Source organism: Cupriavidus ulmosensis (assembly GCF_977008105.1).
Genome location: NZ_CDRMWP010000001.1, coordinates 3,259,540 through 3,370,526, shown reverse-complemented (window position 1 = coordinate 3,370,526; position 110,987 = coordinate 3,259,540). Strand labels below are relative to the sequence as shown.

The 110,987-nt window shown below is 69.0% G+C and carries 98 protein-coding genes, 2 tRNA genes, 3 pseudogenes and 1 riboswitch (2 of these 104 only partly in view); of the genes and pseudogenes, 36 read left to right on the top strand and 67 right to left on the bottom strand.

Translation table 11 applies throughout. From position 1 onward, the window contains the following. The 4 genes from ACWTPI_RS15540 to rffA form a co-directional block, all read left to right on the top strand. A protein-coding gene (locus ACWTPI_RS15540; protein WP_454732087.1) for a glycosyltransferase family 2 protein crosses the window boundary here: on the top strand, nt 1-134 show its 3' portion. 829 nt of this gene lie to the left of the window's left edge; 134 of the gene's 963 nt are visible here — the last part of the coding sequence; its start codon lies off the left edge, out of view; it ends in the stop codon at nt 132-134. Next, nucleotides 131-700 (top strand): hypothetical protein, encoded by a 570-nt coding sequence (locus ACWTPI_RS15535; RefSeq protein WP_454732086.1) that lies wholly within the window; start codon nt 131-133, stop codon nt 698-700. Before ACWTPI_RS15540 ends, ACWTPI_RS15535 begins: the two co-directional genes overlap by 4 nt. 34 nt (nt 701-734) lie before the next feature. Next, nucleotides 735-2,246, top strand: coding sequence for a hypothetical protein (locus ACWTPI_RS15530; protein ID WP_454732085.1), 1,512 nt, complete (start codon nt 735-737; stop codon nt 2,244-2,246). A gap of 211 nt (nt 2,247-2,457) precedes the next feature. Next, nucleotides 2,458-3,573 carry a dTDP-4-amino-4,6-dideoxygalactose transaminase gene (gene rffA, locus ACWTPI_RS15525; protein ID WP_454732084.1) on the top strand — a complete coding sequence of 372 codons (1,116 nt, stop codon included), beginning with the start codon at nt 2,458-2,460 and terminating at the stop codon, nt 3,571-3,573. 124 nt (nt 3,574-3,697) lie between these two features. Here rffA and ACWTPI_RS15520 read toward each other — a convergent pair whose 3' ends face one another. Then, nucleotides 3,698-4,684 carry an IS5 family transposase gene (locus ACWTPI_RS15520; RefSeq protein WP_454732083.1) on the bottom strand — a complete coding sequence of 329 codons (987 nt, stop codon included), beginning with the start codon at nt 4,682-4,684 and terminating at the stop codon, nt 3,698-3,700. A gap of 286 nt (nt 4,685-4,970) precedes the next feature. Between ACWTPI_RS15520 and ACWTPI_RS15515 the strand changes: the two genes are divergently transcribed. After that, nucleotides 4,971-5,588, top strand: coding sequence for a class I SAM-dependent methyltransferase (locus ACWTPI_RS15515; RefSeq protein ID WP_454732082.1), 618 nt, complete (start codon nt 4,971-4,973; stop codon nt 5,586-5,588). Between the two features lie 206 nt (nt 5,589-5,794). Beyond that, entirely contained in the window at nt 5,795-7,882 is a 2,088-nt protein-coding gene (locus ACWTPI_RS15510) for a hypothetical protein (RefSeq protein WP_454732081.1), read from the top strand. Nucleotides 7,883-7,925: 43 nt separating this feature from the next. Here the strand turns inward: ACWTPI_RS15510 and ACWTPI_RS15505 are convergent, their stop codons facing one another. Genes ACWTPI_RS15505 through ACWTPI_RS15485 form a run of 5 tightly spaced genes read right to left on the bottom strand, consistent with a single transcriptional unit; the run spans nt 7,926 to nt 13,942 of the window. After that, on the bottom strand, nt 7,926-9,047 hold the full coding sequence (locus tag ACWTPI_RS15505) for a glycosyltransferase family 4 protein (RefSeq protein WP_454732080.1): 1,122 nt from the start codon (nt 9,045-9,047) through the stop codon (nt 7,926-7,928). Then, the gene (locus ACWTPI_RS15500) at nt 9,044-10,300 is read right to left on the bottom strand and encodes a lipopolysaccharide biosynthesis protein (protein ID WP_454732079.1); all 1,257 of its coding nucleotides are present in this window, start codon (nt 10,298-10,300) and stop codon (nt 9,044-9,046) included. Before ACWTPI_RS15500 ends, ACWTPI_RS15505 begins: the two co-directional genes overlap by 4 nt. Continuing rightward, nucleotides 10,300-11,430, bottom strand: coding sequence for a glycosyltransferase (locus tag ACWTPI_RS15495; RefSeq protein ID WP_454732487.1), 1,131 nt, complete (start codon nt 11,428-11,430; stop codon nt 10,300-10,302). The genes ACWTPI_RS15500 and ACWTPI_RS15495 overlap by 1 nt, the downstream gene beginning before the upstream one ends. A 35-nt stretch (nt 11,431-11,465) precedes the next feature. Next, nucleotides 11,466-12,782, bottom strand: coding sequence for a sugar transferase (locus ACWTPI_RS15490; protein ID WP_454732078.1), 1,317 nt, complete (start codon nt 12,780-12,782; stop codon nt 11,466-11,468). Next, complete coding sequence (locus ACWTPI_RS15485; protein ID WP_454732077.1) at nt 12,779-13,942, bottom strand: glycosyltransferase family 4 protein; 1,164 nt, start codon at nt 13,940-13,942, stop codon at nt 12,779-12,781. Before ACWTPI_RS15485 ends, ACWTPI_RS15490 begins: the two co-directional genes overlap by 4 nt. A 200-nt stretch (nt 13,943-14,142) precedes the next feature. Here ACWTPI_RS15485 and ACWTPI_RS15480 point away from each other — a divergent pair, with 200 nt between their 5' ends. The 4 genes from ACWTPI_RS15480 (at nt 14,143) to ACWTPI_RS15465 (ending at nt 18,976) form a co-directional block, all read left to right on the top strand. Next, complete coding sequence (locus tag ACWTPI_RS15480) at nt 14,143-15,528, top strand: phosphomannomutase/phosphoglucomutase (protein ID WP_059411166.1); 1,386 nt, start codon at nt 14,143-14,145, stop codon at nt 15,526-15,528. A gap of 4 nt (nt 15,529-15,532) precedes the next feature. Then, entirely contained in the window at nt 15,533-16,654 is a 1,122-nt protein-coding gene (waaC, locus tag ACWTPI_RS15475) for a lipopolysaccharide heptosyltransferase I (RefSeq protein WP_454732076.1), read from the top strand. Further along, on the top strand, nt 16,654-17,979 hold the full coding sequence (waaA, locus tag ACWTPI_RS15470; protein WP_454732075.1) for a lipid IV(A) 3-deoxy-D-manno-octulosonic acid transferase: 1,326 nt from the start codon (nt 16,654-16,656) through the stop codon (nt 17,977-17,979). The genes waaC and waaA overlap by 1 nt, the downstream gene beginning before the upstream one ends. Nucleotides 17,980-18,163: 184 nt before the next feature. Then, on the top strand, nt 18,164-18,976 hold the full coding sequence (locus tag ACWTPI_RS15465) for an META and DUF4377 domain-containing protein (RefSeq protein WP_454732486.1): 813 nt from the start codon (nt 18,164-18,166) through the stop codon (nt 18,974-18,976). A gap of 36 nt (nt 18,977-19,012) precedes the next feature. Here the strand turns inward: ACWTPI_RS15465 and ACWTPI_RS15460 are convergent, their stop codons facing one another. From ACWTPI_RS15460 to ACWTPI_RS15445, 4 genes are all read right to left on the bottom strand, one after another. Beyond that, nucleotides 19,013-20,515, bottom strand: coding sequence for a TolC family outer membrane protein (locus ACWTPI_RS15460; RefSeq protein ID WP_454732074.1), 1,503 nt, complete (start codon nt 20,513-20,515; stop codon nt 19,013-19,015). Between the two features lie 130 nt (nt 20,516-20,645). Beyond that, complete coding sequence (locus ACWTPI_RS15455; RefSeq protein ID WP_020204229.1) at nt 20,646-20,969, bottom strand: rhodanese-like domain-containing protein; 324 nt, start codon at nt 20,967-20,969, stop codon at nt 20,646-20,648. Between the two features lie 14 nt (nt 20,970-20,983). Beyond that, nucleotides 20,984-21,637, bottom strand: a complete 654-nt coding sequence (locus ACWTPI_RS15450; RefSeq protein ID WP_029043861.1) for a protein-L-isoaspartate O-methyltransferase family protein — start codon at nt 21,635-21,637, stop codon at nt 20,984-20,986. Nucleotides 21,638-21,980: 343 nt separating this feature from the next. Next, nucleotides 21,981-22,784, bottom strand: coding sequence for a TetR/AcrR family transcriptional regulator (locus ACWTPI_RS15445; protein ID WP_454732073.1), 804 nt, complete (start codon nt 22,782-22,784; stop codon nt 21,981-21,983). A gap of 213 nt (nt 22,785-22,997) precedes the next feature. Here ACWTPI_RS15445 and ACWTPI_RS15440 point away from each other — a divergent pair, with 213 nt between their 5' ends. The 3 genes from ACWTPI_RS15440 (at nt 22,998) to ACWTPI_RS15430 (ending at nt 24,876) form a co-directional block, all read left to right on the top strand. Beyond that, nucleotides 22,998-23,309, top strand: a complete 312-nt coding sequence (locus ACWTPI_RS15440) for a YkgJ family cysteine cluster protein (protein ID WP_059411189.1) — start codon at nt 22,998-23,000, stop codon at nt 23,307-23,309. Next, nucleotides 23,309-23,869 (top strand): DUF1439 domain-containing protein, encoded by a 561-nt coding sequence (locus ACWTPI_RS15435; protein ID WP_020204233.1) that lies wholly within the window; start codon nt 23,309-23,311, stop codon nt 23,867-23,869. Before ACWTPI_RS15440 ends, ACWTPI_RS15435 begins: the two co-directional genes overlap by 1 nt. 125 nt (nt 23,870-23,994) lie before the next feature. Next, nucleotides 23,995-24,876: an undecaprenyl-diphosphate phosphatase gene (locus ACWTPI_RS15430; protein ID WP_020204234.1), complete on the top strand. Its 882-nt coding sequence runs from the start codon at nt 23,995-23,997 to the stop codon at nt 24,874-24,876. Nucleotides 24,877-24,981: 105 nt separating this feature from the next. On the opposite strand, the pseudogene trmB reads toward ACWTPI_RS15430, so the two are convergent. Together trmB and ACWTPI_RS15420 are read right to left on the bottom strand one after the other, a co-directional pair. Then, nucleotides 24,982-25,844, bottom strand: a pseudogene (gene trmB, locus ACWTPI_RS15425) (tRNA (guanosine(46)-N7)-methyltransferase TrmB). After that, nucleotides 25,817-25,891: transfer RNA gene (locus ACWTPI_RS15420), tRNA-Gly, on the bottom strand. Before ACWTPI_RS15420 ends, trmB begins: the two are co-directional and overlap by 28 nt. A gap of 275 nt (nt 25,892-26,166) precedes the next feature. On the opposite strand from ACWTPI_RS15420, the gene ACWTPI_RS15415 reads away from it, so the two are divergent. Beyond that, a complete protein-coding gene (locus ACWTPI_RS15415; protein ID WP_043366939.1) occupies nt 26,167-26,367 on the top strand; it encodes a hypothetical protein in 201 nt (66 codons plus the stop codon). 45 nt (nt 26,368-26,412) lie between these two features. On the opposite strand, the pseudogene ACWTPI_RS15410 reads toward ACWTPI_RS15415, so the two are convergent. Continuing rightward, a pseudogene (locus tag ACWTPI_RS15410) lies at nt 26,413-26,955 on the bottom strand (methyl-accepting chemotaxis protein); the annotation flags it as partial. A gap of 148 nt (nt 26,956-27,103) precedes the next feature. Between ACWTPI_RS15410 and ACWTPI_RS15405 the strand changes: the two are divergent. Beyond that, nucleotides 27,104-27,481, top strand: a complete 378-nt coding sequence (locus ACWTPI_RS15405; RefSeq protein WP_454732072.1) for a hypothetical protein — start codon at nt 27,104-27,106, stop codon at nt 27,479-27,481. A 100-nt stretch (nt 27,482-27,581) separates the two neighbouring features. Here ACWTPI_RS15405 and ACWTPI_RS15400 read toward each other — a convergent pair whose 3' ends face one another. From ACWTPI_RS15400 to ACWTPI_RS15375, 6 genes are all read right to left on the bottom strand, one after another. Further along, a complete protein-coding gene (locus ACWTPI_RS15400) occupies nt 27,582-29,069 on the bottom strand; it encodes an N-acyl-D-amino-acid deacylase family protein (RefSeq protein WP_454732071.1) in 1,488 nt (495 codons plus the stop codon). A gap of 5 nt (nt 29,070-29,074) precedes the next feature. After that, complete coding sequence (locus ACWTPI_RS15395) at nt 29,075-30,052, bottom strand: Bug family tripartite tricarboxylate transporter substrate binding protein (protein WP_059411232.1); 978 nt, start codon at nt 30,050-30,052, stop codon at nt 29,075-29,077. Between the two features lie 66 nt (nt 30,053-30,118). After that, on the bottom strand, nt 30,119-31,054 hold the full coding sequence (locus tag ACWTPI_RS15390; protein WP_454732070.1) for an N-carbamoyl-D-amino-acid hydrolase: 936 nt from the start codon (nt 31,052-31,054) through the stop codon (nt 30,119-30,121). Between the two features lie 245 nt (nt 31,055-31,299). Continuing rightward, nucleotides 31,300-32,208, bottom strand: a complete 909-nt coding sequence (locus ACWTPI_RS15385; protein ID WP_454732069.1) for a LysR family transcriptional regulator — start codon at nt 32,206-32,208, stop codon at nt 31,300-31,302. A gap of 355 nt (nt 32,209-32,563) precedes the next feature. Further along, entirely contained in the window at nt 32,564-34,132 is a 1,569-nt protein-coding gene (locus tag ACWTPI_RS15380) for a methyl-accepting chemotaxis protein (protein WP_454732068.1), read from the bottom strand. Between the two features lie 172 nt (nt 34,133-34,304). After that, the gene (locus ACWTPI_RS15375) at nt 34,305-35,282 is read right to left on the bottom strand and encodes an aldose epimerase family protein (RefSeq protein WP_454732067.1); all 978 of its coding nucleotides are present in this window, start codon (nt 35,280-35,282) and stop codon (nt 34,305-34,307) included. 348 nt (nt 35,283-35,630) lie between these two features. Between ACWTPI_RS15375 and ACWTPI_RS15370 the strand changes: the two genes are divergently transcribed. Beyond that, nucleotides 35,631-36,053 carry a cupin domain-containing protein gene (locus ACWTPI_RS15370; protein WP_029043863.1) on the top strand — a complete coding sequence of 141 codons (423 nt, stop codon included), beginning with the start codon at nt 35,631-35,633 and terminating at the stop codon, nt 36,051-36,053. 69 nt (nt 36,054-36,122) lie between these two features. Here ACWTPI_RS15370 and ACWTPI_RS15365 read toward each other — a convergent pair whose 3' ends face one another. Then, on the bottom strand, nt 36,123-37,337 hold the full coding sequence (locus ACWTPI_RS15365; RefSeq protein WP_020204243.1) for a polyhydroxyalkanoate depolymerase: 1,215 nt from the start codon (nt 37,335-37,337) through the stop codon (nt 36,123-36,125). Nucleotides 37,338-37,828: 491 nt separating this feature from the next. On the opposite strand from ACWTPI_RS15365, the gene ACWTPI_RS15360 reads away from it, so the two are divergent. Next, nucleotides 37,829-38,482 carry a glutathione S-transferase family protein gene (locus ACWTPI_RS15360; RefSeq protein WP_020204244.1) on the top strand — a complete coding sequence of 218 codons (654 nt, stop codon included), beginning with the start codon at nt 37,829-37,831 and terminating at the stop codon, nt 38,480-38,482. Between the two features lie 121 nt (nt 38,483-38,603). Here the strand turns inward: ACWTPI_RS15360 and ACWTPI_RS15355 are convergent, their stop codons facing one another. Then, complete coding sequence (locus ACWTPI_RS15355) at nt 38,604-40,628, bottom strand: acetoacetate--CoA ligase (RefSeq protein WP_454732066.1); 2,025 nt, start codon at nt 40,626-40,628, stop codon at nt 38,604-38,606. Nucleotides 40,629-40,744: 116 nt separating this feature from the next. Continuing rightward, nucleotides 40,745-42,274: a 4-hydroxy-3-polyprenylbenzoate decarboxylase gene (ubiD, locus tag ACWTPI_RS15350; protein WP_454732065.1), complete on the bottom strand. Its 1,530-nt coding sequence runs from the start codon at nt 42,272-42,274 to the stop codon at nt 40,745-40,747. 631 nt (nt 42,275-42,905) lie between these two features. Between ubiD and ACWTPI_RS15345 the strand changes: the two genes are divergently transcribed. Then, entirely contained in the window at nt 42,906-43,979 is a 1,074-nt protein-coding gene (locus ACWTPI_RS15345; RefSeq protein ID WP_029043865.1) for a lytic transglycosylase domain-containing protein, read from the top strand. Between the two features lie 316 nt (nt 43,980-44,295). On the opposite strand, the gene ACWTPI_RS15340 is transcribed toward ACWTPI_RS15345, so the two are convergent. The 21 genes from ACWTPI_RS15340 to glyA form a co-directional block, all read right to left on the bottom strand. Continuing rightward, the gene (locus tag ACWTPI_RS15340; protein ID WP_454732064.1) at nt 44,296-45,477 is read right to left on the bottom strand and encodes a pyridoxal phosphate-dependent aminotransferase; all 1,182 of its coding nucleotides are present in this window, start codon (nt 45,475-45,477) and stop codon (nt 44,296-44,298) included. 151 nt (nt 45,478-45,628) lie between these two features. After that, nucleotides 45,629-46,135: a transcription antitermination factor NusB gene (nusB, locus tag ACWTPI_RS15335; protein WP_020204249.1), complete on the bottom strand. Its 507-nt coding sequence runs from the start codon at nt 46,133-46,135 to the stop codon at nt 45,629-45,631. Further along, the gene (gene ribH, locus ACWTPI_RS15330) at nt 46,128-46,631 is read right to left on the bottom strand and encodes a 6,7-dimethyl-8-ribityllumazine synthase (RefSeq protein ID WP_020204250.1); all 504 of its coding nucleotides are present in this window, start codon (nt 46,629-46,631) and stop codon (nt 46,128-46,130) included. Before ribH ends, nusB begins: the two co-directional genes overlap by 8 nt. A gap of 82 nt (nt 46,632-46,713) precedes the next feature. Then, on the bottom strand, nt 46,714-47,823 hold the full coding sequence (ribBA, locus tag ACWTPI_RS15325) for a bifunctional 3,4-dihydroxy-2-butanone-4-phosphate synthase/GTP cyclohydrolase II (RefSeq protein ID WP_020204251.1): 1,110 nt from the start codon (nt 47,821-47,823) through the stop codon (nt 46,714-46,716). Between the two features lie 258 nt (nt 47,824-48,081). Continuing rightward, entirely contained in the window at nt 48,082-48,576 is a 495-nt protein-coding gene (locus tag ACWTPI_RS15320; protein WP_454732063.1) for a hypothetical protein, read from the bottom strand. A 126-nt stretch (nt 48,577-48,702) separates the two neighbouring features. Then, entirely contained in the window at nt 48,703-49,326 is a 624-nt protein-coding gene (locus ACWTPI_RS15315; RefSeq protein ID WP_454732062.1) for a riboflavin synthase, read from the bottom strand. Nucleotides 49,327-49,485: 159 nt separating this feature from the next. Next, nucleotides 49,486-50,604, bottom strand: a complete 1,119-nt coding sequence (gene ribD / locus ACWTPI_RS15310) for a bifunctional diaminohydroxyphosphoribosylaminopyrimidine deaminase/5-amino-6-(5-phosphoribosylamino)uracil reductase RibD (protein WP_029043866.1) — start codon at nt 50,602-50,604, stop codon at nt 49,486-49,488. Between the two features lie 77 nt (nt 50,605-50,681). Then, nucleotides 50,682-51,263, bottom strand: coding sequence for a GspH/FimT family pseudopilin (locus ACWTPI_RS15305; RefSeq protein ID WP_454732061.1), 582 nt, complete (start codon nt 51,261-51,263; stop codon nt 50,682-50,684). A gap of 3 nt (nt 51,264-51,266) precedes the next feature. Next, the gene (locus ACWTPI_RS15300) at nt 51,267-51,716 is read right to left on the bottom strand and encodes a type IV pilin protein (protein WP_454732060.1); all 450 of its coding nucleotides are present in this window, start codon (nt 51,714-51,716) and stop codon (nt 51,267-51,269) included. 65 nt (nt 51,717-51,781) lie between these two features. Next, nucleotides 51,782-53,437 (bottom strand): pilus assembly protein PilY, encoded by a 1,656-nt coding sequence (locus tag ACWTPI_RS15295; protein ID WP_454732059.1) that lies wholly within the window; start codon nt 53,435-53,437, stop codon nt 51,782-51,784. Nucleotides 53,438-53,553: 116 nt separating this feature from the next. Further along, nucleotides 53,554-54,186, bottom strand: a complete 633-nt coding sequence (locus ACWTPI_RS15290) for a pilus assembly protein (protein WP_454732058.1) — start codon at nt 54,184-54,186, stop codon at nt 53,554-53,556. Further along, a complete protein-coding gene (locus tag ACWTPI_RS15285) occupies nt 54,180-55,106 on the bottom strand; it encodes a PilW family protein (protein WP_454732057.1) in 927 nt (308 codons plus the stop codon). The genes ACWTPI_RS15290 and ACWTPI_RS15285 overlap by 7 nt, the downstream gene beginning before the upstream one ends. Next, the gene (locus ACWTPI_RS15280; RefSeq protein ID WP_454732056.1) at nt 55,103-55,576 is read right to left on the bottom strand and encodes a hypothetical protein; all 474 of its coding nucleotides are present in this window, start codon (nt 55,574-55,576) and stop codon (nt 55,103-55,105) included. The genes ACWTPI_RS15285 and ACWTPI_RS15280 overlap by 4 nt, the downstream gene beginning before the upstream one ends. A gap of 208 nt (nt 55,577-55,784) precedes the next feature. Beyond that, the gene (locus tag ACWTPI_RS15275; RefSeq protein WP_020204262.1) at nt 55,785-56,237 is read right to left on the bottom strand and encodes a type IV pilin protein; all 453 of its coding nucleotides are present in this window, start codon (nt 56,235-56,237) and stop codon (nt 55,785-55,787) included. Nucleotides 56,238-56,283: 46 nt separating this feature from the next. Then, the gene (locus tag ACWTPI_RS15270) at nt 56,284-61,092 is read right to left on the bottom strand and encodes a pilus assembly protein (RefSeq protein WP_454732055.1); all 4,809 of its coding nucleotides are present in this window, start codon (nt 61,090-61,092) and stop codon (nt 56,284-56,286) included. Nucleotides 61,093-61,150: 58 nt separating this feature from the next. After that, nucleotides 61,151-61,753 (bottom strand): pilus assembly PilX family protein, encoded by a 603-nt coding sequence (locus tag ACWTPI_RS15265; protein WP_082079455.1) that lies wholly within the window; start codon nt 61,751-61,753, stop codon nt 61,151-61,153. Between the two features lie 8 nt (nt 61,754-61,761). Beyond that, nucleotides 61,762-62,625 (bottom strand): PilW family protein, encoded by an 864-nt coding sequence (locus ACWTPI_RS15260; protein WP_020205624.1) that lies wholly within the window; start codon nt 62,623-62,625, stop codon nt 61,762-61,764. Then, a complete protein-coding gene (gene pilV / locus ACWTPI_RS15255; RefSeq protein WP_454732054.1) occupies nt 62,622-63,167 on the bottom strand; it encodes a type IV pilus modification protein PilV in 546 nt (181 codons plus the stop codon). The genes ACWTPI_RS15260 and pilV overlap by 4 nt, the downstream gene beginning before the upstream one ends. A 4-nt stretch (nt 63,168-63,171) precedes the next feature. Further along, the gene (locus ACWTPI_RS15250) at nt 63,172-63,888 is read right to left on the bottom strand and encodes a GspH/FimT family pseudopilin (protein WP_454732053.1); all 717 of its coding nucleotides are present in this window, start codon (nt 63,886-63,888) and stop codon (nt 63,172-63,174) included. Between the two features lie 162 nt (nt 63,889-64,050). Then, nucleotides 64,051-64,518, bottom strand: coding sequence for a transcriptional regulator NrdR (gene nrdR, locus ACWTPI_RS15245; protein ID WP_020205621.1), 468 nt, complete (start codon nt 64,516-64,518; stop codon nt 64,051-64,053). A gap of 162 nt (nt 64,519-64,680) precedes the next feature. After that, the gene (glyA, locus tag ACWTPI_RS15240; RefSeq protein WP_020205620.1) at nt 64,681-65,928 is read right to left on the bottom strand and encodes a serine hydroxymethyltransferase; all 1,248 of its coding nucleotides are present in this window, start codon (nt 65,926-65,928) and stop codon (nt 64,681-64,683) included. A 122-nt stretch (nt 65,929-66,050) separates the two neighbouring features. Further along, a riboswitch (ZMP/ZTP riboswitch) is annotated at nt 66,051-66,152 on the bottom strand. 173 nt (nt 66,153-66,325) lie between these two features. Here glyA and ybgC point away from each other — a divergent pair. The 7 genes from ybgC (at nt 66,326) to ybgF (ending at nt 71,815) form a co-directional block, all read left to right on the top strand. Beyond that, nucleotides 66,326-66,730, top strand: a complete 405-nt coding sequence (gene ybgC / locus ACWTPI_RS15235; RefSeq protein WP_029044165.1) for a tol-pal system-associated acyl-CoA thioesterase — start codon at nt 66,326-66,328, stop codon at nt 66,728-66,730. Continuing rightward, nucleotides 66,727-67,410: a protein TolQ gene (tolQ, locus tag ACWTPI_RS15230; protein WP_059411252.1), complete on the top strand. Its 684-nt coding sequence runs from the start codon at nt 66,727-66,729 to the stop codon at nt 67,408-67,410. Before ybgC ends, tolQ begins: the two co-directional genes overlap by 4 nt. A 58-nt stretch (nt 67,411-67,468) precedes the next feature. Beyond that, nucleotides 67,469-67,906, top strand: a complete 438-nt coding sequence (gene tolR / locus ACWTPI_RS15225; protein ID WP_020205616.1) for a protein TolR — start codon at nt 67,469-67,471, stop codon at nt 67,904-67,906. Between the two features lie 30 nt (nt 67,907-67,936). Continuing rightward, a complete protein-coding gene (gene tolA / locus ACWTPI_RS15220) occupies nt 67,937-69,079 on the top strand; it encodes a cell envelope integrity protein TolA (protein ID WP_454732052.1) in 1,143 nt (380 codons plus the stop codon). Nucleotides 69,080-69,213: 134 nt separating this feature from the next. Continuing rightward, nucleotides 69,214-70,509 carry a Tol-Pal system beta propeller repeat protein TolB gene (gene tolB, locus ACWTPI_RS15215; protein ID WP_052166008.1) on the top strand — a complete coding sequence of 432 codons (1,296 nt, stop codon included), beginning with the start codon at nt 69,214-69,216 and terminating at the stop codon, nt 70,507-70,509. A gap of 16 nt (nt 70,510-70,525) precedes the next feature. Beyond that, nucleotides 70,526-71,038: a peptidoglycan-associated lipoprotein Pal gene (pal, locus tag ACWTPI_RS15210; RefSeq protein WP_029044163.1), complete on the top strand. Its 513-nt coding sequence runs from the start codon at nt 70,526-70,528 to the stop codon at nt 71,036-71,038. Nucleotides 71,039-71,056: 18 nt separating this feature from the next. Then, nucleotides 71,057-71,815, top strand: coding sequence for a tol-pal system protein YbgF (gene ybgF / locus ACWTPI_RS15205; RefSeq protein WP_029044162.1), 759 nt, complete (start codon nt 71,057-71,059; stop codon nt 71,813-71,815). Between the two features lie 91 nt (nt 71,816-71,906). On the opposite strand, the gene ACWTPI_RS15200 is transcribed toward ybgF, so the two are convergent. The 3 genes from ACWTPI_RS15200 to leuC all read right to left on the bottom strand — a co-directional run bounded on the left by ACWTPI_RS15200 (nt 71,907) and on the right by leuC (nt 75,399). Next, the gene (locus ACWTPI_RS15200) at nt 71,907-73,253 is read right to left on the bottom strand and encodes an MFS transporter (protein ID WP_020205611.1); all 1,347 of its coding nucleotides are present in this window, start codon (nt 73,251-73,253) and stop codon (nt 71,907-71,909) included. A gap of 63 nt (nt 73,254-73,316) precedes the next feature. Next, nucleotides 73,317-73,973, bottom strand: coding sequence for a 3-isopropylmalate dehydratase small subunit (gene leuD, locus ACWTPI_RS15195; RefSeq protein ID WP_454732051.1), 657 nt, complete (start codon nt 73,971-73,973; stop codon nt 73,317-73,319). Between the two features lie 13 nt (nt 73,974-73,986). After that, a complete protein-coding gene (leuC, locus tag ACWTPI_RS15190; RefSeq protein WP_454732050.1) occupies nt 73,987-75,399 on the bottom strand; it encodes a 3-isopropylmalate dehydratase large subunit in 1,413 nt (470 codons plus the stop codon). A gap of 221 nt (nt 75,400-75,620) precedes the next feature. Between leuC and ACWTPI_RS15185 the strand changes: the two genes are divergently transcribed. From ACWTPI_RS15185 to mgtA, 5 genes and pseudogenes are all read left to right on the top strand, one after another. Then, on the top strand, nt 75,621-76,499 hold the full coding sequence (locus ACWTPI_RS15185; RefSeq protein ID WP_059411256.1) for a LysR family transcriptional regulator: 879 nt from the start codon (nt 75,621-75,623) through the stop codon (nt 76,497-76,499). A 109-nt stretch (nt 76,500-76,608) separates the two neighbouring features. Continuing rightward, entirely contained in the window at nt 76,609-77,292 is a 684-nt protein-coding gene (queC, locus tag ACWTPI_RS15180; RefSeq protein ID WP_020205607.1) for a 7-cyano-7-deazaguanine synthase QueC, read from the top strand. Between the two features lie 132 nt (nt 77,293-77,424). Beyond that, a complete protein-coding gene (locus tag ACWTPI_RS15175; RefSeq protein WP_454732049.1) occupies nt 77,425-78,540 on the top strand; it encodes a YeeE/YedE family protein in 1,116 nt (371 codons plus the stop codon). A gap of 71 nt (nt 78,541-78,611) precedes the next feature. Next, nucleotides 78,612-78,687: transfer RNA gene (locus ACWTPI_RS15170), tRNA-Lys, on the top strand. A gap of 296 nt (nt 78,688-78,983) precedes the next feature. Further along, a pseudogene (gene mgtA / locus ACWTPI_RS15165) lies at nt 78,984-81,620 on the top strand (magnesium-translocating P-type ATPase); the annotation flags it as partial. On the opposite strand, the gene ACWTPI_RS15160 reads toward mgtA, so the two are convergent. From ACWTPI_RS15160 to ACWTPI_RS15140, 5 genes are all read right to left on the bottom strand, one after another. Further along, on the bottom strand, nt 81,573-82,937 hold the full coding sequence (locus ACWTPI_RS15160; RefSeq protein ID WP_454732048.1) for an MFS transporter: 1,365 nt from the start codon (nt 82,935-82,937) through the stop codon (nt 81,573-81,575). The pseudogene mgtA and the gene ACWTPI_RS15160 sit on opposite strands and share 48 nt — an antisense overlap. Before the next feature lie 131 nt (nt 82,938-83,068). Continuing rightward, the gene (arsB, locus tag ACWTPI_RS15155) at nt 83,069-84,145 is read right to left on the bottom strand and encodes an ACR3 family arsenite efflux transporter (protein ID WP_454732047.1); all 1,077 of its coding nucleotides are present in this window, start codon (nt 84,143-84,145) and stop codon (nt 83,069-83,071) included. 3 nt (nt 84,146-84,148) lie between these two features. Continuing rightward, a complete protein-coding gene (locus ACWTPI_RS15150) occupies nt 84,149-84,643 on the bottom strand; it encodes an arsenate reductase ArsC (protein WP_454732046.1) in 495 nt (164 codons plus the stop codon). 164 nt (nt 84,644-84,807) lie between these two features. After that, a complete protein-coding gene (locus ACWTPI_RS15145) occupies nt 84,808-85,305 on the bottom strand; it encodes an ArsI/CadI family heavy metal resistance metalloenzyme (RefSeq protein WP_454732045.1) in 498 nt (165 codons plus the stop codon). Then, complete coding sequence (locus tag ACWTPI_RS15140) at nt 85,302-85,637, bottom strand: ArsR/SmtB family transcription factor (RefSeq protein WP_454732044.1); 336 nt, start codon at nt 85,635-85,637, stop codon at nt 85,302-85,304. The genes ACWTPI_RS15145 and ACWTPI_RS15140 overlap by 4 nt, the downstream gene beginning before the upstream one ends. 145 nt (nt 85,638-85,782) lie before the next feature. Between ACWTPI_RS15140 and ACWTPI_RS15135 the strand changes: the two genes are divergently transcribed. Continuing rightward, nucleotides 85,783-86,148: an ArsR/SmtB family transcription factor gene (locus tag ACWTPI_RS15135; RefSeq protein WP_020206785.1), complete on the top strand. Its 366-nt coding sequence runs from the start codon at nt 85,783-85,785 to the stop codon at nt 86,146-86,148. 86 nt (nt 86,149-86,234) lie between these two features. Here ACWTPI_RS15135 and ACWTPI_RS15130 read toward each other — a convergent pair whose 3' ends face one another. The 5 genes from ACWTPI_RS15130 to ACWTPI_RS15110 all read right to left on the bottom strand — a co-directional run bounded on the left by ACWTPI_RS15130 (nt 86,235) and on the right by ACWTPI_RS15110 (nt 93,161). Further along, nucleotides 86,235-86,609, bottom strand: a complete 375-nt coding sequence (locus tag ACWTPI_RS15130; RefSeq protein ID WP_454732043.1) for a copper-binding protein — start codon at nt 86,607-86,609, stop codon at nt 86,235-86,237. Continuing rightward, nucleotides 86,606-89,818, bottom strand: a complete 3,213-nt coding sequence (locus ACWTPI_RS15125; protein ID WP_454732042.1) for an efflux RND transporter permease subunit — start codon at nt 89,816-89,818, stop codon at nt 86,606-86,608. The genes ACWTPI_RS15130 and ACWTPI_RS15125 overlap by 4 nt, the downstream gene beginning before the upstream one ends. Further along, nucleotides 89,815-91,362: an efflux RND transporter periplasmic adaptor subunit gene (locus ACWTPI_RS15120; RefSeq protein WP_454732041.1), complete on the bottom strand. Its 1,548-nt coding sequence runs from the start codon at nt 91,360-91,362 to the stop codon at nt 89,815-89,817. The genes ACWTPI_RS15125 and ACWTPI_RS15120 overlap by 4 nt, the downstream gene beginning before the upstream one ends. Beyond that, on the bottom strand, nt 91,359-92,657 hold the full coding sequence (locus ACWTPI_RS15115) for a TolC family protein (RefSeq protein WP_454732040.1): 1,299 nt from the start codon (nt 92,655-92,657) through the stop codon (nt 91,359-91,361). Before ACWTPI_RS15115 ends, ACWTPI_RS15120 begins: the two co-directional genes overlap by 4 nt. Before the next feature lie 69 nt (nt 92,658-92,726). Beyond that, entirely contained in the window at nt 92,727-93,161 is a 435-nt protein-coding gene (locus ACWTPI_RS15110) for a hypothetical protein (protein WP_059411266.1), read from the bottom strand. 361 nt (nt 93,162-93,522) lie between these two features. Here ACWTPI_RS15110 and ACWTPI_RS15105 point away from each other — a divergent pair, with 361 nt between their 5' ends. Next, complete coding sequence (locus ACWTPI_RS15105; RefSeq protein ID WP_454732039.1) at nt 93,523-95,544, top strand: lactonase family protein; 2,022 nt, start codon at nt 93,523-93,525, stop codon at nt 95,542-95,544. Between the two features lie 17 nt (nt 95,545-95,561). On the opposite strand, the gene ACWTPI_RS15100 is transcribed toward ACWTPI_RS15105, so the two are convergent. The 4 genes from ACWTPI_RS15100 to ACWTPI_RS15085 are packed head-to-tail and all read right to left on the bottom strand — an operon-like array spanning nt 95,562 to nt 100,425. Continuing rightward, nucleotides 95,562-97,148 (bottom strand): TolC family protein, encoded by a 1,587-nt coding sequence (locus tag ACWTPI_RS15100; RefSeq protein WP_454732038.1) that lies wholly within the window; start codon nt 97,146-97,148, stop codon nt 95,562-95,564. Beyond that, nucleotides 97,135-99,129, bottom strand: coding sequence for an FUSC family protein (locus ACWTPI_RS15095; RefSeq protein WP_454732037.1), 1,995 nt, complete (start codon nt 99,127-99,129; stop codon nt 97,135-97,137). The genes ACWTPI_RS15100 and ACWTPI_RS15095 overlap by 14 nt, the downstream gene beginning before the upstream one ends. Next, nucleotides 99,110-100,159 (bottom strand): multidrug transporter subunit MdtN, encoded by a 1,050-nt coding sequence (mdtN, locus tag ACWTPI_RS15090; protein WP_059411270.1) that lies wholly within the window; start codon nt 100,157-100,159, stop codon nt 99,110-99,112. The genes ACWTPI_RS15095 and mdtN overlap by 20 nt, the downstream gene beginning before the upstream one ends. Continuing rightward, nucleotides 100,156-100,425 carry a YtcA family lipoprotein gene (locus tag ACWTPI_RS15085; RefSeq protein ID WP_020204621.1) on the bottom strand — a complete coding sequence of 90 codons (270 nt, stop codon included), beginning with the start codon at nt 100,423-100,425 and terminating at the stop codon, nt 100,156-100,158. Before ACWTPI_RS15085 ends, mdtN begins: the two co-directional genes overlap by 4 nt. Before the next feature lie 499 nt (nt 100,426-100,924). On the opposite strand from ACWTPI_RS15085, the gene ACWTPI_RS15080 reads away from it, so the two are divergent. Beyond that, nucleotides 100,925-101,608 (top strand): MarC family NAAT transporter, encoded by a 684-nt coding sequence (locus ACWTPI_RS15080; protein ID WP_454732036.1) that lies wholly within the window; start codon nt 100,925-100,927, stop codon nt 101,606-101,608. Nucleotides 101,609-101,618: 10 nt separating this feature from the next. Continuing rightward, nucleotides 101,619-102,716 (top strand): linear amide C-N hydrolase, encoded by a 1,098-nt coding sequence (locus tag ACWTPI_RS15075; RefSeq protein ID WP_454732035.1) that lies wholly within the window; start codon nt 101,619-101,621, stop codon nt 102,714-102,716. Nucleotides 102,717-102,782: 66 nt separating this feature from the next. On the opposite strand, the gene ACWTPI_RS15070 is transcribed toward ACWTPI_RS15075, so the two are convergent. The 5 genes from ACWTPI_RS15070 to ACWTPI_RS15050 form a co-directional block, all read right to left on the bottom strand. Then, nucleotides 102,783-104,654, bottom strand: coding sequence for an alpha/beta fold hydrolase (locus ACWTPI_RS15070; RefSeq protein ID WP_454732034.1), 1,872 nt, complete (start codon nt 104,652-104,654; stop codon nt 102,783-102,785). A gap of 40 nt (nt 104,655-104,694) precedes the next feature. Beyond that, complete coding sequence (locus tag ACWTPI_RS15065; protein WP_059411273.1) at nt 104,695-105,870, bottom strand: AI-2E family transporter; 1,176 nt, start codon at nt 105,868-105,870, stop codon at nt 104,695-104,697. Nucleotides 105,871-106,049: 179 nt separating this feature from the next. Further along, nucleotides 106,050-106,577 (bottom strand): DUF3318 domain-containing protein, encoded by a 528-nt coding sequence (locus ACWTPI_RS15060; protein WP_454732033.1) that lies wholly within the window; start codon nt 106,575-106,577, stop codon nt 106,050-106,052. Then, entirely contained in the window at nt 106,574-106,954 is a 381-nt protein-coding gene (locus tag ACWTPI_RS15055) for a phage holin family protein (RefSeq protein WP_020204615.1), read from the bottom strand. The genes ACWTPI_RS15060 and ACWTPI_RS15055 overlap by 4 nt, the downstream gene beginning before the upstream one ends. A gap of 195 nt (nt 106,955-107,149) precedes the next feature. Next, on the bottom strand, nt 107,150-107,467 hold the full coding sequence (locus ACWTPI_RS15050) for a DUF883 family protein (protein WP_369796917.1): 318 nt from the start codon (nt 107,465-107,467) through the stop codon (nt 107,150-107,152). Between the two features lie 230 nt (nt 107,468-107,697). On the opposite strand from ACWTPI_RS15050, the gene ACWTPI_RS15045 reads away from it, so the two are divergent. Beyond that, nucleotides 107,698-108,336 carry a peroxiredoxin gene (locus ACWTPI_RS15045; protein ID WP_020204613.1) on the top strand — a complete coding sequence of 213 codons (639 nt, stop codon included), beginning with the start codon at nt 107,698-107,700 and terminating at the stop codon, nt 108,334-108,336. A gap of 169 nt (nt 108,337-108,505) precedes the next feature. Here ACWTPI_RS15045 and ACWTPI_RS15040 read toward each other — a convergent pair whose 3' ends face one another. Further along, on the bottom strand, nt 108,506-109,699 hold the full coding sequence (locus ACWTPI_RS15040) for an acyl-CoA dehydrogenase (protein ID WP_020204612.1): 1,194 nt from the start codon (nt 109,697-109,699) through the stop codon (nt 108,506-108,508). Nucleotides 109,700-110,048: 349 nt separating this feature from the next. On the opposite strand from ACWTPI_RS15040, the gene ACWTPI_RS15035 reads away from it, so the two are divergent. Further along, nucleotides 110,049-110,852 (top strand): IclR family transcriptional regulator, encoded by an 804-nt coding sequence (locus ACWTPI_RS15035; protein WP_029043939.1) that lies wholly within the window; start codon nt 110,049-110,051, stop codon nt 110,850-110,852. Nucleotides 110,853-110,859: 7 nt separating this feature from the next. Here the strand turns inward: ACWTPI_RS15035 and kynA are convergent, their stop codons facing one another. Then, nucleotides 110,860-110,987, bottom strand: partial view of a tryptophan 2,3-dioxygenase gene (kynA, locus tag ACWTPI_RS15030; RefSeq protein ID WP_454732032.1) — the final stretch only. It continues 781 nt past the right edge of the window; 128 of the gene's 909 nt are visible here — the last part of the coding sequence; its start codon lies beyond the right edge, outside the window; the stop codon is at nt 110,860-110,862.

Sequence of the window (110,987 nt, the reverse complement as noted above, 5' to 3'; positions counted from 1 at the left end):
CCAGCATCGGCGCGGTGGGGCTGTACGTATCGAGAGTCTTCGAGATGGCGAAAGGCCGACCGATCTATGTGGTCGATCGCGAGTGCGGTTGCGGAAGTACCGCTGTCGACGCGTCCGACGAGAAAGGTGCATGAGCGGGGGGGCGCCGGGCTGGCGAAGGCTCGCCGTCTTCACTTTTATGACCGGGCTGGCTGCGTTTGCCATCAAGAATGTGCTCGCTTATCGCGACGTCATGGCGGATCGGTTGACGCGGGCGCAACGGCTAGCGGCGCTATCTGCCGATACCGACACCGAGAGGGTCGCGCGGCACAATTTCTATGCCCTGCTCGGGAAGCTGGGGAATATGCCGGCCCTACATGAAGGCGGGCGGTTCGGGGTGTTTGTGACGGATTCCGAATTTTTCAAAGGTGCATATATCGACCGGCCCGTGGACACGACGCTGACAGCGTGCGCCATTCAGCCATTCAGCATCCCGGCGTTTACCGGCATGCCATTGTTGAGCGGGCTTCTGTCACGCGACAATGGCTGTCATTACGACTCCTATGGTTATCAGTATCTGCCGCACGACGAGATGCTGAGTTCGGAGGCGCTGGCGCAGCCATGCGTGCTCGCGCGGCGGCGGGGAATGAGGCAGGTGGTGGTCATCGACCGGCACGATGTCGATTTTGCCGCCAGGAGGATCGATTGCGATGAGCACTAGGTCAATGTCAGCGCCAGCCGCCTGGCGCGGCGACATGTCATTCGAGCGAGGCGGGTATCTCGCCTGTCTGTGCATTCCGTTTGTCTTCGCGCTGGCGCTGGCGCAGTGCCTGCGGGCGCCGCAACTGCTGGCGCGGGCCGACGTATCACTGATGGCAGCATTGCTGGCTGCGCTGGCAGCGGTGCTTGGCGCCATTTCGGCAATATTCGATCTCCGCTCGGCGCTGCAAAAGCGTAGGCTGGAGTCCTTCGTGACACCGCTGGCCGTCGGCCTGCTGGTGGGGCTGTTGCTGCTCGGTGTGACGAGGCTGCATGCTGCCTTCGGATGGCTGGTCGTCGGCATCGTGGCCTTGAGGATGATCGTCATGATCGTCCGGGCAGGGATCACCAGCGCAGTCTTCCCCTTGCTCTCGGGCGGGATGATTGGATACTGGGCTTTCCTGCTCAGCTTCGTCGATGGCTACAAGACGCCCTGGATCAACGAGGCGATTGCCACCGGCACCGTGCACGTGGACCTGATGTTCCATGCCGCCATTGCAAATATGCTATCCGGCTACGGCACCGGCACGCTGGGCGTGGATGGACTGATACCGTTTCCCTATCATTTCGGCAGCCATCACGTGATGACGGTGCTGTATCCATTGCTTGGCATCGGAGCATTGCAGTTCTATTCGGTGATCTTTCCGCTGCTGTTCTGCCCACTTCTGCTGGTCTTCATGTATTTCTTCGCCTTGTCCTTTCGAGATTTTCTTGCCCGCACCAGCACCGGCGCGAGCAATTGGAAAGACGAGCACGCGGGCTGGTATTGGGTGATATTCGCCATCATCTTCATTGGCGTAATCTCCACCCCCTTCCGAAGGACACTTGGCGTGTGGGACAACATATTCCACAGCGAGTCCTTCGGCGTGGCAGTACTGTTTGCCTACCTGGCAGGGATATGGTGCTTCGAGCACCTCGGACGGGAGCAGTTGGTCAGGCTCGCATGGTACATGTGGCTGGTCATTCCGCTTTACTTCGCCATTCTCTGCCTGCTGAAGATCAGCGTGGGTCTCGTGGTAGGCGGCATGGCCGCCTACCTTTTCCTCCGAATTAGAATGACGCTTGCGCAACGGATCCTGGGATGGATCGCGATTGCCCTGCCGCTCTGCTACGGGCTCTGGGTTACGCGCAGTTCGTCGGGGGAGGGGCTGGCGGATCCCGGCCTGATGGCGATGACTAAGCCGTTTGCGTTTCTGAGGGACATCGTGCCTGCGGAATTGCGCCCGGTTTCGTTCGCCGCATTCTTTGGTCCGCTGATCGTCCTGGTCGTGCTGCGCCTGCTGAGCAGGAGAAGCGGAGCCCAGGCATCCCTGTGGGCGCGCATCAGCGGCTCCGAACTGCTGGATGTCGAATTGGCAATAGTCATCACCGTGGTGTCGGTCATTCCGGGTTTGCTGCTCTCGGTGCCACAGGGCGGGACAAATTTCTTTGCCGAAGTCTCCTATTGGTGGGTACAGCCTATGCTGGCCGTGGTAGCGGGCCGTTTGCTTGCGAAAGCCGTAACATAATCGGAAATCTGTCGTATATGGCTATATTTTCTGATATTGCTATGCCCCTTGATTTCCCGGCCAATTGGCGAGGGCAAGTCGATGTGACCCTCAGGTTGCCCGACGATATTCGGAAAAGACCTGCATTCAGCTATGTCGCATGCTGTGCAATATTCCGAAAAACATCCAATGAACGTCTCTCCGATTCCAGAACTGCATGAGTACTTTCGCAATGACAAAGATTCAGTCTTCCCCGACAGGAAATACGGAGACTGCGGCCGCAAAGCGCAGCATCCCTTTCAATCGCCCGTACATGACCGGGCGCGAACTGCACTATATTTCGCAGGCGCATGCAGGCGGCCACCTTGCTGGCGATGGTCCGCTTACCAGGCGTTGCCACGAGTGGCTTGAGGCAAAGACGGGTGCGGCGAAAGCACTGCTTACGCATTCGTGCACGGCGGCGCTGGAGATGGCGGCGATCTTGCTGGACATCGAGCCTGGGGACGAGGTCATCATGCCTTCCTACACCTTCGTGTCGACCGCCAATGCGTTCGTGCTGAGGGGCGGCGTGCCGGTATTCGTGGATGTAAGGCCGGACACCTTCAACCTGGATGAACAGCAGGTAGAAAGCGCGGTGACGTCGCGCACGCGCGCGATCGTGCCGGTGCACTACGCCGGAGTCGGATGCGAGATGGACACGCTCATGGCTATCGCGGACAAGCATGATCTGCGGGTCGTCGAAGATGCCGCGCAGGGTGTGATGGCAAGTTATCAGGGGCGCGCGCTTGGCAGTATCGGGCATCTGGGCGCATACAGCTTTCACGAAACCAAGAATGTGATCAGCGGCGAAGGCGGAGCCCTGATCGTAAATGACGCAAGCTATGTATTGCAGTCGGAAATCATCCGCGAGAAAGGGACGGACCGCAGCCGTTTCTACCGCGGCGAGGTGGATAAGTATACGTGGCAGTCGAGTGGCAGTTCATTTCTGCCAAGCGAGTTGACTGCCGCGTTCCTGTGGGCGCAACTCGAAGAGGCGGAATCCCTGACCCAGAGGCGCTTGGTGCTCTGGAACCGCTACTACGAGTTGCTGGCTCCGCTCGAGGTGCAGGGATTGCTGCGCCGGCCCATCGTTCCGGCCCATTGCGAGCACAACGCACACATGTTCCAGATCCTGGTCGCCGAAGGGATCGACCGGCAACTGGTGCTGCAGAAGCTGAAAGCAGCGGGCATCGGCGCCGTGTTCCACTACGTTCCGCTGCACACTTCGCCGGCAGGCCAGAATTTCGGCCGGGCCCACGGAAGTCTCCCTGTCACGGATGATATTGCGGCTCGCCTAGGGAAATGCTGATCAATGAGCTTTGCGCGTGATGTTGCTCAGGCTATTGACTTCGGTTTTCGCAATGCGGGAGAGAAAGACCAATTCAGCACGGTTTTTCCCGGGTTTTGCGCCTCTCCTGGCGCGCTTGGCGCGCTCAGCACGGACTGCTCCCCCGTGAGGCCAACAACGGTTTCCTGGCAAGCACCAGATTCGCCAGACCAAACAGGCTGAGCAACTGCGCCGTGTTCTTGACCAGGCCCTTGTAGCGAACCTTACGATGACCAAAGAGATTCTTGATGACGTGGAACGGATGCTCGACCCGCGCCCGAATCTGGGCCTTGGCCCGCTCGACGGCGATCAGCAAGTCCTTGACGGTGCCGTCATGCATCGTCTTAATCTTGCCGCGCTTGACGGCCACCTGCCACTTCACGGACTTGCCTTGCATCTCGTCGCGCTTCTCCACGCCCGTGTAGCCCGCATCGCCAAACGCATGCTCCTCGTGACCATGCAGCAAGGCATGCGCCTGCGACACATCCGACGCGTTCGCTGCAGTGCCCACCACGCTGTGTACCAGCCCCGAAGCCGCATCCACGCCGACATGCGCCTTCATGCCAAAGTGCCATTCATTACCCTTCTTGGTCTGGTGCATCTCCGGGTCGCGGCTCTTCTCCTTGTTCTTGGTCGAAGGTGGCGCCTCGATGATGGTGGCATCCACAATCGTGCCTTCCTTCATCATCAGCCCACGCTCGCACAGCATGATGCCGATCTCGTCGAACAGCTTTCGCGTCAGCTCATGCTCGACGAGCATGCGGCGAAACTTGAGGAGCGTGGTCGCGTCTGGCACCGCTTCGACTGCCAGGTCGATCCCGGCAAACGCCCGCATCGCCACGCTGTCGTACAGCGCGTCTTCCAGTGCCTCGTCCGACAGCCCGTACCACTGCTGCAGGAAGTAAATGCGCAGCATCCGCTCCAGACCGATCGGCGGCCGTCCGCGTTTGCCTTTGGGGTAGTACGGCTCGACCGCCGCAATCAGGCGCGACCACGGCACCACGCTTTCCATCTCCGTCAGGAAGCGCTGGCGGCGCGTCACCCGCTTCTTACCGTGGCTTTCCGCTTCCGCAAAACTGATCTGTCGCTTCATCTCCGACTCATCTCTTGGGCATGCATATGACAACGCTTACAAGCCACCCAACGATGACTTTCGTTCTGAATAAATCAGTCTTTCCCTAGTTCGTTTGCCGCTGTGGATCGGCTTGCCTGAAGAGGATCAGCGCTACATCGCAGACGTCTTGTCTGCCGTGCTGACAGAGTTGCGTTGATGTGTTTTTTCGATGGGAAGATGGGTTTCGTGCCGGAGCAATGGCTCTGATTTCATTCTCGCCGCAGTAAATGGCGGGCAGGCACGCTAGTTGCTCTAGGGAAGAACAATGGCACAAATTACAACGGGAATTCGGCGGGTTCTGTCGCATCCGGGGATCTATGATTTTTTTCAGGTGCTGATGGGTGGGCGCCATGGCCGCTCGACATTCGCGCGGGAGCACGTGCGGGCAAGAGCCGGCGACAACGTGCTCGACATAGGTTGTGGGACCGCTGAACTGCTCGCCTACCTGCCCGAAGTCCGGTATTGGGGATTTGACATCAGCGAGCGCTATATCTCGGCTGCCACGGCCCGTTTTGGCGCGCAAGGCAATTTTGTCTGCAAGCTGGTTGATTTTTCTGATCTGGAGGGGTTGCCAAAATTCGATATTGTGATTGCTTCGGGCCTCATCCATCATCTGGACGAAGAGCAGGCCGAGGGATTGTTTCGACTGGCAAAGGCAGCGCTGCGTCCGGGTGGCCGCCTTGTGTCTATCGATCCCTGTTTTGCCGCGGAGCAGAATCCGATCGCCCGCATGCTGGTGAGCTATGATCGTGGCCGCAACGTATGTGATGGGGAAGGTTACAAGCGCCTCGCTTCCAGGGTATTCGATGACGTCTCCGGCGTGGTGCGTCACCAGGCGTGGATTCCTTATACGCACTGGATCATGGAGTGCCGTGCCAGCTAGGGGCAAGGACATCTGGGTTATGTCTTGAGCAATGGGGTAGTATTCCCAGTTTGCACCTACTGGCAACTGCTCGCCGGCTACCAGCCCATTGCCACCTACATGGAAACCGATGAGGAGTTTCAGGTTTTGTGAGATCGGTTGCTTCTGTTCGCCCTTCGTCTTCACGCCGTCTTCGCGCTCGCCTGCAAGCCCTGAGAGAAGTCTCCATGGATCGGTACCTTAGAGTCAACTCGCTACAATGGCTTGCTTTCGTCGCCGTAGTCGGCGGATTCATTGATGTGCTGCTGATTCTGGCTGGTGCCAGCATAAGCACGGGCGTATTGCTGGCGCCAATTGTTGGCGTGGCGGTGATTCTTGCTTCCGGCGAGTTGTTTCTGAGTCTGGCTGGCGTAAGGTGGCTCACGGCTGCCATTCCCGGTGCGTTCGTCGTCGGGGTGGCCGTGACGGCCGTAGCGGTAATGGCGCTGGCCCAGTTGGCCGGGTTGGTCGCGCAGACGGGCTTCTTGCTGTGGATGGTGGTTGTCGTGGCCCTGTTTGCCGTGTATCGACCGAAGTGGCGGGCGCGGCCGGCGACTTCGTGGCTCGATGTCGGCGCGGCGGCGGGCTTTGCCATCCTGGCTGGTTATTTCTGTCGGGACGTCGCCGCGTTCCTCCCTTACGCGGGCAGTGGCGCGAGCTTCCCAGGGTGGTCCGACTACTATCTGCACGGGACTGTCATCGCCTCCTTCGGTGATCCCCTGGCAATCGCTCAGGGCGACATCTTCCTGGCACATGCAGGCCGGCCATTTTATCACTATGCTGCCTTCCTGCTACCGGCGGCCCTGCTGAAGTCATCCGGATTGCCAGGCCTCGGATTGGCCACGGCAATCCTGCTTCCGCTCGGACTTCTCGTTGCCATGCTGGGGGCCTATAGCATGGCATCTGAATTGTCGGCGAGGATGGTGGCCCTGGTGGCGGTCATGGCCGTGGCTTGTTTGCCGGACACATCGCATTACTGGATGCGGAGCGCCTTCTTCGGTTTTCACTGGATGCTCTATACCTCTCCCGGGTCGGGATATGCTCTGGGCGTTTCGGCGTTGTCGGCTACCTGCCTGTTGCATGGCTTCAGAACGGGGTCACGTGGATCCTTCGCCTTGAGCCTGCTGCTGCTGGTATTGTTGGCCATGTTTCGCATTCATTTCGTCATGCTGCTTTCGCCGGCCTGGGCGGGCACATTGCTGCTGGGGTGCTGGCGGGCACGTTCACAGTGGAAGGCACTGTTCGCATGCCTTCTTGGTGTCCTGGCATTCGCGCTGGCGATCGCCTTGCTCGTCTATAACGAAGCATGGCGCGATCTCGTGCAGCCTCAGGCCTATGTCGATGGCATGCTGAAATACGGCGAGTCATATTACTCGCAGCTGTACCACTTGCTGAGAGACACTGCTTCGCTGCCGGTGACATTGGCAGTTGGCGTAGCCCTGTTGATGGTGGCTGCTCTTGGCGTGCTTGCGGTTGCTTTCCCGGTTGTGGTCATCGTCTGGGCCCGCAGTGGCAGATGGGAGGCATTTGACTGGATGCCGTTGATGCTGTGTGGCACGTTTGCCCTCCTTGCCGTGATGATGCCGGTCGTGGCGAACACGGATCCATCCGAGTTCAAGCAACGGCATTTTGTTCTGCTTTACGCCTTTGTAGGATTGTGGACGGTCGCACGCATTCTGGCATTGATCGGCACGTATGCCAAGGTCGGCAGGCTACGGCAAGGCCCTGTCTGGGCAATATTCATGGTGGCCGTGCTGGCGGCGATGACGCTTGGCCACGAGTACAGGCCGGGGCAGGCATCCGTCGTTTACATGCCATGGGTGCAAGCCTTCTATGGTTTGAATATCGAACCCGGGATTGCACAGGCGGCCGCATATATTCGCAAGAATTCCGAACCTGGAGATACGCTCGCCATGGGTGGCCAGGCAGTGAAGGAAGACCTGCAGAGCCCTCTGGTCGAGTTGATCAGCATGGCTGACGTGCCTGCTTATCTAAGCCGGACAGATTTGCTGGAGAAAAAAGGTCCGGAGATGCAACGGATTGTGAAAGAGCGCCATGCACAGATCGAGGGAATCATCGGCGCGGATTCCTGGCGTTCCGCCTGCGAAGAGATGCACCGTAGCGGGATTCGCTGGTATATCGAGCAATCAGACGACAAGCCTGTCTGGGATCCGATGAAGCGTCTTGCCGTCTTTCGTTCTGCCAGGTTCGCGGTTTACGATGCCGGCGCGAAACAAGGCGCGGCTGATGGCCGTTGCAGCGCGCCGACGCGCTGAGCGCCCATGATGCCAGGCAATTTCTCGAAGCGTTCGATGTAGTCTACGCGGAAGGCATTGTCGTCGGCGGCGTGCCCGTCGTTGCCTGTGTCGCAAGCAGCGGCTGCCATTGCTGTACTACGTGCTCCAGCGAAAATCGCCTCGCCTTGGCTCGGGCGGCTTGCGCCAGCGATGCCGTTTTCTCCGGGTGGCGCATGAGAAGCGCCATCGCCGCCGCCAGCGCGGCGACGTCCCCGACCGGGACCACGGTCGCGTCTTTCCCCGCCGCGAACAGTTCCCTCGGCCCCGTCTCGCAATCCGTCGATACGACAGGCAAACCGAACGCCATCGCTTCCAGCAACACCAGCCCGAAGCCCTCGTAGCGCGAGCTCAGGCAGAAGAGCGCCGCGTTGCGGTAGTGCGATTCCACGTCTGTGCGTGTCCCCGGCATGCTGACCGAGCCAGCAATGTCCAACTCGTGGGCCAGCGATTCGAGCGCGGCACGTTCTTCGCCCTCACCGACGATCTCAAGCCGCCAGTCCGGGTGCCGGGGCGCAATCCATGCCCATGCATTCAGCAGCACGTCGAATCCCTTCGCATGCACCAGCCGGCCCACAGCCAGCACTGTTTTCGAATCGCGGCTGGCCGGCACCTCGGGAAATGGAAACGGCAGCGGGTTCGGAATGGCTTCGACACGGCAGCGCGGCGCCAGCGCGGTCAGCCACCGCTGCCGGTCGCGCTCCGTCAGCACCACCACCGCATCATCGAACCTCGCCGCCAGCCGCCGCGCAATCCGCCGCGCCGGCTTGCCGAGGTCCTCGTCGAAATGGCAGTGCTCCCAGGCAATCCGGCGCACGTTCAGCCCCAGCGTCGCCGGTAGCGTGAACAAGGTCAGCATGGTGTCGACGTCGATCAGCACGTCGATACCGTGTTGCCTGACAAAGCGCTGGATGCCGGACACCGTGGCCAAGTAAGCCCGCTTGAACGACGGCCGCTGCGCGAACAGCGCGTGGTGCCTGACCGCCGGATGCAGGGCAAAGCAACTGCGCTCGTCCCACAGGCTCAGGATCAGCACCGGATAGCCGCGCTCGGCGAGGGCGTTGGCGATGACCGCGGTCATCCGCTCGGCACCTGCAAAGGCGTTGAGCGTGCCGGTGAGAAAGCAGATCGTCGGCAGCGTCTTCATGAGGATGAGGCGGCGAGCGCGGGGGCTTTCCTGCTGCGCCACCACAGCCACAGCCCGAATGCCACGGCCACGGCATTGCCGGCCGTATAGCCTCCGACCGCGCCCCAGGCGCCGTAGGCGGGCACCGTCACGAGGTCGAAGGCCAGCGTGACGCCGAATACCACGCCCCACTTGATGGCGATCCATTCGGGGCGCCGCAGGTAGACCGGCAGCAGCGTCAGGCCGACGTCGGCGAAGATCAGCGTCGACGAGAGCGCGGCGGCGCGCAGCAGCGATGCGGAGGACGAGAACGCGTGGCCGTACAGCAACTGGACGATCCACGGCGCGCCGATGGCGATCAGGATCGCGCCGCAGAGGCCGATCGCGGTCATGCCGATGGCGATGCGGGCGATGTTGGCGCGCGCGGTGGCGAACTCGGCCTTGCCGTACACGTAGATCGGCGCGACGCCGGCGGCCAGGATGGTGGCCACGACGGTGTAGTTGTCGAGTATCTGCATGCAGGCCGCATACGCGCCGAAGTCGGCCAGCGTCACCGCGGGCTGCAGCACCAGCTGGTCGATCCGGCGCGCGCCCATCATCAGCATGAAGCTGACCCAGAACAGCGCGCCGTTGCGCATGAGTTCGCGGGTGAGCCCGAAGTCGTACCGCAGGGGGCCGCGCTCCGCATGCGTCAGGTAATAGAGGGCCAGCAGGCCGGCGAGGATGACCGCTTCGGCGGCGAAGGCGCCGGCGAAGCCCGGCACGCTGTGCGTGCCCGCGGCGAACAGGGCCGCCACGAGGCCGGCCTTGACGGCCAGCGATGCCAAGCTGAACAGGGTGTTGGGCCGGTTGTTGGTGTGGGCCTGCATCCAGGCCACCACGATGCCGAGCGGTTCGCGCAGCAGGATCGCGATGCCGAGCAGCAGCGCCGCGGCCCAGGTTTCGGCGGCGGGCCGCTGCAGCAGCAGGTAGCCGCACATCAGCAGGTAGCCGAGCACGGCGCCGCCGATCCGCAGCGAGAACGCGTGGGCAAGCAGCCGGTGCTGCGCCTGCGGCGATGGCGTGGCGACCAGCCTGGGCACGACGACTTCGCCGCCGCAGATCAGCGCGACCGAGGCGGCGATCAGCACCACGGCCTGCGCGTACTGGAAGTGGGCGAAGCCTTCGGGCCCGAGCGCGCGCGCGAGCATGGCGACGATGCCGATGCCGGCGGTGACCTGGATGCCGCGCTCGGCGAGCATCCAGAACAGGTTGCCTGCAACGCGGCGGCGCATCAGGCGGGCTCCGCGCGCCGCGCGCCGCGCGCGGGCGCGAGGCTGGCGTAGCAGTCCAGCCACTGGCGGGCGACCGCCTCGATGCCGAAGCGCGCGGCGATGCGCTGGCGGCGCGCGGCCTGGGCTTCGGGCGAGCCGGCGCCGGCCTCGAGCGCGCGGCGCATGGCGGCGGACAGGGCGGCGGCGTCGCCCCGTGGGACGATCTGTCCCGCATCGCCGAGCATGTCGGCGACGCCGGGCGCATCGGTGGAGACGACCGGGCAGCCGCATGCGAGCGCTTCGGCAATGACCAGCGGCATGCCTTCGATGCGCGAGGACAGGACGAACAGATCGGCCGCGCTCAGCAGTTCGGGAATGTCGCGCCGCATGCCCAGCAGCGTGGCGCGGCCGGTCAGCCCGAGCCGGTCGACGGCGCTGGCCAGCGCGGCACGCTCGGGGCCGTCGCCAGCGATCGCCAGGTGCGGCGTGCGGTCGGGTACCGTTGCCATGTCGAGGCGGCTGAACGCTTCGAGCAGGAGGTCCTGCGCCTTCTCCGGGACCAGCCTGCCGACATTGAGGACCAGCCTCGCGCCGGGCGCGAGGCCGAGGGCGGCGCGCGTGGCCTGCCGCAGTTCGGGCCGCGGCCGGAAGCGGTCGATGTCGATGCCGTTCGGCACCACGACGATGCGCTCGGGCCGCACCGCGCCGGCATCGATCATGCCCTGGCGCCCGTCGGCGCTGACGTGGGTGGTGAGCGTGGCCCAGCGGTCGGTCAGCCGGTAGGCGAGCATGCGCAGCCGGCCGCCTTCGCGAAAGCTGTGCGCGGTGCAGACCACCGGCGGCGTGCGCGCGATGCGCGTGAGCGCGCGCGCGAACACGTTGGCGTGGACCATGTGCGCATGGATGACGTCGGGCTGCCAGTCTTGCACGAAGCCGCGCAGGCGCCGCAGCGCGCGCGCCATCGACCACGGCGTCTTGCGCATGTCCAGGCAGAACTGGGTCGCCGCCTCGGGCACGTCGACCTCGCGGCCGGGCGTGAGGCTGACGACCGCCACCGCATGGCCGAGCGCGATGAACTGCCGTGCCAGCGCGGCCACCTGCTGTTCGGCACCGCCGAGTTTCAGGCCGGTGCCGAGCAGCAGGATGCGCATCGGCGGGCGGGGCTGGCCGGGATCGCGTGGCTGCTTCACCGCGCGCCATACCCCGTCAACAACGTCCGCAGCGTCTTCACCGCGATCAGCAGGTCCAGCGCGAACGAGCAGTGCTTGACGTAATACAGGTCGTAGCTGAGCTTGGTCACGGTCTCTTCGTGCGTGCCGACGTAGCCCTGCTGCACCTGCGCCCAGCCGGACAGGCCGGGCCGCACGAGATGGCGGTAGGGGTAATAGGCGATGGTGCGGGCGAACTCCTCGACCATCGGCACCTGCTCGGGGCGCGGGCCGATCAGGCTCATGTCGCCGGCCAGCACGTTCCACAGTTGCGGGATCTCGTCCAGGCGGTACTTGCGGATGACGCGGCCCACGCGGGTGACGCGCGGATCGCGGCGCGCGGCGAACTGCGCCGGGGCGCCGGCGTCGTATCCCATGCTGCGGAACTTGAGCATGGTGAACGGCTTGCCGAACAGGCCGACGCGGGCCTGGCGGAACAGCACCGGGCCCGGCGACTCCAGCCGGATGGCGAGGCCCACGACGAGGCTCACGGGCAGCGCGACAGGCGCCAGGCACAGCACGGCGGCGAGGTCGATCGCGCGCTTGGCGAAGCTGTAGAAATAGTGGGCGGCGTAGTCGTCGAGGAAGTTCTCGTCGATGTGGGCCAGGCCGACGCGGCCGGTGAGCATTTCGCCGATGCGCTCCACCGAGTACATGCGCACGTGGCTGAGCTTGAACTGGGCCAGCACGCGGGTGCGCTCGGGGTCGGCGGTGGCGTTGCGGTCCAGCATGAGGCCGTCGCAATGCACGGCTTCGTCGAGCGAGCTGATGGCCTGGAAGCGCGTGGGGCTGGCCGGCGCGGCGCCGGGCATGGCGAGGATGCGTTCGAGCTGCGCCAGCGTGGCGGCGTCGGTGTAGCCGAACACCGGCACGTAGTTGCGCACGAAGCGGCGGTAGCCGAACCAGATCCAGCCCAGCGTGGTGAGGTAGCTGAGCAGCAGCGCGCCGCGCGAGTATTCGAGGTGGAACGCGGCGAAGCCGAACAGCAGCGCGGCGAAGGGCAGCGTGGCGGCGAGGCCGACCAGGCTGTTGCCTTCCATCGCCGGCAGGTGCAGCGAGCGGTGCAGCAGCACGAAGGCGGACAGGTAGGGCAGCACCGACCACAGCAGCGTGCGGCTGAACACATGCGTGACCAGCCCGGCGTGGCGGGCGAACTCGGCCAGCGCGGCGTTGAGGCCGAACAGCAGCAGGCCGAACAGCGCCCACACCAGCATGCGGCTGGCGCGGCGAATGGTTTCCGATCCCCGCGAACGGGGTAATTGGGCGGCGCGGCTCACGCTGTGGCTCTTGTTCATGTTCCGCTCGCTTTGCTGCGGGCCGCCGCGCGCGCGGCGGGGCGCCTGCCGGCCAGTGCCTGCTGGTAGACCGCCCAGGTGGCTTCGGCCATCGGCGCGAGGCCGAATTCGCGCGCCCAGCGCGCGCGCGCGGCCTGCCCGAGCGAGGCGCGCAGGCCGGCATCGCCGGCCAGCCGTTGCAGCGCGGCGGCCCAGGCTGCCTCGTCGTTGCCGGGCACCAGCAGGCCGCAGGCGCCGTCTTCGAGCTGCTCGCGGATGCCGGGCAGGTCGCTGGCGGCGACCGGCAGGCCCGCGCGCATGGCTTCCAGCACCGACAGCGGGAAGCCTTCGTGGTCGGAGGCCAGCATGAAGGCCTGGGCCGACGCCAGCAGCGCCGGCACGTCGGCCACCGCGCCGGCGAAGCGGACCCGGCCGGGCGCCACGGCTTCGGCCAGAGTACGCAGGGCATCCAGTTGCGGGCCTTCGCCGGCGATCACCAGTTCGCAATCGGGCAGCGCGGCGTGCGCGAACGCGCGGATCGCCAGGTCGGCGCGCTTGGGCGCGGCCAGGCGCGCCACCATGACGATGCGGCGCAGCGGCGCGTGCGGCGCGGCGCGCGCCGGCGTGTCGGCGATGCCGTTGCGGATCACGCTGATGCGCGACGCGGCGATCGGCAGCGACGCGGCCAGCTCGCGCTCGGCCTGCGCCACGCAGATCAGGCGCGTGGTGAGCGGGGCCAGCAGCCATTCCGCCGCGCGCGCGGCCAGGCGCTGGCGCGCGGGCGCGGCGGCCTTGAAGGCGAAGCCGTGCACGGTATAGACCACCGGCACGCCGAGCAGCCAGCCGGCCACCCGGCCGAGCGCGCCGGCCTTGGCGCTGTGCGTGTGGATCAGGTCGGGCGCGGCGGCGCGCAGCGCGCCCAGCAGTTGCCGGAACGCGGCCAGCGCGCGCAGCGGCGACAGCGCGTTGTCCAGCAGCGGCAGGCGCACGGTGCGCGCGCCCGCGGCGCGGGCGTGGTCGAGCAGCGGGCCGTTGCCGCCGGCCAGCAGCGTCGGCTCGATCCTGCCGCGCAGGGCCGTCAGCAGGTCGGCGACGTGCGTCTGCGCTCCCCCGATCTCGGAGTTCGTGATCAGGTAGGCAACGCGCGGACGGGAAGCGGGCAGGGAAGGTGGCACGGGCAAGGCACTAGGGGCGGCGCGCCGGCAGTGGGCCGGCGCGTCCGCGGCGCCGATTTTTTCCGGCACAGCCGCACGATTATAACTGGCGCGTCATCCGCATTCCGGCAAAATACGGACTTTGGCGCGTTTGCCGCCGGCCCGCGGGCCGGTGCCGCCGCCGCGCACCGCCGGCCATTCAATCGACCACTCTCAGGATGTGACCCATGCAAGCTGATCCTTCCATTTTCAAGGCCTACGATATTCGCGGCATCGTTGGCAAGACCCTGACACGCGACGTGGCGCGCGCGATCGGCTTGTCCTTCGGCTCGGCCGCCGCCGAGCAGGGCGAGCGCGCGGTGGTGGTCGGCCGCGACGGGCGCCTGTCCGGGCCGGATCTGCTGGGCGGTCTGGTCGAGGGGCTGCGCGCCGCGGGCGTGGACGTGATCGACCTGGGCATGGTCGCCACGCCGATGGTCTACTTCGGCACCAACATCGAGCTGGCCGGCCGCCGCGCCGCCTCCGGCATCATGGTCACCGGCAGCCACAACCCGCCCGACTACAACGGCTTCAAGATGGTGCTCGGCGGCAAGGCCATCTACGGCGAACAGATCCAGGCGCTGCGCCAGCGCATCGAAGCCGGCCGGTTCGCCAGTGGGGCCGGCAGCTACGAGCAGGTCGACGTCCGCCAGCAGTACCTCGACCGCATCACCGGCGACGTCAAGCTGGCGCGCCCGATGAAGATCGCGCTGGATGCCGGCAACGGCGTGGCCGGCGCCTTCGTCGGCGACCTGTTCCGCGCGCTCGGCTGCGAGGTCACGGAGCTGTTCTGCGAGGTGGACGGCAATTTCCCCAACCACCATCCCGATCCGGCCCACGTGGAGAACCTGCAGGACCTGATGCGCTGCCTGCGCGAGACCGACTGCGAGCTGGGCCTGGCCTTCGACGGCGACGGCGACCGCCTTGGCGTCGTGACCAAGGACGGGCAGGTGATCTTCCCCGACCGCCAGTTGATGCTGTTCGCCGAGGAGATCCTGGCGCGCAACCCGGGCCAGCAGATCATCTACGACGTCAAGTGCACCGGCAAGCTGGCGCCTTGGATCCGCCAGCATGGCGGCGAACCGCTGATGTGGAAGACCGGCCACTCGCTGGTCAAGGCCAAGCTCAAGGAAACCGGCGCGCCGCTGGCCGGCGAGATGAGCGGCCACGTGTTCTTCAAGGACCGCTGGTACGGCTTCGACGACGGCCTGTACACCGGCGCGCGCCTGCTCGAGATCCTCTCGAAGCACGCCGACCCGAGCGCGGTGCTCAATGCGCTGCCCAACTCCAACTGCACGCCCGAGCTGCAGCTCAAGTGCGCCGAGGGCGAGGCCTTCACGCTGCTCGACCAGATCCGCGCCAACGCGAAGTTCGACGGCGCGCGCGAGGTCATCACCATCGACGGCGTGCGCGTGGAATACGCCGACGGCTTCGGCCTGGCACGCCCGTCCAACACCACGCCGGTGGTGGTGATGCGTTTCGAAGCCGACAGCGATGCCGCGCTGGCCCGCATCCAGGCCGAGTTCAAGCGCGTGATCCTGGCTGAAAAGCCGGACGCGCAACTGCCGTTCTGAGCGGATGTCGCTGACCGCGCCCGCGAAGGGCGGAACGAGCAATGCGGGTGCGACGGGCGTAACGGGCGCGACAGGCGCCGCAGGTGCGGTCGGCGAAGCCGCCGCGCCCTACGCGCTGCCCGCAAGGCCGCGCATCCTGGTGGTCAAGGTCTCGTCGCTGGGCGACGTGGTGCACAACATGCCGCTGGTGCATGACCTGCGCGCGCGCTGGCCGGAGTGCGAGATCGACTGGGTGGTCGAAGAAGGCTATGCCGACCTGGTGCGCCTGCTGCCCGAGGTGCGCCGGGTGATTCCGTTCGCGCTGCGGCGCTGGCGCAAGCGCGTCTACCAGGGCGCGGCCTGGCGCGAGATCGGCGCCTTCCGCCGCGCGCTGCGCGAGCAGGCCTACGATGCCGTGATCGAAACCCAGGGCCTGCTCAAGACCGCTGTGGTGGCGCGCGTGGCGCGCCGCCACCCGGGCGCGCCGGTGATCGGGCTGGGCAACGCCACGCAGGGCTCGGGCTACGAGCCGGCCGCGCGGCTGTTCTATACCGACCCGGTGACCGTGCCGCTGCAGACCCATTCGGTGCGGCGCTCGCGCTTGCTCGGCGCGGCGCTGACCGGCATCGCGCCGCCCGGGCCGCCGCGCTTCTTCGGCCCCGGCGCGCGCAGCCTGCATGTCGACGATCCGCTGTGGGCCGCTTTGCCCGCGCGCTACGCGGTGTGCTTCCATGCCACCGCCGGCGCGAAGAAACGCTGGCCGCTGGCAAGCTGGCACGAACTCGGCCGCCGCCTGGCGGACGAGGGGCTGACCGTGCTGCTGCCGTGGGGCAGCGAGGCCGAGCGGCGCGCGGCGCAGGAGATCGCCGCCGGCGTGCCGGGCGCGCAGGTGCTGCCGCGCTTTTCCGTGATGCAGGGCTTCGGGCTCATCAACCGGGCCGAAGTGGTGATCGGCGTCGACACGGGGCTGGTCCATATCGCCGCCGCGCTGTGCCGGCCTACCGTGGAAATCTATACCGCCACGTGGCGCTGGAAGACAGAAGGCTACTGGTCGGACAGCATCGCCAATGTGGGCGACGACGGCGTGGTGCCGACCGTCGACGAGGTGCATACCGCGGCCCGGCGCGTGCGCGGAGTGGTGGCCTGATGCTGCGTGCCCTCTACAATCTGCTGTGGCTGGTGGCGCTGCCGGTGGCGTTGCTGCGCCTGGTGTGGCGCGCGCGCAAGGAGCCCGGTTACGTGCAGCACGTGGGCGAGCGCCTGGGCGCCTATGGCAAGCTGCCCGCGGCTGGTCCCTGGCTGTGGGTCCACGCCGTGTCCGTCGGCGAGACGCGCGCGGCCCAGCCGCTGATCGAAGCGCTGCTGTCGCAGTATCCGGCTCATCGCCTGCTGCTCACGCACATGACGCCCACGGGCCGCCAGACCGGCGCCCAGCTGTTCGGCGCGCAGCCGCGCGTGACCCAGTGCTACCTGCCCTATGACCTGCCCTGGCTGGTACGGCGCTTCCTGCGCTACTTCCGGCCGGCGGCGGGCATGCTGATGGAAACCGAGGTCTGGCCCAGCCTGGTGCGCGGCGCGCGCCTGGAGGGCGTGCCGCTGCTGCTGGTCAATGCCCGGCTGTCGCCGCGCAGCTACCGGCGCACCGCGCGCTTCGGGCGGGCCGCCACGGCGATGTACCGCGATTTCACCGAAGTGCTGGCGCAGACGCAGGGCGATGCCGAGCGCTTCCGTGCGCTTGGCCTGCCTTCCGTTGCCGTCACCGGCAATCTCAAGTTCGACATGCAGCCGTCCGAAGCCGGCCTGCGGCGCGGCCGCCTGCTGCGCGCGGGGTTTGGCGGGCGCGCCGTGTTCGCCGCCACCAGCACGCGCGACGGCGAGGAGGCGCTGGTGCTGGAAGCGTTCGCACGCTGGCAGGCGCTGGCCGCGGCGGCGCTCGCAGCCGTGCCGCGCCCGGCCTTGCTGCTGGTGCCGCGCCATCCGCAGCGCTTCGACGAGGTCGCGGCGCTGGTGGCGCGCCACGGGTTCTCGCTCCAGCGCCGCAGCGCGCTTGGCGACGCCGCCGGCTGGGAACAGTCGGGTTTGCCGGAGCCGGTCACGGCGGACGTGCTGCTGGGCGACTCGATGGGCGAGATGGCGCAGTATTTCGCCGCCTCCGATATCGCCTTCATCGGTGGCAGCCTGCTGCCGCTGGGCGGCCAGAACCTGATCGAGGCCTGCGCGGCCGGCACGCCGGTGCTGATCGGCCCGCACACCTTCAACTTCGCGCAGGCGACCGAAGACGCCATCGCCGCCGGGGCCTGCCGGCGCGTGGCCGATGCCGACGACCTGATGCGCACGGCCGCGGCGGTGCTGGGCGATGCGCCCGGGCTGGCCGCCATGCGCGATGCCGCGCGCGCGTTCTCGGTGCTCCATCGCGGCGCCACGCAGCGGACCCTGGCCGCGCTGGCGCAGGTGATCCGCGCGGCGCGCTAGCGCAGGGCGCGGCATGTAGGCCGATGCCCGATGGGCCGCCGCCGCGCGCTTCGCTACACTGTTCCGCGTGAGGGCCGCTCCCGCGGCCCGCCGCAGGGCGGCGCGGGCAGGCCAGGCCGCACGCCCCCGGAACAGGAGCTACCAGATGCAGAATCCGCGGAATACCCGCCATCGTCACGTCCGCATGCCGGCCATGCGGGCAGCGCGCGCCGCCTCGGCCTTGCTGCTCGCCGCCGTCCTGGGCGCCTGCGCCACCGGCGCCGCGTCCGATTCGCCCGGCGCCGGCGCCAGCCTCAACCAGGCGCAGAGCGGCGGCCCCGGCCGCTGGGAACTGGTGCGCTGGCAGCAGCCGGACGGCACGCTCAGGCCGGTTCCGCATGGCGACAACGGCCAGCCCATCATCTTCGAGTTCAACCGCGGCATCGATGCCGCGCAAGGCACGGTGAGCGGCTACAGCGGCTGCAACCGCTTCACCGGCGGCTACGGCAAGACCGGGTCCGGCATGCGCTTCGACCGCCTGGCCGGCACGCGCATGGCCTGCATGCCGCCGCGCGGCGAGTTCGAAGCCGCGCTGCTCAAGGCCATGCAGTCGCCGTTCACCACCGTGGGCACGCAGCCGTCGGCGGGATCGACGGGGCGCCAGATCGTCTGGAAGACCGCCGACGGCGACCTGCTGCAGTTCGTCGAGCGCGAAGGGGTAGGCCGGCGCGGCGCCAGGGTCGACGCGCAGCAGGCGGGCGGCGTGGAAAAGACCGTCTACGTGGACTCGCAGCGCGTGGCGTGCAGCGGCATGGGCCGGCAGACCTGCTATCGCGTGAGGGAGAATCCGGACGGGCCGTGGTCGCTCTGGTACGGGCCGATCGAAGGGCTCGATTTCGAGCCGGGCGTGGCATACACGCTGCGCGTGCGGGAGACGCGGGTGGAGAACCCGCCCGCGGACGCTTCATCGATCCGCTGGCAACTGCTGGGCGTGGAGGCGCGCACGCGGGCGAATTGAGCTTGGGAGATGGACGCCCCCCGCGGCGTCAGATGTTCAGCTACGCGGCGCCTGCGCGCCCGCAATGGCTTCCCGCCGCGACGCGGGCCGCCGGCCGGCCGGTGCGCTCGCTGGCGCCGCCGTGCCCAGCTTTGCCCTCTCCGGCAACTTGTACATGGACCCCGGCACCGAAGTCAGCAGCGTATTGATCTGCACCACGTCGTCCTCGGCCAGCGCGCCGGTGGCCGCCTTCAGGCGCAGGCCGTTCATGATGGTGTCGTAGCGCGCCTTGGCCAGGTCGCGGCGGGTGGAGTACAACTGCGCTTCGGCGTTCAGCACGTCGATGTTGATGCGCACGCCCACCTCGTAGCCGAGCTGGTTGGATTCCACCGCGCTTTGCGCCGAGTGCTCGGCGGCTTCGAGCGCCTTGACCTGGGCCAGGCCGTTGGACACGCCGGAGTAGCTCTGGCGCGCGCTCTGGGCGGCGGTGCGGCGCGCGAACTCGAGGTCGCTGGCGGCCTTGTCGGCCAGCGCGATGGTTTCGCGCACGCGCGACTGGATCTGGCCGCCGCTGTAGATCGGCACGTTGAGCTGCACGCCGATCTGGCCGCTGTTGTAGCGGCTGGCGACGTTGACGGTCTGCGTGGTGGTGCCGGTGGAGTTGTTGAAGCCGTAGGAGGCGACCAGGTCGACCGTGGGCAGGTGGCCGGCGCGCGCCTTGTTGTATTCGCGCTGGGCCGTGTCGAGGTTGTAGCGGGCCAGGCCGACCTGCGGGTTGGTGTTCTCGGCCTGGCTGGCCCAGGTGTTCACGTCGGCCGGCATCGGGCCCGGCAGTTCGGCGGCGGGGCGCAGGCCGAGCAGTTCGTCGACGGGCTTGCCGGTGATCTGCTGCAGGTTGGCGCGCTTGATCTCGAGGTCGCTCTGCGCCGCGATCTCGGTGGAGATGGCGAGGTCGTAGCGGGCCTGGGCGTCGTTGGCGTCGGTGATGGTGGCGGTGCCGACCTCGAAATTGCGCTTGGCCTGCGCCAGCTGCTCGGCGATGGCCTTTTTCTGCGCGCCGGCCAGGTAGAGGTTGTCCTGCGAGGCCAGCACGTCGAAGTAGGCCTGCGAGGTGCGCGTGATGAGGTCGAGCTGCGCCTGGCTGAAGCTGACCTCGCCGGCCAGCGCGGCGAGCTCGCCCTGCTTGTAGGTTTCCCAGCGGTCCCAGCGGAACAGCGGCTGGGTCAGTTGTAGCGCCCAGTTGTTGCCGTTGAGGAAGCGGTCGCCGACGACCGGCGCGGACTGGTCGACCTTGGTGCGCGAGGCGCCCACCGCGCCGGCGATCTGCGGCAGCAGGCCGGCGCGCCCTTGCGGCAGCTTTTCCTGGCTGGCGGCGAGCTGCGCGCGCGCGCTGGCGAACTGCGCGTCGTTGGCCTGGGCATCGCGGTAGACCTGGAGCAGGTCGTCGGCGCCATGCGCGGCCGGCAGGTACAGCAGCGCGAGCAGCGGGGCCGCCAGTGCCAGGCGCGTCGCGGGCAGGCCACGCGCGGGGAACAGCGCAAACCTCAGCGCAAACCTCATGACATCTCCAGTCGGCCGGCCGGCGGGCGCGGCTTGCGTTTGCATCGATCAGCGTTCAAGGGGAGCGGCGCCGCCAGCCTGCCGGCGCCGCGATAAAGGACCAAAAAGGATGAAAGCGACTGCTGCGCGGTCAGTACTTCGGCATGGCCGGGTCTACCTGGCTGGCCCAGGCATCGATGCCGCCGCTCAGGTTGTAGACCTTGCCGAAGCCTTGCCGCTCGAGGAAGCCGGCCACCTGCATGCTGCGCATGCCGTGGTGGCAGATGCAGACGATGTCGGCGTCCTCGTCGAGCTCGGCGGCGCGCGCCGGGATCTGGCCCATCGGGATATGGGTGATGCCGGGCATGGCGCAGGTCTGCACCTCCCAGCCTTCCCGCACGTCGAGCAGCACCGGCGCCGGGCGGCCGGCGTCGGCCAGCCACTGCGCGAGTTCGGGAGCGTTGATGACCTGCATGTGGCCTGTCCCGTTCAGAAGTGGAAGCGCGACGGCTGCTCGGCGCCGGTCAGCGGCGCGACCACGGTCTCGAACAGGTTGACGGTCTTGTATTCGGTCTCGCTCACGCGCGTGATGATCTGCGCTTCCATCGCGGGCTGCGTGCCGACGAAGGCGGCGATGCGCCCGCCGACCTTGACCTGCGACAGGATCGAGGCCGGCACCGAGGGCAGGGCGCCGGAGATGCAGATCACGTCGTAAGGCGCGCCCGCGGCCCAGCCGGCGGCGGCATTGCCTTCGGCCACGTCGACGTTGGTCACGCCGGCGTCGGCGAGGTTCTTGCGGGCCAGCGCGGCCAGCTCCGGCAGGATGTCCACGGTCAGCACGTGGCGCGCGCGGTGGGCCAGCAGGGCGGCCATGTAGCCGGAGCCGGCGCCGATCTCGAGCACCTGCTCGTGCTTGCGCACGGCGAGTTCCTGCAGGATGCGGGCCTCGACGCGCGGCGCCAGCATGTTCTGGCCGCCCGGCAGGGGGATTTCCATGTCGACGAAGGCCAGCGCGGCATACGCCTGCGGCACGAATTGTTCCCGCTTGACCACGGCCAGCAGGTCCAGAATTTCCTGGTCCAGCACATCCCACGGGCGGATTTGCTGTTCGATCATATTGAATCGGGCTTTCTCGAGATCCATCTTGCCATTCCTTCCAGTGCCAACCGCTAGTTCAGTTCTGAGTCCGGCCGCGCGGTGCAAGGGGCCGGGGAAATCCATCCAAACCTGGGATTTTAACCCCTCGCCAAGGCAGTTGCGCGACGCGCATGGGCCGATTTGTGGCTCGCATGCCGCAATCCGGCCATCCCGTCGCCGCGGCAGCGCTCTCGTGCTGGCCGTCCGCGCCGGTATCCGGTGGCGCCGCTGCGCGCGATGTCCTGGCCGGCGCGCCTCGCCTCGCCCGCGCGCACCAGCGCCCGCCGCATCTCGCCCGAGACCTTGTCCTCGCCCTTGTGCGAGGCCCGGCTGCGCTTCCCGCACCGGATCATTCGGTCTCCGGCGACCGCGCCGGCGGGGCCGCCGCGTCCTGCTGCGTCTGGGTCCGCTCCAGCGCTGCGCGTTGTTCCTGCTGTTCCTGCAGCATCAATTCCCAGACGTAGGGCCCGACCTTGGGCGGCAGCGGCGTATCGCGCGCCGCGCCCGTGGTCAGGCCGAACAGCAGCATCTGCAGCAGGTTGTCGATGAACGCCTCGGGATCGATCTCGAGGTTCGAGAACGTCCCGAACCCGCGCTGCCACAGCATAAGGAACATCAGCGGCGCGCAGATCAGCGAGCTGGTGGGGTTGGCTGGCACCGCGCGCAACTCGCCGCGCGCCGTGCCGCGCGCCAGCACGCGGGCGAACAGCTCGTCTCCCGGCACCGTCACTTCCTCGTGGTAGAAGCGGGCGATGTCGGGGAAGTGATTCGCCTCGGCCATGATGAGCTTGGTCAGCCCCGCCACCGGCGTGGCGCCGATCAGGCCCCACCAGCCGCGCAGCAGTTCGCGCAGCAGCTCGGCGGTGCTGCCTTCGAAGCGCTCCACCAGGTCGACCCCGCGGGCCAGCGCGGGCCCCAGGTTCTCCCGCACCACCGTCTTGAACAGCTCTTCCTTGTTGGCAAAGTACAGATACACCGTGCCCTTGGACACGCCCGCCGCCGCCGCGACATCTTCCAGGCGGGTGGCGGCGTAGCCGCGTTCGACAAACAGCTCGAGCGCCGCGGCCACCAGTTCCTGCGGGCGCGCGGCCTTGCGGCGGGCCCAGCGCTTGGGGTTCGCCGCGGCTTGATTCTGGTCTGGGGACTTGTTCACTTGGGGCGCGGCGCGCCTGGGCCGGCGCGTTCTTGGCGAGACATGTCGATAAATAACCCTTGGGTCAGTAATGTAGTGGAGCGGAGGGGAGGCGGTCAAGCCGGCATGCGCGCCATCGCCACCCCGTCCGAGGGGTGCCGCGGCGCGGTGCGACGCAACAGGCTTGGGGCACAATACGGCCTGCCGGATCCGCTCCGTGCCCGAACCTTTGCCATGTCCGCCCAGCCTGAATTCTCCTGCCGCCCCGATTGCGGCGCTTGCTGCACCGCGCCGTCGATCACGTCGCCCATCCCCGGCATGCCGCATGGCAAGCCGGCCGGCGTGCCGTGCGTGCAGTTGCTGCCGGACCGCCGCTGCGCGATCTTCGGGCAGCCTTCGCGGCCGGCGTTCTGCGCGGGGCTCAGGCCCGCCGCCGACATGTGCGGCACCTCGCGCGGGCAGGCGCTGGCATGGCTGGCGCGCCTGGAGGCCGCCACGGCGCCCGCGCCGGACGCCGCGGTTCGCCGAATGCAAGGAAACCAATGATGGTCACGATGACTCGCCGGCGCTGGCTGGCAGCAACCGGCACCGCCGCGCTCGCCGCCGCGATGGCGGGCTGCGCCATGTTCGGCAACGACTACACCTTCTCGCAAAGCCAGTTGCAGGCCGCGCTGGAGCGCAAGTTTCCGTTCAACAAGCGCTACATGGAGCTGTTCGACATCCAGCTCGCCAACCCGCGCCTCACGCTCGACGCCGAGCGCAACCGCGTGAACGTGCAGTTCGACGCCACCATCGACAACCGCCTGTTCTTCAGCCAGCCGCTGGCCGGCCGCTTCGCGCTCGACAGCGGCCTGCGCTACGACGCGCCCAGCCGCTCGCTGGTGCTGCAGGACCCGCAGGTGCAGCAGTTCGACGTCAGCGGCCTGCCGCAGCAGTTCACGCGCCAGCTCAACGCGCTGGGCGGCATCCTGGCCGAGCAGTTGCTGCAGGGCTATCCGCTCTATACCTTCCGCCCCGACCAGTTGCGCCTTGCCGGCAGCAGTGTCGAGCCCGGTACAATCACCGTCTTGCCGGACGGGATCAACGTCAAGATCAACCGCCCGTGAGCGTCGCGCGCGGCTGACCGCGGGCGCGTCCGCGGCGTCTTCATGGCGCGGCGGTTTTCCCCTGGCGGCCTTTCGACGATTCTCCGGTTTCTTTCCTTTTCATTCCTTCGCCCCAACCAACCAGCATGGATATTGCGCTCGCCCTGAAAGCCGTGATCCTCGGCATCGTCGAAGGACTGACCGAGTTCCTGCCCATCTCCAGCACCGGCCACCTGATCCTGGCCGGCCAGCTGCTCGACTTCAACGACGAGAAAGGCAAGATCTTCGAAATCGTGATCCAGTTCGGCGCCATCCTCGCCGTGTGCTGGGAATTCCGCCACCGCATCACCAGCGTGGTGGGCGGGCTGGCCAGCGACGAGAAGGCGCGCCGCTTCGCCGTCAACGTGATCGTCGCCACGGTGCCGGCGATCGTGCTGGCGCTGGTGTTCGGCAAATGGATCAAGGCCCATCTGTTCAACCCGGTCACCGTGGCCACCGCCTTCATCGTCGGCGGCGTGGTGATCCTGTGGGCCGAATGGCGCGAGGCGCATCGCGGCCGCGTCTCGCACCCGGCCGGCAACGCGCTGCTGGAAGCCGCCAAGGCCGGCGCGCCGCGCATCGAGTCGGTGGACGACCTCAACTGGCGCGACGCCGTCAAGGTCGGCCTGGCGCAATGCTTCGCGCTGATCCCGGGCACCTCGCGCTCCGGCGCCACCATCATCGGCGGCATGCTGTTCGGGCTGTCGCGCCAGGTGGCGACCGAGTTCTCGTTCTTCCTGGCGATCCCGGTGATCTTCGGCGCCACCGTCTACGAGCTGTACAAGGCCCGCGCGCTGCTGTCCGCCGACGATCTCGGCGTGTTCGCGGTCGGCTTCGTGTTCGCGTTCCTGTCGGCCTTCCTGTGCGTGCGCTGGCTGCTGCGCTTCGTCGCCACCCACGACTTCAAGCCGTTCGCGTGGTACCGCATCGTGTTCGGCGTGATCGTGCTGATCACCGCCTACACGGGGATGATCGCCTGGCACGCCTGAAGCGGGCGGCTGGCGCGAGCGCAAAAAAAAGCGTGGCTGCAAGTAGCCACGCTTTTTTTCATCGGCTCGACGCCAGGCCCATTTCAGGCCCGCTTCAGGCCTGTTCTAGGCCCGCTTGCGGAACACGACATCCCACACCCCGTGCCCGAGCCGCACGCCGCGGCGCTCGAACTTGGTGACGGGGCGATAGTCCGGCCGCGGCGCGAAGCCGCCCGGCGCATCCGAAGTGTTCTCCAGCGCCGGCTCGCCCGACAGCACTTCCACCATCTGGTGGGCGTACTCCTCCCAGTCCGTCGCGCAATGCAGGTAGCCGCCCGGCTTGAGCCGGCTGGCCAGCAGCTTCACCAGCGGCGGCTGCACCAGGCGGCGCTTGTTGTGGCGCTTCTTGTGCCAGGGATCGGGGAAGAAGATGTGCACGCCGTCCAGGCAGCCGTCGGTCAGCATGTGCGCGATGACCTCGACCGCATCGTGCGGCATGATCCGCACATTCTCGATGCCGCGCTCGCCGATCAGCTTGAGCAGCGCGCCCACGCCCGGCTCGTGCACCTCGCAGCCCAGGAAGTTGTCCTGCGGGCGCAGCTGCGCGATATGCGCGGTGGTCTCGCCCATGCCGAAGCCGATCTCCAGGATCGCCGGCGCGGCGCGGCCGAACGTGGCTTCCCAGTCCAGCGGCTGCGGCGCGTAGGGCAGGATGAAACGCGGGCCCAGGTCGTCGATGGCGCGCTGCTGCCCGGTGGAAGTCCGCCCCGCGCGGCGCACGAACGAGCGGATGCGGCGCGGATGCGCCACGGCGGCGGCCTGGTCGGGCGCGTTGCCGGCATCGTCGGCCGGCGTCGGGTCGGAACTGGGGTCTTGGGGAAGCATGGCAACAAAAAAGCCGCCGGGCGAAGCCTGGTCGGTCGATGACCAGGTGGCGAAGGCGGCTCGTCTCAATTCGAGGTGGAGCGGGCGATGGGAATCGAACCCACGTCTTTAGCTTGGGAAGCTAAGGTAATGGCCATTATACGACGCCCGCTAAGGCATGACAGGCGCGGATTCTAGCATAACTCGCGCATGGGAAGCATCGGCGCGACCTGCGCCGTTGGCCCGTGAGCCGATGGTGCCGGCGTCGGGCCCGGCGTCATGTACCTTGATGCCATCGGCGTCTTGCGCCGGTCGGCTTGTCCGCCTTGGCAATGGCCTGATCCGGATGCGAATATCCCCTGCCTCGGCGTCACGATTCCTTACAGTCGGCGTGCGCTCGGGCCGGTATTCTCCGCATCAAGCACACCTTCGAGAATAGACACCATCATGAAATCCCTTCTTGCCTTGTTCATTGCCTGCGGTGCCCTGCTCAGCGGCTGCGTGGTGGCGCCGTATGACGACCACGGCGGTGGTCAGGGCAACGGCGGCTGTCCTCCCGGACAGGCGAAGAAGGGGAATTGCCGCGTGGATCAGTACGGCAACGAATCGTTCTGCCCGCCCGGGCAGGCGAAGAAGGGCCGCTGCTGACGCGGGTATCCGGCGGCGCGCTTGCGCGCGCCGGACCAAGGCACGTCACGCCGCCTGGGCCGCCATGCGCGGCTGCCCTGTTTCCGCCGCGCGCGCCTGCTCCCGGCCACCGCCGCCAACGCGGAACACCGCCACCGCCGCCGACAGCCTGTGCGCCTGCTCTTCCAGCGAGCCGGCCGCGGCGGCGGCCTGTTCGACCAGCGCGGCGTTCTGCTGCGTCACTTCGTCCATCTGCGCCACGGCGATGTTGACCTGGTCGATGCCGCTGCTCTGCTCGGCGGAGGCGGCGGCGATCTCGTTCATGATGTCGCTGACGCGGGTGATGGCGCCGACGATCTCGGTCATGGTCGAGCCGGAGCGCTCGACCAGTTGCGCGCCGGCTTCGACGCGCGTGGTGGAGGCGCCGATCAGGCCCTTGATTTCCTTGGCCGCGCCGGCGCTGCGCTGCGCCAGCGAGCGGACTTCGCCGGCGACCACCGCGAAGCCGCGGCCCTGCTCGCCGGCGCGGGCGGCTTCGACCGCGGCGTTGAGGGCGAGGATGTTGGTCTGGAAGGCGATGCTTTCGATCACGCCGACGATGTCGCCGATCGGCCAGACTACTTCCGGCGTGTCCCCAATGCAGCACGAGGCCTCCGGTCCGTGCCAACGGCCTCGTGTCACGACTAGATATCGAGGTCGATGCCGACGGGAAGGGCTTGTTACAATGCCCGCTTTATCAAGAACGGGCAGTTCCCCAATGAGCAGAACCCTCGACCATGTGTACATACTGGCCATGATTCTCCTAACTACCTACAGTCAGGTGGTCATGAGGTGGCAGGTTGGACTGGCGGGCGCTTTGCCAGATGGCATCGCGGGGAAGATCGCATTCGTTGCCGGATTGCTCATCAACCCGTGGGTGCTGACGACTTTGCTCGCGACATTTCTGGCAGGGGTCGTGTGGATGTTGGCGCTCTCGAAATTCGAGTTGAGCTATGCGTATCCGTTCGTGAGCATCGTATATTTGCTCGTGCTTGCCTCCGGCGTCGTGTTTTTCCATGACGACCTTAGTTGGGGGCGCGTGATCGGCACGGTTGTGGTGCTGCTTGGCGTGGTGATCATCGCCCGGGCCGGCTAATGCGCGGATCGCGCAGTTTCCACGATCCAGCCGGAAAAGATGACCAGGCCATAAACAGATACAGCAGACACAGCGAAGATACGGCGGAAATGGCCGCCGCTCAGGTTCGCGCGCCGTCCTCTCGGCCGGCGTCAGTTGACGCCACCAGGATCTGTCCCGGCAGTTCGCCGGTCGCGCATTCCCCGTTCCATACGCATTTCCCGTTCACCCACACGCCGACGATGCCTTCGCTGGCCTGCACGGGCGCGTCGAAGGTCGCGCGGTCGGTCACTGTCTGCGGATCGAATACGACGAGGTCGGCGTACATGCCGGGGCGCAGCAAGCCGCGATCCGACAGGCGGTAGTACCGTGCCGCCAGCCCGGTCATCTTGTGAACCGCCGTCTCCAGCGGCAGCAGGCCGCGTTCGCGCACCTGGCTGGCCAGTACCCGCGTGAAGGTGCCCCATTGGCGTGGATGCGGGTGCTTGTCGAAGGGCAGGCCATCGGACCCCACCATGCATCGCGGATCGGCCAGGATGCGGTCGACGTCTTCTTCGCTCATCAGGAAATAGATCGCGCCGGCCGGAGCAAGGCGCACCAGCATCTGCTGGTCGTCGAGGCCCAGCTCGCGCTGGAGGTCATCGAAGTCGCGGCCCTGCGCGCCGGGGTAGCCGTCCGACCATGTGATCATCGTGCGCCGGGCCAGGCGCACGCGATCGAGCCGCAGCATCGTGGAGGTGGCGGGATACGGGTGGCAGTCCAGGCATACCGGCTGGAGCGCCGCGGCCTGGCCGATGCGGGCAAGCGTTGCCGCCGAGCGCCCGTGATTGCGTTCGCCGGCCAGCTTGTGGTGGGAGAACACGACGCGGCTGCCAAGCGACTGGCCGATCGCCAGGGCTTCTTCAATCGCGGCATCGATGTGGTCGGCCTCGTCGCGCAGGTGCGTGGCATAGATGCCGCCGCGCTTGCGCAACGGGGCGCCGACGTCGATGATTTCCTGCGTCGACGCGTGCGTGGCGGGCGGATAGAACGTGCCGGTCGAGAGGCCGAAAGCGCCTGCGTCCAGCGCTTCGGACAACAGTTCGCGCATTTGCGCGCGTTCCTGCGGCAAGGCGGGCCGGTCGAGATCGTCCATCACCGCCACGCGCAGCGTGGTATGGCCCGCCAGCGGTATCACGTTCACGGCCGCGGGCTGCGCGCGCAGGGCGGCGAGCCAGTCCGCGAATCTCGGGAAACGGAACAGCTCTCGCGGTCCAAGCAGGTCCAGCGGCTGCGGCAGCCGTGGCCTTGCCGGAGAGGGCGCCAGGCTGATGCCGCAATTTCCCGTGACCACGGTGGTAATCCCCTGCGATACCTTGGGGACCATGTCCGGATGCGCGATCAGATAGCCGTCGTCGTGCGTGTGCGAGTCGATGAAGCCCGGGGCGACCGCCATGCCGGCGATGTCGAGCACCGGCGCGTCGGCATGCAGCGTGCCGGGCGCGCCAATCGCAGCGATGCGCTCGCCTTCGATCAGGAGGTCGGCCGCGCGTGGCGGGGAGCCGCTGCCGTCGATCAGCATGCCTGCGCGCAGCAGCAGTCGTGTCGAAGCCGTGAGGGGTTGCGGCATGTCCATCAGTCCAGTTTCTCGATGTGCGCCTGTTCGATCAGCTGCCCCCAGCGCCTGGTTTCCTCGTCGATGACGTGCTGGAAATCGGCGGAACTGCCGCCGGCGGGAACCGCGCCCAGCTTGTTCAGGCCGTCGCGCACCGAATCCGTTTTCAGCGCGGCGTTTGCCGCCTGATTTATCTTGCTGACAATGTCCGCGGGCGTGCCGCGTGGCGCGACGATGCCACCCCACGCCACGGTCTGGTAGCCCTTCAGCCCGGCTTCGTCCAGCGTCGGCACATCGGGCAGGATCGGCAGCCGCCTGGGGCTGCTGACCCCCAGCGCCCGCACCTTGCCGGCGGCGATCTGCGGGCCGACTTCCGAGGTATTGGCGAAGAGATAGTCGATGCGTCCGCCCAGCAAGTCCTGCAGTGCGGCGGGGCCGCCGTTGTACGGCACGAACAGCACGTCGATTTTCGCCATTCGCTTGAAGAGCTCGCCGCCGAGGTGGCCGGTGGTGCCGATGCCCGGCGCGCCGAACGACAGGGTACCCGGCGCCTTGCGCGCTGCCTCGATCAGCGCCGCCGCGCTCTGGAAGGGGGCGTCCTTGCGGACAATCAGCACGTTGTAGAGATCGAACGCGTGGACGACCGGCACCAGATCGCGATCCACATCGTAGGGCAGCTTCTTGAACAACGACCGATTCACCGCGAGCGTGTTGACGTTGCCGTAACCGACGGTATAGCCGTCGGCAGCCTTGTTCTTGATCTGCAGGATGCCGATGTTGCCGGCGGCACCCGGGCGGTTCTCGATCACCACCGGCACGCCCAGGGTCTTGGTCATCTCATTGGTGACGATGCGGGACAGCACGTCCGGCGAGCCGCCCGCGGCGGAGGGGATCACAAAGGTCAGGGGTTTTTCGGGCCAGGCCGCCAGCAGGGGCGTGGACAGCAGCAGGCTCATGGCGACGACGGACAAGCGCGTCGAAAGGCGAAAGGAGGGCATTCGGCATCCTTGCGGAAAAGGTGGATGTGCGGGGCAACGGTGGAAAAAAATCGTAGTTCTTTCGAATCAGGGCAGCGGTTCGCCGGCACCGGTGCGCTCGGTGATCAGGCGATAGTGTTCTGGCCGGCGGTGCTTCGCGAAATTGAATACGTGCCGACGGAAGTGCTCGCCCAGCGTCATGTCCGCCCGCACGCTGATCACTTCGTCGTCTTCGGTCAGTGCGCGCGCCACGATCTCGCCGGTGGGCGCAACGATGACCGAGTTGCCGATCATGTGGTGCCCGTCCTCGCTGCCGCACTTGGCCGCCGCCGCCACCCAGATGCCGTTCTGGTAGGCATTGGCTTGCAGCGAGATCAGGTGGGTGGAGGTCCGCAGGTGCGCCGGTTCGTTCCAGTGGATGTTCCGCGAGGGCGTGTTGTAGCCCAGCACCACCACTTCGGCGCTCTGCAGCGCCATCACGCGATAGGTTTCCGGCCAGCGGCGATCGTTGCAGATGCACATGCCGAACCGGGTGTCCTGCGTGTCGAACACGCGAAAGCCCAGGTCGCCCACTTCGAAGTACTTCTTTTCCAGATGCTGGAACGGTGCCTCGGGCTTGAGGTCGCTATGGCCTGGCAGATGGATCTTCCGGTACTTGCCGACGATGGCGCCGTCCGGCGCGACAAGGATCGACGTGTTGAAGGCGCGCTGGTCCGGTGTCAGTTCCGCATAGCCAAGGTAGAAGCCCATGCCGAGCTTCCTGGCCTCGTCGAAGAGTGGCTGCGTCGCCGGGCCGGGCATGCTGCGCTCGAAGAAACGTTCTTGCGCTTCGGTCTCCTCCATCCAGTAGCGGGGGAAGAAGGTGGTCAATGCCAGTTCCGGAAACACGACGAACGTCGCGCCGCGGCCGCGGGCGTCGCGCAGCATTTCCACGAGTCGGCGGACCACGGCGGCGCGGGTGTCGGCCAGGTGGACGGGGCCCATCTGTGCAACGGCCAGGCCAAGGGAACGCTTGGTGTCCATGTCGGCTTCAAGGAGAGTGGGAGAGGGTTGCCGGGACGGGCCGTCTTGCGGGGCCGCCGGCATGCAAACCATTATCCGAACGCGGAACGGGCGCGTCGAATGACGGTTTGTGCGTCAGCCTTAATCGCGGTTTAAGGCATTGCCTCGTGTTGGTGCCGCATGCGGGCGGCGCACGGCGCCGGTGCGGCTTGCACCATTCCGTGACGACGGGGTACAGGGCAGGGCAATGCGCCCAGGCGAGTGCCTTAGCCGGGGTCGGGGAGCGACAGGCCGTGCAGCGTCATGACCCCACGTATCACCCGGATGAGCGCTTCGGCAACTGGCGACAGCGATTCGGCGTGCGGGTACACCAGATCCGCGACGATGGGCGCCGCCTGTTCCACCGGCAGCATGCGGAAGCGCGCGCCGGGCCAACCGCGCAGCAGGAACTCGTCCACCAGCGCGATGCCGGCACCCGCATGCACCAGCGCGCAGGCCGTATGAGGCAAGCCGGCTTCGATCTCGATGCGTGGGGTCTCGCCTATCTCCGCGTACAGGTTGTCGATCCGCTGGCCGAAAGGGGTGTCGTGCGGATACGCGATCAACGGATAGGGCAGAAGATCGGCGACACTCACCGACGAGCGCGCCGCCAGCGGGTGCGAGGGCGGGCAGATGCATACCAGCCGGCTCGCCGCCAGGGGCGAGGTGCGCAAACTGGGATGCTCCATCGGCAATGTGGAAATGCCCAGGTCGATCTGCCGGCCCAGCAACTGCTCCTTGAGCCGGGCGTGGGTCATGCAATGGAAATGGATGCGAACTTCCGGATTGCCGATGTGGAACTCGGCGATGGCCTGGGGCACCAGCATCTGCCCGACACTCGGGCTGGAGCCGATGCTGATCAGGCCGTGCCGGCGCTCGGCCAGTTCATGGACGAGATCGCCGATGCGTTCCACGCCCCGGTAGACGAGCTGCACCTCATGGTAGAGCCGCCGCGCTTCCGCGGTGGGATGCAGGCGGCCCTTGACCCGTTCAAAGAGCGGAAAGCCGAGCCGGCTCTCGGTGTACGACAGCATGCGGCTGACCGCCGGCACCGAGACATGCAGCAGCCGCGATGCGTCGCTGACGGACCCGGTGCTCATCACCGCGCGAAAGACCTCGATCTGCCGCAGGTTCATCGCCTGGCACCCGCCGCCGGGAGCAAGCCGGCGGGGAAAACCGCCTGAGTGAAAATCACGTTCATCGCCATGTCGGGCTTTGTCTGGACATTGTTCTCGACCCGGTCAGCCACGTCCATGCTGAACCGGCATGCGCCATGCCGACGAGCATCATACCGGCAACCCGCCGGCCTGCCCGGCCGCGCCGCCCTCACCCGACAGCGCCGCCACGACCGAGCGCGGACGGCGCCGGCGCGCGCCTGGAGGACATCGTTCTCCTGAACGCCCGCCCCGAAATCATGACCGGCCCCAACAACATGGCGGCCGCCCGCGTGGGCGGCGTGACCATCAACTTCGCATGCGCGCCGGATAACCTTCAGGCGCGCCCGCCGCCAACGCGGAACACCGCCACCGCCGCCGACAGCCTGTGCGCCTGCTCTTCCAGCGAGCCGGCCGCGGCGGCGGCCTGTTCGACCAGCGCGGCGTTCTGCTGCGTCACTTCGTCCATCTGCGCGACGGCGATGTTGACCTGATCGATGCCGCTGCTCTGCTCGGCGGAGGCGGCGGCGATCTCGTTCATGATGTCGCTGACACGGGTGATGGCGCCGACGATCTCGGTCATGGTCGAGCCGGAGCGCTCGACCAGTTGCGCGCCGGCTTCGACGCGCGTGGTGGAGGCGCCGATCAGGCCCTTGATTTCCTTGGCCGCGCCGGCGCTGCGCTGCGCCAGCGAGCGGACTTCGCCGGCGACCACCGCGAAGCCGCGGCCCTGCTCGCCGGCGCGGGCGGCTTCGACCGCGGCGTTGAGGGCGAGGATGTTGGTCTGGAAGGCGATGCTTTCGATCACGCCGACGATGTCGCCGATCTGGCGCGAGTGCGTCACGATGTCCTGCATGGTGCCGACCACCTGCTGCGTGAGTTCGCCGCCCTGCGCGGCCAGCCCGGAGGCGCCGTGCGCGAGCTGGCTGGCCTGGCGGGCGTTCTCGGCGGTCTGCTTCACGGTGGAGGTGAGCTCTTCCATGCTGGCGGCGGTCTGTTCGAGCGACGCGGCCTGTTCCTCGGTGCGCTGGGACAGGTCGGTGTTGCCCGCGGAGATCTCGCGCACGCCGACGTTGATCGACTCGCTGCCGCTGCGCACGGTGCCGACCGTGTCGATCAGCGATGCCTGCATCTTCTGCAGCGCCGCGCCGAGCTTGCCCATTTCGTTGTCGCTGGTGACGGCCACGCGCCCGGTCAGGTCGCCGGCGGCGATGCGCTGGAACTGCGCGATGGCGGCGTCGACCGGATCGACGATGGCGCGCATCAGCGCCGCGCGCCCGGCCCACGCCAGCAGCAGCGAGACGGCCAGGCCGGCGGCGACCGCGATGCTGACCGCCTTGAAGCGGCTCTGCGCCTGTTCATAGCGTTGCGCGCCGCGGTCGAGCTGGAGCTTTTCCAGCGCCAGCATGGATTTCTCGAAGGCGCCGTAGAGCGGCGGCAGCTTGTGAGCCTGCAGTTGCAGGAAGGCCTGCCGGTCGCCGCCCTTGAGCGCGGCCAGCGCCGGCTCCACGCCTTCGGCGAGGAACTTCGCGCGCTTTTCCTGCATGTCCTTGATCAGGCGCTGCTCTTCCTCGCCGCTGCCGGCCGAGGCGAGGTAGTGCGCCTGGCGCTCGTCGGCCGCCTTCAGGTACTGGCCGGACCGCGCGAGCACGGCGCTGGCGCCTTCCTGGTTGTTCAGCTCGGTGAGCGAGGCGTAGGTCGCCAGTGCCAGGCGCAGGCGCAGCAACTGGCCGGCGCTGCCTTCGAGGTCGGCCACGGCGGGCGTGTCAACGGTGTACATCTGCTTGAGCGATTCGTTGCCGGCGTGCATGGACAGCAGTCCCGCCGCGGCCCCGACCATCAGGGCAAAGCCGAACAGGGCGACCATGAGGCTGAGATAGCCCCGGATGGACAGTTGCTTCAACATTGTCTTCCTCTCCTTGGATACAGCGTTCTTGTGTCCGCTGCCGCGCGGCACAAGGACCGCGGCACGGAAAACGCCTCTGATTGCGGGGGGCGCTATTTCGGTCTACGGCTGTGGAGGAGGAAAACTGAAGCGGCTTCGGGCAGGTGGCTGCAGGCGCGCGGGTGGCCGGATGTCACGCCAGGATGCGCAGGCGGCACACGGCGGTCTCTTCCTGTCCCGGCGCGAGCCAGCGCAGCCCGGTGCCGTGGTGGATGGCATTGGGCAGGCCGAGCCACGGTTCCACGCAGTAGAAGTCGGCGTCGGCGTGCTCCGACCAGGTGGTGACGGCGAACCACGGCGCGGCTGCTGGCGCGTCCGGCGCGTCCAGTTCGATCGCCAGCCGGCGGCCACGCGGGGCCGCCGCGTTGGGCGGCATGGCAAGGATGCAGGCGCGCGGCGCGGCGTGCGGCGCGGTGTGCGATTCACGCAGCACGTGGAAGGTGTCCTGCAGGCGCGCATCGTCGAGCGAGTAGGATGCGGCGCCGGCACCGAGGGCGTCCAGCGCGCCGTCGGCGCGCTGGCGCATCAGGTCGGCGTCGGGCATCTCCAGCACGGCCGCGCCGCGCGCTTCATGCGCGAGCGCGAAATAGAAATGGTGGCCGGCGTAGTACGGCAGCGGCTGCGTGCCGGTATTGCGCGTGCGCAGCGTGGCTTCGAGTCCGTCCTCGAGCAGGCGGTAGCCGGCTTCGAACGCGAATTCGAACGGGTAGCCCGCGCGCGTGGCGTCGCTGGCGCGCAGCGTCATCGCGATGTGGCTGCCGGCGTCGTACTGCGTGAGCGCGAATGGCAGGTCGCGCGCGAAGCCGTGGCTGGGCAGGGCGCGCACCGCGCCGTTCGCGTCGCGCCAGGCGCCCGGTGCGCCGTCGACGAAATGCCGGGCGATGAAGGGAAACAGCAGCGGATTGCCGCCGCGCACGCGCGCCGGCTGGGACCAGTCGGCCGGGTCGGGCCAATGCAGGATGTCTTCGCCGCGATGCACCCAGCGCACCAGGCGCGCGCCGGCCCGCTGGGCCAGCAGCAGATAGTTGTCGTGGCCGCCGACGCGGACCAGGTCCTGGCCCTGGAACTGCGTGAAGGAGGGAGCGGGGGAAGAGGTGGCGGGGGCTTGCATGTGGCGCGGGGTCTCGGGCAACGGTGAGGCGGGCGGGGGCGGAAGCGGCGATGCATGGCAATCATAACCGCAGCACCGCGCCGGTGCCGCGGCGCGGGCGGTGTGCGCGCCGGGCGCCCAGCGCGGGTGCATGCGTTGGGTGTGCCACGGCGCGCGGCGCGCCGGCGGCGCCGGGCGCTTCACATTTGTCCGCGTGGCGGCGCGCCTTGCGCGCCGTGGCCCGCTGGCGCGGATGTTGCGTTGCATCGCAGCGCATTTCCCCACCAGCGAAAGGAGCTTGTCATGGCCGAGTCCAACAGCAAGTCCAGCAGCGAACCCGCCGGCGCGCCCGCCGCGGATCTTCCCCCCATGCAGTTTTCCCACGTGCGCCCGCACGACACGGCGTTCGTCGACCAGGGCCTGCGCGACTTCTTCCTCTACCGCGACCTGGGCGTGGCCGAGGCCACCGGCGGCAAGGTGCTGGCGCAGCTGGTCAAGGCCAACCAGCCGCCCGAGCAGGGCACCGGCTGGCACCGGCACGAGGCCGAGTTCCACGTGGTGCTGATGCTCAAGGGCTGGGCGCGTTTCATGTATGAGGACAAGGAGACGCTGGTCGCCGCTGGCGACTGCGTGCACCAGCGCCCCGGCATCACGCATTACCTGTTCGACTATTCGCCCGACATGGAATACCTGGAGATCGTCGGGCCGGCCGATTTCGCCACGGTCGAGGTCGAGGGGCCGTGCGCGGTGCCGGCGGTGACGCCGTGGCCGGCCGACCGCGACGCGGCCTGACCGCCCGATTGCCTGGCCGCCGCGGCAGCCCCGGAGAAAAATCCCGGGGCCACCGCCGCGCGGTCCCGCCTACGAAGTCATGTGCACGGTGTTGCGCACGATCGGATAGACCTGCGCGTCCCAGCGCTTGCCGTTGAACACGCCGTAGTGGCCGACGCCGGTCTGCACGTGGTGCATGCGCATGTAGGGGCGCAGGCTTGCGCACAGGTCCTGCGCGGCCATGGTCTGGCCGATCGCGCAGATGTCGTCGCGCTCGCCTTCCACCGTGAGCAGCGCGGTGCGCCGGATCGCGCGCGCGTCCACGCGGCGCCCGGCCACGTCGAGCAGGCCCTGCGCCAGCAGGAAGCGCTGGAACACCATGCTGACCGTCTCCAGGTAGAACTCGGCGCTGAGGTCCATCGTGGCGAAGTATTCCTCGTAGAAGGTCTGGATGGCGTCGGCGCGCTGGTGCTCGCCGTTGGCGCGCAGGTCGTAGAGGTCGCGGAAGGCCTGCTGATGGCGCTCGCTGTTCATGCTCATGAAGGCGGTCAGTTGCACGAAGCCCGGATAGACGTGCCGCATGGCGCCGGCGAAGCGCAGCGGCACGTGGCTGGTGAGCGTGCGCTCGAACCACTCGATGGACTGGCTGGTGGCGAGCTCGTTGACCTTGGTCGGGTTGATGCGCGCGTCGATCGGGCCGGCCATCAGGATCAGGCTGGGCGGCTGGGCCGGGTCGTCGTCCTCCGCCATCAGCGCGACGGCGGCGAGCGCGGCCACGGTGGGCTGGCACACCGCCATCAGGTGCGTGCCGCCGCCGAGCACGTGCAGGAAGTCGATCAGGTGCTGGACGAATTCGTCGAAGCCGAAGCGGCCGTGCATGAGGGAGATGTCGCGCGGGTTGTGCCAGTCGGTGATGTACACGTCGTGGTCGCGCAGCATGGTCTGCACGGTGCCGCGCAGCAGCGTGGCGAAGTGGCCCGACATCGGCGCGACCAGCAGCACGCGCGGCTGCTGACCGGCGCCGTGCTTGCGAAAGCGCAGCAGCGTGCAGAACGGCGTGCGCGCCGCCACTTCTTCCGTCACCTGCATCGGCGTGCCGTCGACGGTGATGCTGTCGATGCCGAAGGCCGGGCGGTGATGGGTGAGCCGGCTCAGCGCCAGCACCTCGCACGCGGCGCGCGTGGCGCGCATGGGCTCGCATGCGGCCAGGCGCGGGTTGGCGGCCATTGCCACCGCCATCATGTCGGCCACGCTGCAGGCTGGCTGCATGAGGTCCGCATAAGTCTGGTACACCTGATACAGCATGGCCGCCCCCCTTTTATGCGTTGGCTTCATACGCCGCAATATGTGTGCCACGGCGTTCTGTTGGCATGAGGCTTGCGGGCCTGCCATCGTGGGGAGACGGGCGACCGGTTCTGGTTCGAATGCGGCGCCAGCGCCGCGTGCGGCAAGTGGCACGAAGGGTTGCCGCGCCGGCGCGGCTTCATGCTGGTGCCGCAAGCCGCACCGCGCCGGTGCGGACCATCTGCCGCTTGTCCGCGGCGCGTTTTCCCGCGCCGCGCCGGCCGCGATGCCACGCCCGCCATGTAGTACAACATCATGGTAGGAGCCGCGGCATGCGGCACATAGCACGACATGACAGCGGGAAAACCCGCGGCGGGAATGATGTGAGCGGCGGGGAACGCAGCGAAAGAAGCAGCGAAAGAAGCAGCGGCGGCATGCCGGGCATCGTTCGCGCCGCGAGCGCGTCGCCGGCCCGCCGTTCCAACGACTCATCGAGATGGCAAGGAGACGTGATGGCGAAGACGACACTGACCATCAGCAGCAAGACTTATTCGTCGTGGTCCCTGCGCGGGTGGCTGCTGGCGCGTTTTGCGGGACTCGACTTCGAGGAAGTGCTGGTGCCGCCCGACGACGCCGCGGCGCGCGCGGAGATCCTGCTGTTGTCGCCGTCCATCCTCGTGCCGCGCCTGTTCCACCAGGGCGTGACGGTGTGGGACACGCTCGCCATCGGCGAGTATCTCAACGAGATCAGCCCCAAGGCCGGCCTGCTGCCCGACGACCGCGCCGCGCGCGCGCATTGCCGCGCCATCTGCGGCGAGATGCACTCCGGCTTCGCCGCCCTGCGCGCGGCGCTGCCGATGAACCTGAAGGGGCATTTCCCCGGCTTCAAGGTGTGGTCGCGCGCGCAGGCGGACATCGACCGCATCGTGCAGATCTGGAGCGAATGCCTGACCCGCTACGGCGGCCCGTTCCTGTTCGGCCAGCGCAGCATGGCCGACGCGATGTACGCGCCGGTGGTGACGCGCTTCCTGACCTACGGCGTGGAGCTCGACCCGCAGCCGGTGGCGTACTGCAAGCAGATCCTCGCCATGCCCGAGCTGCAGGAATGGATCGCCGAGGCGCGCAAGGAGCCGGACGAGATCAGCGAGCTCGAAGTGGAATTCTGAGCGCGCCGCGGCGCGCCCAGGAGCGAAGACGAAGCGAAAACGCAGGGGACCGGGCGCGGCGGGCGCTGCCGCAGCCGGTCCCCTTCGCGCTTCCTGCGCGCGGCGTTCGGCGCGCTCCCCGTCAGGCCGCCGCGGATGCGCCGGCGCGCGCGGCCAGGAAGCCCACGGCGTAGGCGAAGTACCAGTCGAGCGTGTCCGGGTTCATCATGGCGTCGCGGTTGGCGATCTGGTCCGGCGCGTGGCCCAGCAGCAGCTTCTTGACCGGCACTTCCATCTTCTTGCCCGACAGCGTGCGCGGCACGCCCGGCACCTGCAGGATCTCGTTCGGCACGTGGCGCGACGACAGCGCGGCGCGGATGCGCGCGCGCATGGCCTCGCGCAGCGGCTCGTCCAGCGCCAGCCCTTCGCGCAGCACCACGAACAGCGGCATGTAGGACTCGCGGCCCAGGTATTCGAGGTCCACCACCATGCTGTCGAGCACTTCCGGCAGGTCTTCCACCACGCGGTACAGCTCGCTGGTGCCCATGCGGATGCCGTGGCGGTTGATGGTGGCGTCCGAGCGGCCGTAGATGATGGCGCCGCCGTGCGCGGTGATCTTGATCCAGTCGCCGTGGCGCCACACGCCGGGGTAGGTGTCGAAATAGCTGTCGCGGTAGCGCCTGCCGTCGGCGTCGCCCCACAGGAACAGCGGCATCGACGGCATCGGCGCGGTGCAGACCAGCTCGCCGACCGCGCCGGTCAGCGCGCGGCCGGCGTCGTCGAACGCTTCCACGCGCGCGCCGAGGCAGCGGCATTGCATCTCGCCGGAGTAGACCGGCAGGATTGGGCAGCCGGCCACGAAGGAGCCGGCGAAATCGGTGCCGCCGCTCATCGGCGCGAGCCAGATGTCGGCGCGCACGTGGCGGTAGATCCAGTCGTAGGCTTCGGCCGGCAGCGGCGAGCCGGTCGAGCCGAGCGCGCGCAGGCGCGACAGGTCCGCCACGCGCGCGGGCTCGATGCCGGCCTTCATGCAGGCGGTGAAGAAGGCCGCGCCCGCGCCGAAGGCGGTGATGCCGGCGGCCTCCACGAAGCGCCACAGCACGCCGGCATCCGGGTAGGCCGGGTTGCCGTCGTAGAGCGCGATGGTGGTGCCGAGCAGCAGCCCGGCCACCTGCGCGTTCCACATGATCCAGCCGCTGCTGCTGTACCAGTGGAACACGTCGTCCGGGCCCAGGTCGTTGTGGAAGGCCATGAGCTTGACCTGCTCGACGACGATGCCGCCGTGGCCGTGCACGATGGGCTTGGGCATGCCGGTGGTTCCCGAGGAATAGACGATCCACAGCGGGTGGTCGAACGGCACCGGCTCGATGGCCAGCGCCGCGCGGTGCGCCAGCACGTCCCGCCACGCGTGGCGGCGCACGCCCGGCGGCAGGGGCGGGGCGGCAGCGTCCGCGTGGCCGGACGGCACCAGCACCACGTCGGTCAGCGAGGGCAGGGCGGCGGCGAGGTCGGCCAGCACCGGCGTGCGGTCGTGGTGCCTGCCGCCGTACTGGTAGCCGTCCACGGCAACCAGCACCTTGGGCTCGATCTGGCGGAAGCGGTCGATCACCGCGACCTGGCCCATGTCCGGCGCGCAGCCCGACCAGATCGCGCCGAGGCTGGCGGTGGCGAGGAAAGCCACCACGGTGGCCGGGATGTTGGGCAGGTAGCCGGCCACGCGGTCGCCGCGCGCCACGCCCATCTGCCGCAGCGCGTGGGCCAGCGAGGCGACCTGCGCTTCGAGCGCGTCCCAGCTCAGCTCGCTCACGCCGACCGCCTCGCCGGCGAAGCGGATGGCCGCGCGCCGGCGCGCGGCGCCGCTGCCGGCGTGGCGGAACACTTGCTGCACATAGTTCAGGCTGGCGCCTTCGAACCAGCGCGCGCCGGGCATGGCGGGATCGGCCAGCACACGCGCCGGTTCGGTGTCGAAGCGCAGGTCGAAATACGCGCGGATGGCGTCCCAGAAGGCTTCCAGGTCGGTTACCGACCATTGCCACAGGGCGCCGTAGCCGTCGAAGGCGAGGCCGCGCTCGCGCGCCAGCCAGCGCATGAAATCGGCGATGCGGCTGCCGTCGCGGAACGCCGGCGACGGCGTCCACATCAGTTTCCCTTCCTCAAGGGTGGTCATGTGTCTCCTCCTCGGTTCCGTCTGGCGCGGACGTGCGGATGGCCTGGTTTTCATGTTGCCGCGCGGCAGCGTGGCCGCCGCGTGCGGCTTGGCGTGATCTTATTACATAGCGCGGCCTAGGCGCTGGCGCGCTGCGCGAACAGCGAGTCCCACAAGCCGTCGACGCGCGCCTTCACGGCGTCGTCCATGCGGATCGGGCGGCCCCATTCGCGCGTGGTCTCGCCGGGCCACTTGTCGGTGGCGTCGATGCCCATCTTGGAGCCCAGGCCCGAGACCGGCGAGGCGAAGTCCAGGTAGTCGATGGGCGTGTTGTCCACCAGCACGGTATCGCGCGACGGGTCCACGCGCGTGGTGATGGCCCAGATCACTTCCTTCCAGTCGCGCACGTCGACGTCGTCGTCTACCACCACGATGAACTTGGTGTACATGAACTGCCGCAGGAAGCTCCACACGCCGAACATCACGCGCTTGGCGTGGCCGGCGTACTGCTTCTTCATGCGCACCACCGCCATGCGGTAGCTGCAGCCCTCGGGCGGCAGGTAGAAGTCGGTGATCTCGGGGAACTGCTTCTGCAGCAGCGGCACGAACACCTCGTTGAGCGCCACGCCGAGGATGGCCGGCTCGTCGGGCGGCTTGCCGGTATAGGTGGAGTGGTAGATCGGGTCGCGCCGCATGGTGATGCGGTCGATGGTGAAGACCGGGAACCAGTCCTGCTCGTTGTAATAGCCGGTGTGGTCGCCGTAGGGGCCTTCCAGCGCGTGCTGGTAGCCGCTCGGGTGGCCGGGGTCGGGCTGGATATGGCCTTCGAGCACGATCTCGGCCGAGGCCGGCACGCTCAGCTCGGACAGCGTGGGCGTGAGGCAGCCGGCCAGTGCGGTGCGGCTGCCGCGCAGCAGGCCGGCGAACTGGTATTCGGACAGCGTGTCCGGCACCGGCGTCACGGCGCCGAGGATGGTGGCCGGGTCGGCGCCCAGCGCCACGGCGATCGGGAACGGCTTGCCCGGGCTGGCCAGCGCGTGCTCGCGGAAATCCAGCGCGCCGCCGCGATGCGCGAGCCAGCGCATGATGACCTGGTTGCGGCTGATGACCTGCTGGCGATAGATGCCCAGGTTCTGGCGCTTCTTGTGCGGGCCCTTGGTGACCACCAGCCCCCAGGTGATCAGCGGCGCGGCGTCCTCCGGCCAGCAGGTCTGGATCGGCAGGCGCGCGAGATCGACGTCGTTGCCTTCCCACACCACTTCCTGGCAGGCGGGGCTGTTCACGCGCTTGGGCGCCATGTCCCACACCGACTTGGCCAGCGTGAACAGCTTGCCCGCTTCGCGCAGGCCGCGCGGCGGCTCGGGCTCCTTGAGCGCGGACAGCACGCGGCCGATGTCGCGCAGGTCGGCCAGGCTTTCGGCGCCCATGCCCAGCGCAACCCTGCGTGTCGTGCCGAACAGATTGGCCAGCACGGGCACGCTATAAGTCTGTCCAGGACGCTGCGGATCGCTCGGTCTTTCGAACACGACGGCGGGTCCTTCCGCCCGCAACAGCCTGTCGCAGATCTCGGTCATTTCGAGGTTGGGCGACACCGGCACGCCGATCCGCTTCAGTTCGCCGAGGCCTTCAAGCTGGCCGATGAAATCGCGCAAGTCGTTGTATTTCATAGTGAATTCTGTTGGTGCCTGGACGCGGCAAAATGCCCGCGCCGGCAATGAATGCGGATCTTCGTGCACATCCGCATGGCGTGGCGAAAAAAAATCGCCCTGATTTACATCATCAAATTGTAAATTTTTTTCCCGCGCCGGCGCTGGGGGAGACTGCTCCGATGCTTTACCAGTACTGACTTTCGCCGAATTCGGGGGAGGCGGAAGCGGCGTAAAGGACATTGTTACATATAACTACAGGCTATGACTTTTGACATCGTTATTCTTGACGATGTATAAAAGCGTTCCTACAATCCGGTTCTGCTCGTTGGAGTGTTGCGTCGCAGCACATTTTTTTCCTCCCTGTCAAGGGGCTGGCAAAAAAACATCCATCTCTGATCACTAAGCGGATTCGCCTGAGCAAGGGCGGGTCCCGATCGATTGTCCCGGCGCTGGCCGGGTGCATTGAGTAGTTCGCGGCAGGGCAGGCTCCCCCAAGAGCCTACCCTGTTTCTCGTTGGGCGCATGGGGAGCGCCCACCAACAGGTGCTGGCAGCCTTTGCTAGGCAGTGCAGCATCCTTACTTGAGTACGCGGTCATCGGCGTGAGGCGTTTCGGCGCGGCACGATGCGAACGGCGGATGGAGGTAAGTATGAGTGGTTGGAAAACCCTTCATCTTCCCGGTGTCGGACGGGCATTGCAGGTCCGCTTCAGACAACCGGTTCCCGGGGTGAGTCGGGCATTGCAAGTCCGTCTCGCACACCGGGTGGCGGGCCGCGCCTTCCGGGGCGGCCGCGCCACAGTGAAATATGCCCTGAACAGTCTCGGGGTGGTGTCGGTGGTCGCGGCGGTCTCGCTGGCGGTCAGCCAGGAATGGCGCACGGCCCTGGCCGGCGCGCTGGCCGGGGACGAAGCGCCGGCGGTGCTCATGGAAGCCGCGGTGCCCGCCGCCTCGGCCGACGTGGCCGCGGCCAAGCTCGGTCTGGCGCCGGCTCCGGTGCTGGCCAAGGCGCCGGGCCTGCCGACGGTGTCCGGCACCGACGACTGGAACCAGCCGGCCGGCAAGGTGCCCTCCGTGGCCCACCTGGCCGCGCAGATTCCGGCGCAGCGCGTGGCGCTCGACGCCCGCAACCCGACCACGCTCGGCAGCGCGCGCGAGCAGGCCGTGGTGGCGGACTACATTGCCCGCAAATACCGCGTGGCGGCGCAGGCCACCGCGCAACTGGTGAAGGCCGCGTACCTGACCGGGCGCGAGGTCGGCATCGATCCGCTGCTGATCCTGGGCGTGATCGCCATCGAGTCCAGCTTCAACCCGTACGCCGAGAGCGGCGTCGGCGCGCAGGGCCTGATGCAGGTCATGACCAAGGTCCACCAGGACAAGTACGAGGCCGTGGGCGGCGTGGCAGCCGCGCTCAACCCGTATGCCAACATCAAGATCGGCGCGCTGGTGCTCAAGGACTGCATCGCCCGCGCCGGCTCGCTCGAAGGCGGCCTGAAGTTCTACGTGGGCGCGTCCAGCAACACCGACGGCGGCTACGGCGCCAAGGTGCTGGCCGAGCGGGCCCGCCTGCGCCAGCTTCCGGGCGTGCACAGCGCACCGGAGCCGGTCGCGGCCAAGCCCGAGGCGGAGGCCGACGCCAATGCCAAGTCGCAGGCCCAGGCCGTGCATCACCAGGGCAACGGCGACAAGCTGGAAGCGGCCGGCAACGTGCCGAAGAGCGCCTGATCGTCCGAGCGCCCGAGGCCGCGTGCCGCGCGGCTTGCCGCGCAACAGGGAAAAGCACCCCCGAGGGGCTGGCCGTCAGCAAAAGGCGTTGAAAGCCCCAGGAGGATCGAGAAGTCAAAAAAGCCCCGCGAAGCTGCCTTCGCGGGGCTTTTCTTGTATTGCCGATCCGTCTTGCCCGCGAGGCTGGTCCGAGAGGCCGGCCAGTTGCTGCTGTGTGATTTCCCGCAGTTTCCGCGCGAGGATCAGGTGCTGCCCCAGGCGCTCCGGAGAGGCCCCCTGGGGGCGCGGGTGCTTTCTGCTTGCCGCGCTGCCGGGCTCAGGCGAAGAACTTCCGCAGCCGTGCCATCGCTTCTTCGATGTTCGCCATCGAGGTCGCGTAGGAGATGCGGATGTAATCGCTGGCCGTGTACGGGCCGAAGTCCTGGCCCGGCACCATGACCACGCCGGCCTCGTGCAGCATGGCCTGGGTCAGGCTGTCGGAATCGCCGGCGGCGCGATGGTTGACGCCGCGGCAGTCGGCATACACGTAGAAGGCGCCGTCCGGCTTGACCGGCACGTGCAGGCCGAGCGACTCCAGCGCCGGCACGATGGCGTCGCGGCGGCGGCGGAACTCCGCCTTGCGCTCGTCGTAGATGGCCAGCGCCTCGGGCGTGAAGCAGGCCAGCGCGGCATGCTGGGCCACCGCCGAGGCGCAGATGAACAGGTTCTGCGCGACCTTCTCGAACGCGTCCACCAGCGCGTCGGGCACCACCAGCCAGCCCAGGCGCCATCCCGTCATGTTGAAGTACTTGGAGAAGCTGTTGACCGTGACCACGTCGTCGTCCAGGCTCAGCGTCGACACCGGCGGCGCGTCGTACGACAGGCCCTGGTAGATCTCGTCGACGATGGCGAAGCCGCGGCGCGCGCGCACGGCGGCGAGGATGCGCGCGAGCTCGTCCGGCAGGATCGAGGTGCCGGTCGGGTTCGAGGGCGACGCCAGCAGCACGCCGCGGGTGTGCGCGTGCCAGTTGGCCTCGACCTGCTCGGCGGTGAGCTGGAAGCGCTCGGCCGGGCCGCTCGGGATCATCTTCGCGCGGCCGTCGAAGGCCGCCACGAAATGGCGGTTGCACGGATAGCTGGGGTCCGGCATCAGCACCTCGGCACCGATCTCCACCAGCACCGCGCAGGCCAGCAGCAGCGCGCCCGAGGCGCCGGCGGTGACGATCACGCGGCGCGCCGGCACGTCGATCCCGTAGGCGCTCTTGTAGTGGGCGGCAATGGCCTCGCGCAGCGGCATGATGCCGAGCGCGCCGGTGTACTGGGTGACGCCGCGGCGCATGGCCGCCTCCGCCGCCCTGACCACGGGCTCGGCCGCGGTGAAGTCGGGCTCGCCGATGCCCATGTGGATGATGTGGCGCCCGGCCCGCTCCAGTTCGGCGGCCTGCTTGGCCAGTTCCATCACGTGGAAGGCGTCGATGTGGGCGAGGCGGGAGGCGGTGGCGAGGCGCTGCGGGTTCATGGCGGGTAGCGGAGTAAGGGGATGAAGCCTGGGGGAATGAAGCCTGGCCGGCCCGTTGGTCGGTCGGGGCCGCCGGCGAAAGTGAAAACACCCGCCTGGAGCGGGTGTCGTCGTGGCAGGGGCGCCGCGCGGGCGGCGCCGGCTGCCGGGCTCAGCGTCGCGCGGCCAGTTCGGGCGCGCGCACCTGGGCGGCCAGCTTGTCCAGCACGCCGTTGACGTATTTGTAGCCTTCCACGCCGCCGAAGGTCTTGGTCAGTTCCACGGCTTCGTTGATGACGACCTTGTACGGGATGTCGATGCAGTGCACCAGCTCGTAGCTGCCGATCAGCAGCGCGGCGCGCTCGACCGGCGACAGCTCGTCCACCGGGCGGTCCAGGAACGGCGCGAACACGCCGGTCAGCGTGCTTTCCTCGCGGATCGCGCCGTTGAGCAGCGCGTCGAAGTGCTCGCGGTCGGCCTTGTTGAAGCCCTGCGCGTCATGCAGGTGGGCCTGGATGGCGCCGGTGTCGTTGCGGTTCAGCAGCCACTGGTACAGGCCCTGCAGCGCGAGCTCGCGCGAGCGGCGGCGCGCGCTCTTGGGCGCCGCCTTGGGCTCGGACTTGCCTGCCGGGGCCGCGGGCTTGCCGGCCGGGTTGCTGCTCTCGGGCGCGTCACTCATCGTCGTCCTCGTCTTCGTCCTCTTCCTGGCTGCGCAGCGAATCCAGCGCCGCGACCAGGTTGGCCATTTCCACCGCGGCGCGGGCGCAGTCGCGGCCCTTCTCGCGGGTGCGGGCATGCGCCTGGGCGTCGGTGTCGACGGTCAGGATGCCGTTGGCGATGGGCACGTTGAAGTCCAGGCCCACGCGGGTAATGCCGGCGCCCGATTCGTTCGAAACCAGCTCGAAGTGGTAGGTCTCGCCGCGCACCACGGCGCCGAGCGCGATCAGCGCGTCGAACTGGCCGCTTTCGGCCATCTTCTGCAGCGCCAGCGGCACTTCCAGCGCGCCGGGCACCGTCACCACGAGGGTGTCTTCGCCTTCGATGCCCAGCTTTTCCAGCTCGGCGACGCAGGCTTCGCGCAGCTCGTCGCAGACCGGCTCGTTGAAGCGGGCCTGCACGATGCCGATACGCAGGCCTTCGCCTTCGAGGTTGCTGGGGTAGAAACCGTGATCCATCTGTATTCTCCTGGGTTCGGTTCGCGGCCGGCGCGATCGGGAAAGGCGCGGCCGCCGGTATGCGGTGTTCGGGGTCGGTGTATCAGTCTGCCTGGCCGCGCATGGGCTGGTAGCCGGTCACTTCCAGGTCGTAGCCGGTCATGCTCGGCATCTTCAGCGGCGAAGCCAGCACGCGCATCTTGCCCACGCCGACATCCTTGAGGATCTGCGCGCCGGTGCCGTAGGTGCGCAGGTCCGGCTTGTGGCGCGAGCGGTCCTGCGGCGCGTCGAGCGCCGAGAACTGCGCGAACAGCTGCGTCGAGCAGTCGCCGCAGTTCAGCAGCACCATCACGCCGTGCTCGGCCTCGGCGATGGCCTCGAGCGCGGCGGGCACGCTCCACGAATGCGTGGTGCGCGACACTTCCAGCAGGTCCAGCGTGGACAGCGGCTCGTGCACGCGCACCAGCGTCTCGCGGTCCGGGCGCGGCGTGCCCTTGACCAGCGCCAGGTGGGCGCGGCCGCTCGGCTTGTCGCGGTAGATGATGCTGTGGAAGGTGCCGTAGGGCGTCTGCATGCTGCGCTCGCCGGCGCGCTCGATGATGCTCTCGGTGCGGCTGCGGTAGTGGATCAGGTCGGCAATGGTGCCGATCTTGATGTCGTGCTCGCGCGCGAACTCGATCAGGTCGGGCAGGCGCGCCATCGTGCCGTCGTCCTTCATGATCTCGCAGATCACGGCGGCCGGGGTCAGGCCGGCCAGCGTGCCCAGGTCGCAGCCGGCCTCGGTGTGGCCGGCGCGGATCAGCACGCCGCCGGGCTGCGCCGTGAGCGGGAAGATGTGGCCGGGCTGGACCAGGTCGGCCGGGCGGGCGTCCCTGGCGACCGCGGCCTGCACGGTGCGCGCGCGGTCCGCCGCGGAGATGCCGGTGGTCACGCCCTCGGCCGCCTCGATCGACACCGTGAAGTTAGTGCCGTGCACCGTGCCGTTGCGGCTGACCATCGGCTGCAGGTCCAGCTGGCGGCAGCGCTCGGCGGTCAGCGTCAGGCAGATCAGGCCGCGCCCGTACTTCGCCATGAAGTTGATGGCTTCCGGGGTGACGAAATCGGCTGCCAGGACCAGATCGCCTTCGTTCTCGCGGTCTTCCTCATCGACCAGGATGACCATGCGGCCGGCACGGATTTCGGCAATGATGTCTTCGGTACGGGCGATTGTCATGAGGTACGGGCTGCGGCAGGCTGAGGTTGGGGCGGAGTGCGGAGCGCTCTTGGTATTCGGGGCGGGGAAGGCCGGCGTCGTCCGGCCGGCGCCGCCCGGACCGGACCGGACCCGGCTGGCCCCGGGGCGGGCCCGGAACTGGCGCGCGCAAGGAAAACCGGCTGGCCGCGGCGGCGGTCTGGCCCGATATTGTACGTCAAGCGCGCCCCTCGGGGCGCGCGGTGGCGATTTCCGGCCGCCGCCGGCCGGCGGGCAGGCTCAGGCGCCTTGCGCGGCCGGCACGCCGGCATGCATGCCCAGCAGCGCCTTCGCCCGTTGCCAGACGATCTCGGCCTGGAAGGCGACCATGACGGCGATCAGCACCATTACCTGCCCGAAGCCGCTGCTGTGGGCCACCGCCGTGCCGGCCATGTAGGCGGCCGCGCCGAGCGCGAACTTCACCAGCACCAGGCCCAGGAACAGCGCGATCGTCAGCTTCGTGCCCTGCGCGTAGACGGCCCCGTTCTCGACCGACAGCGTGGTCAGGCGTCCGCGCACGTAGCCGACCGCCGCGCTCATCGCCAGCCCGCCCAGCAGCAGGGTCCAGGCCAGCGGCGACGCCGGCGCATGGATGCCGCCGGCCACGAAGCCGACGATGGCGTAGATGGCGGCAAGCTTGAAGCGCGACTTGCCGTCCACCTCGCTGCGCACGGTCTGGCGATAGACCGCATAGCAGCACAGCGCGGCGATCAGCAGGATTTGGTGGGTCGTCATGATCTCTTCCTCGTGGTTGTCTGTGCGGGAGCCGGTGCGCGCCCGCGATGGAAACCATCGTAGAAAGGGAAAATGAGCCGAAAATGATGGCGCCTCTCCCGCGGCGGGGAGGGCGCCGGCGGATGCCTACGCCGCGTCCTTGGGCGCGCTCATCATGCGCTCCACGTACCGCGCGATCAGGTCGATCTCCAGGTTCACGCGCGCGCCGGCCTGCAGGTCCTGCAGCGTGGTGACTTCGATGGTGTGCGGGATCAGGTTGATCGAGAAGGTGCAGTCCTGCGCGTCGTCGCTGACCTTGTTGACCGTCAGCGAGACGCCGTTGACCACCACCGAGCCCTTGTAGGCCAGGTAGCGGCCCAGCTCGCGCGAGGCGCGGATGCGCAGCTCGTGGGATTCGCCCACCGGGGCGAAGTGGGTGACTTCGCCGAGGCCGTCGACGTGGCCGGACACCAGGTGGCCGCCGAGGCGGTCGGCCAGGCGCAGCGCCTTTTCCAGGTTGACGCGGCCCGGACGGTCCAGGCCGGCGGTCTTGCCGAGCGATTCGCGCGACACATCGACGTCGAAGGTGTCGCCTTCGAGCGCGATCACCGTCATGCAGGCGCCCTGGATGGCGATGCTGTCGCCGAGGGCGACGTCGGACAGGTCCAGCCCGGTGGCGCGCACCCGCAGGCGCACCCCGGCGGTTTCGCCGGCGGCCAGCGGGGACACGGTTTCGATGCGGCCGACGGCCGCGACAATGCCAGTAAACATGGTCGGTGGAAGAGTGGAAGAGGCGATGGGGAAAACATGCATGCTAGCAGGTGCGCGGCGGTTTCGTTGTCGCCGTTTCCCGTTTCCCGTTTCCCGTTCGTCGCCCCCGCCCGCCGCCATGCGCGCCGCCGGCGGCGCGCCCCGCTCCCGCGCCTGCTGTTATGCGTGGTCGATGCGCCGGGCGAGCAGGCGCAGGTCTTCGCCGACCATGCGCACGTCGTGCCAGCGGAAGGCGGCCGCGTCCTGCAGGCGCGCCAGCGGCGGCAGGTTGAACATGCCCTGCGCGTCGCCGAGCAGCTTGGGCGCGAGGTAGACCAGCAGCTCGTCGACGCAATGCTCGCGGATCAGCGAGCCGTTGAGCTTGAAGCCGGCCTCCACGTGCAGCTCGTTGATGCCGCGCCGGCCCAGTTCCTCCAGCATGCGGCGCAGCTCCACCTTGCCGTGCGGGTTGGGCAGCACCACCACTTCGGCGCCGCGCGCTTCCAGCGCGCGCCGGCGGGCGGCGTCGTCGAAGGCGCAGAACACCAGCACCGGCTTGGCGAAGTCGCCCGTGTCGGGGATCAGCAGGCGCGCGTCCAGCGGGATCTCCAGGCGCGAATCCACCACCACGCGCTGCGGCTGGCGCGGCGTCTCGACCGCGCGCACGTTCAGTTGCGGGTTGTCGTCGCGCACCGTGCCGATGCCGGTGAGGATGGCGCTGGCGCGCGCGCGCCAGGCATGGCCGTCGTCGCGCGCGGCCTGTCCGGTGATCCACTGGCTGGTGCCGTCGTGCAGCGCGGTGCCGCCGTCGAGCGAGGCCGCCACCTTGACGCGCACCCACGGCAGGCCGCGCGTCATGCGCGAGACGAAGCCGATATTGAGTTCGCGCGCCTCTTTCTCCAGCAGGCCGCAGCGCACGTCGATGCCCGCCTCGCGCAGGCGCTGCAGGCCGCGCCCGGATACCGCGGGGTTCGGGTCTTCCATCGCCGCGACCACGCAGGCGATGCCGGCGCGCACCAGCGCATCGGCGCACGGCGGCGTGCGGCCGAAATGGCTGCACGGCTCGAGCGTGACGTAGGCGGTCGCGCCCGCGGGATCGTGGCCATGCGCGGCGGCGTCCTTGAGCGCCTGGATTTCCGCGTGGTCCTGGCCGGCGGGCTGGGTGAAGCCCTGGCCGATGACCTTGCCGTCCTTCGACAGCACGCAGCCGACGCGCGGATTGGGCGTGGTGGTGTACATGCCTCGCGCGGCCAGCGCGAGAGCCTGTGCCATGGCTGCGTGATCGGTATCTGAGAACATGAGGCTAGGTGTGCTTTCTGGTCGCGCGCGCGGCGCGTTGGATGAGGGTCGGCAACGGGTGCCGACGGGTTCCGGTGTCATGGCGCTCCGGCCTGGAGCGGGCCGTCGCAGTCCGCGTCCCGCCCCGGCGTGCACATGCGGACACGGCCGTGCGCGCCGAGCTTCAGCAGCCGTTGTTCGCCGCGGCAGCTCACGGTGAAGGTGGCGGCGAGAAAACCGCCTTGCTCCGAACGAGAGTATCCCACAGCTGTCATGCGCAGCGCATGGCTGCCCGGCGCGGTGGAGCGCAGCCCGATGCGCAGGCAGGCGCCGTGCGTCTGCACCACGGCGAAGGCATCCCCGGCGGGCCCGTCCGCCGATGCCCGCGCCGACGCCAGGCTCAGGCGCCAGCCGCGGTCCAGCGCGAGGCTGTCCGGCAGCGGCGACAGGACCACGTCCTCGCGCCTGGCCACGGCCGTGGCGCGCGCCAGCGCGAGCGAGCCGGCCAGCCGGTCCGCCGCCAGTTCGACCTGCTGCCGGGCCAGCAGCCGCTGCCAGGACGGCCACGCCGCTGCCGCGAGGATGGCCAGCACGGCGAGGCAGGTGAGCAGTTCGGCCAGCGTGGCGCCGCGGTCTGTCCGGTTCGTCCGGTCTGCTCGGTGTACGCGGTACGGCGCCATTGTTCAGCAAGCCGGCGGCAGCGGCACCGGTTCGGTGGCGAAGGGCGGGTGCGCGAGCCATTCCCCGGTGCTGCGCAGGATCAGCGTCCCGCACGGCGCATCGGGCCGCTGCGGCACCGCGCGCAACTCGACGCAGCGCTCCAGCCCGGCGCCCGGGCACGCGCCGGCGCTGATCAGGTGGCGCGAGCGTACCGGCGGCGGCGGCACGGGGCGCGGCCACCGGCCGGCCACCAGCGCGCCGCCGGGTTCCGCCGCGAAGGTCATGGCGGCCAGCGCGTGGCGCTCCAGTTCCAGCATGCCGCCGATCAGCGCGCTGCGCGCCTCGGCGCGCCAGCCGCGCTCGACATGGCGGTGCCAGGCGGGAATGACCATTGCGGCAAGGATCGCGGCGATGGTTAGCGTGACCAGCAATTCGAGCAGCGTGAAGCCGCGTGGGCGTGGCCGGCGTGTCATGGGCGGTTCTCCGGGTACTGCCCGCCGTGGCGGGCGGTGGTGGAAAGCGGGCTTGGCGCGAGATCTCAAGGGACGCCCGCGCGGATCAGTTCCCGCCAGCGCAGGCGGCCGGTGCGGCGGCTGGCCACGGTGCCGTCGAGCGGCGTGGCGTGGCCGGCTTCGACCGACCAGAGCGTCAGCGCCACCGTCTCGCGCGCGGCGCGGCCCGGGCGCGGCGGTTCAGCGGCGGCGAGCGGCATGCGGGCGAGGGCGATGGTGGCGCCCGCGCCGGCGGCGTCCGGCCAGATCGGGGCGGCTTTGCCGGCGAACTTGCCGGCGGATGCCGGGGTTCCGTCCAGCGCCCGGACCAGGTAGCCGCGCTGGCGGCCATCCGGCGTGCGCGTGAGCAGCGCCACATGGCCCGGGTCGGCGGGAAGGAGCCGTTCGAGGCGCTCGCCGGGGTTGGCCAGCGGCAGGCGCCAGCCGGCCTCGTTCCCGTTTCCGGCATTGGCCGGGGCGGGGGGATCGGGCACGGCGACGACATGGTGGCCGCTGCCGTACACCACCAGATGGCCGCCCGCCGCGCTGAACACTTCCGGCGCGGCGGACATGGCCGGCGCGGTGGGTTGCCGGGCGGGCGTGCCGGGGCCGTGCAGGCAGCGGCCGTCCGCGCGCCACGGCGCCGGGCCGCGCAGGCCGAAGCGCCAGAGCCGGCCGGCGCCGTCCACTGCGTAGGCCGCCACGGCGAGGCCGGCCGCGTCGGACAGCACGGTCGCGGCGAGCAGGGTCGCGCCGGCCGTGCCGGCCCCGCAGCCGCCCGCGGGCAGGCGCAGGTGTTGCGCGGCGTACTTTCCGCGCCACGGCGCGTCGGCGGGTTTGTCGAGCGGCAGCAAGGCGAGCCCGCCCACGGCCAGCGGCACCAGCGCATGCCACCGCTGTCCGCCCGGCGCCGGCAGGGCCAGCGCGCGGACCGGCCCCGCGGGCGCGAGCGGCAGCGCGGGGGCGGCGGCGGTTTCCCACAGCGGCCCGGCCGGCGGCGCGGACGCGGCGTCCGTGATGTCGAGCGCGAACACGGCTGCCGGCGATGCGCCCGCCGCCACGCCGCAGAGCAGGACCGTGCGCCAGCGTCCCGGCTCGAGTTGCACGTCGGCCGCTTCGGGATATGGGCAGGGTGTGCTGGTGGATGTTGGCCGTGGCGCCTGCTCTTGCCGTCTTCGGGCGCCCGGCTCGCCGCCGGTGTGGCCTGCGGCAATCCCCGGCAGGTAAGCCAGCACTTCCTCTCCGCTGCCCGCGTCGAACGCATGCAGCAGGCCGGCCTGCGTGCCCAGCCAGACCAGCGGCGCGCGCGCGGCATGCCTCGCGGCGAAGCCGGCATGGCCGGGCCGGCCGGGCATCCACGCCGGCGGCGGCACGAGCACCGGCCTGGCGCCGGCCGCGCTGCGCGCGAGCGGCGCACGGCGCAGCGCGGCCAGGCGCGCCGCCACGGCATCGTCCGCGCTTGCGCGCGCCGTGAGCAGCCTGCGCGACGCCGGGTCGCGCAGCGCGAGCCGGGCGCCGGCTTCCCATGCGACGGCCGGCACGTGCCGGGCGCGCGGCGGCGCGGCGGCGGGCAGGGCATAGGCAAGCAGTTGACCGGTCCCCGGCTGCGGGCCGGGCCGTGCAATGTAAGTGAGTGCCTGCGGTGAGGCGGCGCCGGCACTGCCGCAGGCCAGCCCGGCGAGCAGTCCCGCAAGCGGCCTCATGAACGGTCTCGCAAGCAGAAGCGTTACAAGTAGCCTCACAAGCAGTCCCGCATGCAGTCCCGCATGCAGTCTCGCAAGCAGCGCGGCGAGCACGCGGCGCGGCACGGCGGCGCGCCTCATGGCTGAAACTCGGTCTGCAGCAGGGCGCGTACCGCCGGGTCGCGCCCCGCGCCCAGCGCGGTGATGCGAAAGCGCGGCTTCGTGTTCTTTCCCGCGTCGCCGTAGCCGGGCGTCAGCCATGCGCCGGAAGGGCGTTCGTGCAGCAGTTCGATCACGTAGCGCGGCAGCGCGGCCGCGCCGGCGACGCCGGCCGGGAGCGCCGGCAGGGCGATGCCCGTGAAGGTGCCGGCGGCGATGCCGGTTGCCGCGTCGGGGCCGCGCGCGTCGAGCCAGTCGTTCCATACCGGCGGCATGTCCGGCGCGGGCCGGCACAGCCCGCGCTGCGCGCCGGCCGCGCACTGTCCGGGCGGCGGCCACGCGGCCAGGCGCGGGTTGGCGCCGGTGGCGCCGGTGGCGCCGGCGCGCAGCGCCAGCAGCAGGTCGGCCTCGGCGTCCAGCAGCGCCGCTTCCGCGGCGCGGAAGGCGATCTCGCGCTCGAGCTGGTAGGCCCCGACCTGCCGCGCGGAGAGCAGGAAATGGAGACCGGCCGCGGTGGTGGCGGCAACCAGCAGCAGCATCGTGACGACCAGCAGCAGTGTCGTGCTGCCGGCCATGCGCGGGCGCGGCGCGAGCGCGGCGGCGTTCAGCACAGCGTCTCCGCGCATGGCGCCGGATTGCGCAGCCGCACCGAGGCGGTGAACACGCGGCGCAGCAGCGCGGGCCGGTCCGCTGGCTCGAACGCCACCGCGCCGTCCTGCGCGGCGGGCGCGGGCGGAAACAGGACGAGGGCCGGCGCCCGCGCGCGCTGCGCCAGCGGGCGTTCGCCACGCAGGACCAATGCGACCTGCACGGCGAGCACGCCGTGCCATGCCGGCATGCCGCGCCGGTTCATCTCCTCGGCGTGCAGGAACGTGTCGGGCCGGCCGTCGCCGGTGGTGTCGATGCCGTAGCGCAACCGCATCGTCTCGACACCGCGCACCAGCGCGCCGGAGGTCCAGCTACCGGCCTGCGCCTGTCCGTCGCGCCGGCTGGCATAGCGGCACAGCAACTGCGGTTCGCCGTCGGCACCGCTGGCCACGTAGAGCAAGTTGGCGCCCGCATACGGTGTTTCCTTTGCGGCATCGCCCACGCTCCGCGCCGCCAGCGCATAACCGCTGCAATCCACCATGGTGCGGTCCGGCAGCGCGGGCTGCCGCTCGCGCCCGCTGCCGCTGAAGCGCACCAGCAGCGCATCGCTGCCATTGACGCCGCGGCGCGCGCAGGCGGGCACCGGGCCGATGCCGGGCTGCCCGCAATCGTCGCGCCCCGACACGGCGGGCGGTGCCTGCGCCGGCATGGCCGCCGCATCCGGCCGCCAGCCGCCGTGGCGGATCAGCTGGGCAATGATGGCAAGCGCGTGCTGGCCGCGCTCTTCGAGCAGCACGAGATCGACGGCGGTGCGATAGGCGACCTGGACCGCGTGGAAGGACGACGCCGCCAGCGCGCTTACCAGCAGGCCCAGCGCAAGGCCGGTCATCAGTTCGACCAGCGTGAAGCCTTGCCGGCGCCGGGCCGTGCGTGCGGTCTTCATGGCCGGATCCACAGGGCGATGGCGCGCAGGGTCGCGCTGCTGCCGCCGGTGCCGCCGGTGCCGCCGGCGCGTGCGGCCCGGGCGTGCAGCGGACCGGCCACCGCCAGCCTTGGTCCAGCCGCGCAGGCGGGCTCGTCGTTTTCATCGCCCGTGAAGGCGAGTGAGTCGCACAGGCGCACGTGCAGCCGCCCCGCGTTTCCGCGCGCCCGCAGCAAGGCCAGCATCTGCGCCGGGTCCTCCAGTTCCGCCAGTTCGGCGCCCGCGCGCGTGACATGGCCGAGCGCCTCGTAGTGGCGCACGGCGCCGAGCGCGGCGGGCGCGAGCGCGGCGAGCGGGAGCAGCCCGATGCCCAGCACCGCGAGCGCGGCGAGGGCTTCGATCAGGAGGTAGCCGCGCGGCGCGCGGTGCGGCGCAGGTGGCCGGTCGGCGGGGCGGCCTGTCCGGCTGGTTCGGCCTGTTCGCAACGGCATGGCGATCTCGCGTGGCAGGGGATGGCCAGACGATAGCCGCGCGGCGGGGCTGGAAATGTTCCAGATTGTGGAGACTGGCTGTGGACGATTCTCAAAATCACCGGGCTACGCCAGCCGGGCCGGCCGTGCGCGCCGCGCGCCGATGCCCGCGCACTGCCGGTTTCTTGCGGACCGGCATTCAGTCCCGTCAGCAGTCCTGCCGGCAGCCCTACCAGCAGTCCTGCGTGCTCCCCGTGCTGGCGGGGGTCTTGTCGTTGAGATCGTTGATCGTCATCTGGCCGCATGCCGGGTCGGTCTTCACCGCGTTCGCGGTCAGCAGGTAGGAGCTGGCGATCCCCGTTCCGCCCGCGGCGACCGAGATGACGTAGGCGCTGGATTCGCAGTTGTCGCCGGAAGGCGTGGTGCCGCCGCCGGTGCAGGCGGGCAACTGCAATGCGGCCAGGTCGGTGGTGTACTTGTTGTTGACCGTGAAGTACCGTTCCAGCGCGCCTTGCGCCCGCAGCAGCGCGGCCTTGCCTTCGGTGCGCCGCGCGCGCAGCACGTACTGCGAGTAGTTGGGAATGGCGACCGCGGCCAGGATGCCGACGATGGCCACCGTCGCCATCAGCTCGATCAGCGTGAATCCCGGGCGCCGGCGCCGCAGGGTCGGGGAGTGGGTCATGTGCGTGTTGCTCCTGTTGCTCCTGCTCCTGATGCCATGCGGCGCGTCAATGCAGGATCTCGCGCCACGTCAGGCGGCCGGTCGGGCTGCCCGCGCTTTCGGACACGGTTTCCTGGTTGCCGCTGGTGCCGGTCAGGAACTTGCATTCCTTGTTCGGGCCGCACCGTGTCACCGTCGGCGTGGGCGTGACGCCGACCGTGGACTGGCGTCCGCCGACGTATTGCTGGCCGCCGTTGCTGCCGTTCACCATGTCGCGCGGGTCGAAGTAGCCGTCGTTGTTGACGTCGAACGGCGAGACGGGAAGCCGCCCGCCGGATAGCCCGCTGAGTTCCATCAGCCAGCTCGTGCCGCCGTTGGCGCACAGGTCGCCGGACGGAATCAGCGTGGAGAACACGATGCGGTTGCCGCGGATCTGCGGGTTGTAGACCACGCGCTCGCCCTGGGCGGGCAGGCCCGGGGAGAGCAGGTTCAGGTACCAGCCGCCGGTCGTGCCCGACTGGGAGTACGTCACGGTATTCTGGCTGACGAGCCGGTACGCAAAGCCGTTGTACTGGAGCTCCTGGCTGATGGTCTGGGCGACCAGGTTGTTGCGCGACACGGTGGCCGCGCCCACGGTGTCGCGGTCCCAGATGCCATAGAAGCTCTGCGTGCTCATGTCGGCCGGGTCGCTGGTGTCCACGTAGCGGCCGGTGCCGAACAGCACCATGAAGCCGCCGGCCGGATTGCGCATCACGTCCACCGAGGAGGTGATCGGCTGGCGCTTGCCGCCGTCGTCGGTGGCCACGAACAGCAGCGAGCGGGCGCTGGCCTGGGTCCAGGCGGACGGGCTGGTGCTGCGCAGGTCGAACTTCCACAGGTTGCCGAGCAGGTCGCCGGCATAGAGGATGTCGGTGGTGCCGTCGCCGTTGATGTCGGTCGGGAAGACCTGCGCGATGCCGTTGGCCGCGGTCGCGGCGGCGTCGTCGACCGACAGCTTCAGGTAGTCGGTGCCCAGCACCCAGCTCTTGGAGCCGGCGGGGCGGTCCAGGAACACGATGTAGATGTACCCCTTGGCGGCGGTGCTGTTGAAGCCGTTGCCGAACACCGCCGCCCACTTGCCGTTGGCCAGCTTGATGATGGCGGGCTGGCCGAACGTGTAGCCGAGGTCGGCGTCGCTGCTGCTGGTGAATTCCCACAGCACGGTGCTGGCCGCCGTGCCTTCGGCGATCGATTCGGGATCGGTCACGTCGAGCGCGTAGATGCCCTTGCCGCCCGCCGCGAGGCCGCCCACCAGCACCGTCTTCCAGGCGTTGTTGACCAGCGCGTCGCCCGTGGCCGGCGTGCCGTCGACGTAGTAGGCGTGGGTGTAGCCGGTATCGGTGAGCTTGGCCAGCGTGCCGTACAGCGGCGAGGGCACGTAGGCGAACAGTTCCTTGCCGGCGTCGGAGCCGGCGTCCGTGCTGGGGTTGGCGGAGAACGCGTGGAGCATGCCGTCGTTGGCGCCGACGTACAGCATCGGCTTGCGGTTGCGCTTGTTGGCGACGAAGGTCGCGTAGCCGGCGTCGGCCAGGCCGGCATTGGGCACGCCGACGTACTGCGGGCTGGAGTTGACGATGTCGCCCAGCAGCGTGTTGGGCCGCACGCGGAACTTGCCCTGGGCGTCGCCTTCGTTGCTCTGGTCGCCGCGCAGCCAGTTCAGGCGCGCCTGGCCCTGGGCGTCGGTGAGATTGAGCGCGGTGCGGTACGTCGCGGGCAGGTTGCTCCAGCGGAACGGGATGCCGCTGCCGGCCGCGCTGTCGTAGGACAGGATGTTGCGGTTGTTGGCGACGGCGCCCTTGAGCAGCAGCCCGGCGTCCCACAGCGCGGGCTGTTGCAGCAGGCCGTCCGCGTTCACCGCGTAGGCCAGCAGCTGGCCGGACCAGTCGGTGCCGTTGAAGCGGGCCTGGTAGATGCGCGAGCCCGTGGTCAGCGACGACGAGTTGGTCGCCACCGACGCGGCCGACGAGGTCTGGAGGATGGACAGGAACGCGCGCTCCAGCGCCGCCGACAGCGCGCCGGGGTTGGTGGCGTAGAAGTAGTTGTCGGGCAGGCCGTCGGCGCCGCCGCTGCCGTCGGACAGCCGCACGTCCCATTCGGAGACCTGGTCCGGCGTGTTCGAGCCGTTCAGGTCCTTGAAGCCGCCCCACTTCGCCGCGTAGTACAGCGGATCCTGGAACTGCGAGCCGCTCTTGCCGTTGGCGGTGTAGGTGACGCTGGTTTCCGGGTCGCCCAGCGCGCAGTTGCTGCAGCCGCCGCTGGCGTTGAGCTGCGAGCCGGACGGCGTCACCGTGACGTTGACCGGGTCGGTGTAGCTGAAGCCCAGGATGCCGGAGTGGAAGTGCGTGCCGTCCTTGTCGGTGCCGGAGACCGTGTAGCCGAAACCCTGCCCGTTGGAGGTGGACGCGGAAACCACCTTGGTCGAGATCTTGATGGTGTCGCCGCTGACGCTGTAGGTCAGCGTGCCCCACACGTCCTGGTCGTAGTCGCCGCCGGCGATGGAGTCTTCCCAGTTGACGTAGAACTTGCCGCTGGTGGCCGTCTGGCTGATGACCTTGAAGTCCACCAGCGTGCCGTTGCTGGCGGGCACGCCGCTCGGATGCAGCTGGTAGGACGGCATGATGGTGACCGTCTTGCCGTTCACGTTGACGTTGATCTTGGGCGTGGTGGTGGCGAGCTGCACCGCGTAGGTCGCGACCTTCAGCGATTTCTGGTCGCCGTCCGGCACGCCCAGCGTCTTGCCGTCGCGGATCCGGTTCATGTGCGCGAACAGCGCGGCCCCGGCGATCTGGAACGTGCCCTTCTGCGAAGGGCCTTCCGGGCAGATGCCGAGCACGTCGCTGAAATTGGACACGGCCTTGGCCGAGCACATGTTGTCGATCACCGAGCCCACGCCGCCGGCGAACCAGGTCGCCTTGCCGTCGACGCCTTCGCCGGCGCCGACCTTGTTGGTCCAGGGGCTGACGCTGCCGGTGGTGTTCAGGTCGGAGAACTTGTCGAGCTGGTCGCCATCGTAGGAGGTGACGCTGGAGTTGAACACGAGCGTGTTCAGCGGCGAGCAGTAGGGCGCCTTGCCGGGGTCGGTGGCGGGCAGGTCCAGCGGGTTCGCCCAGCCCGGACTGGTGAGCTTGAGCGTGGCGTCCTTGCCGCTGCCGCTGGCGGCAAAGCGGCTGTCCGGCGATTTGCCGGCGAAGTAGCGCAACGTTTCGAGATAGATCTCGGAGATCGGGTTGCCCCAGGTGGAGCAGTTGCCCTCATTGGCCGGCTGGTTCTGCGCGGTGCTGCCGCCGCTCGAGACGATGCCGGTCTGCTGGTAGTTGCATTTGTCGGCGTTGACGTAGCTGCCGTCGCTGTAGCTGTATCCGTAAGGGCGCAGGTGGTCGATGTTCCAGACGATGCCCTTGACGGCGCTGGTGCCGGAGAACAGGAAGGTGCCGTTGTCCGGGTTGATCTCCTGCGCGAAATTGGTCACGTTCCGGCGCAGCATGCCGCCCGAGATGTTCTTGTCGTAGGTGCCGGTCATCAGGCCGAACAGCATCTGCCCGGTCTCGCCGTACTTCTGCAGCAGTCCGTAGGGTTTGTAGGTGGTGCCGTACTGCTTGCAGTTCTCGGTGCCGATCAGGCCCGCCACGCAGACCTGCACGCGCGCGTTGAAGGTGCCGGTGGCCTGGCCGGAGCCGAGGCCGCGCGTGCCCTGCACGGGATTCTCGGCGGACGAGTTGATGCCCGAGACCGCGGCCCGGTTGCCGTTGGAGGAGCCTGAGACGGAGACGTTGTTGCTGCCGACCTTGATCGACGGCAGGAACGACCCCTGCGTGTTGTTCGCCTCGCCGTACCAGTTGCACTGCCATTTCTCGCTGGCGCCCCAGGTGGCGTAGTTGCCCTTGACCACGCGCAGCACCGGCGCCTGCGTGTTGTTCTGCGAGTTGAGGTTGCTGGAATCCTTGGGCGTGACGTTGCAGATGGTCAGGCCGCCGCGGGTCAGGTTCTTCACCGACCACGACGAATAGGTGGCGCTGGTGCCCTTGGGGTCGGACACGCCGTCCGGGTAGACGGCCACGCTGACCTGCTGGCTGCCGCTGGTGGCGGTCACCCAGCCGGTCAGCGTGGTGTTGGCCGGCGCCGCGGAATCCTTCGCCGTGAACTGGAGCTGGTCGCCGATCTGCATGTTGCTGTTGGCGCTCAGGCTGACGGTGATGACGTTGGCCCGCATCTGGATGCTGCTGGTCGACGTCACGGTGCCGATGTCGGACATCAGCTCCACGTCGCTGAACGGCACCAGCTTCTTGATGTCGGCGTCGTTGTTGTAGTACTTGGCCCAGGCGTGCGCGTCCATCGGCAGGAAGGCGCGCTCCAGCACGGTGGTGGCGTTGTCGGTCGAGCGCATGCCGCCGTAGAGGATCTTGCGCACCTCGTCGATCCGGCTCATGGTGGCCCAGTTCAGGAAGTTGCCGCTCCAGGTGGTGCCGTCGCAGTACTTGGTGGTGGTGACCGCCTTGGGCACGAAGCCCTGGATCGTGCTGCTGTCGTAGCCGTAGCACTTGTACGAGTCGAAGTAACCCGCGTAGTCGATGCCGTTGTTGTACGTGGTGTCGAGCGCGCCGTCGTTGTTCAGGTCGGTGTAGTCGTTGTACGCCTTCTGGTGCAGCGAATGGTCCTTGGACAGGTCGATCATCACCATCGGCGGGACGTTGCCGCCGGCATAGAGCGGCCGCGCGGCCAGGTTCAGCTGGGCGGCGGATGCCGAGGCGAGCGCGAGCAGGAACGACACCGCCAGCAGGACGCGCTGCAGGTGGCCGACGGGACGGCCGATAAGGCTGCCAAGGATATGCTGGGTCATGGTGGGCCCGACAGGTAATGTGACAGGTAATGGGACACGCAAGGGCTGCAAGTACCGCTCAGAAACGGACAACTTCCTGCACCGTGACCTTGGTGGCGGGATTGGCGCCGTAGCCAAGCGCGGTCACGCGAAAAACGTATTGCGTCGCACCGGCGCGCAGGCTGCCCTGCGCGATGTCCGGGATCGATTCGATGATGTAGCGCGGCTGCTGCGAGACGCCGCCCGAATTGGCATTGGCGGCCAGCGGCATCTTCTGGGCCGCGCTGAGGTTGGTTATCTCGCCCAGCGCGACCGAGCGGTTCGGGTCTTCGAGGTACAGGTCCCAGACCTGGCTGCCGCTGTCGGCGGGAACGCAGAAGCCCTTGTAGCCCTGGATGTCGCAGGTCGGGGAGGCGCCGGTGCGCCCGGTCAGGCCGCGCGTCACGCTGATGTCGTTGCGCGCGTCGCGCAGCGCGGCTTCGGCCGCCTGCAGCGCGATGTTCTGGTCGCGCGCGTTGCGGGCCATGCGCTCGGAGGACAGGCTGGTCAGGCTGGCCGCCACGCCGAGCAGCGTCAGGATGATGAGGAACAGCAGCACCATGACCAGCGAGATGCCGCGCTGCGCGCCGCGCGCTGGCTGGCGGGCGGGGGCGGGACGGCGGAGTGGGGTGGGGTGGCGCATCTCGGGGCCTAGTTCAGTCGGTTGCGGACGGCGATGTAGAAGCTGATGTGCTTGCGCAGCCGGCCATCGTCCGGCAGCGCGGCGACGCTGCCGGCGTCGCCGGCCGGCGCGCTGTCGGCGGCGGCGTAGCCCTTGCCGAAGTGGTTGAGCGTGAACGAGGCGGGCTTGGGGTTGGAGCGCGCGGCGCCGCGCAGCACCATCGAGATGCGCAGGGCCCGCACGTTGCCCATGTTGGCGATGCCGGGCGGGACGTAGCGGTTGATGGTGTCGTCGTTGTCGGTGTCCTCGCCGAGCAGCACCTGGAAGAATTCGACGCCCTGGAACAGCGGCGTGGGCGCGCCGTTGACCGTGCATTGCAGCCACGGCGTGCCGGCGGCGTCGTTGACCACGGAGAAGGTCTCCACGGTCTCGAAGTTGCCGTTGACGTTCTCGCCCAGGCAATTCACCGCGGAGCCGTCGGCCACGGGCGCGCTGGCCGGCACGGCGCCCGGGGTGGGGTCGCCGCCGGCCTTGGACGAGCCGAAGTAGCGGAACGTCACGCTGTCGCTGGTGTTGACGCCGTCGTCGTTGGTGGCGTCGAGCGGCTTGGCCGTGCCGAAGTCGTTGCCGTAGTAGGTGAAGTCGCTGTAGCCGGCCTGGCGCGCCTCGCGCTGCAGCAGCTGGCCGATGGCGCGCGCGCTGGCCTGGATGTCGGCCACGTCGCCCTGCGTGTCGTAGGAGCGCCGCTGCGCCAGGTAGACCGAGCTGGTGGCGATCATCAGCAGCATCGCGATGACCAGCCCGACCATCAGTTCCACCAGCGTGAAGCCGCGGGCGGCGGCGGGCCGGCAAGGGTGGCGGTGGCGGCGCGGGCTCGGGGTCGACGGGTTCATGGCACGAGCGCGGTGACGAAGCGTTGGGTGGCGTTCTTGCCCTCGCGCCACCAGATCTTGATGACGTAGGGCGCGCCGGGCTGGTTGTCGCAGGCCGCCGCGGCCGGACCGCTGCCGTCGTCGGGCGTGCTGTCGATGCAGACCGTGCCGGAGCCCGCCGGCAGCGCGTCGGCGAGGTCGTCGACCCAGTCCTGGAAGCTGCTGCGCGCCATCGCGTCGGTGGGGCAGCCCGCCGCCGTGTAGCACGCGGGCGTGGTCTGTCCGGTCGGCAGGTTGTAGGTGCCGGCCTTGGTCGCGGTCTCGTTGCTGCGGATCTGGTCGGCGAGGTTGTAGGCCATCACGGTGGCGATGTTGCGCATCGACGCGGTGCGGTTGTCGAGCAGCGTCTGCATCTGGAGCACGGTCAGGGCCAGCACGCCGATCGACAGGATGACCAGCGTGACCAGCGCCTCGATCAGCGTGAAGCCGCGCGCCCGGCCGGGCCGGCGGCGCGGCGCATGCTGCGGGCGCGTGGCGGCGGGGTGAGCGAGCGGGCGGCTCATGGCGTCACGACGCATTGCAGGCGGCCTGCTGGGAGCTGGCGCGGCCGGTGCCGGTCAGCGAGACCGTCAGCCCGTCGGCGGTCGAGCCGTGCTCGCAGAATTGCCAGGCGGCGTTGGGCGGCGTCGACGCGCCGAACGAGCGGAACCGCACCACGGTGCCGGAGGGGATGTTGCTGGCCACGACCGCGGTCCGGGCGTTCGGCGCATCGCTGTGGCGGACGACTTCCTCGCTGGCGCCGATCTGGCCGTCGCTGTCGGCATCGATGAAGATGACGCGGCGCCTGGACCAGTCGTCCGTGCAGCTGGCGCCGTCCGCGGTCGGGCAGATGGTGACGGTGGCGTTGCGCCGCGCGGCCTCGCTGCGCGCGGTCTCGATGTCGCTGATCAGCCTGGACGACTCGCTCGTCATCCGGCTGCGATGCAGGAAGGAACTGAAGTTCGGGATGGCCGCCGCCGCCAGGATGGCCAGCACCGACAGCGTCACCATCAGCTCGATGAGCGTGAAGCCGCCCGCGCGGGAGGCGCCGGGCCGGTCATGGCGGTTATGCAGGGGGGAGGGAGCGGCCAGGGCGTCCCGGGAGAAATCCGGACGCGGGCCATGCGGACGCGAGCCGGCCAGCGCCGCCCGTTTGCCGCACGGCGCTTTCCCCGGTGCCCACGATGGCCTGGCGCGCGCACGCGTCGCCAAGCCCGCTGCCGCGAGGCAGGAAGGCTGACCCATAGTGACTCCCGTCCGAAAAACTGTTCTTATCTGTTCTTATTTATTCTTTACCGGCGTACCTCGCCTCTGCGTGCGAGTCGACCGTACCTTCCACTGCGCATTGATCATAGCTGGCGCAGATTAAAAGGTAGTGCAGATTAAACAGCTTTCCTCGGAGTTCTGCTACCCCTTTCGAGGGGTAGACGAAGAAAATTCATCGAGCATGTCGCGGAATTCAGACACGTCCTCGAAACTCCGGTAGACCGAAGCGAAGCGGATGTACGCGATCTTGTCGAGCCGGCGCAGCTCGCGCATGACCAGCTCGCCCACCTGGCTGCTGGGGATTTCCTTTTCCCCCAGGCCGAGCAGCCGCTCCTCGATGCGGGCGATGGCGGCGTCGATGGCCTCGGCCGAGACCGGGCGCTTGCGCAGCGCCAGGCGCATGGAATCCTTCAGCTTGTCGCGCACGTAGTCGGCGCGCGAGCCGTTCTTCTTGACGATGGCGGGGAAGGAGCGCTCGATCCGCTCGTAGGTGGTGAAGCGGCGGTCGCAGGATTCGCAGCGGCGGCGGCGGCGCACGGTATCGCCTTCTTCCGACATGCGCGTGTCCAGGACCTGCGTGTTGGGATGGGCGCAAAAAGGGCATTTCATGCCTGACCACCTTGAAAGTTGAGCCTGGGCGCAGGCCGCGCGGGGCGGCGTCTCGTCATCTTGTCATTCTGTGAGACGCCGGGCCGGGTTGGCAAGGCGCGTGCCGCGCGGGGCGGCACGGGCTGCCGGCCGCCCGCGCGCAGGCGGGCGGCGCAGGGCGCGTCAGCCGTAGACCGGGAAACGCTTGGTCAGGGCCGCCACCTGCTCGCGCACGCTGGCGATGTTGGCCGCGTCGTGCGGGTTGTCCAGCACGTCGGCCACCAGGTTGGCCACCAGGCGCGCCTCGTCTTCCTTGAAGCCGCGCGTGGTCATGGCCGGCGAGCCCAGGCGGATGCCCGAGGTGACGAACGGCTTTTCCGGGTCGTTGGGGATGGCGTTCTTGTTGACGGTGATGTGGGCCTCGCCCAGGACCTTCTCGGCTTCCTTGCCGGTGATCTTCTTGGCGCGCAGGTCGACCAGCATCACGTGGCTCTCGGTGCGGCCGGAGACGATGCGCAGGCCGCGCTCGATCAGGGTCTCGGCCAGCACGCGGGCGTTCTTGACCACCTGCTGCTGGTAGGTCTTGAACTCGGGCGAGAGCGCTTCCTTGAAGGCCACGGCCTTGCCGGCGATGACGTGCATCAGCGGGCCGCCCTGGATGCCGGGGAAGATGGCCGAGTTGATGGCCTTCTCGTGCTCGGCCTTCATCAGGATCACGCCGCCGCGCGGGCCGCGCAGGCTCTTGTGGGTGGTGGTGGTGACGAAGTCGGCGTGCGGCACCGGGTTGGGGTACTCGCCGGCGGCGATCAGGCCGGCGTAGTGGGCCATGTCGACCATGAACAGCGCGCCGATCGACTTGGCCACGCGCGCGATGCGCTCGAAGTCGATGCGCAGCGCGAAGGCCGAGGCGCCGGCGATGATCAGCTTGGGCTGCTTTTCGCGGGCCAGCTTTTCCAGCGCGTCGTAGTCGATGTCTTCGTTGGCGTCCAGGCCGTAGCTGACCACGTTGAACCACTTGCCGCTCATGTTGAGCGCCATGCCGTGGGTCAGGTGGCCGCCTTCGGCCAGGCTCATGCCCATGATGGTGTCGCCCGGCTTGAGCGCGGCGAAGAACACGCCCTGGTTGGCCTGCGAGCCGGAGTTGGGCTGCACGTTGGCGGCTTCGGCGCCGAACAGTTGCTTGACGCGGTCGATGGCGAGCTGCTCGACGATGTCGACGTACTCGCAGCCGCCGTAGTAGCGCTTGCCGGGATAGCCTTCGGCGTACTTGTTGGTCAGCTGCGAGCCCTGCGCGGCCATCACGGCCGGCGAGGTGTAGTTCTCGGAGGCGATCAGCTCGATGTGCTCTTCCTGGCGCTGGTCTTCCTTCTGGATGGCGGCGAAAAGCTCGGGGTCGATCTGGTCGATCGTATAGCGGCTGCGTTCGAACATGGCGAAAAACTCGTCTTAAGAAATGGGGATCCGAATGGCTTCGGGGTAGGGCGCGCGGGGAAGGCACAGGCGACCGGCACCGGACACGCTGAACGTCCGGCGCAGGGCGCACCCTGCTTCCCATTCGCTGCCCAGGCGAGCGGCAGGCGCTTGAAACTTCGCGCCAGAGAGCTTGCGCTTCCTCGTGGTAGTACCCACTGACTTCGCCAGTCGCGCAAGATGGAATGGTTGGCGGCAGTTTACGCGAGGCGCCGGCCGGCTGCAAGACGGCCCGGCGCGGCCTAGGCGGCGGGCCCTAGCGGAAAGCCGGCGGCTTGTCTGTCAACTAATGTAATTGTTGTAATGTCGGGCAAGGGTTTACACCGGGTTGGGTCGGCTGTCCGCTACAATCGCGGCCATGAGTCACAATGTGTGGGCCCTGCGGGTGTACTGGGAAGACACCGACGCGGGCGGCGTGGTTTTCTACGCCAATTACCTGAAATTCTTCGAGCGCGCCCGGACCGAGTGGCTGCGCTCGCTCGGCATCGGGCAGCAGGCGCTCGCGGACGAAGCGGGCGTGGTCTTTATCGTCAGGAGCACGGCGGTGGACTACAATGCCCCCGCCCGTCTGGACGACCTGCTCGAGATCCGGACACGGATTGAACGGGTTGGACCGGCATCTGTCCAATTCGCCCAGGAAGCCTGGCGCGGGGAGCAATTGCTGGCCACCGGCGCCATCCGTGTCGGATGTGTTGATCGCAGCACGTTCCGCCCGACCCCTATCCCCGCCCCCGTCCTCGCAACCATCAAGACCGCCCGATGAACCCCGTGACCGTCACGCAAGACCTGTCGATCATTTCGCTGGTGCTGCACGCCAGTCTGCTCGCGCAGGCCGTCATGGCGCTGCTGCTCGTCATGTCCCTGTTTTCGTGGACATACATTTTCCGCAAGCACCTGGCGCTGCGCGCGGCGCGCACCCAGACCGAAGGCTTCGAGCGCGACTTCTGGGCCGGCGGCGACCTGCAGGCGCTGTACCAGAGCGCGGCCAACAACCGCCACAGCACCGGCGCGCTGGAACGCATCTTCGAGTCCGGCATGGGCGAGTACCTCAAGGCGCGCGAGCGCAACCACGAAGCCGGCGCGCTGCTCGACGCGGCCCGCCGCGCCATGCGCGCGGCCTACCAGCGCGAGATGGATGTGCTGGAATCGCATCTTCCGTTCCTGGCCTCGGTCGGTTCGGTCAGCCCGTACATCGGCCTGTTCGGCACCGTGTGGGGGATCATGAACGCATTCCGCGGCCTGTCGAATGTGCAGCAGGCGACGCTGGCATCGGTGGCCCCCGGGATCGCCGAGGCGCTGGTCGCCACCGCCATCGGCCTGTTCGCGGCCATTCCGGCCGTGATCGCGTACAACCGCTACGCCACCGAGATCGACCGGCTGGCCATCCGCTTCGAGAGCTTCATGGAAGAGTTCCTGAACATCCTGCAACGCCAGACCCGCTGACGCCACGGTTCGCGCAAGACACACGGATACGTAGCCAAGGTCAAGGAGAAACCCGCATATGGCAGCGATACAGCGCCGCGGCGGCTCGCGCCGCCGGGCCAGTGCCGAGATCAACGTCGTGCCCTATATCGACGTGATGCTGGTGCTGCTCGTCATCTTCATGGTGGCGGCACCGATCGTGAATCCGGCGGTGGTCGACCTGCCCACCGTGGCCAACGCCACGCCGCAGCAGAAGGCGCCGCCCATCGTCGTGACCGTGCACGAGGACGGCCAGCTGACCGCGCGCGGCAAGGACAATGCCGGCAACGCCTTCGACCGCAAGGTCGACAAGGACGGCCTGCTGGCATTCGTGCACCAGCGCCAGGAAGAGAACCCGGACCAGCCCGTGGTGATCGCCGCCGACCGCGCGGTCAAGTACGAGTCCGTGCTCGACGTCATGTCGGTGCTCAAGGGCGACGGCGTCAAGCGCGTCGGCCTCATGGTCAAGTCAAAGTAACCCGACATTCAACAGGCATCGCCGCGCGAGATGAAGACCGCCGCCTATCCTTATCAGCCGGTCAAGGAGCGGGGAACCCTGCGTTCCTTCCTGCTCGCGCTCTTCATGCATGTGCTGCTGGGCATCGTGCTGTACTACGGCGTGCACTGGCAGAGCAGCACGCCGGTCGGCGCCGAGGCCGAGCTCTGGGACGAGATCCCCGATACCGCCGTGGCGCCGCCGCCCCGGCCCGCGCCGCCGCCCGAGCCGGTCGCGCAGCCGCGCCCGGTGCCGCCGGCGCCCGCGGTCCGGTCGCGCGCCGAGGAAGAGGCCGACATCGCGCTCGAGCAGCAGAAACGCCGCCAGGCCGAGGCCGCCGCCCGTGAGGAAGCGCGCCGGCAGGCCGACCTGCGCGCGCGCCAGGAAGCCGAGCGCCAGGAAGACGCCCGCAAGGAAGCGCAGCGCAAGGAAGACCAGCGCCGCGAAGATCAACGCCGCGAGGACCAGCGCAAGGAGGACTTGCGCAAGGAAGCCCAGCGCAAGGAAGACGCGCGCAAGCTCGCCGCCCAGCAGGAACAGCAGCGCAAGGAGCAGGCCGAGCGCGACCGCAAGGAAGCCGATGCCAAGGCGCGTGCCGACGCCAAGGCCCGTGCCGATGCGAAGGCCCGCGCCGACGCCGCCGACGCCAAGGCGCGCGCGGAGGCCGACGCCAAGGCCAAGGCCAGCGCGGACGCCAAGGCCGCCGCTTCCGCGAAGGCCAAGGCGGACGCCGATGCCAAGGCCCGCGCGAATGCCGCGGCCGGCGCCCAGCGCCACGCCGAACTGGCGCGCCTGCAGGCGCTGGCCGGCGGCGCGGCGGCGCCGGGCGGGGCCGGCGGTGTCGGCAGCAGCGCGGGCAGCGGCGCCGGCAGCGGCGGCAAGGCTTCGCCGGGCTATTCGGACCGCGTGCAGCGCCGCGTGCAGCCCAACGTCAAGTATTCGGAGGACTTCCCGGCCAGCCTGGCGGCCGTGATCGCGGTCAGGCTGGCGCCGGACGGCGCGCTGCTTTCCGCCCGGGTCAAGACCTCGAGCGGCAACGCGGCGTGGGACGAGGCGGCGCTGCGGGCGGTGCAGAATTCGGACCCGCTGCCCAAGGATGAGAATGGCAAGGCACCCCCGAGTTTCGACATCCGGCTGCGCCCGCATGCCAACTGACGGCGCGAACGTAACAATATGCATAGTGAGCGGAAGCCCGGCGACGATGCAGCTACTATCTAGCCGTCCTTGCCGCTCATGTCCGGCAAGGACGGCGAGTCAACCCATCTGTTAGGAAACCGTTAGGAAACCACATGCGATTCTGCAAACGGAACATAGCCTGGATCAAGGGATTCCTCCTTGGCGGCCTGTTGCTGCTGGCAACCGGCGCGCAGGCGCAATTCACGGTCGAAGTCACCGGCGTGGGCCCTACCCAGTTCCCGATTGCCACCGCCAATTTCCAGGGCGAGGCGCAGGCCCCGCAGAACCTGACCGCGATCATCCGCAGCGACCTGCAGCGCAGCGGCCGTTTCCGCAACGTCGACGTGGCCGGCGCCACCGTGGCCGAATCGGCCAGCGTCGACCTGGGCAGCTGGAAGTCGCGCGGCGCCGACGCCTTCGTGGCCGGCAGCGTGACCCCGGCCGGCAACGGCCAGTACGACGTGCGCTTCCGCCTCTACGACACGCAGAAGGGGCAGAGCCTCGGCGGCCTGGCCTTCACGGTCAGCGCCGGCCAGCTGCGCGTCACCGCCCACAAGATCGCCGACTACATCTACGAGAAGCTGCTCGGCGAGCGCGGCGTGTTCGCCACGCGCTTGTCCTACGTGGCGCGCGTGGGCGGACGCTACCAGCTGCTGATCTCGGATTCGGACGGCCAGAACTCGCAGGTCGCGCTGACCAGCAACGAGCCGATCATCTCGCCGTCGTGGTCGCCGGACGGCACCAAGGTCGCCTACGTCTCGTTCGAGGCCAGGAAGCCGGTGGTCTACGTGCATGACCTGGCCTCCGGGCGCCGCACGCTGGTGTCCAACCAGAAGGGCAACAACAGCGCGCCGTCGTGGTCGCCCGACGGCCAGCGTCTGGCGGTGGCGCTGTCGCGCGACGGCAATACCCAGATCTACCAGGTCAACGCCGACGGCTCCGGCCTCAAGCGCCTGACCCGCAGCAGCGCCATCGACACCGAACCGCAGTACGCGCCGGACGGCCGCGGCATCTATTTCACCAGCGACCGCGGCGGCGCGCCGCAGATCTACCGCATGCCCGCGGGCGGCGAGGACGCCGGCGCGGCCCAGCGCGTGACCTTCAAGGGCAGCTACAACGTCAGCCCGCGCATCTCGCCGGACGGCAAGCAGCTGGCCTACATCACGCGCAGCGGCGGCTTCAAGCTGCAACTGATGGATCTGGGCAGCGGCGACGTCACCGCGCTGACCGACACCGCCAACGACGAGGCCCCCAGCTTCGCCGCCAACGGCAAGTACATTCTTTACGCCACCCGGGTGGGAGGTCGCTCGGTGCTGGCGGCGGTATCCACTGACGGGCGCACCCGGCAGGTTCTGTCCCTCCAGTCCGGCGAGGTTCGCGAGCCGTCCTGGGGTCCATTCATGCAATAACGAGGAGTATCAAGCCATGACCCAAATGATGACCAAGACCCTTGCCGTCGCCGCCCTGCTGGCGCTCGGCGCCTGCAGCTCCGGCGTCAAGCTGGACGACACCGCCAACGCCGGCGCTGGCAAGGGCGGCACGGCGACGGACGCCCGCGCCGTGGCGCCGGTGGACGTCTCGCGCGATCCGCTCAACGACCCGAACAGCCCGCTGGCCAAGCGCAGCGTGTACTTCGACTTCGACAGCTACAGCGTCAAGTCGGACTACCAGGGCCTGCTGTCGGAGCACGCCAAGTACCTGGCCAGCAACAAGGGCCGCCGCATCCTGATCCAGGGCAACACCGACGAACGCGGCACCAGCGAGTACAACCTGGCGCTGGGCCAGAAGCGCGCCGAGGCCGTGCGCCGCTCGCTGTCCTCGCTGGGCGTGCCCGACACCCAGATGGAAGCCGTCAGCCTGGGCAAGGAAAAGCCCAAGGCCACCGGCCATGACGAAGCCGCCTGGGCGGAGAACCGCCGCGCGGACATCACGTACTAATCTGCGCACAGGCACCTCATGAACGCACGCGTCTCCAAACTGGTATTGCTCACTGCGATGTCCTGCGCCGGCCTGCTGCCGGTCGCGCAGGCACGGGCCGGCGTATTCGACGATGACGAGGCGCGCCGCGCCATCGTCACCATGCGCGATCAGTTCAACGGCTTCCAGGCAACCGCATCGCAGCGCATCGACCAGAACAGCCGCGCCCAGCTGGACATGCAGAACCAGCTCGAAGGCCTGCGCCAGGAAGTGGCGCGGCTGCGCGGCCAGAACGAGATGCTGCAGAACGAGGTGGCCACGCTGCAGAAGCAGCAGAAGGACTACTACGCGGACCTCGATGCGCGCCTGAAGAAATTCGAGCCGCAGCAGGTCACCGTGGACGGCCGCGAGGGCTTGTCGCAGCCTGGCGAGAAGACCGAGTACGACGCCGCGCTCAAGCAGTTCCAGACCGGCGACTTCAAGGGCGCCGGCGGCGTCTTCTCGGGCTTCATCAAGAAGTACCCGCAGAGCCCGTACGTGCCGCTGGCGCAGTTCTGGCTCGGCAACTCGCTGTACGCGCAGCGCGACTACCGTGGCTCCACCACGGTGCTGCAGAACATGGTGCAGGCGTACCCGGACCACCCCAAGGTGCCCGATGCGCTGATCGCCATCGCCAACAACCAGCTCGAGTCCGGCCAGAAGGCCGCGGCCCGCAAGACCCTGGAGCAGGTGGTGTCGAAATACCCCGGCACCGAGGGCGCGCAGGCGGCCAGCAACCGGCTCAAGACGCTGAAGTAAGCGGGCGCGGAACGACGAAAGGCCGCCAGTGGCGACACTGGCGGCCTTTTTCTTTTGCCCGCGGCACGCCTTGCGCGCGCGGGCACCGCGCTTATTCCGGCAGGTCCTGGCCCTTGGTTTCCGGCAGGAACCAGGGCAGCACCATGCCCAGCACGTAGACCGAGCCGAAGATCAGCGCGGCCTGCGCCACGCCGCCGAACGACTTGATCAGCGTGCCCGACAGGATCGGGAAGAACCACGCGATCAGGCGCGCCGAGTTGAACACGAAGCTGACCGAGGTGGAGCGCACCGAGGCGGTGAACAGCTCGGCCGGGTAGATCGCCAGCCAGGCGAACGCGCAGCCCAGCGTGAAGAAGCCGTTGATGGGCGCGACGATCTGCATCTGCTGCACGGTGCCGACCCAGGCGTAGGCCATGACCGTGGTCAGCAGCGAGCCGGCGAACGTGAGGAACAGGAACCAGCGCCGGCCCATCGCGTCGATGAGGAAGCCCGAGGCCACGTAGGCCACGATCGCGCCGATGGTGTAGGTGATGTTGACCGAGGAGATCCAGCGCTGCGGGTTCTCGACGTGGGCGGCGGCGGCCAGCGCCCCGGTGTAGACCGGCAGCCAGCTCGAGACGGCCCACCAGCCGACGATGGTGACGATCGACAGCGCCGTGGTCAGCGCGATGCGGCGCGCGGCTTCGGGCTCGCGGAAGATCTGGGTCAGCGTGAAGGGGCGCTTGCCCGCGTCGCCGGCCTGCGCGGCGCTGCCCTCGGTGGCGCCCCAGCGCTTGTTGCGCACGGCCTCGATCCACTTCTCCGACTCGTCCACGCCGCGGCGCATGTAGAGCACGAAGAACGCCGGCAGCGCGCCGACCACGAACATCACGCGCCAGTTGTCGGCGCCGAACGGGTTGAACTCGCCCAGGAAGTACCAGATCACCGCGGCGATCAGCGTGCCCCAGCCGAAGCCCGACTGCAGGAAGCCCGCGCCCTTGGAGCGCGCCTCGCGCGGCCAGGTCTCGGCCACCAGCGCGATGCCGGTGCTCCATTCGCTGCCCATCGCCAGGCCCGTCACGAAGCGCAGCGCGCTTAGTTGCCAGACGTCCTGGACCAGCGCGGTGAAGCCGGTCAGCACCGCGTACAGGAAGACCGACCACATCATCATGCGCTTGCGGCCGACGTAGTCCGCCATGGTGCCGCCGATCAGCCCGCCGATGCCCCAGCCCAGCAGCGTGATGCCGATGACCACGCCGCTGTAGATGGAGCGCGAGCCCAGTTGCTCGGGCGTGAGCACCGACTGCATCAGCGAGGGCAGGATCACGATCAGCGCCAGCGCCTCGTAGCCGTCGAAGATCCAGCCCATGAAGGCGCCGTTGAGCGTGCGCCAGTGCTTGGCCGTGAGGTTGGCGCGCCACGAGACGCGCGGCGCGGTGAGGGTGGTGTCGGTCTGCATGGGGATCTCCTGCAATCGTTGTAGTTTGGATGTCGAAGTGGGATGTCTCGGGGACGGGATGTTTCAGGGCGGCGCGCCGGCGCCGCCCGCGAGCCACGGCTCCAGCGCCAGCCGCTCGCGCTCGAAGGTCTCGATCGCGGCGGCGTGGCGCAGGGTGTCGCCGATCTCGTCCAGGCCGTCGAGCAGCATGGCCTTGTTGAACGGGTTGATGTCGAACGCATGCGCGGCGCCGTCCGGTTCGCGCACGGCCTGCGACGGCAGGTCGATGGCGAGGCGGTAGCCGGGGCGCGCCTGCACGGCGGCGAACAGCGCGTCCACCGCCGCCTCGGGCAGCACGATCGGCAGCAGCCCGTTCTTGAGGCAGTTGCCGCGGAAGATCTCGGCGAAGCTCGGCGCCACCAGCGCGCGGATGCCCCATTCGGCCAGCGCCCACACCGCGTGCTCGCGGCTGGACCCGCAGCCGAAGTTGGCGCGCCCCAGCAGGATGCCGGCGCCCTGGTAGCGCGGCTGGTTCAGCGCGAAGCCGGGCACCGGGCGGCGCCGCGCGCAGTCGTCGCCGGGCTCGGCCGCGTCGAGGTAGCGCCATTCGTCGAACAGGTACGGCCCGAAGCCGGTGCGCCCGATCATTTTCATGTACTGCTTGGGCAGGATCGCGTCGGTGTCGACGCTGGGGCGGTCCACGGGGACGACGAGCGCGTCGAGGAAGGTGAAGGGCTGCATGGGTGCGGCGGGCCTAGCGGAAAGTGGAAACGTCGACGAAATGGCCGGAGATGGCGGCGGCCGCGGCCATCGCCGGGCTGACCAGATGGGTGCGGCCGCCGCGTCCCTGGCGGCCTTCGAAATTGCGGTTCGAGGTCGAGGCGCAGCGCTCGCCGGGGCTGAGGCGGTCTGCGTTCATGCCCAGGCACATCGAGCAGCCCGGCTCGCGCCACTCGAAGCCGGCGGCGCGGAACACCGCGTCGAGCCCCTCCTGCTCGGCCTGGCGCTTGACCAGCCCGGAGCCCGGCACCACCAGCGCCTGCACGATGCGCGCGGCCACCTTGCGGCCGCGCACCACCTGGGCCGCGGCGCGCAGGTCCTCGATGCGCGCGTTGGTGCACGAGCCGATGAACACCTTGTCCAGCGCGATGTCGCGGATCGCCGTGCCGGGCGCCAGGTCCATGTAGGCCAGCGCGTTGCGCAGGCCGGCGCGCCGCACCGGATCGGCCTCGCGCTCGGGGTCGGGCACCGCGCCATCGACCGCGCAGGTCATGCCGGGCGTGGTGCCCCACGTGACCTGGGGCCGGATCCCGGCCGCGTCGACCGTCACCTCGCGGTCGAAGGCCGCGCCGGAGTCGCTGGCGAGCGTGCGCCAGTAGGCCTCGGCCGCGTCCCACTGCGCGCCGCTGGGCGCGTGCGGGCGCCCGCGCAGGTATTGCAGCGTGGTGTCGTCGACGGCCACCATGCCGCAGCGCGCGCCGGCCTCGATGGTCAGGTTGCACAGCGTCATGCGGGCTTCCATGCTCATCGCCCGCACCGCGCTGCCGCAGAATTCCAGCGCGTAGCCGGTGCCGAAGTCGGTGCCGAAGCGGCCGATGAAGGCCAGCGCCGCATCCTTGGCGGTGACGCCGGCGCCGAGCTCGCCCTCGATCGCCACGCGCATGGTCTTCATGCGCGGCAGGCGCAGGCACTGCGTGGCCAGCACGTGCTCGATGTCGGAGGTGCCGACGCCGAAGGCCAGCACCGCGAAGGCGCCGTGCGTGCTGGTGTGCGAATCGCCGCAGATCAGCGTGGTGCCGGGCAGCGTCATGCCCTGCTCGGGCGCGACCACGTGCAGGATGCCCTGGCGGGCGTCGTTGAGCGGGTATTCGGTCAGGCCGAACGCGCGGCAATTGGCCTGCAGCGCCTGCACCTGCGCGCGCGCCACGGGGTCGGCGATGGCGGCGATGCCCTGGCTGCGGTCCGTGGTCGGCACGTTGTGGTCCGACATGGCCAGCACCGACGCCGGGCGGTGCGGCGCGCGCCCGGCCAGGCGCAGCCCGTCGAAGGCCTGCGGGCTGGTGACTTCGTTGACGAGATGGCGGTCGATGTAGAGCAGCGTGGTGCCGTCGTCGTTTTCGCGGACGGCATGGCGGCGCCAGAGTTTTTCGAACAAGGTCTGAGGCATCGCGGATCGGCAAGTGAGCATTGGGCGGACGCAGCCCCGCAGGCCTGTGCTAGGATCTGCGGCCAGGTCGCCCGACATGGCACGGGCCCGGCGCAGGCAGGCTTCGTGCGGCGGTCGAGGAGGGCATGCTAGCGTCCGCGCCGGCGCGCCGCTATTTCTTTTTCGACAATTCAGCCATCGCGACATGAGATGGCTGGCCCGCATCCGCCACGGAGGATCCCATGCGCTTCGACGTCGAATCCCTGCGGGTCTTCGCCGCGGTGGTGGAGCAGGGCAGCATCGCGGCCGCGGCCCAGGCCACCCACATCGTCGCCTCGGCGGTCAGCCGCCGCATCTCCGACCTGGAAAGCGACGCCGGCACGCCGCTGTTCGAGCGCCACAGCCGCGGCGTGCGGCCCACGCCGGCCGGCCAGACGCTGTACCGCCACGCGCGGCGCATCTTCGAGCAGTTCCAGCAGGCCGAGGGCGAGCTCGACGAATACACCAAGGGCGTGCGCGGCCACGTGCGCATGTCGGTCAATTTCACGGCGATGGTGCACCACCTGCCGCAGGCGCTGCACCGCTTCCTGTCGGCCAACAGCGCCATCAAGATCGACCTGATCGAGAAGACCAGCGACGTGATCGTGCGCATGGTGGAAAGCGGCACGGTGGACTTCGGCATCTGCGCGCTGACCACGCCGCCGGAGCGCCTGTCGACGCTGCCGTACCGCGTCGACCGGCTGTTCTTCATCGTGCCCGAGCACCACCGCTACGCCGGCCGCGCGAGCCTGCGCTTCGAGGAAGTGCTGGACGAGGACTTCGTCGGCATGCAGGACGGCGCGTCGATCCACACGCTGTGCCAGCGCGCCGCCTCCGCCTGCGGCCGGCGCCTGAAGCTGCGCATCCAGGTGACCAATTTCGAGGCGGTGCGCAACATGGTGGCGGTCGGCCTGGGCATCGGGCTGCTGCCCGAGGTCGGCATCCCGGAGCGCATGCCGGGGCTGGTGAAGGTCGCGCTGGACGAGCCCTGGGCCGAGCGCGAGCTGAAGATCGTGTTCCGCGACTTCGACGAGCTGCCGGCGGCGGCCAGGCTGCTGATCGGGCAGCTGGCCTCGCCCTGACGCGCGCCGCCTGCCCGCATCGGCGGTCTTCCGCCATGCTCGCGCTAAAATGCGGGATTCGCCCCGATTTTCCGCGCGCCGCCGCCAGGCGCCGCGCCCCCCCGCCATCATGAAAAAACGCGCTATCGTCCTGCTCTCCGGCGGCCTGGACTCCGCCACCGTCCTGGCCATGGCCAACGCACAGGGCTTCGAGACCTATGCCCTGTCGATGCGCTACGGCCAGCGCCACTCCTCCGAGCTGGACGCGGCCAGGCGCGTGGCCGCCGCGCTCGGCGCCGCGCGCCACGAGATCATCGACCTGGACCTGCGCCGCTTCGGCGGCTCGGCGCTGACCGACGACAGCCTCGACGTGCCCACCGACGGCGCCGTGGGCGGCATCCCTGTCACCTACGTGCCGGCGCGCAACACCATCATGCTGTCGCTCGCGCTGGGCTGGGCCGAGGCCGTGGGCGGGCGCGACCTGTTCTTCGGCGCCAACGCGGTCGACTACTCCGGCTACCCGGACTGCCGCCCCGAGTACGTCTCGGCCTACGAGACGCTGGCCAACCTCGCCACCAAGGCCGGCGTGGAAGGCGAGCGCATCCGCGTGCACGCGCCCATCATCGACATGACCAAGGGCGAGATCATCCGCGCCGGCGTCCGGCTCGGCGTGGACTACGGCATGACCGTGTCGTGCTACCAGGCCGACGACGACGGCCGCGCCTGCGGCGTGTGCGATTCCTGCCGCATCCGCCGCGCCGGCTTCGAGGCCGCCGGCGTGCCCGATCCGACCCGCTACCAGGGCGCGGCCTGAAGGCGGCCTGAAGGCAACCCGAAGGCGGCCGGCAGCGCCGCGCCGCCGCGCGCGGCGCCCGCCGGCACCGCTTTGCTTTCCTTACCCGATCCGACCCGTTTCCACCGTTCCGCTTCCCCCCGCCGGACATCCATGCCCGAAATCGACCTCGCCGCGCTCAACCGCATCGTGCTGGCCAGCACCTTCCTCCTGACCTTCCTGTTCGGCGCGGTACTGCAGCGCACGCACTTCTGCACGATGGGCGCGGTGTCCGACGTCGTCAACATGGGCGACTGGAACCGCATGCGCATGTGGGGGCTGGCCATCGGCGTGGCCATGATCGGCACCGCCGCGCTGGCCGCCGCCGGCCTCATCGATCCCACCAAGACCATCTACGCCGCCAGCAAGCTGGGCTGGCTCTCCGCGCTGGTCGGCGGGCTGATGTTCGGCTTCGGCATGGTGCTGGCCTCGGGCTGCGGCAGCAAGACGCTGGTGCGCATCGGCGCGGGCAACCTGAAATCGCTGGTGGTGTTCGTGTTCCTCGGCCTGTCGGCCTACATGACGCTGCGCGGCCTGTTCGGCGTGATCCGCGTCAACACCGTCGACACGGTAGCGCTCACGCTGCCCACCACGCAGGACCTGCCGTCCGTGCTCGCGCATGCCAGCGGCATCGCGCGGCCCGCGCTGCAGCTCGGCCTAGCGCTGGTGCTGGGCGGCGCGCTGGTGGCCTGGGCGCTGGCCGGGCGCGGCTTTCGCACCTTCGACAACCTGCTCGGCGGCTTCGCCGTGGGCCTCGTCATCGTGGCGATGTGGTACGTGTCGGGCCACCTCGGCTACGTCGCCGAAGACCCCAACACGCTCGAAGAACTGTTCGTCGGCACCAACAGCGGCCGCATGGAAAGCCTGAGCTTTGTCGCGCCGTATGCCTACACGCTCGACTGGCTGATGATGTTCAGCGACAAGAGCAAGGTGCTGACCATCGGCATCGTCAGCGTGTTCGGCGTGGTGGCCGGGGCCGCCGCCTGCGCGCTGGCCACGCGCACGTTCCGCTGGGAAGGCTTCGGCAATGCCGAGGACGTCGGCAACCACATGGTGGGCGGCATCCTGATGGGCGCCGGCGGCGTGACCGCGCTGGGCTGCACCATCGGGCAGGGTCTGTCGGGCGTGTCGACGCTGGCGATCGGCTCGTTCATCGCGCTGGCCGGCATCCTGGCCGGCGCCGTGCTGGGTTTCCGCTACCAGATATGGCGCCTTGAGCGCATGGCCTAGCACAGCCGCCGGGCGCCCGAAGGTTGACATTGAAGCCATGATCTCCCTATAATCGCGGCTTCTGTTTTTCCGGGTCGTTAGCTCAGTCGGTAGAGCAGCGGACTTTTAATCCGTTGGTCGCGTGTTCGAGTCACGCACGACCCACCAGCGATTCAGGCACCTAGCCCACTCCACGGAGTGGGCTTTTTGCTATCTGCGGTTCGTGCAGGCGTCATCAAGGTTGTCATGGGATGATCTTGTTGCCCGTGCATAGTGGCGAAACGGCCATTGGCTGGTAAGGACTGCGGGCTGGTTCTTGCGTGGCCACGTCGCTTGGCGAGACGCCGGCATGCATGGCGCCCAGGCATCGCAGGCGCCGGCCCGGAATGCGCTTGCCGGATGCGCCACGCGGGCAATACCTGTGCGCTCAGGCGTGAGCGGCAGCGGGAACGGTGAAAGGGGTCATGAGCATGATGGCGCGGACAATCGAACGTCTTGGCCGGCGGCTTCGCCTGCTGCCCCGCAAGCCGGGCGCGCACGAGCCGCGCGGCGCGAGGCCGCCGGGCCCGCCGGGGGCGGCCACCTCCGGCGGCATGCACGAGGCGCTGTTGCGCGCGGCCCGCACGCCGCTTGCCGAGCTGCTGCGGCAACTGGCCGCCAGCCCGGACGGGCTGAGCGAGGCCGAGGCCGCGCAGCGCCTGCAGCGCTGCGGCCCCAACCAGGCCGAGCGCGAGCGCTCCCGCCCGGCGGCGGTCGATCTCCTGCTCAAGTTGTTCAATCCGCTCAACGTGCTGCTGCTGACGCTGGCGGTGGTATCGGCCAGCATCCGCAACTACGACGCCTCGGCGGTGATTGCCGTGATGGTGCTGCTGAGCGTGGGCCTGGCCACCGTCCAGGAGCGCCGCTCCGGGCGCGCCGCGGCGGCGCTGCGCGCGATGGTGCATACCACCGCGGCGACGCAGCGCCGGATAACCCCGGCCGATTCGCCCGTCACGCGCGAATTGCCGATCGGCGAGCTGGTGCCGGGCGACATCGTCCACCTGGCCGCGGGCGACCTCGTGCCCGCGGATGCCAGGGTGCTGGCGTCGAAGGACCTCTTCGTCAACCAGGCGCCCCTGACCGGGGAGTCGCTGCCGGTGGAGAAATTCGCCCGCGACGGCGCCAGCGGCACCGACCCGTGCGCGCTGGAGAACATCGTGCTGATGGGCACGGCGGTGGTCAGCGGCAGCGCGAGCGTGGTGGTGGTGTTCACGGGGCCGCATGCCATGTTCGGCGGCATCGCCCGCTCGCTTGCCGAGGAGGCGCCGGCCACGGTGTTCGAGCAGGGCCTGCAGCGCTTTGCGCGGATGATGATCGTTCTCATCGCGATACTGGCGCCGCTGGTGTTCCTGATCAACGGGCTGACCAAGGGCGACTGGCTGGAGGCGCTGCTGTTCGCGGTGGCGGTGGCCGTGGGGCTGACCCCGGAGATGCTGCCGATGCTGGTGACCGTCAACCTGGCCAAGGGCGCGCTGGTCATGTCCGGGCGCAAGGTGATCGTGAAACACTTGAGCGCGATCCAGAACCTGGGCGCGATGGACGTGCTGTGCACCGACAAGACCGGCACCTTGACGCAGGACCGCATCATCCTGAAGAAGCACGTGGACCTGGCCGGGCAGGAAACCGCGCGCGTGCTCGAGTTCGCCTACCTGAACAGCTTCCACCAGTCCGGCCTGCACAACCTGCTGGACAAGGCGGTCCTGCTCCACGAGGAGGTGGGGGAGGCGCTGCGCAAGGCCGGCGAGTACCGCAAGATCGACGAGGTGCCGTTCGATTTCGAGCGGCGCCGCATGTCGGTCGTGGTGGAGGGGCCGCAGGGCAGGCTGCTGGTGTGCAAGGGCGCGGTGGAGGAGGTCTACGCCGCCTGCGCCAGCGCCGAACTCGCGGGCGAGGCGGTGGCGCTGGACGACTCCCACCGCCACGCGCTGATGGCGGTGTGCAACGCGCTCAATGCCGACGGCTTCCGCGTCATCGCGATCGCCTACAAGGCCTTGCCGCCGGCGCCGGACACGCATCCGTACTCGGTGGCGGACGAAGCCGGGCTGATCCTGCTCGGCTACATCGCGTTCATCGATCCGCCGAAGGAAAGCGCGGCGCCCGCGCTGGAAGCGCTGCGCCGTGGCGGCGTCGAGGTCAAGGTCCTGACCGGCGACAGTCCGGTGATCGCGTGCAAGATCTGCCGCGAGGTGGGCCTCGACGTCGGGCGGCCGGTGCTCGGCGCCGAACTCGACGGCATGTCGCCGCAGGCGCTCGGCGAGCTGGCCGAGCGCACGGTGCTGTTCGCCAAGCTGACGCCGGCCCACAAGGCGGCCGTCGTCAAGGCCCTGCGGGCGCGCGGCCGGGTGGTCGGCGTGCTTGGCGACGGCATCAACGACGCCCCGGCGCTGAAGGCCGCGGACGTCGGCATCTCGGTGGACACCGGCGCGGACATCGCCAAGGAGTCGGCCAGCATCATCCTGCTGGAAAAGAGCCTGATGGTGCTGCACGACGGCGTCATCGAGGGCCGCAAGGTCTTCGTCAACCTGCTCAAGTACCTGCGCATGGGCGCGAGCTCCAACTTCGGCAACATGTTCAGCGTGCTCGGCGCGAGCGCGTGGCTGCCATTCCTGCCGATGGCGCCGATCCAGGTCCTGACCAACAACCTGCTCTACGACTTCTCGCAGACCGCGCTGCCCACCGACAACGTCGACGAGGCCGCCATCAGCCGTCCGCGCCGCTGGGAGATCGGCAAGCTGGGCCGCTATATCCTCTGCATCGGCCCGATCAGCTCGCTGTTCGACTACATCACCTTCGCCGCGCTCTACTGGGTGCTGGGAGCCAGCACGCCCGCGCAGCAGAACCTGTTCCAGACCGGCTGGTTCCTCGAGTCGCTGCTGTCCCAGACCCTGATCGTCCACGTCATCCGCACGCGGCGGATTCCCTTCCTGCAAAGCCGGGGCAGCCCCGCGCTGATCGCCACCACGCTCGCCATCTGCGTGGCCGGCGTCTGGCTGCCCTATTCGCCGCTGGCGCCGTCACTGGGACTGGTGCCGCCGCCGGGCGTGTTCTGGGGGCTGCTGGTGCCGATCCTCTGCGGCTATTGCTTCCTCACCTATGCCCTGCGCGGCTGGCTGGTCCAGCGGCTTTCCATCGACTGATCCCGGCCGGCCTGGACGATGCCGGCGGGCGTGCGCGGACGACAGCGGCACCGCGTCGGCGGCGGGCACTTCGACCTGCCGGATGGCCATCAGCATGGCGATCGCCGCGACGCCGAGGCCCGACGTCAGCCACAGCGCATTGACGCCGAACGTATCCAGGCACATGCCGAACAGCCACGGCGCGAGCGCCTGCGCGACGCGGGCCGGCACCATCAGGACGCCTTGCCGGTATCCATACCCGCCGGGGCCGAAGATCACCAGCGGCAGCGTGCCCTTGGCGATCGTCAGGATGCCGTTGCCCGCGCCATGCAGTACGCCGAACAGCGCCGCCGCCGGGGCGCCGATCACGCCGAACGCGAGCGCGCCGACGGGGTGGAGCGCGGCGGCGATGCGCGCGGAGAGCAGCGGATGGACCTTGCGCAGCAGGCCGAACTCCAGCAGCCGCGCCGCCACCTGCGCCGGGCCGATCAGCGCGCCGACCATGACGGCGGTGGCCAGCGTCGCGCCGCCGGCCTGCAGCACGCGCGGGAGGTGGGCCGCCATCGCCGTGCTGGTGAACCACGTCGCGGCGAACACGAAGGCCAGCGACATGGAGGCCAGCCGCTGCGCGGGCGTCTCGCGGGGCGCCGGGGGGGCGCTGGCGCCGGCATTGCCCGGCGCCGCGGCGGCGCCGGCGGCCATGCCGCGCGGCAGGCTCAGGTTCAGGGCCAGCCCCAGCGTCAGGTGAAGGGCCGCCCAGGCGAAGCAGGCGCCGCGCCAGCCGATGTGCGACTCCATGAACGTCGACAGCGGCCAGCCGACCGTGCTGGCGAAGCCGGCGATCAGCGTCACGCCGGTGATGGCATTGCGCGAGCGATTGCCGTAGACGGCGACCAGCGTGGCGAATGCCGCCTCGTACAGGCCGGCGCCCATGCCGATGCCGAGCACCAGCCACGCCGCGAACAGCCCGGTTGCCCCGTGGGTGAGGCCCAGTCCGGCCAGCCCGATGGCGAACACGATGCTGGTGGCCGCCAGCACCGGCCGCCCGCCCGCGCGGTCGATCATCCTGCCGGCGGACGGCCCGAGCAGCGCCGAGACAATGAGCGCCGCGCTGAACGCGGCGAAGATCGTCGGCGTCGACACGCCGAGATCGTGCGCCATCGGCGTGGCGAGCATGGCCGGCAGATAGTACGTCGACCCCCACGCCAGCGTCTGTGCAATTCCCAGCCTGGCGATCATGCCGCCACCCGGTTCCCTGGCCATACCGTTCCTTGGATGATGATTCGACTTCGCCGCTGTCGGTGTCGCCGACGCGGGCGTCCTGCTCATGGCGCATGGCCGCCGCGGCGAGTGCCGGCGCCGCCTCGGCGGATCGTGACGGACATGATGTTCTCTCAGTTGGCCCGGGCCTCGTACCATGCCTGCGAGCGGTTGACGATGCCGACGACGAGCAGCATCACGGGTACCTCGATCAGCACGCCGACCACGGTCGCCAGCGCGGCGCCCGACTGGAAGCCGAAGAGGCTGATCGCGGTGGCCACGGCGAGCTCGAAGAAGTTGCTCGCGCCGATCAGGCTGGACGGGCCCGCCACGCAATGCGCGACGCCGAGCCTGCGGTTCAGCAGGTAGGCCAGCCCCGAGTTGAAGAAGACCTGGATGAGGATGGGTACCGCCAGCAGCGCGATCACGAGCGGCTGCTCGATGATTGCCCGGCCCTGGAACGCGAACAGCAGCACCAGCGTCAGCAGCAGCGCGGCAATGGAGCAGGGGCCCAGGCGCTGCGCGACCCGCTGGAAATGCGCCGCGCCGCGGGCCAGCAGCAGCTTGCGCAGTAGTTGCGAGATGACGACCGGCACGACGATGTACAGCCCGACCGAGGTCAGCAGCGTGTCCCACGGCACCGTGATCGACGACAGGCCGAGCAGCAGCGCGACCACCGGGGCGAACGCGACGACCATGATGGCATCGTTCAGCGCCACCTGCGACAGCGTGAAATAGGGGTCGCCCTTGCACAACTGGCTCCAGACGAAGACCATCGCCGTGCAAGGCGCGGCCGCCAGCAGAATAAGGCCGGCCACGTAGCTGTCGAGCTGGTCGGCCGCAAGCAGCGGCGCGAACAGGTGGCGGACGAAGATCCAGCCCAGCAGGGCCATCGAGAACGGCTTGACCGCCCAGTTGATGAACAAGGTCACGCCGATGCCCCGCCAGTGCGACCTGACCTGGCCAAGCGCGCCGAAATCGATCTTCAGCAGCATGGGAACGATCATGACCCAGATCAGGAATCCCACGGGAAGGTTGACCTGGGCGTACTCCATGCGCCCGATGGCATGGAAGACCTCCGGCAGGGCCTGCCCCAGCGCGATGCCGACGACGATGCAAAGCGCAACCCAGACGGTCAGGTAGCGCTCGAAGAAGCCGATGGCCGGTTTGGCCGAAACCGGCCTGGTGGCGGCGACGTGCGGACTGCTCATGGTTCAGCTCCCCGCGAGACGCTGCAGGGTCTCCTGCAGTTCGGCATCGCTCATCTCGTCGATCGGCAGCAGCAGCAACTGCAGCATCCGGTAGGCGATGGCCTGCCGGGTCAGCTCGAAGGCGAGCCGCTTCTTGTCGTCTCCGCCTTCGGTGTTCGACGGATCGGGGTAGCCCCAGTGCACCTTGACCGGGCTGCCCGGCCAGTACGGGCACGCCTCCTCGGCCGCGCTGTCGCAGACCGTGATGACGATGCGCATCCGGGGCGCGTCTGCCGCGACGAACTCGTCCCAGTTCTTGCTGCGGAAGTTGCCCGTGTCGACGCCGGCATTGCGCAGCACCTCGACCGCGAACGGGTTGATGCGGCCGCTGGGCGAGCTGCCGGCGCTGTAGGCATGCACGTCCCGGCCGAACTGCCTTGCCAGGTGATTGAGCATGCCTTCGCTCAGAACGCTGCGGGCGGAATTGTGGGTACAGAGAATCAGGACGTTTGTGGTCATGGCAGGGGCGAGAGTGAGCGCGGTGCGGCCGGCGGCGGTCAGCTTTTGCCGATGTCGCGTGCGGCCTTCCGCGGCGCGCCGGCAGCGAGCTGCGGAATCGGAGGGGACAGGAACAGTTCGATGCGGCGCTTGAGCGCGATGGCCGCATCGTTGATGGCGGGCCCCTAGCAGCAGGACCGATTGCCGGCGGCGACGGCAATGCCGACAGGCTTGCCTCCGGGCGCGCGCGGCGCGCAGCACGACGAATTTTCCTGGCCCTGTTCCTGGCCCTGTTCCTTCGGGCGGGACTCGCCGTAGACCGGCACGTCGCCGAGCGTGTGGAAGTGCTCCCAGGCGATGCCTTGCGGGTCCGTGACCCAGTACTTCTCGCTGCGCGCGTAGCAGCAGGTGGTCTCGCCTTCGTCGAGCAGCGCCATGTCGGCGGCCTCGGCCTGCTTCTTCAGTGCCGCCAGTTCGCCCGCGTCGTCGGTCTGGAAGCCGAGATGGTCCAGCCCGGGCTTGGCGCCCCGCGCCGAGATCGCGAAGTTCACGCGCGGGTCCTCGAGCATCCATTTCGCGTAGTCGTCCTTCACCACGCTGGGTTCCGCCGCGAACAGCGCCGAGTAGTAGCGGATGCTGGCGGGCAGGTCTGCCACGCTGACGTGGACGTGAAAGCGCTTCATGATTGCAACTCCGGGGCAACGGCACAGTTGGGCAGGGGGGAGCACGGATTGCCGCCGCAGCAGTTTTCCGTGAGGTAGCCAAGCAAGGCGTTCATGGTCTCGAAGCGAGCCATGTAGATGATGGAGCGTCCGTCCTGCCGGCTGGACAGGAGGCCCGCCCGGTGCAGTTCCTTGAGATGAAAGGACAGCGAGGAGGCGGGTATCTCCATCAGTTCGGCAATGCGGCCCGCCGCGAGCCCTTCGTGCCCCGCCTGGACCAGCAGGCGGAACACGGACAGGCGGATTGCGTGGGCGAGCGCGCCAAGCGCTTCGAGGGCATGAGTCGATTCCATGTTTCGAATATATTCGAAACATGGAAATTTAGCAACGGACATCGCGAAGATGCGCGGCAAGGCACGGGACGGGCGCGAAATGCGCTTATCGGTATGATGCGACCGGTACCTCCTTGTATCCAAAGCCTCCACGGTTCCAGGAATGATGAAGATAGAAACCGCCGTAGCCGCGCTGGCCGCGCTGGCCCAGGATTCCCGCCTCAAGATCTTCCGCCTGCTCGTGCAGGCCGGCCACGACGGCGTCAATGCCGGCCGGATCGGCCAGGAACTGGGCGTGCCGCCGGCGACGTTGTCCTTCCACCTGAAGGAACTGGTCCATGCCGGACTGATCAAGAGCACCCAGGACGGCCGGTTCGTCATCTACCGCGCGCAATTCGACCAGATGAACGAGCTGATCGGCTTCCTGGTCGAGCACTGCTGCGAGGGGCATCCGGAGGATTGCGGGTTCACGGCCGCGGGGTGCGGTCCCGCCCGCGCGAAGTCCGCGCAGAAGAAGACGTCCCCTGCCTAGCCGGGGCCGCTGCCGGCGCGATGATGAGCAGCGTCACTTTCGCCGGCATACGCATGCCGCCCCGGGCGGCATGCGATCCGGCGCGCCTACTTCCGCTGCATGTCCACGACGGTCGGCCTGCCGTCGACCTTGTCGAAGACGACCGCGACCGCATCGCCCTCCTTGAAGTCTTTCAGCACGGCGCGGTCCCTGGCCGGGAATGCCATCGTCATGGCGGGCATGCCGAGGTTCTCGATGGGGCCGTGCTTGAGCGTGACCTTGCCTGACTGCAGGTCGATCTTCCTGATTTCCGCCGCCACCGGGCGCGGCGCCTGCCGCGCTCCGGCAGCCGCCGCGGCGGGGGAAGAAGGGGAAGATGGCTTCATGGCCATGCCATCCATCGATGCCGCGGCGAACGCGGCGGGCGCGGTGGCGAGCGCAACAACGAGCGCAACGAGCGGGACAATCCTGACGTGCTTCATGACGTTTCCTCTTGAGGTGAAGGGTGGGTGGGGCGTGGCGCGGACGATACGGACGATAGGGACGATACGGACGATGTGGGCGCAGCCGCTGCCTGGCGCCTGCGGATCAGCAGGTACAAGGCCGGCACGACGAACAGGGAGAGCAGCGGGGCGGTGACCATGCCGCCGACCATCGGCGCGGCGATGCGCTGCATGACTTCCGATCCGGTGCCGTGCGACCACATGATCGGAATCAGGCCGGCGAGGATGACCGCGACGGTCATCGCCTTGGGGCGGACCCGCAGCACGGCGCCTTCCTGGATGGCATCGAGCAGCGCGGGCAGGCTTGCCTCGCCCTGGTCCACGCGCCCGGCCCAGGCCTGCTTCAGGTAGAGCAGCATGATGACGCCGAACTCGGCCGCGACGCCGGCCAGCGCGATGAAGCCGACGACCCCGGCCACCGACAGGTTGTAGCCCAGCAGATAGAGCAGCCAGAAGCCGCCGATGAGCGCCAGCGGCAGCGTGCCCATGATGAGCAGGGCCTCGTCCAGCCGGCCGAACACCAGGTAGAGCAGCACGAAGATGATGAGCAGCGTGAAGGGCACCACCACCTTCAGCTTCGCGGTGGCGCGCTCCAGGTACTCGAACTGTCCCGACCAGCTGACGGAATAGCCCGCCGGCATCGGCACCGCCTTGGCCACCGCCGCCTGCATGTCGCGCACGGCCGAGCGCAGGTCGCGCCCGCGGATGTCCACGTACACCCAGCCGGACAGGCGGGCATTCTCGCTGCGCAGCATGGGCGGCCCCTGCACGACCTGGATGCGCGCCACGTCGGACAGCGTGATCTGCTGGCCCCGGTCGGTGACGATGGGCAGGCCGCGCAACTGTTCCACCGAGTCGCGGTAGTCCCGCGGGTAGCGCACGCTGATGGGAAAGCGCGCCAGCCCGTCGACCACTTCGCCCACGTTGTCGCCGCCGACCCCCGACGACACGATGCTCTGCACATCCTCGATGTTGAGCCCGTAGCGCGCGGCGGCCACGCGGTCGATATCCACGTCGATGTAGCGGCCGCCGGCGAGCCGTTCGGCCAGCGCGGAAGTGACGCCCGGCACCGTCTTGACGGCCGCTTCGATCCGCGAGGCGAGCCGGTCGATTTCCTTCAGGTCGGTGCCCGCCACCTTGATGCCGACCGGACTCTTGATGCCCGTGGCGAGCATGTCGATCCGGTTGCGGATCGGCGGCACCCAGATGTTGGACAGGCCCGGCACTTTGACGATGCGGTCGAGTTCCTCCACGATCTTGTCGATGGTCATGCCGGGGCGCCACTGGTCGCGGGGCCGGAACCGGATGGTGGTCTCGAACATCTCGATCGGCGCCGGGTCGGTCGCCGTATCGGCGCGCCCGGCCTTGCCGAACACGGTGGCCACTTCCGGCACGGTCTTGATGAGCCGGTCGGTCTGTTGCAGCAGCTGCGCCGCCTTGCCGGCGGACAGCCCGGGCAGGGCCGAGGGCATGTACAGCAGGTCGCCTTCGTCGAGCGGCGGCATGAATTCGCCGCCGATGCGCATGACCGGCCAGGCGCTGGCGGCCAGCAGCAGCGCGGCGATCGCCACGGTGGTCCAGGGACGGGCCAGCACTCTCGCCAGCACGGGCCGGTACGCGCGGATCAGCCACCGGCTCAGCGGGTTGGCCTGTTCCGACGGAATCCTGCCGCGGATCAGGTAGCCCATCAGGACCGGCACCAGCGTCACGGACAGCCCCGCCGCCGCGGCCATTGCGTAGGTCTTGGTGAAGGCCAGCGGCGAGAACAGCCGGCCCTCCTGCGCCTCCAGCGTGAAGACCGGAATGAACGACAGCGTGATGATGAGCAGCGAGAAGAACAGTGCCGGCCCCACCTCGGCGGCCGACTCGCCGATCACGTTCCAGCGTTCCTGCCCGGCCAGGCTGCTCCCGGGATGCGTCGCGTGCCAGTGCTCCAGATGCTTGTGCGCGTTCTCGATCATGACGACGGCGGCATCGATCATGGCGCCCACCGCGATGGCGATGCCGCCCAGGGACATGATGTTGGCGTTGACCCCCTGGTAGCGCATCACCAGGAATGCGGCCAGCACGCCCAGCGGCAGCGACACGATGGCCACCAGCGCGGAGCGCAGGTGGAACAGGAAGACCAGGCAGACGATGGCGACGACGATGAACTCCTCGATCAGCTTGTGCGTCAGGTTCTCCACCGCGCGGTTGATGAGGGCCGAGCGGTCGTAGGTGGGCACGATCTCGACGCCCGCCGGCAGGCTCTTTTGCAGCGTGGCGAGCTTCGCCTTTACCGCCTCGATGGTTTCCAGCGCGTTCTTGCCCGAGCGCATCACGATCACGCCGCCGGCCACCTCGCCCTGGCCGTCCAGCTCGGCGATGCCGCGCCGCATCTCGGGGCCGAGCTGGACGGTGGCGACGTCTCCCAGCCGCACCGGGATGCCGGCGGCGCTCGTCGCAAGCGGTATCTGCCGGAAATCGTCGAGCGTCTTCAGGTAGCCGGTGGCCCGCACCATGTATTCCGCCTCGCCCAGTTCCAGCACCGAGCCCCCGCTCTCCTGGTTGGCGCCCTTGAGCGCCGCCAGCACCCTGGACAGCGGCAGGTTGTAGGCGCGCAGGCGGTCCGGCATCGGCACGACCTGGAACTGCCTGACCATCCCGCCGAGGGAGGCGACCTCGGCGACATTCGGCAGCGATTTCAGCTCGAAGCGCAGGAACCAGTCCTGCAGCGCGCGCAGCTGGCCCAGGTCGTGCCGGCCGGTCTTGTCCACCAGCGCGTACTCGTAGATCCAGCCGACGCCGGTGGCGTCCGGGCCTAGCGCCGGCCTGGCCGCGGCCGGCAGGCGCGCCTGCACCTGGTTCAGGTATTCCAGCACGCGGGACCGCGCCCAGTACAGGTCGGTGCCGTCCTCGAACAGCACGTAGACGAAGGAGTCGCCGAAGAACGAGTAGCCGCGCACGGTCTTGGCGCCCGGCACCGACAGCATGGTGGTGGTCAGCGCGTAGGTGACCTGGTTCTCCACGATCTGCGGCGCCTGGCCGGGAAACGGCGTGCGGATGATGACCTGCACGTCCGACAGGTCCGGCAAGGCGTCGAGCGGCGTGCTGCGCACCGCCCACAGCCCCCATGCGCTCAGCATGGCCGTCGCCAGCAGGACCAGGAAGCGGTTGCGGATGGATGCCAGGATGAGGCGGGCGATCATGGCCTGGCTCCCCGCGCGGCGGCGGCCGGCTCGACCGACGACAGGACCGCCTCGCCGTCGTCATTCAGGTGGAAGCGGAAGCGCACGCGATCGCCCGGCTTGAGCCCCTTGGGCAGGCCGGCGGGCGGCGCGGCAAAATCCATCGTCATGGCGCCCCACTGCGCCGATGGAATGGCGCCGTGCGAGATGGTCAGGCTGTCGCCGCCGTTCACGGCCTCGATGCGTCCCGCTCCCTCGTGCTCGGCCGCCGGCGCGGCTGGCGCGGCTGGCGCGGCAGTGGCCGGGGCCGGGGCCGCGCTCATGCGCCCGGCGGTGCCGCGCAGGCTGGCCTCCGAATCGATGAGGAACTGCCCGGACGTGACGATTTTCTGGCCGGCTTTGAGACCGTCCAGCACCTCCACCATGCCCGCGGACTCGCGTCCGGTCCTGATGTCGGCAGCCACGAAACCGCCGCTGCCGGCATCCACCATGACGATGGCGCGCTGGCCGGTGCGGATGACGGATTCGGCGGGGATCAGCAGCGCGTCCTGGTCCTGGCCGCCGTCGAAGCGGACGCTCGCGAACATGCCCGGCAGCAGGCGCCGGCCCTTGTTGGGCAGGATGATGCGGACCTTGATGGTCCTTGTTGCCTGATCGACGTCGGGCAGCATGGCATCGACCTTGCCGGCGAGCGGCCCGGCCTCCCCGGCGGCATGCACCTGGACGGCCTGCCCCGCGGCAATGCTGCGCGCTTGCGCTTCCGGCACCTCGGCGATCACCCAGACCTGGCCAAGGTCGGCCAGGCGGAACAGCGTCATGCCGGGCGCGACGGTCATGCCGTCGCGGACGGCGACCTCGGTCACGAGGCCTTCGACCGGACTGGCGATGCCGAGGTCGGGCCGGACCTTGCCGGACGCTTCGACGGCGGCGATCTGGCCCGCCGTCATGCCGGCCTGGCGCATGCGCGCCCTGGCCGCGCCGCGCAGGTCGGGCTGGCCGGCCGCCGCCGTGCGGGACACCGCGAGAAACTCTTCCTGGGCAGCCACCCAGTCCGGCGAGTACAGCGTGACCAGCGCCTGGCCCCGCCGGACGGGATCGAATGCCGCGCGCACCGCGACATGCTGGACAAAGGCGGCCGTGCGCGCCTGGACCACCTGGATGCTGCGCTCGTCGACGGCGATGTTGCCGGGTGCCTCGAGCACCGCGCCCAGGCGGCCGGCCCTGACCTCGGCCGTGCGGATGCCCAGGTTCTGGGCGACCCGGCCATCCACCGTCACGCCACCGCCGCCATCACCGCCGCCATTTCCGTCGGCGTAGACGGGGACCAGCGGCATGTCCATGAAGGGCGACTTGCCCGGCTTGTCGAAACGCTGGCCCGGCACCATCGGATCGTGCCAGTACAGGACCTGCTTGCCGGTCTTCGGGTCGGTGCCGCCCGCCGCGCCGGCCGGGGCGGACGCCTGCGCCAGTTGCGCGCCCCGCGTGACGCCGAAGCGATAGGCGCCATAGACCGCGGTGCCGGCGAGAACCAGGCAGGCCGCTGCTGCAATACGCTTGCTGTTCATTTGACGTCCTTCGTGGCGGGTTCGGTTTGCGCGGTGGGCAGGGGAACGAGGAAGGCCAGGTCGGCCCACAGCTTCGCCGTCCTGGCTTCGAGCGCCAGCCGCTCCAGCGTCGCGTCGATGGCGCGGTGGTTCGCCTCGGCCACCGCCAGCAGCGTTCCGGTGCCGGCCCGGTAGGCGGTCAGGGCCGCGTCCGCCTGGGCTTGCGCCAGCGGCAGCAGGCTCTCGTCGTAGCGCTCGAGCCGGCCGAGATTGCGCTGCAACTCGGCGAGCCTGGCGCCGACCAGCGCCTGGAGATTGCGCCGGACGACTTCCGACCTGGCGCGCGCGTCCGTTGCCTGCGCCAGCCGGGCGGCGATTTCGCGGTCCTGGCGGTTGCCCTGGTCCCACGGCATCGGGAAGCTGACGTTGAGCGAGGCCATGTTGGAAAAAGCGGAGCCGCGCTGGCTGTAGGTCAGCTCGACGGTGATGTCGGGCTTGCTGGCTTGCGTGGCGGTCCGGATCTCGGTCTCCGCCAGGGCAATGTCGCGCCGGGCGGCCTCCACCTCCGGCACGGCGTCGAACTCGCCTTGCGCTAGCTGCCGCACCGGCTGCGGCACGTCCAGGCGCGGCCGCCCGGCGAGCGGCCGGCTGGCCTGCGGCCCGATCCAGCGCTCCAGGGCCTGCGTGCTGGTGGCCACGGCGGCCTGGTTTTCGTCCAGCCGGTCCTGCAGTTTCTGGATCTCCAGCTCCGCCGTCAGCACGTCCGCGCGCGTGCCGCGTCCGCTGCGATAGGCCGCGGCGGCGGCCTCGCGCGCCAGTCCGAGCGGATGGCCGTGATGGCCGAGCAGCACGCCGGTCTGCTCGGCGTACCAGCGGTCCAGCCACGCGGACACCGCATTGCGCTGCACGTTGGCCAGGCTGACCGCGCGCTGCGCCTCGGCGGAGGACGCCTCCGCCTCGAAGCGCGCGGCCCTGGCGCGGCGCTTGTCCGCGCGCGTGAATTCCTGCGCCACGCCGATGGACCGCTGGGTCATGAAGTCCCGGCTCAGCGAGAACTTGTCGGGGCCGCTGACGGGAACGTTGTCGAGCCCGAGCTTGAGCACCGGGTCGGGCAGCTGGCCGGCCGCGACCGCCATCTGAATGGCCGCCTCGACGGCGCCGCGCGAGGATTCGGCATCGCCGGCGCGCGCGGTGGCGAGCGCGACGGTCTCCGCCAGGGACAGCGGGGGAGGGGATTGCGGAGCCGCGGCATGCGACACCGCCATGAACGCGGACGCGCAGAGCAGCGCCAGCGTCTGACGACGAGGAAAAAGCATATAGCCTCCGGAAGCGACGACAGCTACCCCTGCAAAGGGGATAGCAACGAATCGGCGTCGTTCAGGAGGCTAGGTCTGAGAGCTGCAGTGGAGAATGTTGAGCGCGGGCGGCGGGGCGCGCGCCGCCGCGTCGGCATGAAGCACGACGCGGGAGTCCGCCACCATCACGGGTGTCGGCACGATGACGTTGAGCAGAACCGGCAGGAAGACCGGAAGCTGGGGCGACACGTGGTCGGCGGATTTGGAATCGGCCTGGCAGTGCGCCAGACAGAGCGCGCTCTGATCGCCGGCCTGCTCGCCGTCCGCGCTGGCGGACATCCGGGCCATCTGGTCCATCCCGGCCATCTCGGCGCAGGATTCCGTCAGGGCCGCCTCGGCGTTGCCGCCCGTCACCTGATAGCGGCTGCCGGCACAGGCGTAAGCCGCCGCCGCCAGTTGGACTGTCAGGAAGACGACGAGCAGGAAGCCGGCGAAGAGTGGATGCCGGCGGGCCGAGGAATGCAAAAGGCGCTTTTCAGGTGAATGGCAATCGCAAGAATACCGCTTTCCGCCTGAAATGCAATCGAGCGGCTTGGCCTGGGTCAAAAGGCCGCGGCTTCGCCGGCCATCGATCGCGGATGGGCATGGACGATGCCGGCGGGCGTGGCGCTTTACCGCATATTCACCGCACATTCACCACATATCGCGTGCCCAGACCGGACATCGCGGAACTTGATAGCTCCGAAGGGGTATTGAGCAGGGCGGGAGCCCGCTGCTACAGTCGCCCGCGCATACCCTTCGCGCCCGGGCCGCATCCGCAGTCCGAACCAGACCCTGGCACGCCGGCGGCGTGCGCTTGCCAACAAACAAAAACGGGTCAGGTCACATGTTCCACGGTCTCCATGCCGGCGCGCGGTCTCGCGCGGCCGGCCTGCTCTCGCTTGTCTTCGCCGCGGGTTTGCTGTCCGCGTGCGGCAGCGACGACGCGCCATCTTCTCCCCCCGCCGCGCAGGCGCCCGCCAGCCGCCTCATCGTCGACACCGGCACGGCCGCGCCCGCGCAGGGCGGCACGCTGACCCTGAAGGCCACGCTGCTCGGCGCCGACGGGCTCGAGGTCAAGGGCGCCAGGTTCGCGTGGTCGTCTTCCAGCGAAGCGGTCGCGGTGGTCGTCTCGGCCTCCGATCAGGCGCCGGCGGCGGCCAGCATGATGCAGCCGGTCGGCGCCTATGCGTCGGTGCGCATGCTGGCGCCGGGCGAGGTCGACATCCTCGCCACGGCGACGCTGCCCGACGGCAGCCAGGCCACCAGCACCACGCACCTCACGGTGCAGCCGCCTGCGGCGAAGTCCTACACGCTGACGCTGTCGCCGGCGTTGCTGACCGTGACGGCGGGCGGCGCCGCGCAGCCGGTGGCTGTTGCCGTGCGGCGCTCCGATGGCGTCGACGGCGCGGCGGACCTGGCCAACTGGTCGTGGACCAGCGACGACGCGACCTTCATCGTGACGGCGGCCGCGGACGGGCATGCCGCCCAGGTGGCCAGCCCCGCATCGGCCGTCGCCGCCGGCGCGGCCACGCTGACGGCTTGCGCGGACGCGCCGGCCGGCGCCCGGCTGTGCGCGAATGCGGCGCTGGCGCGCGCCGCCGCGCCGCCGCCGCCGACCTATACCCTGGGCGGCACGCTTGCCGGGCTGGCTGCGGGCAAGAGCCTGCAACTGGCCGACAGCAACGGCGATACGCTGGTCGTCAATGCCAACGGTTCGTTCTCGCTGCCGACGCCGCGGACGGCGGCATCGGCCTACGCGGTGACCGTGTCCGGCCAGCCGGCCGGCCAGACCTGCACGGTATCGAACGGGTCCGGCACGATGGCGGGCGCCAACGTGACCAGCATCGCGATCGCCTGCGTGCAGGCCCAGTTCGTGGTGGTCGCCAACCGCGATGACAGCACGCTGTCGGTCTACCGGACCGAGCCGGCGAGCGGGGCGCTCACGGCGGTGCCCGGCAGTCCCTTTGCCGCGGCCGGGCAGGTCCGCGACATCGCGTTCCTGCCTTCCGGGCTGGTCGGATACACCATCGCCACCGATACCGCGTCCGTCGTCGGCTTTCGGCTGGACCCGGCGAGCGGCGCCCTTTCCGTCATCCCGGGCGCGACGGCAACGGTGCCCTTCGGTGCGCCGGGGACGATTGCCGTCCATCCGAGCGGGAAGTGGATTCATGTCGGCGGGCCGGGCGTGGTGAGCAGTCTTGCGATCGACGCCGCGACGTTCGTCCCTTCGATGATCAGTGCCATCCCGGCACCGACTTCCCCAGGCGCGACGACCGGATTCGCGATCTCCCAGGATGGCATATCCCTGTACGCAATCAATGCCGTGCAGGACAGCGTGTGGCAGATCGGCGTCAATGCGGGCACCGGCTCGCTTGAAAGTCTTTCGATAGCGGCACCGGCCGGCTCGCAGCCCAATGGCGCCGTGCTGTCCGGCAACGGCGCATTTCTGTACATGCCCTATACCTTGAGCAACCTGGTCGGCGTCGCGAGCATTTCGTCAGGCACGGGCGCGCCGCTGTTCACGAGCATATTTACGACGGAGGCATCGCCAACCGACATCGCGCTCACGCCTTCGGGGGAATTCACTTACGTCCTCGGCAGCGCCAGCAACAGCATCGCGGCCTATCGCCTCGACGGCGTGACCGGCCTGCCTGTCGCGGCCCTGGGGACCACGCCGGTCGGCAGCAACGGGCAGCGGCTGCGCATCGATCCGAACGGACGATTTCTCTATACGCCGGCATTCAACGGTGCCGTCTATGGTTTCCGGATCGATGCGGTCACCGGCGCGCTGACCGCGGTGCCGGGCAGCCCGTTTGCGGCCGGCAACGGCAATACCGCCATCGCCATCGTGCAACCCTTGCCATAAGCGCGGCAGGCGCGGCCTCAGCCGTGCCGTCCGCGCGAGGGCGGGAACACGAGGCGGCCGTCCGCGCCGGACTCGTCGCGCAGGGTGCCGATGGCGCCCGTGGCCAGCGCCAGCGTGGCCGCCGCGGACAAGGCGCCGCTGTAGCTGTCGACGGCGGCATTGCGGGCCAGCAGCAACTGGTTCTGCGCCAGCGTGGCGTCGGTGATCGTGCCCACGCCCTTGCGGTAGGCGGCGAAAGCCGCGTCGTAGGTGGTCTGCGCGGCCGCGGCCAGCGCGCTGGCCGCTTCGTGCGCGGCGAGGCTGGTCTCCAGCGCGTTCTGGCTCATGACGATCTGCCGGACCGCGTCTTCCTTCGCGCGTGTCAGCCTGGTCGAGGCGTTCTCGGCGTTGTTGCGCGCCTGCGCCAGCACGGCGGAGCGCAGCCCGCCGTCGTAGAGCGGGATGGTGATGCCGAGGAAGACGCTGCCGCCGTAGCGGCTGCCGTTGAGGTTCACGGTCGGCGCCTGCTGGCCGACCGCGGGCAGGGCGCTGATCGCGGTCCCGCCGGACGCGTAGGAGGTGACGGCGGAGACGAAGACCTTGGGCAGGAACTCCGCCTCGGCCGCGCGGACCTTGGCCTGGTTGGCCTTTTCCGCGGCGTAGGCGCCGAGGATGTCGGGCCGGCTGGCGATGGCGGTGTCGACGATCTCCTCGATCGAGCGGCGCAGCGCGGGCGATAGCGGCCGCACCGGCAGCTCGGCGATCCGCGGCCTGGCCAGCGGCGAGATGCCGATGGCCGAGACCAGGCCCAGGTAGGCGTTGCTTTGCGCGCCCTGCGCCTGCACCAGGGCCAGCCTGGCCTGGGCGCGGTTCTGGGTGGCCTGGGCCACTTCGACCACGGTGCCGATGCCCTGCTGGCGGCGTGCCTGCGCGGCCGCGAGGACGGCGTCCGCGTTGTCCTGCGCCTGCTGCGCCGTGCCGGCGCGCGAGCGGGCGGCCTGGTACAGGTAGAAGGCCACGCTGACGTTGTGGATCACCTGCTGGTGGACCGCGGAGAAGGCGATGTTCGCCGCCACCGAGGTCTGCTCCACCGCTTCGACCAGGCTGGCGCGCTCGCCGAAATCGAACAGCAGCCATTGCAGCGACAGCGCCGAGATCGTGCCGTGCGCCGAGGCGTCGGCCGAGGCCTGCCCGAGCAGCGTCGAGGTGGAGCCGTGGCCGCTCTGGTAGCCGCCCATCGCGGTGGCGGAAATCTGCGGGAGATAGGCGCTCCTGGCGATGCCGGTCGCCAGCGCCGCGTTGCGCGCGTCGTTCCAGGCGATGCGGGTGAGCGGGTTGGCGGATTCCGCCATGTCGATCAGCTCGGCGAGCGTGTAGGCGTGCGCGGCATCGAGGTCCGGCGGCAGCGGCAGCGCCGCCAGCGTGCTGTTGGCGGGCAGGACATAGACGGGCGGCGCGGCGGCCTGCCGCGGCGGGGCCGGCACGATTTCCCCGCTGGCGGTGGTTTCCGGTTGCCACGGGCGGTCCGGCCGCGCGGGCGCCAGCTCCAGGGACGAGGTAGCGCAGCCGGCCGCGAGCGCGGCGGCCAGCATGGAAAGGGCCGCCCGCGGGCTAGGTGGGTGCATGGCGTGGGGATTCCTTGGCGGCGCCGCGCGGCGCGGCGCGGCCGCTTTCGGCCAGCCGCCTGTCGATGAGCGTGAGCAGGGCCGCGCGCGCGTCGGGCGCATCGGGTGCGTCGGGCGCAGCGGTGGCGTCACCGGTCGCGGTGCCGCTCGCGCGGCGCAGCCGGCGCGCGATCTCCGGATCGCCCGGCGACGTCTCCGCCAGCACGAACAGCGGGCCGGCCATCGCGCCGAACCTGTCGAGGACCTGGTGTCGCCGTTCGAGCCACGCCGGCGCCGGGCCGATCGACGCGGGCTCGTAGCGGGCCAGGGAAAGGTCTTCGTGGATGGTGCCTTGCAACGCCAGCGCGGCCGCGGCCTGCCGGCGCCGCGTGTCGGCGTGCCGGGTCGCGGCCAGCTGTTCCCACAGCGCGGCGAGGTCCGCCAGCGCGGCGTCGATGCGGCCGGCGATGCTGATCGGCCAGACCCGCGTGAAGACGAGGTAGACCACGAGGTTGCCCAGCATCACGCCGATGATGCGGTCGCGCGCGATGGTCAGGTCGAAGCCCGGCGCGGCGCCCTGCAGCACGCACAGGAAGAACGCGAAGGCGACCTGGAAGCCGGCGTAGGCGATGCGCGGCGAGCCTTGCCCGATCCACGCCGACACCAGCGTGCCGGCGAACACCAGCGCCATCAGCGCGCCGACCGAGGTGAGCGCGGGGACCGCGAACACCAGCGCGGCGGTGCCGAGCAGCGCGCCGGCCGCGCAGCCGGCCAGCCGCAGCGTGAGTTTCTCCACGGTCTCGGCGGCGGTGCCCAGCGATACCAGGTAGCAGGTGATGAAGCAGGTGTGGATGCCGGGCCAGTCGAGCTGCATGTAGAGCAGATAGCAGAACGTGGCGGCGGCCGTGGTCTTCAGTGCGTAGCGGACGTGGTCGGGATTCGAGAAGGCGTCGGGCAGGAAGAAGGCGGACGCATGCGCCTGGTCTGCTGCCTTGTTCGTGGCCTTGCCCGCCGCGTCGCTGTCCGGCGCCGGGGTTTCGGCGTAGCCATTGATGGCCGCCACCAGGTTCGCCGCCGCCGTTTCCGCCGCGGCCGGGAGCCCTTCCGCTGGCGGCGCCGTCAGTGCGATGTCGACCGGATAGCCGCCCTGCCCGAGCAGGCGCGCCATCTCGTCCAGGGTGTCGGCAATCGGCGCCGCGAACGATGCCGGCAGGTGCTCGCACGGCTCGCGGGTGACGGCATCGGTCGCCAGCAGGATCGCGGTGGTGGAGGCCGCGGCGTGGCGCAGCGCGGCCAGGTCGGCGGGCGGCAGCGTGCCTTCCAGCCTTGCCAGCGAGAGCCAGCCGGCCACCGGCTGCACCGCTTCGCGCAGGCAGGTGTCGAGCGCGTCGCGGCCGGCCCGCGGCGCGCGCAGACTGCCGGCGGCCACGCGCAGGCACTGCGCCAGCCGGCCGCAGGCCAGGCGCCGCGGCGAGCGGCCCAGCACCAGGTTGACCGCCACGTTGACGCCGATGGGAATCGCCACCATCAGCCAGGCGTAGAGCAGGCTGCGCGTGGCCGCCTCGCCGGTGGGCACGATGCCGAGCTCGTCGAGCGCGAAGCCGACGATCATGGCCACGATGGCGCCGATCGGGCGCAGCTTGCTGGCCGAGGTCAGGAACAGCAGGCCGGCCGACAGCAGCACGATGCAGGCCACCCGCAGCCCCGGGCTGTCGACGCTGAAGACCGCGACCAGCATCACCAGCCCGATCACGAAGCTGAGCAGCACCAGCGCGGCGACGCTCATCAGGATGCTGCTGGCGCGGTCGGGCCGGGTGATGAAGAACACCACATAGGCCGAGATCGCGGCCTCCGGCGTGCGGTAGATGCACGTCACCAGCACCACCAGCGTGCAGGTCAGCGCGATGCGCGCGGCCGCCTGCGCGCGTCCCGGCGCGGGCGCGAGCAGCCGGGCGAGGTCGCCCGGGCGCAGCCGCGCGCCGTCAGCGGCAGGCCGCGCCATGCCGGATCTCGACGGTGGCGCTCGCGCCGACCCGGGCGAGCGCCTCGGGCGCTTCTTCCAGGCGGATGCGCACCGGGAAGCGCTGCGCCACACGCACCCAGTTCACCGAGGCCTGCACGTAGGGCAGCGAGCGCGGCAGGTTGACGCGGTCGGTGTCGACGACGCCGGCGCCGATACCCGTCACGGTGCCGCGGATGGCGCGGTTGCGGTCGATCATCGAGTAGACCGTGGCGCAATCGCCGGCCTTGATCCCGGCCAGCACGGTTTCGCGGAAGTTGGCCACCGCGAACCATTCGCCGGTATGGATCAGCACGAAGAGGGACTGGTTGGGCACCACCACTTCGCCGGACAGGACCGTCAGCCCGGTGACGCGGCCGTCGTGCGGGGCGCGGACCAGCGTGTCGTCGAGCGCGCGCCGCGCGATGGCCAGCGCGGCCTGGCGCGCGTGCATGGCCGCCACCGCGCCCGCTTCGTCGCCCACGGCCTGGGCCGTGGCGGAGCGCTGCACCTTGGCCTGCTTGAGCGAGATCGCCGCGTCGCGCTGCGTGACCTGGGCCTGGTCCAGTTGCTGGGCCGGCACGTAGCCGTCCGCTTCGAGCGGGCGCAGGCGCTCCACCGTGCGCGCGGTCAGGGCGTAGTTCTGCGCGGCGCGCGCGGCCTGCTCGGCGGCGATCGACGCCGCCGCCTGCTCGCTGGCGATGCTCCTGCGCCGGGTGCCGAGCGCGGCCTGCGCCAGCTCCAGGTCCGCCTGCGCCTGGGCGACGGCCAGCCGGTAGGGCTCGGGGTCGATCTGGAACAGCGGCGCGCCCTTGGCGACCTGCTGGTTCTCCGTGACCCACAGCCGGGCGATCCTGCCGCCGACCGGCGAGGCTACGTGGACCACGTCGGCGTCGAGCGTGGCGTCGTCGGAGGACGGGAAGCGCGCGATGCGGTGATAGGCGTAGAAGGCCATGCCGATGCCCAGCACGACGATGGCCGCGGCGATCAGGCGGCCGCGGATGGCGGGTTGGCGTGCGCCGGCCAGCTTCATGGAAATTGTCCCGTTCCGAGCAACCAGGCGAGCACGGCGACCGTCACGCCGATTGCGGTGTTGACCAGCAGTTGGCAAGGCACGATCTGCGCCCATCCGGTGGCGACGAACACCCGGTGCGCAATCACCGCGCCGAGCGCGCCGATCAGCGCGCTCAGCAGCCAGAGCGGGAAGTAGGCGCCGAACAGGTCGAACGCGGGCGCGCCGCCGAACGCGCAGCCCTGCAGCGAGGCGCACGGCGCGGCCAGCGCGGCCAGCGCCGGCATGCGGCGGCGGCCGCGAGTCCATTGCCCGAAGGGCGTGAGTGCGCTGCTTTCTGTCTGAAACATCGTCAGTTCAATGATCGGTTTCAAGGATCGGCCAGCTCGCTTCCATGCCGCTGCGTCGGAAACAATGCAGGCAATATAGCAGCACGGAATGCGCCTTGTCCAAGAGTTGCGGCGGCGGTGCCGCGCGGGGAAATCCGCGGCGCTGCCGGCGGGGTGCTGGCGGGTGTCGGCGGGGTGCTGGCCGCAGCGGCTGGCGGCCGGCGCGGGCCGGCCGGCCCGCTGGCGACGGCCGCGATTCGTACTATGCGCATGCGCATTGGATTTAACCGGACGATTCAGATCGGATAGCCATAAAGTCCGATAAGCCATCGCGTAAAAGTTTTTTCGATAATTCCGTAATTTCAATTTTTTACGCGATAAAGAATTGAACTGGACTATCATGAACCAATTCGTTCTGGCGAACGATCCGCATCGCTGACTTCGGGAGTGGCTCCCTATGAGCGCAGAGATTCTCCAGTTGTTCAGGCTGGTGGGCATCGGCTTGACGCTGATGCTTCCGCTGGCCAATCCGCTGGCATCCATGTCGCTGCTGCTGGCGCTGGGCGCGCATATGCCGGACGCCAGGCGCAAGCGCCAGATCCGGCTCGGCGCCTGCTACGTGACGTCGATCATGCTGGTGGCCTATTACTCCGGCACGTGGATCATGCGCACGTTCGACATATCGATTCCGGGCATGCGCATCGCCGGCGGCCTGATCGTTTCCTTTCTCGGCTTCAAGATGCTTTTTCCATCTGCCCCGGTAACGGACATTCCGGAAACCGGCAAGAAAAAGGCCGAGCAAAGCCAGGAGAATTCCGCCGATATCGCCTTCGTGCCGCTGGCGTTTCCGGGGACCGCCGGGCCCGGTTCCATCGCGATCGTCATCAGCCTCGCCTCCAAGCTCAGCGGCAAGCAGGACGCATATGCCGATTGGGTCCTGGCGGCGGCGCCGGTGATCGTCGCGGTGCTGCTGGGCCTGCTGTTCTGGATCTGCCTGCGCTCGTCCACGCAGCTCGTGCGCTTTCTCGGCAATGGCAGCGTCGAGGCCATCTCGCGCGTGATGGGGTTCCTGCTGGTCTGCATGGGCGTGCAGTTCGTGATCGACGGCACGCTGGAAGTCGTCGCCGCTTCGGCGCATTGAGGAGAACGTCATGTTGCGGCATTTTCGGAAGTTCCGGCTCGCGGCGCTGGGCGCGATCGCCATCGCGCTGACCGCATTGGGCGTCTCGCTCGCCTACGGCTGCACGCGCGTGCTGTATGTCGGTGCGGACGGCCAGGTGATCACCGGACGCTCGATGGACTGGTCCGAGGACATGGGCTCCAATCTCTGGGTGTTTCCCGCCGGCATCGGGCGCGACGGCGCCGCGGGGCCGCGCTCGCCGCGCTGGACGTCGAAATACGGCAGCGTGGTCGTGTCGGGTTATGAGATCGGCAGCGTCGACGGCATGAACGAGCGCGGGCTGGTCGCCAATGCGCTGTATCTCGCCGAGACCGACTACGGCAGGCCCGACGCGCGCCGCGCGGGAATCGCCATCAGCCTGTGGGCGCAGTATGCGCTCGACAATTTCGCCACCGTCGCCGAAGCGGTCGGCGTGCTTGGCCAGAATCCCTTCCAGGTCATCGCGCCGCCGCTGCCCAACGGCAAGCCGCTGACGATCCATCTTTCGCTGTCGGACGCGCAGGGCGATTCGGCCATTCTCGAGTATCTCGGCGGCAAGCTCGTCATCCACCACGGCAAGGCGTTCAAGGTCATGACGAACTCGCCGGCCTACAGCGAGCAGCTTGCGCTCGACACCTACTGGAAGGGCGTCGGCGGCCTGACGTTCCTGCCCGGCACCAATCGCGCCGCGGACCGCTTCGTGCGCGCGTCGTTCCTGCTCGACGCGATTCCGAAGCGGCTCGATCCGAACTACATCGCCGGCGTGCCGAACCGGTCGTACGCGTTCCAGGCCGTGGCCGGCGTGATGAGCGTGATGCGTTCGGTGAGCGTGCCGCTCGGCATCAGCACGCCGGACCAGCCCAACCTGTCCTCGACCATCTGGCGCACCGTGTCGGACCAGAAGAACCTGGTCTACTACTTCGACTCGGCCACGCGCCCGGACACGTTCTGGGTGTCGCTGGACAAGCTGAACCTGAAAGCCGGCGCGCCGGTGCTGAAGCTGGCGATGGACAAGGGGCAGGTCTATGCGGGAGAGGTGTCGGCGTCGTTCGTGCCGGCGCCGCCGTTCGCGTTCATGCCGGCGCCCTGACGCGCGGCGGATGAAAAAAGGCGTGGCGGTCGCCCGCCACGCCTTCCTGCGCGCCCGCGCGCCAGATCAGGCCCGGACGTCGGCCCTGGCGAGGTGCCTGGCCAGGAACGCTTCCATCGCCTCGTAGAAGTCGAAGCGGTTTTCCTCGTTGTGGAAGCCGTGCCCTTCGTTTTCCTTGAGCAGGTAGGCCACGTCCACGCCGCGCTTGCGCAGCGCCTCCACGATCTGGTCGCTCTCGGCCTGCTTGACGCGCGGGTCGTTGGCGCCCTGGGCCACCAGCAGCGGCGTGCGGATGCGGTCGGCGAAGAACACCGGCGAGGCATCGTGCATGGCCTTGCGGTCGTTCTCGTCGTTGGGGTTGCCGATCATCTCGTAGAGCATGTCGAGCATCGGCTTCCAGTAGGCGGGAATGGTCTCGAGCAGCGTGAACAGGTTCGACACGCCCACGTAGTCGATGGCCGCGGCGTAGCGCTCGGGCGTGAAGGCCACGCCCGCGAGCACCGCATAGCCGCCGTAGCTGCCGCCGTAGATGGCCACGCGGCGCGGATCGGCGATGCCCTGCGCGACGAGCCAGTCGACGCCGTCGTCGATGTCGTTCTGCATGGTCCGGCCCCATTGCTTGAAGCTGGCTTCCCAGAACTTGCGCCCGTAGCCGGTGGAGCCGCGGAAGTTGACCTGCAGCACGGCGTAGCCGCGGTTGGCCAGCAACTGCACTTCGGGGTTGAAGCCCCACACGTCGCGCGTCCACGGGCCGCCGTGCGGGTTGACCACCAGCGGCAGGTTCCGCGCCTCGGCGCCCGGCGGCAGCGTCAGGTAGCCGTGCAGTTGCAGGCCGTCGCGCGAGGTGAAGCCGACCGGCTGCATCGGCGCCATGTCGGCCTCGTCGAGCCACGGCAGGATCTGGCCCAGCGACACCAGCTTGCCGGTGTTGCTGTCGTACAGGTAGCGCGTGCCGGTGGTGCGGTCGCTCGACGCGGACACGATCATGCGGGTCTCGTCGCGCGTGATGCTGGTGACGTGGTGCTCGTAGCCGGGCAGCTGGCGCTCGAGGTCGGCGTGGATCCGCTCGCTGCGCGCGTCGAAGAAATGGCGGCGCGTCTTCCAGTCGGTGTACCAGGCGGCGGTGAGCACGCGGCGGTGGCGCGAGTAGCCGAGGCCGCCGACGTCGACCTCGCCGTGCTCGAACACCAGCTTGCCTTCCTGCGCGGTGCGCGGGTCGAACTCGAAGATGGCGAGCTTGTCGCGGCCGCGGTTCGACTGCACGTAGAGCTGCGCGTCGTCGAAGGTGAAGAACAGCGGCGCGACCGTCTCGCGGAAATCCGTGGTGAGGATGGGGCGGAACGGCTCGTCCTCGGTGTCGCGGTAGAGCAGGGTGGTGTTGACGCCGTCGCTGGCGGTGGCCACGCGCAGGCGCCCGGCGTGGTCGGTGCCCCAGCTCATCACGTTGCCGGGATTCTCGGCGATCTGCACGGACTCGCCGGTCGCGACGTCCACGCGCAGCACGTCGAAGACCTGCGGGTCGCGCTTGTTGTGGGACAGCAGGATGTGGCGGTCGTCGTCCTCGAGGTCGTCCACGATCTCCGCGCGCACGCCGGGATACGGCGTCAGGTCGACCGGCTCGCCGCCGTCGACCGGCACCGACAGCACGTGGAAATTCTCGTCGCCGCCGAAGTCCTTGATGTAGAGGATGTGGGCGTTGCCCTTCCAGGTGTGGAAGGGCAGGTCGCGCTCGGTCTCGGCGGTCAGCGGGCGCGCTTCGCCGAGCAGGTTGCCGTCGGCGTCGATGGCCTGCACGAAGACGTTCTGGCGGCCCTGGTGGCGCGCCAGGAAGGAAAGATGGCGCCCGTCCGGCGAGATCGAGAACTGGGAGCGGTCCGGCTTGCGGAACAGCTCGCGCACCGTGTAGTGCCTGGGTGTCTTTGCGTTGCTCTGGTTCAAGGCTGGCTCCTGGATGGGTTCGGGGTGGCCCGCGGCGCGCTCACTCGGCGCGTTGCGCCGCGGGCACGCGGTCGCGCGGGGCGGCCGGGGCGGATGGCGCTGATGGCGCGGCGGCCGCATCGGGCGCGGGCGGCGGTGGCTGGTCCTGGTCTTCCTGGTCCTGCGTGGCCTCGCGGCGTTCGATCTCCTCGCGCGTGGAGGTGGACAGGTCCCAGCTGGCGATGAACAGCGCGGCGATCAGCGGGCCGATGACGAAGCCGTTCAGGCCGAACAGCGCCATGCCGCCCAGCGTGGAGATCAGCACCACCCAGTCGGGCATGCGGGTGTCCTTGCCGACCAGGATCGGGCGCAGCACATTGTCCACCGTGCCGATCACCAGCACGCAGAAGCCGATCAGGACCGCGCCCTTGCCGACCTCGCCGGTGAGCAGGAAGTAGATCGCCACCGGCCCCCAGATCAGCGCCGCGCCGACCGCCGGCAGCAGCGAGAGGAAGGCCATCAGCACGCCCCACAGCAGCGAGCCCTGGATGCCGAGGAACCAGAAGATCAGCCCGCCGAGCGCGCCCTGCACGGCGGCCACCACGATGTTGCCCTTGACGGTGGCGCGCGCCACCGTGGTGAACTTGCGCAGCAGGTGCTGCTTGTGCGGCTCGCTCAGCGGAATGGCCTGCACGATGCGGCGCGAGATCTCCGCGCCGTCGCGCAGCAGGAAGAACAGCAGGTACAGCATCACGCCGAAGCTGACCACGAACTGGAACGTGTTCTGGCCGATGCTCAGCGCCTGCGTGGCGATCAGCTGGCTGCCCTGCGCGGCGCCGGCGGTGAGCTTGGCCTGCACGCCGGCGATGTCGGCCATGCCGAAGCGGTCCAGCACCCGGTTCACGGACGGCGGCAGCGCGTGCACGGCCTGCTGGAAGTAGGCGCCGAAGTTGAGCTGCCCGGTCTTGATCTGCTGGTAGACCGTGCTGACCTCCTGGGCCAGCGCGCCGGTCACGAAGATCAGCGGCAGCACCACGATCAGCAGGCACAGCGTCAGCGTGGCCAGCGCGGCGAGGTTGCGGCGCCCGCCCATGCGGCGCGTGAGCCAGTTGTTGGGCGGCGTGAAGATGATGGCGAGGATGGCGCCCCAGAACACGGCGCCGAAGAACGGCCACAGCACGAAGCAGAATGCGATCGAGACTGCGGCCAGCAGCAGGTAGAACGCCTTCTGCTGCATGTCTGCTGGTTGGGTCATGGCGCTGTCACCTTGCGTGGAAAATCCCCCGGGGGGCACGGGATTATCCCGTCCCGGCATGACAACTCGCCGGGGACGCCGGTCCGGGCGCGCCGACCGGCAGGCCGGTGGTGGCCGGGGCCGGGGCGGGTGGCTATCGGTTATCGGCGGCAGGCTGCGGACTAGCGTACCAGCGGATCGCGAAAGCCGGTGTCGGCGGCGCCGGGGGCGCCGGCCGGCCGGGTGTCGCCGGCGGTACCTTTCTGCCAGGTATCGTAGGCCCAGTAGCCGGCCGCGGCGAGGCCGCCGAGCTTGGCCAGCTTCCAGCCCCAGCGCAGCACCGGGGTCTTGCGCAGCAGGGGCAGCGCCAGGGAAATCGTGGAACTGAGGACCGGGTAGTCGCGCGCCAGGCCCAGCAGCTTGAGCAAGGAGGCGGGCTGCGCCACGCGCGGCAGCCAGCTGCCGAGGCGGCCGAAGCGCGCCGCGCTGCCGCGCACCTGGTGCAGCGCCTGGGCGCAGTCATAGCGCTCCAGCGCGGCGCGCGTGATCAGTAGTTCCTTGCGGATCGCCAGCGGCAGGCGCACTTCGCGCGAATAGCGCACCGGGCGCGGATGCGCGCGCGGCTGGCCGGCGTCGCGGGCCGCGGCGGTGTCGGCGCGCTCGTTGGCGCGCTCGGCCGGTGCGTCGCTGGGGTTGGACGGCGTGCTCATCGGCGCAGGATCTCCCGGTCTTTGTCGATCTCGGCCAGGGTGGCCTCGAACAGGGGCGGGGCATGCCGCACGAGGTGGCGCGCCAGCGCCAGGCAGACCGCGCACGCGGCGAGGTAGAACAGGACCAGCGCGCCCAGCGCCTGCCAGCGGTAGGTGTCCCAGAACACGATGGCGATCAGCACGGTCAGCGTGACCAGGGACAGGCCGAAGAACACCAGCCCGAAGCAGGCCAGCAAGGCCATCTTCATCAGGCGCGATCGTTCTTCCGCGAGTTCGACGCTGGCGAGTTCGAGGCGCGTCTGCACCATCGCCACCAGCGATCCTGCCAGGCTGCGCAGGGCGTCCATGAACTTGGGAGAGGAGGTCGGGTCGCTCATGCAATTCCGGCAAGGGCGTGCAGCACGGGGCTGCACCGGTTGCGGACGGGAGCCGGGCCGGCGGAACATGCCGCCGGAGGGCGTTTGCCCCGCATGTTGCCGCGCGCTGCGCAATGCGTGGGCGCAATACGGCTAACGCGGGGCACTCGTTCCTGGCGCCGGGCCATCAGGCCCGGCGGGTCGCATGGTTCAGGATTACTTGCGGTTGAGCAGCAGGCCGACCAGCAGGCCGACGCCGGCCGCCACGCCGACGGCGCGCCACGGGTGATCGTGCACGTAGTCGTCGGTGGCGCGCGCGGCCGCCTTGCTCTTGGTGACGACGGCGTCCTGGAGGTCCTGCGCCTTTTCCTTGGCCTGCTTCAGCAGGCCCATGCCGCGCTCGCGCAGTTCGGCAGCTTTCTCGCCGGTGGTCGAGGCCGCTTGCTTAAGCAGTTCTTCGGCATCGGACAAAACGGTCTTGACATCGCTCATCAGTTTCTCCTGTTTGCGGGCGGTGGTTTCGGATTGTGACATTTTGCCTTCCTCGCACGGTGTCGGGCAGCCTTCTCGCCCTCTTTCTTAGCATATGCGGGGAGCCGCCGTGGTTTCAACACCACGGGTCCGACAAGTTATGTAGGACGCTGACTTGAGACAAAAGTCCTTAAGATGAAAAGGTGATTTTGTAGTGACTTTATATTTGTTTGGGTTGGATCGCAATCGGACTAAACTGGTTCAACCCCAATTTCTCGCGGAAGGAGACAGAGATGGCACTACGTCTAGGCGATATTGCGCCGGATTTCGAGCAGGACTCCAGCGACGGCCCGATCCGCTTCCATGAATGGCTGGGCGACAGCTGGGGCGTGCTGTTCTCGCATCCGGCGGACTTCACGCCGGTCTGCACCACCGAGCTGGGGCTGACCGCCAAGCTCAAGGGCGATTTCGCCAAGCGCAACGTCAAGGTCATCGCGCTGTCGGTCGACCCGGTCGAATCGCATCGCGAGTGGATCAAGGACATCAACGAAACGCAGGGCACCACGGTCAACTTCCCCATCATCGCCGATGGCGACCGCAAGGTCTCGCAGCTCTACGACATGATCCATCCCAACGCGAACGAGACCCTGACGGTGCGTTCGCTGTTCGTGATCGACCCGAAGAAGAAGGTGCGCCTCATCATCACCTACCCGGCCAGCACCGGGCGCAATTTCAACGAGATCCTGCGCGTGATCGACTCGCTGCAGCTCACCGACAACCACAGCGTCGCCACGCCGGGCAACTGGCAGGACGGCGAGGACGTGGTGATCGTGCCTTCGCTGAAGGACGAGGAAGTGATCAAGCAGAAATTCCCGAAGGGCTACAAGGCCGTGCGGCCTTACCTTCGCCTGACGCCGCAGCCCAATCGCTAGGGGCCCGGCGGCAGGCCGGCCGGGCGCGTGGCGCCGGCCGGCGTGTCACGGTGTTGTAACACGATGGGCTCGCCCGTCGTCTCTCCTTGGTAGTGTGCTTGGCCCGGCTTCGCAGCCGGGCCTTTTTGCTTCTTGCCCTTGGATTTCGGAGACGGGGCGGGCGCAGGCTTCAGTAGAAGGCCTGGATGCCGGTCTGGGCGCGGCCCAGGATCAGCGCGTGGATGTCGTGGGTGCCTTCGTAGGTGTTGACCACTTCGAGGTTGACCACGTGGCGGATCACGCCGAACTCGTCCGAGATGCCGTTGCCGCCGAGCATGTCGCGCGCCACGCGGGCGATGTCGAGCGACTTGCCGCACGAATTGCGCTTCATGATCGAGGTGATTTCCACCGCGGCGGTGCCTTCGTCCTTCATGCGGCCCAGGCGCAGGCAGCCTTGCAGGCCCAGCGTGATCTCGGTCTGCATGTCGGCCAGCTTCTTCTGCACGAGCTGGTTGGCGGCCAGCGGGCGGCCGAACTGCTGGCGGTCCAGCGTGTACTGGCGCGCGGTGTGCCAGCAGAACTCGGCGGCGCCGAGCGCCCCCCAGGCGATGCCGTAGCGGGCCGAGTTCAGGCAGGTGAACGGACCCTTGAGGCCGGACACGCCGGGCATCAGGTTGTCTTCCGGCACGAACACCTGGTCCATGACGATCTCGCCGGTGATCGAGGTGCGCAGGCCGACCTTGCCGTGGATCGCGGGCGCCGACAGGCCCTTCCAGCCCTTTTCCAGGATGAAGCCGCGGATGGCTTCCTTGCCGTCGTCGCCGGCCAGCTTGCCCCACACCACGAACACGTCGGCGATCGGCGAGTTGGTGATCCACATCTTGGCGCCGCTCAGTTCATAGCCGCCCGCCACCTTCCTGGCGCGCGTGACCATCGAGCCCGGGTCCGAGCCGTGGTTCGGCTCGGTCAGGCCGAAGCAGCCGATCCACTCGCCGGTGGCGAGCTTGGGCAGGTACTTCTGCTTCTGCGCTTCGCTGCCGAATTCGTAGATCGGCACCATCACCAGCGAGGACTGCACGCTCATCATCGAGCGGTAGCCCGAATCCACCCGTTCCACTTCGCGCGCGATCAGGCCGTAGGACACGTAGTTCAGTCCCGGGCCGCCGTATTGCTCGGGAATGGTCGGGCCCAGCAGGCCGAGCTCGCCCATTTCGCGGAAGATCTCGACGTCGGTCTTCTCGTTGCGGAACGATTGCAGCACGCGCGGCGCGAGCTTGTCCTGGCAATAGGCCTGGGCGGCGTCGCGCACCATGCGCTCGTCGTCGCTCAGTTGCTGGTCCAGCAGCAGCGGGTCGGCCCAGTTGAATTCGGCGTTGGCAGCCATGTAGGTCTCCTTCGGTAGTGCAGTGCGTTGTGCGGGTTCGTGCAGGGGTTTGCGGGCGCCGGCGGGATGGCGCGGCGGATCGGGCCGGGCGGTCTCGCGGGTGGCCTGGGGTCAGCAGGCCTCAACAAAAGCATCGGCGCATTCCGCGGTCTGCGGTGACTTTCGTGACTTTCGCCGCGACTTTTTAGTTCCGCATTGCGGAACTTTGTTCCGATGATGTAGTATAGCGCAATGCGCGGTCCGTGCAATAGCCGGAATCGGCATGACCGTGGCGGCCCCTTCCGTTGCGGCCGCGGCACCTTCCCATTCCACCAGCCGGAGCGCTCTCTTGGCCACCGAACCGCAAGCCTTGCCCGCCACGCAGCAGGCGGATGCCGCCGGCCCCGCGCCGCGCGAGAGCGATCCCAACTTCGTCGCCGCGCTGGCGCGCGGCCTGGAGCTGCTGCGCTGTTTCCGCACCGGCGAAGCGATGCTGGGCAACCAGGACTTCGTGCGCCGCACCGGTTTTCCCAAGGCGACCGTGAGCCGGCTGGCCGGCACGCTGGTGCAGCTCGGCTACCTGCGCTACGACGACAGCCTGGGCAAGTACGCGCTCGACGCCGGCGTGCTGGCGCTCGGTTATGCGTACCTGTCGGCGTCCGGCGTGGTGGCGCTGGCGCGGCCGCACATGCTGGCGTTCGCGCAGTCCTACGGGGTCTCGGTCTCGCTCGGCAAGCGCGAGCGCATGGAGGTGATCTACCTGGAGTCGATCCGCAACGATGCCGGCGTGATGCTCGGGCTGGGCGTGGGCTCGCGCCTGTCGCTGGTGTCGAGCTCGATGGGGCGCGCCTACCTGGCGGCGCTGCCGGCGGCGCGGCGCGAGCGCGTGCTGGCGGAATTCGCGCAGGCTTTCCCGGAGCAATGGAAGACGCAGGAAGGGCCGACGCGCGCGGCACTGGCGCAGGCCGCGGGGCAGGGCTACGCGGCCTCGTTCCGCGACTGGCACCCGGCCATCCACGCCTGCGCGGTGGCGTTCCGGCCGGTGGGGGAGAAGGAGCTGCACATGCTGAGCTGCAGCGCCTCCTACGGTTCCGTGGAAGAGGCCGTGTTCCACGACAAGCTGGCGCCGGCCCTGCGCGCGCTGGCCGCGCGGCTGTCGGACCCGGCGCCCTGAGCGCGCGTCAGAGGTCGGTGCGCAGCTTCCACAGCTCGGGGAACAGCACCACGTCGAGCATCTTGCGCAGGTAGCTCACGCCCTCGGTGCCGCCGGTGCCGCGCTTGAAGCCGATCACGCGCTCCACCGTGGTGA

What these genes read in the sequence shown, in the direction of transcription:
- ACWTPI_RS15535 (WP_454732086.1), top strand. Translation starts at nt 131, where the DNA reads ATGAGCGGGGGGGCGCCGGGCTGGCGAAGGCTCGCCGTCTTCACTTTT.
- ACWTPI_RS15530 (WP_454732085.1), top strand. Translation starts at nt 735, where the DNA reads ATGTCATTCGAGCGAGGCGGGTATCTCGCCTGTCTGTGCATTCCGTTT.
- rffA (WP_454732084.1), top strand. Translation starts at nt 2,458, where the DNA reads ATGACAAAGATTCAGTCTTCCCCGACAGGAAATACGGAGACTGCGGCC.
- ACWTPI_RS15520 (WP_454732083.1), bottom strand. Translation starts at nt 4,684, where the DNA reads ATGAAGCGACAGATCAGTTTTGCGGAAGCGGAAAGCCACGGTAAGAAG.
- ACWTPI_RS15515 (WP_454732082.1), top strand. Translation starts at nt 4,971, where the DNA reads ATGGCACAAATTACAACGGGAATTCGGCGGGTTCTGTCGCATCCGGGG.
- ACWTPI_RS15510 (WP_454732081.1), top strand. Translation starts at nt 5,795, where the DNA reads ATGGATCGGTACCTTAGAGTCAACTCGCTACAATGGCTTGCTTTCGTC.
- ACWTPI_RS15505 (WP_454732080.1), bottom strand. Translation starts at nt 9,047, where the DNA reads ATGAAGACGCTGCCGACGATCTGCTTTCTCACCGGCACGCTCAACGCC.
- ACWTPI_RS15500 (WP_454732079.1), bottom strand. Translation starts at nt 10,300, where the DNA reads ATGCGCCGCCGCGTTGCAGGCAACCTGTTCTGGATGCTCGCCGAGCGC.
- ACWTPI_RS15495 (WP_454732487.1), bottom strand. Translation starts at nt 11,430, where the DNA reads ATGCGCATCCTGCTGCTCGGCACCGGCCTGAAACTCGGCGGTGCCGAA.
- ACWTPI_RS15490 (WP_454732078.1), bottom strand. Translation starts at nt 12,782, where the DNA reads ATGAACAAGAGCCACAGCGTGAGCCGCGCCGCCCAATTACCCCGTTCG.
- ACWTPI_RS15480 (WP_059411166.1), top strand. Translation starts at nt 14,143, where the DNA reads ATGCAAGCTGATCCTTCCATTTTCAAGGCCTACGATATTCGCGGCATC.
- waaC (WP_454732076.1), top strand. Translation starts at nt 15,533, where the DNA reads ATGTCGCTGACCGCGCCCGCGAAGGGCGGAACGAGCAATGCGGGTGCG.
- waaA (WP_454732075.1), top strand. Translation starts at nt 16,654, where the DNA reads ATGCTGCGTGCCCTCTACAATCTGCTGTGGCTGGTGGCGCTGCCGGTG.
- ACWTPI_RS15465 (WP_454732486.1), top strand. Translation starts at nt 18,164, where the DNA reads ATGCCGGCCATGCGGGCAGCGCGCGCCGCCTCGGCCTTGCTGCTCGCC.
- ACWTPI_RS15460 (WP_454732074.1), bottom strand. Translation starts at nt 20,515, where the DNA reads ATGAGGTTTGCGCTGAGGTTTGCGCTGTTCCCCGCGCGTGGCCTGCCC.
- ACWTPI_RS15455 (WP_020204229.1), bottom strand. Translation starts at nt 20,969, where the DNA reads ATGCAGGTCATCAACGCTCCCGAACTCGCGCAGTGGCTGGCCGACGCC.
- ACWTPI_RS15450 (WP_029043861.1), bottom strand. Translation starts at nt 21,637, where the DNA reads ATGGATCTCGAGAAAGCCCGATTCAATATGATCGAACAGCAAATCCGC.
- ACWTPI_RS15440 (WP_059411189.1), top strand. Translation starts at nt 22,998, where the DNA reads ATGTCCGCCCAGCCTGAATTCTCCTGCCGCCCCGATTGCGGCGCTTGC.
- ACWTPI_RS15435 (WP_020204233.1), top strand. Translation starts at nt 23,309, where the DNA reads ATGGTCACGATGACTCGCCGGCGCTGGCTGGCAGCAACCGGCACCGCC.
- ACWTPI_RS15430 (WP_020204234.1), top strand. Translation starts at nt 23,995, where the DNA reads ATGGATATTGCGCTCGCCCTGAAAGCCGTGATCCTCGGCATCGTCGAA.
- ACWTPI_RS15415 (WP_043366939.1), top strand. Translation starts at nt 26,167, where the DNA reads ATGAAATCCCTTCTTGCCTTGTTCATTGCCTGCGGTGCCCTGCTCAGC.
- ACWTPI_RS15405 (WP_454732072.1), top strand. Translation starts at nt 27,104, where the DNA reads ATGAGCAGAACCCTCGACCATGTGTACATACTGGCCATGATTCTCCTA.
- ACWTPI_RS15400 (WP_454732071.1), bottom strand. Translation starts at nt 29,069, where the DNA reads ATGCCGCAACCCCTCACGGCTTCGACACGACTGCTGCTGCGCGCAGGC.
- ACWTPI_RS15395 (WP_059411232.1), bottom strand. Translation starts at nt 30,052, where the DNA reads ATGCCCTCCTTTCGCCTTTCGACGCGCTTGTCCGTCGTCGCCATGAGC.
- ACWTPI_RS15390 (WP_454732070.1), bottom strand. Translation starts at nt 31,054, where the DNA reads ATGGACACCAAGCGTTCCCTTGGCCTGGCCGTTGCACAGATGGGCCCC.
- ACWTPI_RS15385 (WP_454732069.1), bottom strand. Translation starts at nt 32,208, where the DNA reads ATGAACCTGCGGCAGATCGAGGTCTTTCGCGCGGTGATGAGCACCGGG.
- ACWTPI_RS15380 (WP_454732068.1), bottom strand. Translation starts at nt 34,132, where the DNA reads ATGTTGAAGCAACTGTCCATCCGGGGCTATCTCAGCCTCATGGTCGCC.
- ACWTPI_RS15375 (WP_454732067.1), bottom strand. Translation starts at nt 35,282, where the DNA reads ATGCAAGCCCCCGCCACCTCTTCCCCCGCTCCCTCCTTCACGCAGTTC.
- ACWTPI_RS15370 (WP_029043863.1), top strand. Translation starts at nt 35,631, where the DNA reads ATGCAGTTTTCCCACGTGCGCCCGCACGACACGGCGTTCGTCGACCAG.
- ACWTPI_RS15365 (WP_020204243.1), bottom strand. Translation starts at nt 37,337, where the DNA reads ATGCTGTATCAGGTGTACCAGACTTATGCGGACCTCATGCAGCCAGCC.
- ACWTPI_RS15360 (WP_020204244.1), top strand. Translation starts at nt 37,829, where the DNA reads ATGGCGAAGACGACACTGACCATCAGCAGCAAGACTTATTCGTCGTGG.
- ACWTPI_RS15355 (WP_454732066.1), bottom strand. Translation starts at nt 40,628, where the DNA reads ATGACCACCCTTGAGGAAGGGAAACTGATGTGGACGCCGTCGCCGGCG.
- ubiD (WP_454732065.1), bottom strand. Translation starts at nt 42,274, where the DNA reads ATGAAATACAACGACTTGCGCGATTTCATCGGCCAGCTTGAAGGCCTC.
- ACWTPI_RS15345 (WP_029043865.1), top strand. Translation starts at nt 42,906, where the DNA reads ATGAGTGGTTGGAAAACCCTTCATCTTCCCGGTGTCGGACGGGCATTG.
- ACWTPI_RS15340 (WP_454732064.1), bottom strand. Translation starts at nt 45,477, where the DNA reads ATGAACCCGCAGCGCCTCGCCACCGCCTCCCGCCTCGCCCACATCGAC.
- nusB (WP_020204249.1), bottom strand. Translation starts at nt 46,135, where the DNA reads ATGAGTGACGCGCCCGAGAGCAGCAACCCGGCCGGCAAGCCCGCGGCC.
- ribH (WP_020204250.1), bottom strand. Translation starts at nt 46,631, where the DNA reads ATGGATCACGGTTTCTACCCCAGCAACCTCGAAGGCGAAGGCCTGCGT.
- ribBA (WP_020204251.1), bottom strand. Translation starts at nt 47,823, where the DNA reads ATGACAATCGCCCGTACCGAAGACATCATTGCCGAAATCCGTGCCGGC.
- ACWTPI_RS15320 (WP_454732063.1), bottom strand. Translation starts at nt 48,576, where the DNA reads ATGACGACCCACCAAATCCTGCTGATCGCCGCGCTGTGCTGCTATGCG.
- ACWTPI_RS15315 (WP_454732062.1), bottom strand. Translation starts at nt 49,326, where the DNA reads ATGTTTACTGGCATTGTCGCGGCCGTCGGCCGCATCGAAACCGTGTCC.
- ribD (WP_029043866.1), bottom strand. Translation starts at nt 50,604, where the DNA reads ATGTTCTCAGATACCGATCACGCAGCCATGGCACAGGCTCTCGCGCTG.
- ACWTPI_RS15305 (WP_454732061.1), bottom strand. Translation starts at nt 51,263, where the DNA reads ATGGCGCCGTACCGCGTACACCGAGCAGACCGGACGAACCGGACAGAC.
- ACWTPI_RS15300 (WP_454732060.1), bottom strand. Translation starts at nt 51,716, where the DNA reads ATGACACGCCGGCCACGCCCACGCGGCTTCACGCTGCTCGAATTGCTG.
- ACWTPI_RS15295 (WP_454732059.1), bottom strand. Translation starts at nt 53,437, where the DNA reads ATGAGGCCGCTTGCGGGACTGCTCGCCGGGCTGGCCTGCGGCAGTGCC.
- ACWTPI_RS15285 (WP_454732057.1), bottom strand. Translation starts at nt 55,106, where the DNA reads ATGAAGACCGCACGCACGGCCCGGCGCCGGCAAGGCTTCACGCTGGTC.
- ACWTPI_RS15280 (WP_454732056.1), bottom strand. Translation starts at nt 55,576, where the DNA reads ATGCCGTTGCGAACAGGCCGAACCAGCCGGACAGGCCGCCCCGCCGAC.
- ACWTPI_RS15275 (WP_020204262.1), bottom strand. Translation starts at nt 56,237, where the DNA reads ATGACCCACTCCCCGACCCTGCGGCGCCGGCGCCCGGGATTCACGCTG.
- ACWTPI_RS15270 (WP_454732055.1), bottom strand. Translation starts at nt 61,092, where the DNA reads ATGACCCAGCATATCCTTGGCAGCCTTATCGGCCGTCCCGTCGGCCAC.
- ACWTPI_RS15265 (WP_082079455.1), bottom strand. Translation starts at nt 61,753, where the DNA reads ATGCGCCACCCCACCCCACTCCGCCGTCCCGCCCCCGCCCGCCAGCCA.
- ACWTPI_RS15260 (WP_020205624.1), bottom strand. Translation starts at nt 62,625, where the DNA reads ATGAACCCGTCGACCCCGAGCCCGCGCCGCCACCGCCACCCTTGCCGG.
- pilV (WP_454732054.1), bottom strand. Translation starts at nt 63,167, where the DNA reads ATGAGCCGCCCGCTCGCTCACCCCGCCGCCACGCGCCCGCAGCATGCG.
- ACWTPI_RS15250 (WP_454732053.1), bottom strand. Translation starts at nt 63,888, where the DNA reads ATGGGTCAGCCTTCCTGCCTCGCGGCAGCGGGCTTGGCGACGCGTGCG.
- nrdR (WP_020205621.1), bottom strand. Translation starts at nt 64,518, where the DNA reads ATGAAATGCCCTTTTTGCGCCCATCCCAACACGCAGGTCCTGGACACG.
- glyA (WP_020205620.1), bottom strand. Translation starts at nt 65,928, where the DNA reads ATGTTCGAACGCAGCCGCTATACGATCGACCAGATCGACCCCGAGCTT.
- ybgC (WP_029044165.1), top strand. Translation starts at nt 66,326, where the DNA reads ATGAGTCACAATGTGTGGGCCCTGCGGGTGTACTGGGAAGACACCGAC.
- tolQ (WP_059411252.1), top strand. Translation starts at nt 66,727, where the DNA reads ATGAACCCCGTGACCGTCACGCAAGACCTGTCGATCATTTCGCTGGTG.
- tolR (WP_020205616.1), top strand. Translation starts at nt 67,469, where the DNA reads ATGGCAGCGATACAGCGCCGCGGCGGCTCGCGCCGCCGGGCCAGTGCC.
- tolA (WP_454732052.1), top strand. Translation starts at nt 67,937, where the DNA reads ATGAAGACCGCCGCCTATCCTTATCAGCCGGTCAAGGAGCGGGGAACC.
- tolB (WP_052166008.1), top strand. Translation starts at nt 69,214, where the DNA reads ATGCGATTCTGCAAACGGAACATAGCCTGGATCAAGGGATTCCTCCTT.
- pal (WP_029044163.1), top strand. Translation starts at nt 70,526, where the DNA reads ATGACCCAAATGATGACCAAGACCCTTGCCGTCGCCGCCCTGCTGGCG.
- ybgF (WP_029044162.1), top strand. Translation starts at nt 71,057, where the DNA reads ATGAACGCACGCGTCTCCAAACTGGTATTGCTCACTGCGATGTCCTGC.
- ACWTPI_RS15200 (WP_020205611.1), bottom strand. Translation starts at nt 73,253, where the DNA reads ATGCAGACCGACACCACCCTCACCGCGCCGCGCGTCTCGTGGCGCGCC.
- leuD (WP_454732051.1), bottom strand. Translation starts at nt 73,973, where the DNA reads ATGCAGCCCTTCACCTTCCTCGACGCGCTCGTCGTCCCCGTGGACCGC.
- leuC (WP_454732050.1), bottom strand. Translation starts at nt 75,399, where the DNA reads ATGCCTCAGACCTTGTTCGAAAAACTCTGGCGCCGCCATGCCGTCCGC.
- ACWTPI_RS15185 (WP_059411256.1), top strand. Translation starts at nt 75,621, where the DNA reads ATGCGCTTCGACGTCGAATCCCTGCGGGTCTTCGCCGCGGTGGTGGAG.
- queC (WP_020205607.1), top strand. Translation starts at nt 76,609, where the DNA reads ATGAAAAAACGCGCTATCGTCCTGCTCTCCGGCGGCCTGGACTCCGCC.
- ACWTPI_RS15175 (WP_454732049.1), top strand. Translation starts at nt 77,425, where the DNA reads ATGCCCGAAATCGACCTCGCCGCGCTCAACCGCATCGTGCTGGCCAGC.
- ACWTPI_RS15160 (WP_454732048.1), bottom strand. Translation starts at nt 82,937, where the DNA reads ATGGCCAGGGAACCGGGTGGCGGCATGATCGCCAGGCTGGGAATTGCA.
- arsB (WP_454732047.1), bottom strand. Translation starts at nt 84,145, where the DNA reads ATGAGCAGTCCGCACGTCGCCGCCACCAGGCCGGTTTCGGCCAAACCG.
- ACWTPI_RS15150 (WP_454732046.1), bottom strand. Translation starts at nt 84,643, where the DNA reads ATGACCACAAACGTCCTGATTCTCTGTACCCACAATTCCGCCCGCAGC.
- ACWTPI_RS15145 (WP_454732045.1), bottom strand. Translation starts at nt 85,305, where the DNA reads ATGAAGCGCTTTCACGTCCACGTCAGCGTGGCAGACCTGCCCGCCAGC.
- ACWTPI_RS15140 (WP_454732044.1), bottom strand. Translation starts at nt 85,637, where the DNA reads ATGGAATCGACTCATGCCCTCGAAGCGCTTGGCGCGCTCGCCCACGCA.
- ACWTPI_RS15135 (WP_020206785.1), top strand. Translation starts at nt 85,783, where the DNA reads ATGAAGATAGAAACCGCCGTAGCCGCGCTGGCCGCGCTGGCCCAGGAT.
- ACWTPI_RS15130 (WP_454732043.1), bottom strand. Translation starts at nt 86,609, where the DNA reads ATGAAGCACGTCAGGATTGTCCCGCTCGTTGCGCTCGTTGTTGCGCTC.
- ACWTPI_RS15125 (WP_454732042.1), bottom strand. Translation starts at nt 89,818, where the DNA reads ATGATCGCCCGCCTCATCCTGGCATCCATCCGCAACCGCTTCCTGGTC.
- ACWTPI_RS15120 (WP_454732041.1), bottom strand. Translation starts at nt 91,362, where the DNA reads ATGAACAGCAAGCGTATTGCAGCAGCGGCCTGCCTGGTTCTCGCCGGC.
- ACWTPI_RS15115 (WP_454732040.1), bottom strand. Translation starts at nt 92,657, where the DNA reads ATGCTTTTTCCTCGTCGTCAGACGCTGGCGCTGCTCTGCGCGTCCGCG.
- ACWTPI_RS15105 (WP_454732039.1), top strand. Translation starts at nt 93,523, where the DNA reads ATGTTCCACGGTCTCCATGCCGGCGCGCGGTCTCGCGCGGCCGGCCTG.
- ACWTPI_RS15100 (WP_454732038.1), bottom strand. Translation starts at nt 97,148, where the DNA reads ATGCACCCACCTAGCCCGCGGGCGGCCCTTTCCATGCTGGCCGCCGCG.
- ACWTPI_RS15095 (WP_454732037.1), bottom strand. Translation starts at nt 99,129, where the DNA reads ATGGCGCGGCCTGCCGCTGACGGCGCGCGGCTGCGCCCGGGCGACCTC.
- mdtN (WP_059411270.1), bottom strand. Translation starts at nt 100,159, where the DNA reads ATGAAGCTGGCCGGCGCACGCCAACCCGCCATCCGCGGCCGCCTGATC.
- ACWTPI_RS15085 (WP_020204621.1), bottom strand. Translation starts at nt 100,425, where the DNA reads ATGCCGGCGCTGGCCGCGCTGGCCGCGCCGTGCGCCTCGCTGCAGGGC.
- ACWTPI_RS15080 (WP_454732036.1), top strand. Translation starts at nt 100,925, where the DNA reads ATGAGCGCAGAGATTCTCCAGTTGTTCAGGCTGGTGGGCATCGGCTTG.
- ACWTPI_RS15075 (WP_454732035.1), top strand. Translation starts at nt 101,619, where the DNA reads ATGTTGCGGCATTTTCGGAAGTTCCGGCTCGCGGCGCTGGGCGCGATC.
- ACWTPI_RS15065 (WP_059411273.1), bottom strand. Translation starts at nt 105,870, where the DNA reads ATGCAGCAGAAGGCGTTCTACCTGCTGCTGGCCGCAGTCTCGATCGCA.
- ACWTPI_RS15060 (WP_454732033.1), bottom strand. Translation starts at nt 106,577, where the DNA reads ATGAGCACGCCGTCCAACCCCAGCGACGCACCGGCCGAGCGCGCCAAC.
- ACWTPI_RS15055 (WP_020204615.1), bottom strand. Translation starts at nt 106,954, where the DNA reads ATGAGCGACCCGACCTCCTCTCCCAAGTTCATGGACGCCCTGCGCAGC.
- ACWTPI_RS15050 (WP_369796917.1), bottom strand. Translation starts at nt 107,467, where the DNA reads ATGTCACAATCCGAAACCACCGCCCGCAAACAGGAGAAACTGATGAGC.
- ACWTPI_RS15045 (WP_020204613.1), top strand. Translation starts at nt 107,698, where the DNA reads ATGGCACTACGTCTAGGCGATATTGCGCCGGATTTCGAGCAGGACTCC.
- ACWTPI_RS15040 (WP_020204612.1), bottom strand. Translation starts at nt 109,699, where the DNA reads ATGGCTGCCAACGCCGAATTCAACTGGGCCGACCCGCTGCTGCTGGAC.